Origin of the sequence: Stenotrophomonas sp. 57 (assembly GCF_030291075.1) — a bacterium.
In the GTDB taxonomy this organism is placed as follows: domain Bacteria; phylum Pseudomonadota; class Gammaproteobacteria; order Xanthomonadales; family Xanthomonadaceae; genus Stenotrophomonas.
The window spans coordinates 1,903,482-2,018,824 of sequence record NZ_CP127407.1 but is presented as its reverse complement, the minus strand read 5'-3'; the positions used below and the strand labels follow the sequence as shown (position 1 = coordinate 2,018,824).

The following is a 115,343-nucleotide window of genomic DNA, read 5'->3' as shown; positions in this document are numbered from 1 at the left end:
CTGACCCGCCACGACAACGTGATCCTGACCCCGCACGTGGGCGGCAGCACGCTGGAGGCGCAGGACAACATCGGTGTGGAAGTGGCGGCCAAGCTGGTGCGCTACAGCGACAACGGCAGCACCCTGTCGGCGGTCAACTTCCCGGAAGTGACCCTGCCGGAGCACGCCGACAGCCTGCGCCTGCTGCACATCCACCAGAACGTGCCGGGCGTGCTGTCCAAGGTCAACGAGATCTTCTCGCGGCACAACGTCAACATCGATGGCCAGTTCCTGCGCACCGACCCGAAGGTGGGTTACGTGGTGATCGACATCACCGCCAGCGAGGAACAGGCCGCCGCCGTGCGTGACGAACTGGCCGCGATTCCGGGCACGCTGCGCACGCGCATCCTGTATTGACGCGGACCCCGCCTTGCACTTGTAGAGCCGAGCCCATGCCCGGCTGCGGTTCCGGCCGGCATCGAGCCGAGCATCGGCTCGGCTCTGCAGGTTACTAGCGCGCCAACCACCGGCGCGCCATGCGCTGCATCGATTCGTCCGATTCCGGGTCGGCCGCGACCTCGTCCACCGGCCGCCAGGCCAGGTCCAGCGATTCCTCGCTGAGCACGAAGGCCTCGCCACCGAGCGCGCGGATCACGAAACGCACGTCGTAGTGCCAGTGTCCCGGCACGTCCTTGCGTTCCGGAATCCAGTGCTTGTCGATGTCGAAGATGGCAGGGTCTTCCAGCACCAGGCCGCTCAGGTCGGACTCCTCTTCCGCCTCCTTCAGCGCGACCCGGGCCAGGTCGCGGTCGCCGTCGGCGTGGCCGCCCAGCTGCAGCCAGCGCTGCAGCTTGCGGTGGTGGGTCAGGAGCAGGCGCTGGCCGTCGGCACTGACCAGCCAGCAGCTGGCAGTGAAGTGGCCGGCCAGCCGTTCGCGCCGGAACGCATCTTCCGGATCATCCAGCAATGTGCCGAATTCGGCAGCCAGTGCGTCGTGGGCCGGCACGCGGCGGGCATAGTCCCGCAACAGGCCACGCAGGCGATCGTCAAGCACGGCAAGGGTTTCGGCGGTCTGGCTCATGAATGGGCGGGATCAGGAACATGACTGCTCATTATCGCCGTTCATTGTTGCGATTGCGCTTGTGCGTTGGCTTCAGCTTTGGCTAAGGTACAGCGGGCCGTTCGCGCGGCCTTCACCATTCCAGGGTTGCCGGCAACGTATCGGCGGTCCACCCCATCCGATCATTAGGAAGTACTGCATGCTGAAAGCTCTGTTGAGGGTCAAGCCGGTTGAACCGGCCGGGCACGTCGATGCTGGCGAACCCATCGAAGGCAGCCTGGACGGCGAAGCCACGTTGAAACGGACCCTCACGGCTAAACACCTCATCCTGCTTGGCGTGGGTGCGGTGATCGGCGCAGGTATCTTCGTGCTGACCGGCCAGGCCGCGGCCAACCATGCCGGCCCGGCAGTCATGCTGTCGTTCGTGATTGCCGGTTTCGCCTGCGCCCTGGCGGGCCTGTGCTATGCCGAGTTCGCGGCAATGATGCCGGTCTCCGGCAGCGCCTATTCGTACTCCTACGCCACCCTCGGCGAAGGCATGGCCTGGTTCATCGGCTGGTGCCTGGTGCTGGAATACCTGTTCGCTTCGGCCTCGGTCGCGGTGGGCTGGTCGGCCTACCTGATCAGCTTCATCACCACCACGCTGCACATGCCGTTCCCGGATGCACTCAGCGCAGCGCCCATCGCCTGGACAGGCAGCGAGTTCATCGCCTCCGGCAAGCTGTTCAACCTGCCAGCGGTGCTGATCGTGGCGGCGGTGTCCGGCCTGCTGTACGTGGGCGTGACCCAGTCGGCCTTCGTCAACGCGATCATCGTGGCGATCAAGGTCACTGTCATCTGCCTGTTCATCGGCATCGGCGCGGCCCACATCGACCCGGCCAACTGGCAGCCGTTCATCCCGGAAAACACCGGCGTGCCGGGTGAGTTCGGCTGGAGCGGCGTGTTCCGTGCGGCCACCATCGTGTTCTTCGCCTACATCGGTTTCGATGCGGTCTCCACCGCCGCCGGTGAAACCAAGGACCCGCAGCGCAACATGCCGATCGGCCTGCTCGGCTCGCTGGCCGTGTGCACCATCGTCTACATCATCGTCTGCGCGGTGCTGACCGGCATGATGCCGTATCACCTGCTGGGCACCGACAAGCCGGTGGCCACCGCACTGGAACCCTACCCGACCCTGTCCTGGCTGAAGACGTTCGTGGAAATCGGCGCCATCGCCGGCCTGTCCTCGGTGGTGCTGGTGATGATGATGGGCCAGACCCGCATCGCCTACACCATTTCCCGCGACGGCCTGCTGCCGAAGTTCTTCGGCAAGGTCCACACCCGCTTCCGCACCCCGTATGTGGCCACCATCGTGGTCGGCGTGATCGCCGCCGCGCTGGCTGGCCTGGTGCCGCTGAACGTGCTGGGTGAACTGGTGTCGATGGGCACCCTGCTGGCCTTCGCCACGGTCTGCATCGGCGTGCTCGTGCTGCGCTATTCCAAGCCGGAGATCCATCGCCCGTTCCGCGTACCGATGGTGTGGATCATCTGCCCGCTGGGCGCGGCCACCTGCCTGTTCCTGTTCTGGCAGGCGTTCGTGGTGCACTGGCACCTGTTCGTGGGCTGGACGCTGCTCGGCCTGCTGATCTACCTGGGCTACGGCATCCGCAACAGCAAGCTGGCCAAGTCCCCCTGATCCGCCTACGGGCCGGCCTTGTGCCGGCCCGTCCGTTTTCCCTGCGCGCCGGTTGCGGCGCGCTTCGACAAGACCACCAGACATGTTCAAGCAACTGTGGGCCACCAAGCACCCGCACGCCGCCCATGAAGACGCCAACGGCCTGAGCCTGCGCCGCCACCTCGGCCCCTGGGGCCTGACCGCCCTGGGCATCGGCGCGGTGATCGGCGGCGGCATCTTCGTCATCACCGGCCAGGCCGCCGCCAACCACGCCGGCCCGGCGATCATGCTGTCGTTCGTGCTGGCCGCCATCTGCTGCGCTTTCTGCGCGCTGGCCTACGCCGAGTTCGCCTCGATGGTGCCGGTTTCCGGCAGCGCCTACACCTACACCTATGCCACCTTCGGCGAGCTCTCGGCCTGGTTCATCGGCTGGATGCTGGTGCTTGAATACGGCGTCTCCGCCTCGGCGGTCGCGGTCAGCTGGACCGGCTATTTCCTCAGTCTGCTCAGCCAGTTCGACATCCATCTCCCTGCCGCGCTGGTCAGTGCGCCACTGGACGCACAGCTGCGCCCGACCGGCGCGATCGCCAACCTGCCTGCTGCGGCCCTGGTGCTGCTGCTGACCTGGCTGTGCTACGTCGGCATCAGCAAGTCCTCGGCGATGAACATGACGATGGTCGTGCTCAAGACCGGCCTGATCGTGCTGGTCATCGTGGTCGGCTGGAAATACGTGGACACCAGCAACTGGACCCCGTTCATCCCGGCCAACGAAGGCCCCGGCAAGTACGGCATGGAAGGCGTGCTGCGCGGCGCGGCGATGGTGTTCTTCGCCTACATCGGCTTCGAGGCAGTGTCGGTGGCGGCGCAGGAATCGAAGAACCCGCAGCGCGACATGCCGATCGGCATGATGCTGTCACTGGTGGTCTGCACCGTGCTGTACATCGCGATGGCCGCGGTGATGACCGGCCTGGTGCCGTTCCAGCTGCTGGGCACCGACGAGCCGGTAGTGACCGCGGTGGCCGCGCATCCGCAGCTGGGTTGGCTGCGCTGGGTGGTCGAGGTCGGCGCGCTGGTCGGCCTGTCCTCCGTGGTGCTGGTGATGATCATCGGCCAGCCGCGCATCTTCATGATCATGGGCCGCGACGGCCTGCTACCACCGGTGTTCACCAAGATCCACCCCAAGTACCGGACCCCGCACATCAACACCGTGATCACCGGCATCGGCATCGCGCTGCTGGCGGCGCTGTTCCCGCTGGACATCCTGGGCGAGCTGACCTCGATGGGCACGCTGATCGCGTTTGCCGCCGTGTGTGCCGGCGTGCTGATCCTGCGCCGTACCCAGCCGGACCTGCCGCGCCCGTTCCGCATGCCGATGGCCTGGCTGATCTGCAGCCTGGGCGTGCTGAGCTGCCTGGCGCTGCTGTCGGCGATGACGATGCACAACTGGATGCTGATGGGGGTCTGGACGTTCGTCGGTTTCGTGATCTATTTCTGCTACGGGTTCCGGCACAGCCGTTTGCGGGGCAAGTAAGGGGTTGTTTTGCAGGGCCTGCGGCCCTGCACCCGCCGGAGCAACGGCAAGAGCGGGTGTGTTGGTTTGGCGGGGAGGCATGGGTACGCGGGGGACGCCGCAAGTACGTCCCTGTAGGCTTGGCAGCCGCATCCATGCGGCTGACTGATCTGGCCCCCCGTCAGCGGACGCCAAGAAGCGATACTTTGATCGCACTTGGAGGTCCCTTATGTCCCGTCTCACCCGTCGTAGCTACACCGATGAGTTCAAGCACCAAGCCGTGGAGTTGGCCGAGTCGCTCGGGCCTGCCGCAGCGGCCCGTCAGCTAGAGATGTCGGTCAAGACGCTGGCAAATTGGCTTGACGCGGTCCGTGCTGGCCGGTCGTTGACCTCTGAGGCTCGCAGGCCGGCCACCGATCTGGAAAGCGAGATCAGCCGCCTTCGGGCCGAGAACGCCAATCTGAAGATGGAGCGGGAAATCCTAAAAAAAGCGGCGGCGTTCTTTGCCAGAGAGTCCAAGTGAGGTACGCCTTCGTCGCCAGTCAAAGGACTCACTACCCGACTAGGTTGTTGTGTCGGGTTCTTGGAGTTTCTATCTCTGGATTCCATGACTACCTGCGCCGGCAGTGTGCCCAAACGTGCGATGTCGATTCGGCCCTCCGTACCGAGCTTCGGGCCATTCATGTGACCAGCAAGCGCAGTTATGGGCGACGTCGGCTGGTCGAGGCCTTACGAGCCAGGAATCACCCGGTCGGCCACAAGCGCGTGGCACGGCTAATGGCCCAGGAGCGAATCCAGGGCAAGACCAAAGGCCGATCTCGACCCAAGTCCTCCGGCGGCTCATCTCAGCTCGCCCCCAACCTGCTGGATCGGCAATTTGCCCCCGGAACCGGACCGACGGCGTGGGTCGGGGATATCACGTATGTCCCCACCCGTCAGGGATGGCTGCATCTGGCCGTGGTCATCAGCGTCCAGACCCGGCAGGTGCTGGGCTACAGCGTTTCCAAGCGCCTGACTGAAGAGCTGGTGGTGAAAGCATTTGCCAATGCTTGGGCTCTGCATCCACAACGACCCGGCCTGATCTTCCATTCAGATCGTGGTGGGCAGTACTGGGGGAACCAGTTTCGCCAGCTGCTGCAGTCCCATGACGTGGTCCAAAGCATGAGCCGGCCTGGCAATTGCTGGGACAACGCGGTGGCCGAGAGCTTCTTTGCGACGCTCAAGACAGAAGAGGCTGCCGAGCCTTACGCCAGTAGGGAACAAGCCAGCCAATCCATCGCTGCTTACATCCACGGCTTCTATAATCCAGCCCGGCTACACTCGGCGCTGGGCTATCGCTCGCCTAACAACTACGCCCGGCAGCTCCCGGCTGTCGCATGAAACGGCTTCATGGCGTCCGTTTTCAGGGGGCCAGATCAGACACCCCCGCGAACCCATGCCTCCCCACCCCTGACAGTCTCCCGGAGTATCCGGTAGATCCACGCCATGCGTGGATGAATTCATCCGGGAAATGAATTTTCTCTGGTCGATGAATCCTCTGTAGAGCGGAGCCATGCTCCGCTGCGAGCAAGCGCAGCGCCGCGACCCGCTTTTCGCTCTTCCTTCTTCACTCCGTGGCTGGCGCGCACGGAAACTGTCCATGGCCGGTCGGGTGGGCTGTGAAGGGGTGTCCGCGGCATGGATGCCGCGGCCAAGCCCCATGGACGGGTTCACGGCGTCCCCTGCGCAGCCCACCCGACCGGCCAACCCACGGAATCTGCTTCTGAGACCCGCCACGAGGGGCTCAGCCGTTGGCCGAATCCAGTAAAATCACCCGCATGAACGCCCCCACCTTCCCGTACGACACCGCCCGCCTGGGCGAACTGGCCCAGCTGCTGATCGACAACGTCCGCGAGCTGGCCCAGGCCGGCTGGACCCCCGCCACCAGCAGCAACTTCTCGCACCGCCTGGACGACCGCCACGCCGCGATCACCGTCTCCGGCAAGGACAAGGGCCGCCTGATCGAGGACGACATCATGGTGGTGGACTTCGACGGCAAGGCCGTCGGCCGCCCGCTGCGTCCGTCCGCCGAAACCCTGCTGCACACCCAGCTGTACCGCCGCTTCCCGGAAATCGGCTGCGTGCTGCACACCCATTCGCCGGTGCAGACCATCGCCTCGCGCCTGTACGCGCCGCAGGGCCATGTGCACCTGGAGGGCTACGAGCTGCTGAAGGCCTTCGCCGGCAACAGCACCCATGAAATGGCCGTGGACGTACCGGTGTTCGCCAACACCCAGGACATGGACGTGCTGTCGGCCCAGGTCGACGACCTGCTCGACCGGCAGAACCTGTGGGGCTACCTGATCGATGGCCACGGGCTGTACGCCTGGGGCCGCGACATGGCCGAGGCCCGCCGTCACCTGGAGGCCTTCGAGTTCCTGTTCCACTGCGAGCTGGAACTGCGCAAGCTGCGCGGCTGAACCCACGCGCAGGTGCAGATGCCGATCCGGAATCTGCGCCCCGCCCCCGCCCTGCTACCCTGTCTTCCCCCCGAGACGTTCAAGCTGCCGCCATGAGCCGACTGCGCATCTACGACGACACCCGCCCCGAATCGCCGCTGCTGGACACCCAGGACGGCGCACGCATCGCTGCCGAGCTGAAGCAGATCGGCGTCACCTTCGAACGCTGGCAGGCCACTGCCCCGGTCGCGCCCGGCGCCAGCCAAGATGAAGTGTTCGCCGCCTACCGCGCCGACATCGACCGCCTGGTCGCCGAGCGCGGCTTCAAGAGCGTGGATGTGGCCTCGATCGCCCCGGATAACCCGAACCGCGCCGAGCTGCGCAAGAAGTTCCTCGACGAACACTTCCACAAGGAAGACGAAGTGCGCTTCTTTGTCGCCGGCTCCGGCCTGTTCACCCTGCACGTGGAAGACAAGGTCTACGAGATCGAGTGCGTGAAGGACGACCTGATCGCCGTGCCCGATGGCACCACGCATTGGTTCGACATGGGCGATGAACCCAGCTTCGTGGCGATCCGCTTCTTCACCGAGCCGGATGGCTGGGTCGGTCACTTCACCGGCACCGACATCGCACAGAAGTTCCCCCGTTACGTACCCACCCAGGCATCCTGATCCATGCAGCCCCGCGTCATCCTGACCGATATCGAAGGCACCACCAGCAGCATCTCGTTCGTCAAGAACGTGCTGTTCCCCTATGCGCGCCAGGCGCTGCCCGGCTTCGTCGCCGAACACGGCCAGGAGCCGGACGTGCGCCGCTGGCTGGATGCGGTGGCCACCGAGATCGGGGGTGCCTGCCAGGACAGCCTGGTGGTCGAAACGCTGCAGGGCTGGATCGACCAGGACCGCAAGCACACTGCGCTGAAGGCCCTGCAGGGCCGGATCTGGGATGCCGGTTACCGCCGTGGTGACTACACCGCGCACTTCTACCCGGAAGTGGCGGCAGTGCTGAAGGGCTGGCACGCCTCGGGCCTGCCGCTCTACGTGTACTCCTCCGGCTCGGTGCCGGCGCAGAAGCTGTTCTTCGGCTTCAGCGATGCCGGCGACCTCAGCCCGCTGGTGTCGGGCTGGTTCGATACCGAAGTCGGCGGCAAGCGTGAGGCCGACAGCTACCGCCGCATCGTGCAGGCGATCGGCGTACCGGCCGGCGAGATCCTGTTCCTGTCGGATGTGGTCGAAGAGCTGGACGCCGCCCGTGAAGCCGGCCTGCAGACCCGCCTGATCGACCGCCTGGACGACTACCCGCTGCCGCGCACCGGCCAGGCTGCCAACGGCCATGAGCGGGTCGAGAACTTCCAGCAGATCCAGCTGTGAAGCGACGGGTAGATGCCAACCTTGGTTGGCACCTACCAAAGCGGGATACCCCTCAACGATCGTTGAGGGTCTTCACCTTCAGCGCGTCGCGCAGGTTCGTCAGGTCCACCGGGCCACGCACCGCGATGTCGCGCGTCTCGCCCGGCAGCAGGTCCAGCAGGTTGTCTTCCACCTGCACCTCCAGTGCACCGAAGTCGATCCACGCCGCACGTACATAGGCCGCGCTCTGCAGCCGCAGACGATAGTGGTCGCCTTCGATGGCGAGGGTCGCCTTCAGCTTCTGCCGCGGCAGCACCTGGTCCCTGGCTTCGACGAATCCGACCACCTGCCGCGCACTCACCGTGTCGTGCTGCAGCAGCTCGAACACCGCCACCGTACGCCTCGGGTCGGCACCGGCCAGCAGCTCCGCGTCGCGGAAATCACCGATCGAGGTAACACCTTCCGCCGCCAATGCGACCTCTTCCTCACGGCGGCGCAGCACCTTGCCCTCCACGTCCATCACCCGCAGCCGCCAACGCGCATCCTGCGCGGCGCCATCATTGATCAGGCGCACCCGCGTGCGGCCCTCGTCACGCAGCGCCGCCACGGTCACCGGCGCGAAGAAGCGCCGCGCGGCGAAATGCAGTGCCTTCCAGCGGCCAAAATAGTCCACGCTGGACCAGGAAGCGCCCGGCCAGACGTCGTTGAGCTGCCAGTACAGCGAGCCCATCGTGTACGGCCGCGAGGCGCGGTGATGCAACGCTGCCAGGGCGATGCCATCGGCCTGCATCACTTGGCTGAGGTAGACGAAGTCCTCGAAATCCTTCGGCGTGCCGTAGCCAAGTTCAATGTAGTGCAGCAGGCGACTGTTGCCCTCACCGGCCATGAACTTCTGGTGTGCGCGGATCACCGGGCTGTCGATGCGCTGTTCGGCACGGGTGGCGATCTGGTCCACCGTGGCCACCGATGGCCATGCCTGCAGACCGTACTCGGACATGAAGCGCGGCGTCTCCCGCAGGTAGGCCTGCACCGGCAGCGCCGGATTGCCCCACACCTGCCAGTAGTGCTTGTCGCCGCGGGTGGAATCGTTGGCCTTCTCGTCCAGATCATTGCTGGGCGAACTGGACCAGTACGGCACGCCAAGCCCTTCCTCGCCCACCACCGCGCGCAGATCGTTGCCGAACAGGCCCACGTAACCCTGCCAGACCTTCGCCGCGAACGCCGGATCGGCCGCCTTCAGGTCGCGGCCGTGGCCCCAGTCCTTCCAGGCGGTTTCTTCTTCGTTGTTGCCACACCACAGCACGATGCTGGGGTGATGGCGCAGCCGGCGCACGTTGTCGCGCGCCTCGGCGACCACGCTGGCGCGGAACGCCGGATCGTAACCCGGCTGCATGCCACCGCCGAACATGAAATCCTGCCAGACCAGCAGCCCCAGCTCGTCAGCGATGTCGAAGAACGCGTCGTCCTCGTAATAGCCGCCACCCCAGTTGCGCAGCATGTTCATGTTGGCATCACGCGCCGCCACCAGCACCTGGCGCAGGCGTGCGGCATCGACACGTGCGGGGAAGGCGTCGAACGGAATGACGTTGGCGCCCTTGGCGAAGATCGGCACGCCGTTGATGACGAAGGCAAAGCCCTGCCCGCCCTTGCCGTCTTCCTCACGGCGCAGTTCGACCGTGCGCAGGCCGATGCGCTGCTCACGGGCCAGCTCCGGCGTGCCACCATCGTCCAGGCGGGCCTGCACCGTGTAGCGGTCCTGCGCGCCGTGGCCGACTGGCCACCAGCGCTGCGGATCGGCCAGTTCAACCGGAACCTCGACGCTGTTCTGGCCGGGCGTCAGCAGCACCGTGCGCTGCACCTGGGCCACGCTGCGGCCCTGCGGATCCTGCACATCCACCTGCACCACGGCCGAGCCCGCCGCCGCGCCCTGCTCGACCTGCAGCAGCACCGCCAGCTTCGCCTGCTCGGCGCTCAATGCATCAGTGCGCACGGCCACATCGGTCAATCGATGCGTATCCCAGGCCTGCAGGTGGACACCGCGCCAGACGCCGGCGGTGACATAGCGCGGGCCCCAGTCCCAGCCGAAGTGGTAAGCCGGCTTGCGTGCGAAGTTGCCGACCATAGCGTCCTTCGGCTCGTCGCCATACGGCGACGGGTAGTTGCCGGCGATCTTGTGCGGCATTGCCTGCACGCCCGGCAACAGCGTGCGGATCGGCGAACGGAACACGATCTGCAGTTCATTGTCTTTCGCTCGCAGGCGGCCTTCGACCCGAGCGCGCCATGTGCGGTGTGCGTTGTCCGCGCGCAGCAGCGGCTTGCCGTTGAGCTCGACCTCGGCGTAGGTATCCAGGCCGTCGAAGCGCAGTTCGGCATTGGGCTTGGCCAGCGTCGCGGCATCCACGTCGAAGCGGGCGCGGTACTCCCAGTCCGCCAGGCCGATCCACTGCAGCTCGGCCTCCGGCGCGCCAACGTAGGGATCGCGGATCAGCGCGTGGGCCAGCAGGTCGGTGTGCACGCTGCCGGGCACCTGGGCCGCACGCCACTGCTGTAGACCGGGATGGGCCGCACCCTGCGCGTCGCCGGGCAGCATGCGGAATTCCCACTGCGCCTGCAGCGGGGCCGCCAGTGCAGGGAACGCGGAGACTGCGATCAGCAGCAGGAGCAGGCGGACAACGAGGGGAAGGCGATGCACGGGATGCTCCTGTTTTTCCGCCGGGCAGGGCCCGGCGCTACCTGCAATTCCAGTTCATGGCAGTGCCGGGCCATGCCCGGCGTACCAACCTCAACGCACCACGTTCAACACTTCGTAGCACGCGCCCATGGTGTGGTAATCCACCTTGCCAGCCGGGCTCTTCTCGTCGCTGTACTTGCGGTTGTCGGCATCGAGGATGCGGAACCAGGCGCCGTACTGGTGGTCGACGAAGTGCTCCCACGCGTACGCCCAGATGCGCTCGTACCACTGCCAGTAGCGGTCATCACCAGTGCGCTTGGCCATCAGCGCCGCGGTAGCCAGCGTTTCGGCCTGCACCCAGAAGTACTTGTCGTCGTCGCAGACGAAGCTGTCGCCACCGATCGGGGCGCCCTCCATGCCCGGCTGGCGGCGCGATTCCGGCGCGAAACCGTAGTAGAGGCCGCCACGCGACTCATCCCAGCTGCGGGCCACGGCCACATCGAACAGATGCTGCGCGGTCGACACCAGCCAGTCGGCCTGCACATGGCGGTCCAGGATCAGCAGCAGCTTGGCCCACTCGGTCTGGTGGCCCGGCTGGAAGCCCCATGGGCGGAACAGGTGCTTGGGGTCGTCCAGGTTGTAGTCCCAGTCGATCTCCCAGTTGGAATCGTAGTGCTCCCAGACCAGGCCACCGGCCTTGGCGGCCTGGCGGCGGGTCATGTTCTCGGCCAGTTGCAGCGCGCGTTCCACGTAGCGCTGCTCGCCACTGGCCTCGAACGCCGCCAGCATCGCCTCGCACATGTGCATGTTGGCGTTCTGGCCGCGGTAGCCGGTGAAGTTCCACTGGCCATCGGCCTCGTCCTTGTACAGGCCGTGCTGCGGCTCCCAGAAGCGCGCCTCGAGAAGCTGCCAGGTCTCGTCCATCCATGCGCGGGCCTGCTCGAGGCCGGCCTTCAGCGCACAACTGTAGGCCAGCAGCACGAACGCCACACCGTAGCAGTGGTTCATGTCGTCCTCGACCTTGCCGTCGCGCAGGGTCCAGGCGTAACCGCCAGTGGCCGGATTGCGATGCACCTCGCGCAGGTAGCGCACGCCGTGCTCGACGGCGTCGCGGTATTCGGCATTGCCGAACTCGCGGTAGGCCATCGCGTAGTTGAAGACAAAGCGCGTGCTGCTCACCAGGTGGCGGTGGCTGGCGTCGTAGATGCTGCCGTCATCACGGAAGTAGTGGAAGAAGCCGCCGTTCGGATCGATGCAGCGCGGGTGGTAGAACGCCATCGTGTCGGCGATATGCGCACGCAGGAACGCGGGTGAACGAAAATCGGGCGAGGGGCTCATGCGGTAATGTCCTGGGCCTGCAGCAGCTGCTGCACTTCATCGAGCGAGGGCATCGCGGCGAACGCGCCCTTGCGGGTAACAGCCAGCGCACCCACGGCGGCGCCAAAGCGCAGCGTGGCGGTGATCGCCTCCGGGTCCTGGCAGAACGCGGCGAAACCTGCACCGGCCCCGCCCCGCTCCAGCAGGCCGACCAGCACGCCACCGACGAAGGCATCGCCGGCGGCCGTGGTATCGACGGTGGCCACGCGGAAGCTGGTGACCGTGCCGTGGTTGCCGCGGGTATACCAGTGCAGCGTGGCCGCGCCATCGGTAACGATGACCCAGCGTGCCTGCGCCGCCAGCAGACGCTTCAGCACCACGGCCTCCCCATCGGCACCCAGCGGTGCCGCCAGGTAGTCCAGCTCCTCGCGCGACAGCTTGACCAGGTCGGCACGCTCCAGCGCCTGCCACAGGCGCGGCGTCGGGTCCTCGTTGGCCGGCCAGAGGGCCGGACGAAGATTGAGGTCGAGGCTGACCACCGCACCGGCGGCACGCGCGCGCTCCATGCCGGCGAAGGTCGCCTCGGCGATGGAGGGCTCGGTCAGGCTGTTGGAACAGACGTGGAAGCACTGCGCGCTGTCGAAGCAGGCGGCCTGGAAGTCACTGTCACGGAACAGCAGATCGGCGGCCGGCGGGCGGTAGAAACTGAAGCTGCGCTCGCCGCTGGCATCCAGCGCGACGAAGGCCAGCGCGGTCTTGGCCGCATCGGTACGCGCGATGTAATCCGTGCCAACGCCGTGTTCGACCAGGCTGTCAGCCAGGAAGTCACCGAACATGTCGCGGCCCAGCATGCCGACGAACTGGGTCGTCGCACCGAGGCGCGCTGCCGCCACTGCAACATTGGCCGGCGCACCACCGGCGTACTGCAGGAACGCGCGCGGCGTGTCGGCCGAAGCCGCCGGCTGCGCTAGTAGATCGATCAAAATTTCGCCGAAGCAAACGATGGAACCCATTCCGGACTCAGCCTCCCTGCGTTGCGGAAGCCGGCGTACGTGCGCCGACCAGTCCATAGAAGATGATGTAGCCGTAGCACAGCAGCGGCAGGATGAAGCTGGCCTGCACACCAATGTGGTCGGCCAGCACGCCCTGCAGGTACGGCACCACGGCACCGCCGACGATGGCCATGATCAGCAGGCTGGAGCCCTTGTTGGTCAGCGGGCCCAGGCGCTCGATGCTCAGCGCGAAGATGGTCGGGAACATGATGGAATTGAACAGGCCGATCGCCACCACCGAGTACAGCGCGATGTTGCCGGAGCTCAGCATGGTGGTGACCAGCAGCGCCACGTTGACCAGCGCGAAGATCGCCAGCAGTCGGCTCGGTGAGAAGCGAGCCAGCAGCGCGGAGCCGGCGAAGCGGCCGATCATCGCCATCGTCCAGTAGGCCGACACGTAGTGCGTGGCTTCCTGTTCGCTGAAGCCACCGATGTTGGGCATCGACAGGTAGTTGACCAGGAAGCTGCCGATTGACACTTCGGCGCCGACGTAGAAGAAGATGCCCAGCACGCCCAGCAGCAGGTGGCGCTTGCGCAGCGCATCCAGGTAGCTGTGGTGGTGGCCCTGGTCGGCCTGCTCGGTGGCGTCGCTCAGCGCCGGCAGGCGGAACAGGAACACGAACAGCGCCAGCAGCACCAGCGCCACGGCCAGGCCCACGTACGGACCCTGCACGGCCTGCGCCTCGGCGGCACGGTAGGCCAGCTGCTCGGCGGCCGGCAGCGCCGCGATGTCGTCAGCGCTCTTGACCGTGTTGGACAGGATCAGCATGCCGCCGAAGATCGGGGCGATGGCCGTGCCCAGCGAGTTCAGCGCCTGCGCCAGGGTCAGGCGGCTGGAGCTGGTCTGCTCCGGGCCCAGCAACGCGACGTAAGGATTGGCAGCGACCTGCAGCACGGTAATGCCGGTGGCCAGCACGAACAGTGCGCCGAGGAAGGCGCCATACACGCGCAGTTCCGCCGCCGGCCAGAAGCCCAGCGCGCCGATGCCGGCGATCACCAGGCCGGCCACGATGCCCTTCTTGTAACCCAGCGCCGCCACCAGCCGACCGGCCGGCAGCGACATCAGGAAATAGGTGCCGAAGAAGGTGAACTGCACCAGCATCGCCTTGGCGTAGTTCAGCTCGAACACCGCTTTCAAATGCGGGATCAGGATGTCATTGAGGCAGGTCAGGAAGCCCCACATGAAGAAGATCGTGGTGACCACGGCCAGCGCCTTGCCGTTGGTGACGGCAGGTGCGTTGCCCGAAGAACCCGATGGACGGGGCGTTGCGGAGATCGGCATGCGGTACGCGCCTCGATGCGCGGAAGGTCGTTGTTGCGTGGAAGGGGTACGTGGAAGGAATCAGTTCGGTCGTGCGGCACTGCTTTCGCGGATGCGCAACTGCACCGGCGCCACCGTGCGCCGCGGCGGCGCATCCGGTTCGTCCAGCCGCTGCAGCAGCAGCGCGGCAGCTTGCCGGCCACGCTCGCGCGGGTCGGCGGTGAGCGTGGTCAACGGCGGCACGGCCACCGCCGCCTCGGAAATGTCATCGAAACCGGTAACGGCAAAATCACCACCCGGACGGATGCCACGTGAATTCAAGCCCAGCATCAGGCCCAGCGCAACGGTGTCGTTGTAGCAGACCGCCGCACTCGGGCGATGGCCGTCGGCGAACAACTCATCGGTACGCGCCGCGGCTTCCAGGCGGTTCGGCGCCGACTCGATCATCCAGCCTGGCGGCAACGACAACCCAGCCTCGGCCAGCGCCTGCTGGAAGCCTGCGCGGCGCTGGTGGCACGAGCTCGATGCAGCGTGACCACCGAAGAAAGCGATCTGGCGATGGCCACGCTCGATCAGGTGGCGCGTGGCCAGATAGGCACCGTGCTGGTTGTCCAGGGTCAGGAAGTCCCAGTCGGCGCCGTCCAGTTCGCGATTGAACAGCAGCACGTTGGCGTTGGCACCCAGTACCTGGCGCAGCTGCGCGGTGTCGCTGCCCTCGGCCGGTGACAGGATCAAGCCGGCGGGGGTGTGCTCCATCAGCGTTGACAGCACCGCCTGCTGCCGCTCGGGAGATTCGCCGGTGCTGCCCAGCAATGTTACGTAGCCGCGCCCGCCCAACGCCTCGTCCACGCCGGACGCAAATTCGGCGAAGAACGGGTTGGACAGATCATTGATCACCAGCGCGATGCTCGACGAGGTGCGCCGGCGCAGGTTGGCTGCCGCACGGTTGTATACATAGCGCTGGCGACGCAGCTCGGCCTCGACCTTGGCCCGGGTATCGACATTGACCAGCGGGCTGCCACGCAGCACCAGCGACACGGTCGCCCGTGACACACCGATGGCACGCGCGATGTCGGTCACCGTCACCGCCTTGCCGGCGCGCTTGCTGGAACTGCTGCCGTTGTCGTTCATCGTCTTCCCGGACTCCGCTGAAGGCTCAAGCCTAATGGATCAGGGCCGTGTCGTGCCGTGCCGTTCGCTGGGTCACCCCGAACGGCACAGTCCGGCTCAGCGCAGCTGGCTACCCGGCGCCGCGCACCAGGACACCGGCAGGTCCTTCACCGCCGTGCCCCAGCCCTGCTCCGGCGCCGTCGCATCGAGCGCGAAGTGCAGGCGCGGGCCCTGCTGCAGCTGATTCCAGTCCAGCCACACCGGCGCATGCGCCTGGCCATCGACCTGCACACCCTGCACGTACTGCAGACGACGGCCGTCGGCGCCCGGCGCGTCGATGCGCAGGGTCCGGCCATTGCCCAGGTCCACTTCCACCTTGCTGAAGCGCGGAGTATGCAGCAGGAACTGGCCGCTGCCCGGGACCGCCGGGTACACGCCGATGGCGCTGAACAGGTACCAGGCCGACATCGTGCCGAGGTCATCGTTGCCGGTCACGCCATTGGGGGCATTGGTGAACAGCTGCTGCGCAGCGCGCACCACGGCGGCGGTCTTCCACGGCTGGCCGATCAGCGTGTACAGCCACGGCGAGTGCAGGTCCGGCTCGTTGTTCGGGTTGTAGCGGAACTGGTTATAGTAACTGTACGGCCCAACCACCCATTCCTTGCGGGCGGCGTTGAGCGGGTCGGCCTGCAGCGCATCCATCGCAAAGAAGGCATCGAGGCGGCGGCCGGCCTGCGCCCGGCCATCCATCGCTTCGACCAGGCCCGGCACGTCCTGCTGCGCCAGCCACTGGTACTGCCACGCGGTGCCCTCATGGAAGCCGTGATGCGAACGCGGGCTGTAGTGACCGTCGGCCGGGGTGTACCACTGGCCGTCCTCGGTACGCGGGCGCGGGAAACCGGTGAAGCCAGTCTCGGCATCGCGCACCTGCGGGTCCCACACCTTGCGCCAGTTGCGGCCGCGCTCACGCAGCGTCGCCGCATCCTGCGCATGGCCGAGGCCATCGGCCATCTGCGAGAGCGCGCAGTCGGCCAGCGCGTATTCCAGTGTGGCCGAGCCACCGTGGTGCGGATCGACGTCCATGCCCTTGGACGGGTAAGCACGGTCGTAGACCACATAACCCTTGTCCAGGTAGGTGGGGTTGCCGGAGCGGCCAGCCATGCGCGAGTTCAACGGCGGCGTGCCGAAGGCGTTGCGGCGCAGCGCATCCCAGGCCTGCGATTCGCGGCCCTTGAGTGCACCGAAGCGCCACAGGTCGACCATGAACGGCGTAACCGGGTCGCCGGTCATGATGTTGGTCTCGAAGTTGGCATAGCCCCAGCGCGGCAGCCAGCCGCCCTGTTCGTCGATCGCCAGCAGGGTACGGCCGATGTCACGCGCCACGTCCGGGCGGGTCAGTGCCAGCCACTGGTTCTGCGCCCGGTAGGTGTCCCACAGCGAGAAGTACTCGTAGTAGGTCCAGCCGTCGGCACGATGGATGCCATCGTCGTAGCCGCGGTAGCGGCCGTCTGCATCGTTGCCGGTCATCGGCTGCAGCAGCGCGTGGTAGACCGCGCTGTAGAACACGGCGCGGTCGTCGGCGGTACCGCCCTGCACCCGCACTCGTCCCAGCTGCTCGCGCCAGGACTGCTGGGACAACGTGCGCATGCGGTCGAAACCGAGCAGCGCGCCGCCCTGCATGCCTTCTGCGCGCAGGTTGGTGCGCGCGCCTTCGGCATCCACGTGCGAGATCGCGCTGACCGCCGTCACCGACTGGCCCTTGGCCAGATCGAAGCTGAGCCAAGCGCCGTTCGGCTTCTGCTCGCCTTCCATGCTGTGGCGTGCACCGGGCAGGCCACCGCCCTCACCCCAGGTGCCGTGCGCCTTGAACGGGCGGTCGAACTCAATGCGGAACCAGGTGGTGTACTGGTGGCCGCCACAGAAACTCTTGGTGACCAGCTTGCCTTCCACCACGCGGTCGCCGACCACGTCGACCACGCTGCCGATCACCGAATGGCGCTCGTTGGCCTGGCCGACATTGACCAGCACGTGGCCTTCGCCCTGGCGCTGGCTGAAGGTGTAGCGCTCGGCGGCGGCGCGGGTGCGCGCGGTCGCCTCGGCGTCGATGCCGCCATAGCTGGTCAGCCGCACCTTGTAGTAGCCGGCCTGGCCGATCTCGCCGTCATGGGTGTAGTTCGATGCGTACGCCTTGTGATCGAACTGCTTGGCGTTGCCGGTATCGAAATCACCGCCCGGACCGATGCTGCCGGTCACCGGCAGGATCGACACCTGCCCACCCTGCTCCCAGCAACCGGCGCCGGAAATGAACGAATGGCCGAAGCCACGGATCTTCTCGTCGTCGTAGCGCCAGCCGGAATAGTGGCTGCCGATCGGACTGACCTGGATCAGGCCGAACGGCGCCGACGCGCCCGGGAAGGTATTGCCGTCGTCCTTGCTGCCGATGAAGGTGTTGACCTCACGCTCCAGTGCTGCCGGCGCGGCCTGCAGCAGCATCGGCATGGCCGAAAGCGCCAGCAGGCAGGCCAGGCGCGCCAGCGGGCGCGAGGTCGATGGGACGGCGGGAGCGGACGGCACTGGACGCATGTCGGGTTCCTGTAGTCGATGACACGGAGGCAGACGGCCGGGGCCGTCCGGCTCGCTTCCGCTGAGCCCTGCCATGATCGGCAGAGAGCTCCCCCTGGAATGACGCCCGACCCACCAGACCGTGGATTTAGATCGATTCAAGTAGAGCATGCAGGTTCAGCCGAATGCATTCTGCGGCGCAGCATGAGATGAGGATGTTCGGCAGGGCTGCGCCCTGCACCTGCTACAAGCTGGAGCAACAGCAACAGCAGAAGCTGGTTTCCTGCGGGGAGTCGGGGTGGGTCCGGTTGCGGGGGACGCTGCAAGTACGTCCATGTAAGCTCGATCGCCGCATCCATGCGGCTCACGCCCCCGCAACCGGACCCACCCCGCCTTCGACAGATTCCCGCGATCTGTAGATCCACGCCATGCGTGGATGAATCTCTGTCAGATAGCGAAATCAATTGGGGTCAGATCCGTTTTCCAACGGAAAACGGATCTGACCCCATGACCCCATGCCGCACCAGGATCAATCCAACCGTCACCGGGAAACTGTCGAAGGTGGGGCGGTGTCGGATTGCGGGGTGTCCGCGGCATGGATGCCGCGGCCAAGCCCCCATGGACGGGTTTACGGCGTCCCCGCAATCCGACACCGCCCCGCCAAGCCACAGACAACCCAGAGCCGCTTTGGCTTTGGCTTTGGCTTTGGCTGTAGACGTCGCCCTGGCTTGAAGCAGGTGCAGGGCGCAGGCCTGCCGACGCACCCTCCTCTGCGCACGAAAACGATTTCACTGTTTTCAGCAAACCGTCATAACTTCGCCACGCCAGTACCATATTGCGCAGCAGCATGCGCCCATGCGCGACCCATGCTACAAAACGCCCGCCCATCGCTTAGATCGATCCAAGACGACGTTGCGATGGCCGGGAGTTGGGGAAGCAGGAACAGGACGTACCAGGCCACGCGCACGGTGCTACTGCCACTGCATGGCGAAAGCGACAATGTCACTTCAAATTAGATCGATTCAAGTTGTCCGTGCCACGTCACCGGATCAATCCAGGAGAGAGGGAGAGATGGGAATGAAGCATTCAACACGCACGCACGGCCAGGACGCATTGTCACTGGCCATCGCGCTGGCCCTGGTCGCCGCCGTCATTCCGGCAGGCGCCGCCGCGCAGCAGGCCGCTTCCACCGGCTCGCAGGACGCCACCAACCTGGACAGCGTCCAGGTCACCGGCTACCGCTACGCCATCGAAAAGAGCCTTGAGCAGAAGCGCGACGCCAACGCCGTGGTCGAGGTGATCACCGCCGAAGACGTCGGCAAGTTCCCCGACAAGAACGTCGCCGACGCGCTGCAGCGCGTGCCGGGCGTGGTCATCACCCGCAGCGGTGGCGAAGGCAAGAGTGTCAGCGTGCGCGGCCTTGCGCCGGACCTGACCCTGACCCAGTTGAACGGCAACTACGTCGCCACGTCGGAAACCAACGACGAGGCCACCCGTTCGTTCAACTACACGCTGCTGCCGTCGAACATGCTGTCCAGCGCCGAGCTGTTCAAGTCGCCGGAAGCACGCATCGACGAAGGCGGCATCGGCGGAACGGTGATCCTGCACACCCGTCGCCCACTGGACATGGAATCCAACTCAGGCTTCGTCACGCTCGAGGGTACGTCCTCCGATACCCACCACGATATCGACCCGCAGGCGTCGGCGTTGTACTCGTGGCACAGCAAGGATGAGCGCTTCGGCGTGCTGGTCGGCGTGACCCAGCAGAAGCGCACCACCCGCACCATGGAAGCCAGCACCGAGGACTACCAGTGGTATGGCGCCGGCAAGGCGCGCGATGCCTATGGCAACGTGCAGGCGCAGGACGGCATCCACTACTGGTGGGGCAGGTCCGGCTTCAACAACCAGACCGGCGGCAACTACAGCGACTTCTTCATGCCGACGTCGGTCAACTTCGCCGTGAAGGAAGAAAAGCGCGAGCGCAAGGGCGGCCAGCTGACCTTCCAGTTCAAGCCGGTCGACAACGTCACGATGACGGCCAACTACTTCCGCTTCGAGCTGCAGGGTGACTACACCCAGAACATGCTGAAGATTCCGGAATGGAGCATGGCCCGCTTCAACGGAGACGGAAACTGGGCGGGCGGCCGCCTGCTCAACGGCCTGGACTTCGACCCCAGCGGCAACACTGTCACCGGGGCGCAGTTCGAGAAGCTGGCCGGAAAGACCTACTACTGCAGCGAAGACCAGGCCAAGGCGGCCGGCCTCCAGCCCGGCGGCTGGGGCCCGGACGACTGCACGGTTCCCACACCGCAGCTGACCGGTGGCTACAGCAAGGAAAAGGCGCTGTCGCAGACCGCTGACCTGACCATCGACTGGGATATCAGCCCGCTGTGGAAGGCCTCGTTCACCGGCGGCCGCACCTGGTCCGAAGGTGGTCCTTCGATGAACTTCCGCATGTCGGCCAAGCCGCGCCGCAAGGTCGGCAACGACTATCTGTCGGGCAATCTGTACAGCGCCTGGGATCTGACCGGCACGCCCTCGGCCACCTTCTCGCCCGACCTGCAGCAGCAGCTGATGAACGGCATTGCCGAAGTCGACACCGGCTCGACCGATTCGTCGTGGAAGCGCACCGAGGTCAAGCAGAACTACTTCCAGGCCGACGTCACCAAGTTGTTCGAATCCGGCTGGCTGGACTCGATCCAGTTCGGCGCCAAGTATCGCGACGGCAAGGTCCACCGCAATACCGGCAACACCTATTGGGTGTGCCCGGGCCGTGACCCGGCCGACTATGACAACAGCCGTTACCAGAGCGGTTGCGATCCGACCGCTGGCGACGCGCAGCCCGGCTTCTTCCTGTCCAATCCGATCAGCAACATCGCGGGCGGGTTCAATGCCAACGTGTTCCCGGGCATCAACTACCCGGCCTACATCGATTACCTGAACAAGACCTACGGCGGTTCGCACAACCGTACCGAGGAAGACTTCGTCTACGACGTCAACGAGAAGATCTACTCGGGCTACTTCCAGGCCAACTTCCGCACCGAGCGCGTGCGCGGCAATGTTGGCGTGCGCGTGGTGCGCACCAAGCAGTTCGCGCAGTCCTCCGATTCGATCGAGAAGTTCAACGACTACTTCCTGGACAACGCCTCCGGCGCGCCGATGGCGTGCACCGACCCGACCGCTGCGGCCTACCCGACCTACAGCTGCGAGAGCGGCTTCGTGCGCCTGCCGCACGACCTGGCGCAGAGCAAGACCTACAGCCTGATCGGCGTGGACCGCACCTACACCGACGTGCTGCCGAGCTTCAACATTGCCTGGGACATCACCGATACCCTCGTGTTGCGTGGCGCCGCCTCCAAGGTCATCGCCCGTCCTGGCTACACCGACATCGCGGCACCGGGCGCACTGAGCTACTACAGCGACGAGTACGTCAATGACCGCCGCGTTGCCGGCGGCGCCTCGACCGCAGGCTGGGTCGGCCAAGGCAGCAACAAGCAGCTGGAACCGTTCAAGGCCACCCAGTTCGACCTCGGCCTGGAGTGGTACTTCCAGCCGGGTGCGGTGGCCGGTGTCGGCCTGTTCCGCAAGAACGTGGACAACTTCACCCTGCCGGTGGTGCGCGACACGCCGATGGTCATCGGCGGTGAAGCCGTGAACGTGCAGCGCTACGAAACCCAGGCCAATGGTCGCGATGGCGTGTCGCAGGGCGTAGAGCTGTACGGCCAGTACACCTTCGATTTCGGTGTTGGCGTGCAGGCCAACTACACCTACAACGACACCAACCTGGCATCCATCGTGCTTGATGGGCAGGAAATCGGCTCCTCGCCGCTGGTCGGCAGCGCCAAGAACCAGGCCAACGTGACGGTGTTCTACGAGAACGAGAAGTTCCTGGCGCGCGCTTCGTTCAACCGTCGCGGCCAGGTGGTCGGCGGGCTCAACAACGGCCTCACCGTCTACACCGAACCGTACGACCAGCTGGACCTGAATGTTGCCTACAACCTGACCCCGGACTGGACCCTGACCGCATCGGTGATCAATGCGACCAAGTCCGAGCAGCGCGTGCACCTGGGCAACGACACCAAGGCCCGCCTGATCTCCAACACCTACGCAGGCCGCCAGCTGTACTTCGGCGCCACCTGGAAGTTCTAAGGCACTACGGGTTGCCCGGGCCCTCCCCGGCGCAACCCTCGCACCGCCCCGGTGGGGACGTTCCTCCACGGCAGCCGCGCTGGTACAGGTGGCTGCCGTCTTCATTGGTGCGTGCCCGTTGGTGCGTGCTCACCGGTGCGTCGTCATTCAGCCCGGCGCTTGACCCTGCCATCGTTGGAAGGTGCACACTGATTCGACCTCACGAGCACCGAAGGAGCTACAGATGGAATTCCATGTCGACGGCATGACCTGCGGTGGTTGCGCGCGCAGCGTGACCCGCGCGATCCAGCAGATCGATCCGAACGCCAGCGTGGTTGCCGACCCGCCGACCGGCCTGGTCAAGGTGCAGACCACCGCGTCGCAGGAACAGGTGTTCGCCGCGGTGAACGATGCCGGTTTCCCGCCGCGTACCGTCTGATCCCCTGCCCTGCGTCCACAAGGAAGCCCGCCCCGTGCACTGTCACAGGGCGGGCCTTCTAGTGCACGCGATATCGATTCACTGCTTCTGGCTGCGTCGCCGCACCGCACCGGTCTTTGCCGTATCGACCGTCACCGGCGTCTCATCGTCCTCACCCAGCCGCTGCAGGATTGGGCACTCCGGGCGCTCATCTCCCGCGCAGCAGCTGATCAGCGATTTCAGCGTGTCCGCCATCTGCCGCATGTGCTCGATGCGCTGCTCCAGATCGGCGATGTGCTGCTCGGCCAGGCGCTTCACGTCGGCGCTGTGCCGCGAAGTGTCATTCCACAGGCCCAGCAGGTCGGTGATTTCGGCCACCTGGAAGCCGAGATCGCGTGCGCGGCGGATGAAACGCAGGCGGTGGATGTCCGCCTGCGAGTAAGCCCGGTAGCCCGACTCGGTTCTATCGGCCGCAGGAATCAGGCCGATCTGTTCGTAGTAGCGGATCATCTTCGCCGACACGCTGGAGGCCTTGGCAGCGTCACCGATATTCATGCGGATCTCCTTCAGTGGGTGGCAGCGGCGGCGTCCGCCATCGGTGGCTGAAAGCGGCGCAGGCGCAGCGCGTTGCCGAGCACGAACACGCTGGACAATCCCATCGCACCGGCCGCGAACACCGGCGACAGCAGCACGCCCAAGACCGGGTACAGCACACCGGCCGCCACCGGAATCAACGCGGTGTTGTAGGCGAACGCCCAGAACAGGTTCTGCCGGATGTTGCCCAGCGTCGCCTTCGAGAGCGCGATGGCATTCGGCACGCCCTGCAGATTGCCCGACATCAGCACCACATCGGCCGATTCCACTGCGATATCCGTGCCGGTCCCGATGGCCAGGCCGACATCGGCCTCGGCCAGCGCGGGTGCATCGTTGATGCCGTCTCCAACGAACGCTACATGACCGTAGGTGGCCTTCAAGCGGCGCACCGCCTCGACCTTGCCTTCCGGCAGCACCTCGGCCACGACCTCGTCGATGCCGAGCTGCCGCGCGATCGCCTGCGCGGTACCGGCGTTGTCACCGGTGATCATCGCCACCTTCAGACCGAGCTGATGCAGTGCCGCGATCGCGGCCGGCGTGCTCGGCTTGATTGGATCGGACACCGCGATGATCGCGGCCAGGCGGCCGTCGACGGCGGTATACAGCGGCGACTTGCCCTGGCTGCCCAGCGCTGCCGCCAGCGTCGCAGACACAGTGATGTCGACGCCGAGGTCGCGCATGAAGCGATCGGCACCGACCTCCACCCGCGCACCATCGACGTTGGCACGCACGCCCATGCCGGTGACCGATTCGAAATCGGCCATCGCCGGCAACGCGATGCCCTGCTCGGTGGCCGCGTCAACGATGGCGCGGGCAATCGGATGCTCCGAGCGCGATTCCACCGCCGCCACCGCCGCCAGCACCGTGCTGCGATCAAAACCGCCGGTGATCTCGAAGTCGGTGAGGCGCGGGCGGCCCTCGGTCAACGTACCGGTCTTGTCCACCGCCACCACCTGCGCGTCCTTCAGCAGCTGCAGCGCCTCGCCCTTGCGGAACAGCACGCCCAGTTCGGCGCCACGACCGGTGCCGACCATGATCGAAGTCGGCGTAGCCAGCCCCATCGCACACGGGCAGGCAATGATCAGCACCGCCACCGCATTGACCAGCGCGAAGCTCAGCGCCAGCGACGGGCCGAAGATCAACCAGACCGCGAACGTCGCCAGCGCCGCCAGCATTACCGCCGGCACGAACCACAACGTGACCTTGTCGACCACGGCCTGGATCGGCAGCTTCGAGCCCTGCGCCTGTTCGACCATGCGGATGATCTGCGCCAGCATGGTCTGCGCACCCACTGCGGTCGCACGTACCGTCAGTGCGCCCTTCTGGTTGACCGTGCCACCGACAACGCTGCTGCCCGGCAGCTTCTCGACCGGAACCGGCTCGCCGCTGATCATCGACTCGTCGATGTAGCTGCGGCCTTCGATCACCTCGCCATCCACCGGCACGCGCTCGCCGGGGCGCACTTCCACCACGTCGCCGCTCAGCACTTCATCGACCGGGATGTCGGCCGCGCGACCGTCACGGATCACATGCGCGACCTTGGCCTGCAGGTTGACCAGGCGCTTGATCGCCTCGGAGGTGCGGCCCTTGGCACGCGCTTCAAGGAAGCGGCCGAGCAGGATCAGCGCGACGATCACTGCCGCTGCTTCGTAGTAGACGTTGACCGTGTCCTGCGGCAACAACCGTGGTGCAAAGGTCGCCACCACCGAATAGCCGAACGCCGCGGCGCTGCCCACCGCCACCAGCGAGTTCATGTCCGGCGCAAGCCGCAGCAGCGCCGGGAACCCCTTCTGGTAGAAACGGCGGCCCGGAATGGCCAGCACCAGCGCGGTCAGCACGAACTGCAGGTACCAGCTGGCCTGCATGCCGATCGTCGACATCACCCATTCGTGCATGCCGGGAATCAGATGCGACCCCATCTCCAGCACGAACACCGGCAGCGCCAGCGCGGTCGCCACGATCAGGTCGCGCTTCAGTTCAGCGCGCTCGGCATCCTTCTTTTCCGCAGCCTCGTCATCGGAGTGCACGCCCGCCTCGATCACCCGCGCGTCATAACCGGCCTTGTCGATGGCGGCGACCAGGGTGGCCACATCGGCCACGCCGCGCACCGTGGCGCGTTCGGTGGCCAGGTTCACGCTGGCCTGGCTGACCCCCGGCACCGCGAGCAGCGCACGTTCTACACGGCCCACGCAGGACGCGCAGGTCATGCCCTCTACCGACAACTCGGTGGTGCCGGCCGGCACGTCATAGCCCACCCGCTGCACCGCCTGGATCAGCGCGGCGCGATCGACCGGACCGGAGGGCCGGATGTCCGCGCGCTCGGTGGCGAGGTTCACAGAGACGCTGCCGACGCCCTCGACCCTGGACAGTGCTGCCTCGACCCGGCCCACACAGCTGGCGCAGGTCATGCCCTCGATGGGCAGGCTGATGGTGGCAGGGCTTGCGGGGGCCGCAATGGCTCGGGGCGTGCTCATGATCGGATTCCCGGGGTTCCTTCTGGATGCGGACAGGCTAAACCTTTCCATCGTGGGAAGGTCAAATCCAGCCGCCCCGGGATCGACCGGTAGCGCCGGGCCATGCCCGGCGTACCGCCTGAAACCCGCCTCAGAAGGTGAACACATACTCCAGCGCGAACTCGCGGCCCACCGCACCCAGCAGGCGGGTCGGGGCGAAGTCGTAGTCCAGCTTGTACGGATCCTTGTGGTTCCAGCTGGCCGAGTTGAACGCGTTGTTGACGTACACGTTGACCTTCGCGTGTTCGGTCACCTGGTAGCCCACGTTGAAGTTCCAGGTGATGAACGGCCCGACCCTGCCGAAATAGCGGGCGGTCTGCTGGCCTGCATTCGGGTTCGGGTTGGGCGAGCCGTCCGGACGCGTCGCCGGCTCCAGGCAGTTCAGCGACGGGCTGTCACTGGGCACGTAGCCATCGGCGAACGGCAGGCAGCCGCCGGGGTTGTCCAGGCGGTCGGTGCCCCAGTGGTAGCGCACGCCCGGCACCGAGCCGACGCGGTCGGCATAGACGTTGGCGTTCCAGTTGCCGCGCTGCCAGGCCAGGCTCGCGCGCAGCTTGCTGCGCAGGTCACGGTCGCGGCGCTCCGGATTCGGGTCGTTGGCGTAGCGCTGTTCCTTGGTGGAGATCTGGTTGGTGTAGTTCAGGCCCAGCTGGAAGCTGCCCCACTGTGCGGTGTCCAGGCGATAGCGTGCGGTCAGGTCGATGCCACGCACCTCACGACTGGCCAGGTTGAACGGGCCGCGCTCGATCGATACCAGGCGCCCGTTGCTGTCGCGGTTCACACGTGCCAGGATGCCGGCACAGTACTCGCCGCCGGCCGGATTGGCCCACGGCGTACCGTCCATGTTCTTGCCGGTCAGGCAGCCCGCTTCGCTGGCCAGCACCTCGTCGGCGCCAACGTCGACGATCATGTCTTCCAGTTTGATCGCCCAGTAGTTGGCGCTGACCGACAGGTTCGGCAGCACGTCCCAGACGAACCCGACGGTCCACGAATCACCGGTTTCCGAGCGCAGCAGCGGCGTGCCACGGCGGTTCACATCGAACGTGTACCAGACATCGGTGTTGCCCACGCCGCAGTTGTTGACCAGGTAGGCACCACTCTGGATGCAGCGCAGGCGGTCATAGGTCTGTACTTCGGAGCTGCTCGGCTGGCCCAGCAGGTAGTGCATGTCCGGCGCGTGGAAGCTGGTGGCATACGAGCCGCGCACCAGCAGCGATTCCACGGGGCGCCATTCCAGGCCGACATTCCAGGTGGTTTCCTTCTGGCTGCCGATGTCCAGCGCTTCGCTGCTGTCGTCGGCCTTGTAGTTGCCATAGCGGTCATAGCGCGCGGCCGCGGTGGCGGTCACGCTCTCCAGCAGCGGGATCTTGAACTCGACGCCGGCCGAATAGCGGGTGCGCTCGCCGCCGCCGCGATCGACGTTCTGCAGGTCGAAGTCGATGCCGGCGCGCGGGTCCGGACGGAGGTGGTAGCCCTGCTGCGCGACTTCGGCCACGGCGGCGAACGAGATCGGGCCGGCCCATCCCTGGAACAGCTCGCCGGTGATGTCCGCCGAGGCCTGGTTGACCCACGACGCCGCACGGTTCTTCGCCACCGTGCCCATCTGCCAGTACTGGTCCGGCGTCAGCGGATTCCACCAGCGCGATTCGTTCAACGCGTAGATCGCTTCGCCATCGGCAGTGGTGCCGAGGCGCGGGCCGAGGAAGTAGTCGTACGACTTCTGCTTGTCCACCACGTTCTGCCGCTCTTCCACGCGGTAATACGACCGCCCCACCGTGGCGCTCCAGTCGAAGCGGTCAGCGAGTCGGCCGCGCAGGCCGGCGCTCCAGTCCCAGGACAGTTCGCGATTGGTGTTGCGCAGCGTATCCAGTCCGCCCACCTCGTTCGGAGTGAACTGGCGCGCGCCCAGGATCGGGCGGTTGCGGTTGGCATCCCAGTAGTAGCCGTTGTCATCATCGACCAGCGACACGCCGGGCGGGTTGGTGCCCCAGATGGCCTCCGAGCGGTATACCGCCAGGTTGGTCCAAGCCTGCAGGTCGTTGCTGAAATCAAAGGTGGCATACAGGTTGCCGGACACGTTCTCGGCGCCGCCGGTGAGCAGCCAGTTGGCGTAGTCGGCGCTCATGCCGCACAGCCGGCCGGTGTTGGTGATGGTGTTGGCGGCGTAGTTGTAGACCAATCGATCGGCGGTGTAGTACTCGCCATCGAACTTCTCGCAGGTGCCGGCCGGTGGCGCCAGGCGCTGGCCGTTGCTCGGATCGATCAGCGCCAGGCCGGCGGTGGGACGGAAGCCAACCTTGCGCTGTTCCATGTTCCAGGACGGATACGGTGCATCATCGGCATCGTCCATCTGCGGGCGATCGCGGCCGAACAACGGATCGCGCTTGGTGTACTGCAGCGCGTAGGTCACGCTCCAGTTGTCGCCGGTCTTGCCGCCGGCCCAGGACAGGTCCCAGGTATCGCGCCCGCCCTCGGTGGAGGTACCACCACGCACGCGCACTTCGTCGCCGTCGAAATTGGTTTTCAGGATGACGTTGACCACGCCGGCAATCGCATCCGAGCCATAGATGGCCGAGGCCCCACCGGTCAGTACTTCGATGCGTTCCACCGCAGCAGCCGGAATGTTGCCGTAGTTGGAGAAGTTGGTCTCGCCGCCGTACGGCAGCGGGTAGTCGGCCACACGACGGCCATTGACCAGCAGCAGCGAGCGGTTCGGGCCCATGCCGCGCAGGTTCAGGCCGCTGGCGTTGGGCGTGTGCGAGCCCCATTGCGAGGCCGCCTCGACGGTGCCGGTGGCCTCGGTGAGGGTCTTCAGCGCGTCGTACACGCTGACGAAGCCTTCCTTCTGGATCTGCGCGGCGCTGATTACGTTGACCGGCGCCGGGCCCTCGACGCTGGCGCGCTTGATGCGCGAGCCGGTGACCGTGACCGCGTCGAGATCCTTGGTGGACGAACTGGCCGCCTCCTGCGCACTGGCAGCCAGGGGAAGCAGGGCCAGGACCAGGGCCTGGGACAGCAGGTGACGGCGCTTGCGGACGATCTGAGCCATGGGTGGTTGCTCTTCGAAAGTGTGGACGCATGGACGGGTGGTGGTGCGGCACTACGGGTGATCCGGGCGCCTGGATCGGTTCGGGACCGACGCAGCACCCTCCCCTGTGGATCGATCCAAACTAAAGCACAGCTGAATCACACCCGGCATGCGGCAACGCAGCAACATGCAGCGACATGCCGCTATTCGCTTCCAGTACCGATAGCAATCAAAGGGTTGCGAAACATCGCTGAGAGACCGGCGCACACGTCAATGACACGATCACGACAACCCCGCGCGGAACGGTTCTGTCCGTGATGGCGTGTACGCACGACAGCGCGTCGTTGTAGAGCCGAGCCCGCGCTCGGCTGCTGTTTGCCGCGAAGCGCAGCCTAGCGTGGGCTCGGCTCTACACAAGAAGCGGGCTACCTTGCGCCGTCCAGCGCCTGCCGCAGCGAGGCCACGGTGGCGGTAGCGGTCTGGCTCCAGTCCGGGTCCAGCCCGCGCAGGGCCGGGTTGTGGAACTGCATGGCCGAGCGCCGCAGTCCCTTGGCCGAGGCGTGCAGTTCGGTGCAGCCGGTCCGTCGCGCAACGGCCGCGATGTTGGCCGGACCCAGCCCGGCACCTGCCATCACCGCAATACGTCCGGCGGCCTGGGTAACCAGCCCCGCCAGGACATCGGCGCCGGCCTCGGCGCTGACCTGGCCGCCGGACGTCAGCACACGCTGGCAGCCGAGCCCGATCACCTGCTCCAGCGCCGCCGACAGATCGCGAGCCGCGTCGAACGCGCGATGGAAGGTCACCTGCAACGGCCCGGCGGCCTGGACCAGCTCGCGGCACAACGCCACGTCAACACCGCCTTGCACATCCATCGCGCCGATCACCACGCCATCGCACCCCAGCGCGCGGCACTGCGCGATGTCACGCAGCATCAGTTCGGTTTCCAGTGCGTCGTAGTGGAAGTCGCCCGGGCGCGGCCGCACCAGCACGAACAGCGGGATCGACAGGCGTTCGCGTGCGATCGCGATGCTGGCGAAGGACGGCGTGGTGCCGCCCTCGGCCAGGTTGTCGAACAGTTCGATACGGTCGGCGCCGCCGGCCTGCGCGGCCAGCGCCGAGGCCAGCGAGTTGCTGGCGATCTCCAGGGTCAGGCGCGTGCTCACGCCTGGGTGCTCGTGTAGATCGACGGCGAGTCGCGCAGGTCATCCTGGCGCTGCGCATCGCACACGGCGTAGACGAAACCGCGATGCAGCGCGTAGGCGCCCACCTCGCCCTGCTTGTTCATGGCCAGGAAGCACACCTGCAACGTTCTGCTCGCTTCCGGGCGCTTGCGCACCACGCGGACGATCGCTTCGCGGCAGGCCTGCGCCGGCGAGCGCCCCTGGCGCATCAGTTCGACCACCAGGAACGAGGCGGCGTTGCGGATCATCTCCTCGCCCACGCCCGAGGCAGTGGCTGCACCGACGTCGTTGTCGACGTAGAGGCCGGCACCGATGATCGGGCTGTCGCCAACGCGACCGTGCAGTTTCCACGCCATGCCACTGGTGGTGCAGGCACCGGCCAGATGGCCCTTGGCATCCAGTGCCAGCATGCCGATGGTGTCGTGGTTGTCGCTGTTGCCGGGAATACCACGGCGCTCGGCATTGATCTGCGGCTGGTACTTCTCGGTCTTCAGCCACTCGCGCCAGGCCGCCTCGGCCTGCGGCGTCAGCAGGTGCTGGCGTTCGAAGCCCTGCTGCACCGCGAACTGCTGCGCGCCGTCGCCCACCAGAAGTACATGCGGGCTGTTCTCCATGACTTTGCGGGCCACGGACACCGGATGCAGGATGTCGACCAGCGCGGCCACCGCGCCACAGCGGCCATCGCCATCCATGATGCTGGCATCCAAGCTCAGCACGCCGTCGCGATCCGGATTGCCGCACTGGCCGACGGTGGGGTTGCACAGCTCGCTCTCGGCCCAGCGTGCGCCCGCTTCCACCGCGTCCAGCGCGCTGCCACCCTGCGCCAGCACGTTCCATGCGGCCTGGTTGGCCGGTACGCCGAAGTCCCAGGTGGAGACCACCCGGGCCCCACCCTGCGTGCGTCCCTGCACGCCCGGCAAAGCCGCCATGCCTGCGGCCAGTGCACCGGCCTGCAGGAACTGCCTGCGATCCACCATCTTCCCCTCCCAGTCTGCAATGCACCGCCGGCCCGATGCCGGCCGTGCCGATCAGTCGTGCGTGGGCTGCCGTGCGGCGTGCCAGACCGCTGCGCCGAGCACGCCCAGCTGGCCGTGTTCCACGCGCCACACCGGCACCTGGCGCAGCACTTCGGTCAGCACGCCCTTGTTGAGGAAGCGCTCACGGAAGCGGCCGTCGGCCAGGAAATCCTGCACGTGCGCGGAAATGCCGCCGGCCAGGTACACCGAACGTGCACCGACGGCGATCGCTGCGTCGCCCGCCAGGCTGCCCAGCCAGGCACAGAACACCTGCAGCGTCTCCACGGCCAGCGCATCCTCGCCGCTGCGGGCGGCGCCGATCAGCGCCTCGGTGCTGGTCCACACCGGGGTGGACCCGCGCAGCTCGCACAGGCACGGATACAGGTTCATCAGGCCACTGCCGGACAGCACACGCTCGTTGTCCACATGCGGCCAGCGCTGCAGCAGCTTGCCCAGTACCTGCAGTTCAAGCGCGTTGCCGGCGCCAAGGGAAGCATGGCCGATCTCGCTGGCCAGCACCGGGCGCTCGCCATCAGCGAAACGCAGCGCGGCGCCCAGGCCGGTACCGGCACCCAGCACCAGTGCCGGGAACGCCTGCGCCGGATCGGCGTCGCCGTTCAGTGGCACCAGGGTGTCCGGCTGCAGGTACGGGATGGCCAGCGCCACCGCTTCGAAATCATTGATCAACTGCAGCTCATGCAGACCGGACTGCGCGCGGGTGGCCGACAGCGAGACCGTCCACGGCAGGTTGGAATTGATCAGCACATCGCCATCGAGCAGGCCGGCGATGGCCACCACCGCGGTCTGCACTGGCTGGCTGAGGCCTGCGGTGAAATCAGCAAGGATCGCCGCCAGGCCGGGATGCTCGGCGCACGCGTAGGTGCGATGGCTGCCCAGCCGCGGCGCCTGGCCGGGTTGCGTTTCCGCCAGGGCGAGGCGGGCGAAGGTGCCGCCGACATCGGCGACAACGAGACTGCGCGGAAGACCGCCGCGGGCGGAGTCGGAGGAAACCGGGGACGCTGCTGCGATGGTCACGCTGGCCTGCTTGGATCGATTGAATCGCCCCGATTCTCAGGCATCGGGGCGGCTTTGCCTAGCGTGACAGTGGTTCAGGTTGGCCTACATGCCTTCCTGTTCGGCCACCTGCACACCATCCACCAGCACCCGCAGCCGCTGCGGGCGGAAACCGGCGAACAGCAGCGGCCGGGTACGCTCGACAAGCACTTCATGCCCGGCGATGTGGCGCAGCCACGACTGTACCAGCGAGAACGAGAAATGCGTGCCCGGATGCCACGGATGCTGCACCCAGACCTTCTCGGTGGCGCTCTGCAGCAGCATCGCGCCAGTGAACCAGTGGCGGCTGAGGGTCACCGGCGTAGTGCCGGCCATGAAGCGGATATCCATGCGGGGTCCTTTCGCTGGAGAGGCCTTGCGGCGTATCAGGGCTGGGCAGTCTGCAGGCTGTAGCTGCTGGTGGCGGTGAACACCGCGCCATCGGGCTGGGTGGAGCGTACCTCGACCTTGTGGCTGCCCACCGCCAGATCCGTCGGCAGCGCGCCACGCCACAGGTGAGGCGATGCGGTGGCCTCCGGCGAACGATCGTAGCCGCGCAGGCTGCCAGCCAGATCGTCGGCCACGTTCTCCACCATCAGGCGTGGATCGGGCTGGCTGACCTGCTTCATCGGCTGCCAGGCGCCGCCGTCGACGCGGTACTCGACCACGCTGGCATCCTCGCCCATGTAGACGTTGGCATAGATGCCCCACGCCGGATAGGCGCCCTGGCGCAGCACTTTCGGTGCATGCAGGCCGATCTGCTCGCTGGCCGGCTTGCCTGCCACACGGTACTGCAGCCTGTAGCTGCCATTGCCGGCGACATCCAGCAGCGCATAGCCCTTCGGCGTGCCATCACTCATGGTGCTGTCCGGCACGCCGGCGGCATCCTTGACCCCCGACCAGAACGCGCCGCAGTTGGCGCCGACGTTGTACTCGTGCAGCGGCTTGTCACCGTTCCAGCCTTCGGTTCTGCCGTGGTAGACGTGCTGCTGGGTGTGGCTGTGGCCACTGAGCACCAGCACGTTGCGGAAGTCCTTGAGCAGGTCGAACAGGCGCTGGCGGTCGGCATGGCGGAAGGTCTCGCGCCCTGGCGCCGCGTCGAACAGCGGGATGTGCATGCCCAGCACCAGCAGGCGGTCCTTGTGCAGGCCCTTCAGGTAGCTGGCGAGGAAGGCGAACTGATCTTCGCGCAGGCCACCAACGTACTTCGGCCTGGCCTTCGGGTCATACACCACGTCATCGAGGAACACGAAACTGGCGCCGCCCTCTTCCACCGCGTAGGTATCGGGGCCATAGATGTTGCGCCAGCTGTCCAGCGAATGCTCGTCGCTGGCTGCGTCGAAATCGAGGTCGTGGTTGCCTGGCACATGGAACCACGGCACGCCCAGCGAGGTGGTGACCTTGTTGATCGCCGGATACAGGGTGAGATCGTCGTTGACGATGTCGCCCAGCGTGGTGCCCAGGCGCGCCCTGGTCTGGCCGGCCAGCGGCGCCACGATCGACTGCTGGTAGTAGCCGATGTCCTTCAGGCTGGCGGTCTGCGAATCGGTGAACACCAGCATCTGGAAACCACGGCGGCTGTCATGGCGGTCCGGCTGCAGCGCGAAATCCCAGTTGCGGGTGACGTCGCTGGTCGCGGCGATGCCGCCGTACTTCAGCGCAGGCGAGCCGTTCGGGCGGTAGTGGCGCCAGAACGACGGCAGGCCATCGGTCGCTTTCAGGAAGGCGTAGGCATCCGGCTTGATCACGAACACGGTCTGGCCGTCACGCACCGGAAGGCTGTAGCTGCCATCGGCGGCGGTCTTGACGATGGTCTCGCCGTTGGAGACCTGCACCCCGGCCAGCCCCGGATCGGTGGCACCGCGGCCCGGCTTGCCGTCGCGCTCCAGATAGACCTTGCCAGTGACCACGGTGTCCGCGGCCCAGGCCGGCGAGGTCAGCAACAGGCAGCACAGCCAGGCGGCAGGCAGTTTCATGGGACGGTCCGGTAAAGAAAGACCGCCTATTGTAGATTCCGTTGATGACATCGCGCACGCGGTGGCGCATGCGCCCTGTAGAGCCGAGCCCGTGCTCGGCTGGCTTGAAGCTCCAGAGCAGCCGAGCATGGGCTCGGCTCTACAAACCCCTCAACGATGGCGCTTTTCCAGCACCGCCCGCGCATCCTCCAACGACAGCCCGCGCGCGCGCAGCAGCACCAGCAGGTGGTACAGCAGGTCCGAAGCCTCGCCGAGCAGCGCCTCGTCATCCTGCGCCACCGCCGCCAAGGCGGTTTCCACGCCCTCCTCGCCCACCTTCTGCGCGATGCGGCGGATGCCGCCCTCGAACAGGCTGGTGGTGTAGCTGCCCGGTGGCCGCTGCGCCTCGCGCATCGCCACCAGCTGGCCCAGCCCGCCAAGGAAGTCCTTCGGCGCGCCATCGAAGCAGCTCTCCGCACCGGTGTGACAGGTCGGCCCGGCCGGGCGCGCCATCACCAGCAGCGTGTCGGCATCGCAGTCCACGCTGATCGACTGCACCACCAGCACGTTGCCGGACTGCTCGCCCTTGGTCCACAGCCGCTGCTTGCTGCGGCTGAAGAAGGTCATGTGGCCGATGGCCAGGGTCGCCGCCAGCGATTCGGCGCTCACATAGCCCAGCATCAGCACCTGCAGGGTATCGGCATCCTGCACCACCGCAGGCAGCAGGCCTTCGCCCTTGCTCCAGTCCAGCGCCTGCAGCGCATCCAGTGACGGCTTCACTTCAATAGACATCCCGCACCTCGATCTGCTGCCCGCGCAGGTAGCGCTTCAATTCCGGAATGGCGATGGCGCCGCTGTGGAACACGCTGGCGGCCAGCGCGCCATCCACATCGGCCTGGTCGAAGGCTTCGGCGAAGTGCTCCATCGCACCGGCGCCGCCGGAGGCGATCAGCGGCACCTGGCACAATGCCCGCGCCTGCTGCAGCTGCACGACATCGTAGCCACGGCGCACGCCGTCGCTGTCCATGCAGTTCAATACGATCTCGCCGGCACCACGGCGCTGCGCTTCGACGATCCAGTCCAGGGTACGCAACGCCACTGCCTGGGTCTTGTCCGGGTCACCGCTGAAGCGGCGCACCCGCCATTGCCCATCGGGCTCGCGCACCGAATCGACGCCCACCACCACGCACTGTACGCCGAACTCGTCGGCCAGCTCGGTGATCAGTTCCGGGCGCCCCAGCGCGGGCGAGTTGATCGACACCTTGTCGGCACCGGCAAACAGCACGCGCCGGGCGGTCTCCACGCTGTCGATGCCACCGGCCACGCAGAACGGGATATCAATCAGCCGTGCGATGCGCTCGATCCAGGCCACGTCCACCGAACGTGCCTCGGGGCTGGCGCCGATGTCATAGAACACCAGCTCGTCGGCGCCCTGGTCGCGGTAGCGCTGCGCCAGCTCGGCGATGTCGCCCATGTCGACATGGTCACGGAAACGCACGCCCTTGACCACGCGGCCAGCGCGCACGTCCAGGCAGGGAATGATGCGGCGGCTCAACATGCCAGCGCCTCCGCCAGGTCCATGCGCTGTTCCAGCAGCGCCTTGCCGAGGATCGCACCGCCGCAGCCCGCACTTCGCGCTTCGGCAACATCGGCCACGTCACGAATGCCGCCAGAAGCCTGCACCGCCACGCCCGGCAGCAGTGCCGACAGGTGCTGGTAAAGGCTGATGTTGGGCCCGGCCAGCATGCCGTCACGGGCGATGTCGGTGCACAGCAGGTGGCGCATGCCGGCGCGCGCGTAGCGGAGGGCGAGGTCGTCCAGCGTCACCCCGGCGCTCTCGGTCCAGCCGTGCACAGGCAGCTGCCATTGGCCCTGCGCATCCTGGCGGGCATCCAGCGCAATGGTGATGCGCTCGGCACCGAACTCCTCCAGCCAGCCGACCACTTCGTCGGGGCGACGTACTGCCAGCGAACCGACCACCACGCGGGCGGCGCCGCCATCGAGGATGCGCGCCACGTCGTCGCGGCCGCGCACGCCACCGCCGGTCTGAACCTGCAACGGGGTCTGTGCACGAATGGATGCCAACAGCGGCGCCAGCGTGTAGCCACCGGCACGTGCGGCATCCAGGTCCACCAGGTGCATCCACTGCGCGCCCTGCGCAGCAAAGGCCTGCGCGCGCGGCAGGGGGTCGTCGCCATACGAGGTTTCCTGCGCGTAGTCGCCCTGGCGCAGCCGCACCACGCGGCCATCGCGGATATCCAGCGCGGGGTAGACGATGAAACTCATGCAGCGGTGCCCTCGAGGAAATTGCGAAGCATCAGCGAGCCGGTCTCGCCGGAGCGCTCGGGGTGGAACTGTGCGCCGTAGTAGCGCCCCTGCTCCACCACGGCACTGAACAGGCCGCCGTGATCGCAGGCTGCGACGGTGTGGGTATTGAGCGGCGCCGCATAGCTGTGCACGAAATAGGCGCTGGCGCGCTCCGGTACGCCGCGCAGCAGCCGCGATTCGCGCAGCGGCAACAGCCGGTTCCAGCCCATGTGCGGCACGCGGATGCCGCAGGCCGGCACCAGCTTGCGCACCACGCCGGGAATCAGCCCCAGTGTCTCCACGCCCGCTTCCTCGGAGCGTTCGAACAGCAGCTGCATGCCGAGGCAGATCCCCATCAGCGGCACTTCCAGCCGTTGCAACGGCTCGACCAGGCCCTGCGCGTGCAGACGCTGCATACCGGGACCCGCCGCGCCGACGCCGGGCAGGATCACCCGCTGCGCGCCAACCAGCCCATCGGCATCGCGCACCAGCCGAACGCTGGCGCCGAGGCGTTCAAGCGCATAGCGCACCGAACCAAGATTGGCACCGCCCGCGTCGATCAGCGCAACGTCACTCACAGCGCCCCCTTGGTGGTCGGCAACGCCGTGCCCTGCCGGGCCAACGCCGGCCGCAGCGCGCGCGCCAACGCCTTGAAGCAGGCCTCCACCTTGTGATGGTCGTTGTCACCGCGTACCTGCAGGTTGAGGTTCAACCCGCTGGCATCGCACAGCGAACGGAAGAAGTGCGGCACCAGCTCGGTCGGCATGTCGCCCACCCGCTCGCGCTTGAACTCGCCTTCGAACACGAAATACGGCCGGCCGCTGAAATCCAGCGCAGCGCTGGCCAGGGACTCGTCCATCGGCAGGGTGAAGCCATAGCGGCCGATGCCGCGCTTGTCACCCAGCGCTTCGCGCAGGGCCTGGCCCAGGGCCAGCCCGGTGTCCTCGATGGTGTGGTGCTCGTCGATATGCAGGTCGCCCTCGGCCCGGATGTCCAGGGCGAAGCCGCCGTGCTTGCCGATCTGCTCCAGCATATGGTCGAAGAACGGCAGGCCGGTGTGGATGTTGGCATCGCCGGCACGGTCCAGGTCCAGTTCGACGTGGATCTTCGTCTCCTTGGTGTTGCGCTGGACCACGGCAGTACGCGGTGCATCGGCCAGGGCATGGGCGATACCGGCCCAATCCCACTCGCCGCCGAACTGTTCGGTGCGCAGCTGGAAACCCCGGATGTTGAGGTTATCGGCGAACTGCAGGTCGGTGAGGCGATCGCCGACCATGCCGGAGCGCGCCCAGTCGATGCTGCGGTCCTGCAGGTAGGCTGTCATCAGCCCGATGCCCGGCTTGCGCGTGGGTGCATTGTCCTGCGGCCAACTGCAGTCGATCAGCACGTCACGGAAGCGGATGCCCTGGCTTTCGAAGATCTGCAGCATCAGGTCGTTGGGGCCATCGAAGCTGGCGCGCGGGTAGCTTTCGCTGCCCAGGCCATCCTGGTTGGTGACGATCACGAACTGGTAGCCGGCATCGCGCAGCTTCAGCAGGGCCGGGATCACCTGCGGCACGAAGCGCAGCTTTTCGTAGGCGTCGATCTGGAAATCGGCCGGCTCCTCGATGAGGGTGCCGTCGCGATCGATGAACAGGATCGGGGTCATGCTGCGGCCCTCCGCGCCGACAGGGCCGCAAGCACGCGGTCGTTTTCTTCGGGGCTGCCGATGCTGATGCGCAGGGCATCGCCCAGCTGCGGCGCGGCGCGCTGGTCACGCACCACCACGCCAGCCGCCAGCAGTGCATCGAATGCGGCCTGCGCATCGCTGAAGCGAACCAGCAGGTAGTTGCCGGACGAGGCATACACGCGGCGCACGCCGGGCAGGCTGGGCAACGCTACGCGCAGCCGCTCGCGCTCGGCGATGACCGTCGCCACGCGCTCAGCGGTGCGTGCCAGTGTGGCCGGTTGCAGCGCCTGCACCGCCAGTTCCGCACAGGGCGTCGGCACCGGGTACGGCGCCTGGCAGCGGCGCAGCACGGCAATCAGTTCCGGAGCTGCGATCAGGGTACCGATGCGCGAGGCGGCAAGCGCGTGCGCCTTCGACAGCGTGCGCAGTACCGCAAGGTTGGCGTGCGCAGCCAGCAGCGTGGTTGCCGACGGACGCTGCGCGTACTCGACGTAGGCCTCGTCCACCACCACCAGTGCCTGCCCGCGCAACGCCACCACCACGCGCTCTACCTCGTCCAGGCTGATATCGCTGCCGGCCGGGTTCGACGGTGCACACAGGAACACCAGCTTGGCATTGCGCGCGGTGGCGGTGTCGATCACCGCATCCAGATCAGCACGCAGGCCATCCTCGCTGTCCACGAGCGGCACTTCAATCAGTGTGGCGCCTTGCAGGCGTGCGCAGACGGCGTACATGCCGAACACCGGCGGCGTGACCAGCACGCCATCGCGGCCCGGCACGCACAGCGCGCGCACCAGCAGATCGATGGCCTCGTCACTACCGCGCCCGATCAGCAGCTGCTGCGGCTGCACGCCATACAGTGCGGCCAGGCCTTCGCGCAGCGCCAAGGGCTGTGGTTCGGGATAGCGCCGGCTGCTGCCTGCACCATCAGCGGGATTGGCCCAGGCCGACTCATTGGCGTTCAACCAGACCTCGCCCTGCACCGCCGCACTGCGCGCCGAGGTGTAGCCGGCAAAGGCCTGCAGGTCCGGGCGCACCAGTGCCAGCACGTCATCAATGGCGGTGCTCATGCGGCAGCCTCCATGCGCAGGGCGACCGCACGTTCGTGCGCGTCGAGGCCCTCGGCACTGGCGATGACGCGCGCGCAGGCGCCGATCGCGGCCAGGCCGGCGGCGCTGGCGCTCTGCACGCTGATCAGGTTCTGGAAGCTGGCAACGCTGACGCCGCTGTAGGCACGCGCGGCACCGGCGGTCGGCAGCACATGGTTGGTGCCGCTGCAGTAGTCGCCCAGTGCTTCGGGGGTGTAATCCCCCAGGAACACCGAGCCGGCCGCCTGCACCTTGTCCAGCCATGCGCGCGGGTCGCGCAGGGCCAGGATCAGGTGCTCGGGCGCATAGCGGTTGCTGATCGCGAAGGCTTCGTCCAGCGAATCGACCTGGATCAGGCGCGAGGCCGACAGCGCCTGGCGTGCGATCTGCTGGCGCGGCAGCACGGCCACCTGGCGCTCCACTTCGGCCTCGACCGCCGCCAGCATCGCCGCATCGTCGGTCAGCAGCAGCACCTGCGAATCCGGGCCGTGCTCGGCCTGCGACAGAAGATCGGCCGCCACGAACGCCGGATTGGCACCGGCATCGGCGATCACCAGCACTTCCGACGGACCTGCCGGCATGTCGATGGCGGCGGCGCCATCCTGTGCGACCTGCTGCTTGGCTTCGGTGACGAAGCTGTTGCCGGGCCCGAACAGCTTGTCGCAGGCGGGAATGCTGTCGGTGCCATAGGCCATCGCGGCAATCGCCTGCGCGCCGCCGAGCTTGAACACGCGCTGCACGCCGGTCAGCCGCGCGGCCACCAGTACCGCAGGATCTGCCGTGCCGTCGGCGCGCGGCGGCGTGCACAGGACCACCTGCGGGCAACCCGCCAGCTGTGCCGGCACGCCCAGCATCAACGCAGTGGACGGCAGCGGCGCGCTGCCCGCTGGCACGTACAGGCCGACCCGGCCGATCGGCCGCAGCATGCGCTCGCAGACCACGCCGGGCGCAGTCTCCACCGCATAGCCCTTGCCCATGCCGGCCTCATGGAAGCGCGTGATGCGCTCGGCAGCTTCGACCATCGCCTGGCGCAGTTCGGCCGGCACCGCCGCTTCGGCGGCCGCGAACTCGGTTTCGGACACTTCAAAGGCGACCAGCTCGACACCGTCGAAACGTGCGGTGATCTCACGCAGCGCGTCGTCGCCCTGCGCCCGCACCTGCGCGATCAGCGCCGCCACCGCGTCGCGGGTCTGTTGCGCCACGGTCTGCACTGGGCGGGTCAGTGCCGCGCCACGTGCGGGCTCGTCAAGTTGCGACCAGATCAGACGATTCATGCCAGCGACCGCTCCACGCTCAACACCATCAGGCCCTGCGCGCCAGCGCGCTCCAGTTCTTCCATGCGCTGCCAGCTCAACGGGCCGGGGCACATGGTCTGCAGGCGCAGCGCACCGCCATCTGCAGGCAAACGCACCAGCGGTTCGGCATCGGCCAGCAGCTGCGCCAGCGCGTCCACGCGGTCCTCGCTGGCGCGGAACATCAGCAGCTTGCGATCCTGCCTCTGCACCACGCCGTCCAGGCGCCGCAGCAGCATGCTGCGCAGCCCGGCGCGGGCATCGTCCGGCACGCGTACTGCACCGGCCAGCACGGCTTCGCTGTCCAGCAGGTTGTGCACCGGGGTGAGCTGGTTGGCGCGCAGGGTGGCGCCGCTGGACACCAGGTCGCAGATCAGTTCGGCGGTGCCCAGGCGCGGGGCGATTTCCACCGAGCCGGAGAGTTCAACCACCTGCGCGTCCACGCCCTGCTCGGCCAGCCACTGCTTGAGGATGGCCGGGTAGCTGGTGGCGATGCGGGTGCCGGCCAGCTGCGCCGGGCCTTCCCACTGCCATTCTTCGGGCACGGCCAGCATCAGCCGGCACTGGCCGAAGCCCAGCCCGCGCAGGGCCTGGTAGGCGTCTGGCAGGCCGATCTGGCGGCGTGCGGCGGCCTGCTCGTCCAGCTCGTTGCGGCCGACGATGCCGAGGTCGCAGACGCCGTCGGCGATCAGGCCAGGAATGTCGTCGTCGCGCACCAGCAGCAGGTCCACCGGCAGCGATTCGCCGTAGCAGAACAGCTTGTCGCGGCTCTCGCGCCAGCTCAGGCCACAGGCACTGAGCAGGTTGCGGGCGGGCTCGGCCAGCCGGCCGCTCTTCTGGATGGCGATTCGCAGCCGGTCGCGTGCCGGCGCTGCCTGGGTTGCACTCATGGGGGAGGTCTCGAAGTTCGGAACGGGGCGCGGATCAGCGCGAAGCAAGGCGGTCGATGGCAGCGGCATAGCCTCGATGGCCATGCTCAAGCGTGCGTGCCACCCGTCCGGTGGTGGTCACGCTGACCCCGGTGCGCTCGTGGATCTCGCGATACGGCACGCCCTGCTGCAGCAGCGGCACCACCTTCCAGCGGTCGGCCATGGCTTCCAGTTCGGCGGGGGTACACAGATCGCGAAGGAACGCTTCCACCTGCTCAGGCTCGCGCAGGGCGGCAAAGGCCCGGGCCAGGGCTTCCAGGTCGGCCTTCGGATCTTTGGCGGCAATGTCGGGGCGGGCTTTCACGGGGCGGATTTCTTGCATCAATGTAATAGCGCGTTAGTACATTAGCGCATTCTTGCGCAGTGCGTCAAATCTGAGGGGGTGGGAGGGCGGCACGGCTGCCGCCCTGCACCCGCAGAAGCTGGAGCAAAGGCCAAAGCTGGTTGCTGAGGGTTGGCGGGATGGATCCGGTTGAGGGGGCGCTGCAAGTACGTCCATGTAAGCTCGGTCGCCGCATCCATGCGGCTCACGCCCCCTCAACCGGACCCACCCCGCCTTCGACAGTTTTCCGCGATCTGCTGGATCTCGCTGGGAAAGTGATCGAGAACAGCTTTTGTAGAGTCGAGCCATGCTCGACTGGGCTTCGTCCGGAAACGCAGAACGCCCACCAAAGGGCGGGCGTTCTGCTTTCAAATCAACAACCTGGGCCGACTCAAGGCAGGCAGCGCACCTCGCCCTGCAGCGCCCCACGCCGCAGGCATTCGCCGAACAGGCTGCCCTGCCGGCTCGGCAGCGGCTGGATGTTCTCCAACACACCCTCGCCCGCCGCGCACGTCCGAGCGGCCAGGGCTCGCAGGTCATCCTCCAGCTGCGCGCGGTCGATCACGTGGCAGCGATCGACCTGCAGCCGGTAGTGTGCCGGCCCCATCCGTGCACTGTGCAGCGCCGGGTCGCTCTGGCAGCCCGCCAGCAGGAGGGCGATCAGCCCTCCTGCCGCGGCCCGCATCACGCCATCGCCTTGGACTGCTCCAGCTCCACCTGCAGGGTGCTGGCCAGCTCGTCGCGGGAGACTTCGAACTGCTGCTCGCGCAGCAGGTCCTTCACCGCCACCACGCCACGCGCCAGCTCATCCTCACCCGCCAGCACCACGAAGCGGATACCCGCCTTTGCCGCGTACTGGAACTGCTTGCCGATCTTCTTCGGCTCCATCTGCACTTCGGTGTTGATGCCACCGGCGCGCAGGCGGCGGGCAATGTCCAGCGACTGCGGCATGCCCTGCTCGTCCATCAGCGCCACCAGCGCCTGCACGCTGCTGGCTTCGATCCCGTCGATGAGGCCGGCCTCGCGCAGCTGCCAGAACAAGCGCGACAGGCCGATGGAGATGCCCACGCCCGGCAACTTGGACTTGCTGTAGTGGCTGGCCAGGTCTTCATAGCGGCCGCCCGAGCAGATCGAGCCGATCTGCGGATGGTCGGTCAGCGTGGTCTCGTACACGGTACCGGTGTAGTAATCCAGGCCGCGGGCGATGGAGAAGTTCAGGCAGTACGCGCTTTCCGGCACGCCCAGCGCCTGTACCAACTGCAGCACTTCGCGCAGTTCGGCCACGCCGGCGCGCAGGGTGTCCGACGATGCAGCATTGGCTTCCAGCGCCGCCAGCTGGGCCAGCGCATCGGCATGGCCCTGCGAACGCACGGCCACGAACGCCAGGATCTTCTCGACCTGTTCGGCCGGAATCCCGAAGCCGTCGCCCACCAGCGTGTCGCGCACGTAATCGGCGCCGCGCTTGTCCAGCTTGTCCACTTCACGCAGCACGGCCAGCTGGCGCTCGCCCTCGGCCACGCCCAGGCTTTCGAAGAAGCCGCGCATCAGCTTGCGGTTGTTCAACTGGATGCTGAAATCGCCGATGCGCAGTTCCGAGAACACCGCATGGATGACCGCCAGCACTTCGGCGTCGTAGCGCACGCTCAGGCTGTCCTTGCCGATCACATCGATGTCGCACTGGTAGAACTCGCGGAAACGACCGCGCTGGGCACGTTCGCCACGGTACACGCGCTGCATCTGGTAGCGGCGGAACGGGAAGGTCAGCTCGTGTTCGTGCTCGGCCACGTAGCGGGCCAGCGGCACGGTCAGGTCGAAACGCAGCGCCATTTCCGGCAGCGAACGATCACCCGATTCGGCGGCGTTGGCCAGCGCACCGGTGGACTGAACGAAATACACCTGGCGCTCGGTCTCGCCACCGGACTTGGTCAGCAGCACGTCGGACAGCTCGAACACCGGCGTCTCCACCGGCAGGAACCCGAAGCGCTCGTAGTTGCGGCGGATGACGTCCAGCATGCGCTGGAACGCAATCTGCTCGCGCGGCAGCAGTTCAAGGGTGCCGGGCGGGGTACGGGGCTTGATCACGGGCGGAACTCCTGCTGGAACGGGACGTGGGAGGGGGCGACATTCTAGCGCCCCCGCCTCCGGCAAGGTCGAACGGCCGCTTGAAGTATCATAAGGCCCTCCCCGCCCGCGATACGCCCCCGCAACATGTCAAGGCCTTCCGGCGCCCCGCCCGCCACCAACGATCCCGCCTCGCCGTCCTGCACCACGCTGGACTGCCTGCACTGCTCGGTTCGCCACCTTGCGGTGTGCTCGGCGCTGTCGCCCGATGAAGTGCAGGCGCTGGAACAGGTCACTGTTTCGCAGCAGGTGTCGATGGGCAGCACGCTGGCCCGTACCGGCGAAGAGCGCCAGCATGTCTATACATTGACCGGCGGCGCACTGCGCCTGGTGCGCACCCTGGCCGACGGCCGCCGCCAGATCAACGGCTTCGTGCTGCCCGGCGACTACCTGGGGCTGAGCGGCAGTGACCACCACCGCTACGACATCGAGGCCATCGCCGACAGCCGCGTGTGCCGCGTCGCGCTGCCACAGATGAAGGCGCTGCGCAGCCGCTTCCCGCATCTGGAGCGCAAGCTGCTGCAGCGTGCCTGCCAGGAGCTGGACGCTGCACAGGACGCCGCGCTGGCACTGGCGCGCCTGCAGCCGGCCGAGAAACTGGCCGACTTCCTGCTGCGCCTGGCTGCGCGCGAGGCCAAGCTGGGCGGCGATGGCCTGCGCGTCTCGCTGCCGATGGGCCGTGGCGATATCGCCGACCACCTGGGCCTGACCATGGAAACGGTCAGCCGCACCTTCACCAAGCTTCGCCAGCAGGGGCTGATCGCCCTGCCCCACCTTAATGTGGTGGAGATCCTCGACGAGGACGGACTGCGCGGACTGGCGGGCGAAGGCCTGGCCTGACCTCCGCCTGCGCTCGCCGGGCATGGCCCGGCGCTGCCCCGCTCGCTGACCTTCGGCAGCGCCGGGCCATGCCCGGTGGCTCCTGCTCAACCCAACAACACCTCGCGCAACGCCGCATACTCCGCGGCCAACGGTTCCGCGTGCGCAGGCCGCTGCAACAGTGCATCCAGCGCCGGCGGCACCGCCACCGCTTCGCCGATCAACGGCTCGACCACTGCTTCGAACTTGGCCGGATGCGCAGTGGCCACCACGGCCCAGTCACCCTTGGCGCCGCGCGCACGCAGGTCCTGCAGCACCTTCACCGCCGTCGCCGTGTGCGGGCAGAACAGCTCACCACGGCTCGCATGCGCACTGGCGATGGTGGCACGAATGGTCACGTCGTCCACCGCGAACGCACGGAACGCCGCACGCAGCTCGGCGTCATCGCCGTGGTAAAGCCAGCGCAGGCGCTCGAAGTTGCTCGGCGCGCCCACGTCCATGGCATTGGCCACGGTGGCCACGCTGGCCTGCGGCTGGTAGTCACCGCCATTGAAGTACGCCGGCAGCACCGCGTTGGCATTGGTCGCAAGCACGATCTGCCCGATCGGCACGCCCAACGCGCGCGCCAGCACCGCGGCCATGGCATTGCCAAGGTTGCCGGTCGGCACCACCAGGTTGAGCCGCCGACGGGTTTCAGCATGATGGGTCAGTGCCGCATGCGCGTAATAGCTCATCTGCGGCAGCAGGCGACCCAGGCTGATGCTGTTGGCCGAGCTCAGCGGCACCTGCGCCTGCAGTTCGCGGTCGGCCAGCGCCTGCTTGACCATCGCTTGGCAGTCGTCGAACGCACCGGCCACGCGCAGCGCCTGGATGTTGTCTCCGAAGCAGCCGAGCTGGTGTGCCTGGCGCGGTGACACGCGGCCATCCGGATACAGCACCACCACCCGCACGCCGGGCTGGCGATGGAACGCCGCCGCCACCGCGGCACCGGTATCGCCGGAGGTGGCGACGACGATCGTCAGGTCGCGATCCTGGCCAGCCTGCAGCCGCGACAACGTACCGGCCAGAAAACGCGCGCCGATATCCTTGAACGCCGCCGTCGGCCCATGGAACAGCTCCAGTACGTGGTCGCCATCGCCGAGCGGGCGCAGCGGCACCGGGAAGTCGAAGGCTTCACGGCAGATTGACGGCAGCGCGGACGCCAGCGCATCGCCGGCAAAGAACGGTGCCAGCAGATCGGTGGCGGTATCGGCCAGCGTCGCACCCGCCTGCAGCTCACGCGGCGTCGGCAGCACCTGGGGCACATACAGCCCACCATCAGGCGCCAGTCCTGCGGCGATGGCCGCACTGAGGCCAACGGCCGGAGACTGGCCGCGGGTCGAAACAAATTGCATGGGTTGGGTATCCAGTAAGGGAGAAGGATTCAGCACAGCCGGGCTCCCGACGCGTCCAGCGGCGACACCCAGGCATCGCTGCCGAAACCGGCGGCAGCGAAGGCGGCCTGCACCGGTACCGCAGCGGCGCGGGCCTGGTCGGCGTCCTCGAACCAGGCAAACACGCTGGGGCCCGCGCCCGAAATGCCCGCGCCCATCGCATGGGCAGACAGCGCCGCATCGCGTGCGGCCTCGAAGCCCGCAATCAGGCCGGCGCGTCGCGGCTCCACCAGCACATCGCGCAGGCCGGCACGGACCAGCGCGGCGTCGCTGCGATGGCAACCGCTGAGTACCAGCGCGAGGTTCGCACTCTGTGCCACGAACTCGCCCAGCGCGTAGCTACCCTGCAACGCCTGGCGCGCGCGCCGTGTTTCCAGCACCGCGTGCGGATGCACCAGCAGGCTGTGCCAGTTGGCCGGCACCGGAATCGGCAGCAGGCGGTCGGCGGTGCACAGCGCGAGACCACCCAGCAGCAACGGACCCACGTTGTCACCGTGGCGGCCCCCGCTGGCCACCGCCTCGCCATCCAGCGCGAACGGGTACAGCGCCTCGCGCGACAGTGGCGCATCCAGCAGCGCGTTGGCGGCCACCAGCGCCGCCACGCATGACGCCGCCGATCCGCCCATGCCCGAGCCAAATGGGATGCCCTTGTCGATCTCGATCGCAAAGCCGAACGCCAGCCCCAGCTGCTCGCGCAGTGAGATCAACGCAGCTCCAGCCGTATTGCCGGCCGCTTCCAACGGCAGCTCGACCGCGCTGCCACGGATCGCCTCGATGCGCACCACCGGTTCATCGATGCGGCGAACGCTCACCGTATCGCCAACACCGGCGATGGCATGACCAAGAATGTCGAAGCCCACTGCAACATTGGCCACCGACGCAGGCGCGAACGCACGTGCGATCACAGGCGTGCTCCTTCACCGGCGGCCACCCGCAGCAGGTCGGCGAACACACCGGCGGCGGTCACTTCCGGGCCAGCGCCCGGCCCCTGCACCACCAACGGGTTGTCGCAGTATCGGCGGGTACGGAACTGCACCACGTTGTCGGTCAGGCGCAGGTTGGCGAAGGCGTGATCGGCGGGCAGTTCCTGCAGGCCGACCGAAGCACCATCGGCGCCCAGCCGTGCCACATAGCGCAGCACGGCACCGCGCGCCCGCGCATCGTGCAACCGCTGCAGCAGGCTGGCATCGGACTCGCCCAGGCGCGCCATGAAGTCATCCACACCGCCCGCGCGCAGCAGTGCCGGCACCAGGCTTTCCACCCGCACCTGCTCCAGACTGAGCGCATGGCCGGCCTCGCGCGCCAGGATCACCAGCTTGCGTGCCACGTCCACGCCGGACAGGTCATCGCGCGGGTCCGGCTCGGTGTAGCCCATCGAACGCGCCTGCGCGACCAGCGAAGAAAACGGCTGGCTGCCGTCGAAGCGGTTGAACAGCCAAGCCAGCGTACCGGAGAAAATACCCTCGATCGCCAGCACCTCGTCGCCCGTATCCACCAGATCACGCAGCGTGGTGATTACCGGCAGGCCCGCACCCACCGTGGCCTCGTAGCGGAAGCGTGCGCCACTGGCCGCCGCGGCGGCGCGGATGCGCTGGTAGCGCGGCAGCGGCCCGGCACCGGCCTGTTTGTTCGGGGTGACCACATGGATGCCGGCCGCCAGCCAGCCCTCGTAGCGCTCGGCCACGTCAGCGCTGCCACTGCAATCGATCACCACCGCGTGCGGCAGGTGCGCGGCCAGCAGGTGTTCGGTGAAACGATCCAGGTCGCTGCACTCGCCCGCTTCCTGCAGTGCCTCCCGCCAATCGGCATGCAGGCCGTCCACTTCCAGCCGCATGCGCGAGCGCGAGGCCAGCGCACGCAGGCGCAGGTCGACATTGGCCTTGGCCAGCAGTTGCGGGCGTGCCGCCAGCAGCTGATCCAGCAGTGCCGCGCCGACATTGCCCGGCCCGATCACGCCCACCGCAAACGTCTGCGGCGACAGCCAGAAGCCGGCATGTGCAGCACGCAATGCCCGGGTGGCGTCGGCACTGTCCACCGCCACCGAAATGTTGCGCTCCGACGAGCCCTGCGCGATCGCCAGGATGTTCACCTGCGCACGCCCCAGTGCCTCGAACAGCCGCGCCGCCACACCGGGCTGGCCGGCCATGCCGTCGCCGACCGCGGCCAGTACGCTGACGCCCTCGCTGACCTGCACGCGCTGCACCTGGCCCACCGACAGCTCGTGCGCGAATGCGTGCAGCAGCGCCTCGCGACCGCGTGCGGCCTCGGCGACCCGCACCACGCAGCAGATCGAATGCTCCGAAGACCCCTGCGAGATCATCACCACCGACACCTGTGCCTGGCGCAGGGCCGCGAACACGCGCTCGGCCGTACCGGGTACACCGATCAAGCCGGTGCCTTCCAGGTTCAGCAGCGCCAGCCCGGGGCTCAGAGTCAGCCCCTTCACCGGCCCACGCGGCGAGCGCTCGGCAGAGATGCGCGTGCCCGGATGCGCCGGCTGGAACGTGTTGCGGATGAAGATCGGCAGACCCAGGCGGATCGCTGGCGACATCGTCTGCGGATGCACCACCTTGGCGCCGAAGTAGGCCAGTTCGCAGGCTTCGTCGTAACTCAGCGATTCCAGCTGCACCGCCTCGGGCACCAGCCGCGGGTCGGCCGACAGCACGCCGTCGACATCGGTCCAGATGTGCAGCTCATCGGCATTGAACAGCGCGGCGAAGATCGCACCGGAGTAGTCGCTGCCATTGCGGCCGAGCGTGGTGATGCGGTCATGGCGGTCACGGGCCACGAAGCCGGTGGCGACCAGGCGCGACTGGGGATGCTGCAGGCGCCATCTGGCCAAGCGGTCAGCGCTGGCTTCCCAGTCGACATCCACGCCGAGTTCCCCGTGCCCGACCACCAGCACATCACGCGCGTCGAGTACTGCGCAGTCTTCGCCCAGCGCGCGCAGATGCGTGCCGAGCAGCTGAGCGGAAAACACTTCGCCCAGGCCCTGCACACGGTCGAGCACCTCGCGGGGCAGCTCGCCGATCACCGCCAGCGCTGCCAGCACTTCGGCGAGCTGGTCGAAGCGGGCATCGATCCAGTCCACGGTATCGCCCACCTGCTCGCCGAGCAGCGCCACGGCAGCGCCGCGATGACGGGCGCGCAACGCGTGCCAGGCCTCGCGCCAGCCCTCATCGCCCTTGGCCGCCAGCTGCGCCAGCTCGATCAAGGCGTCGGTGACGCCCTTCATCGCCGAGACGACAGTGACCTGCAGCGATTCGGGACGGGCCAGCAGCAGGCCGGCAACATGGCGATAGCGTTCGGCATCGGCCACCGAGGTGCCGCCGAACTTGTGCACGACAGTGGACGGCGCAGCCAGATCGGCCGGGGCAACGGGATGGGCGGGGGCGTGGGAAGACATGCAGACCTCGGCAGGAGGCCCCGTCGCATGCAGGTGTCGAGTCTCCCCGCCACCTGGATGGTGCGGGGCCGTGGTTTTCGGGAGTTACACGAAGACGACGGGCCGCACCAGGCGAGTGGTGACGGTGGTGGTGGTAATGGTGGTGGTGGCGACCGGCGCAGTCGAACGGCCCGCAGTGGCGGGGGCGATCAGGCTGGCGTGGGCGGCATCAAGGACCATGGCGTACAGAAAACACTGCGCGCCGGGCGGCTGTCAAGTGCTGCGGTGCAAAAATCCGCTGCGGCGATCATCGGTCAACGTGCCGGCATTTGGTTGCAACTGAGACAAATTCGACATCAGCACGCTTGCTGACCCTATTCAGCCGGCATGTTCGGCGATTGCCCGCGGCGTGCGATGTGCATGCGCGCACAGCATCACGCCCGCCACCAGGAACACGATTGCCAGCGCCTCCAGCAGCGTCGGCCAACGCTGCTGCCAGGCGAAAGCGTACAACAGCGCGAACAGGGTTTCGAACACGATCATCTGCCCGGTGAGTGTCAGTGGCAGCAAGCGACTGGCCCGGTTCCAGAATGCGTTGCCGAGGATCGAGGCCACCACTGCCACACCGGCACTGATCGCCCAGAACCCGCTCCATTGCGCCGCCGAATGGCTGCCGGTGTCGCCGATGAGGGCCATCGGCACCAGCAGCAGGGCCAGGCCGCCGGTGGTGACGCCGGTCAGCAGTGACCAGTCGTGGCTGGACAGGTCCGGCCGTCGCGCCAGCCAGCGGCTGTTGCCGATCGAGTACAGCGCCCACGAGAACAGCGCACCGAACGCGCACAACAGGCCGATCAGGCGCTGCCGCCACGGGATTGCCAGGTGCTCGGACATCAGGGCTTCCCAGCCGACCAGGGCCACGCCGAGCACGCACAGGCCCAGCGCCGGCAGCAGCTGCTTCAGCGGCACCGCGCCCTGCTCACGCACGCCGACCAGGGTGACCACCACCGGAATCAGGCCGACGATCAGCGACGCCGCCGCACCACCGGCCCATTGCACGGCGGTGGCCAGCAGCAGGAAGTACACCAGGTTGCCGGCCAGGCTCAGCCATAGCAGGCCGATCCATTCGGCGCGGCCAAGCTTCGTCGCCAGCCGTTTCCAGCGCGGCAACAGCAGCACCACCGCGATCAGGCCATAGACCAGATAGCGGCCGGCCGATAGTTGCAGGGCATTGAAGGACTGCAGCACGGCGGGCGCGAGAAAGACCACGCCCCACAGCGCGCCGGCGGCAACGCCATTGGCGATGCCCAGGGCCATCGGGTTGTTGCGCATTCGGGCTCTTCGGGGGGAGAGAACAGGCCGCGCAGTGTAAGCGCTGGCCAGCGGGCGCTCTTGACCCAGGCTACTGCCCTGCGCGGTCGCTGATCTGTAGAGCCGAGCCCATGCCCGGCTGCGATTGCCCGCTGTGTAGACAACAGTAGCCGAGCGTGGGCTCGGCGCTACAGATCAGATGGCACCCCGGCGCCATGCGGCAGGGGTCTGGCCGCACTCGCGGCGCAGCGCGCGGGTCAGTGCGCTCTGCTCGGAATAGCCTGCAGCGAGCGCGATATCGCTGATCGACGCGGTGCTGGCGCGCAGCTGGTGCTTGGCCCAACGCAACCGGCACGCACTGAGCCAGGCCTGCGGACTGAGCCCGAACTCCCGCTGGAACAACGCGTGCAACCGGCTCTCGCTGACACCCACGAACACGGCCATGCGTGCCACCGGCCACGCCTGCCCCGGCTCGGCCCGCACCGCCGCACACAGCCCCTGCATGCGAGCGCCACTGCCGGCAGGTGCAAAGGCCTGCAGCAACTGCGGCAGCAGCGCCGGCATGGGCCGCCCGGCCTGTACATCGGCCAGGCTTCGGCGCAGCGCAAGCGGCAGGTGCAGCCAGCGCTGGCGGCACAGGTGTTCCTGGGTGGCGTCATCGAGCACGCCCGGCGCACAATCCACGATCACGAAACCATTCGGGCCATCGGCCATCTGGTCATGCGCTTCACCGGCCGCGACGAAAGCGCCCTGCAGCAGGTCCAGGCGGCCACCGCGCCCTTCCATCTCGAACTGCAGCTCACCCTGCAGCGGCAGCACCCACTGCGCATAGTCATGGCGGTCCAGGCCGGTGGCCTGGCCGTAGTGCCGCAGGTGGAAGATGGCGCCCATCCGGGCAGTGTGCGCGTGTAACAACGGCCGCGCAAACCGCTGCTATAGTCGATGCGTCATCCAACGCAGGGAGTGCAGGTCATGACCCATCCGAATCTGTATCAGGTGTTCGCCAGTCTCGGCCTGGCGCTGGCCGCGACGGCCTCCGCGCAGGAACGTACGCCGCCGGCCCCGCATTGCATGGACGCTGTCGGTGTCCAGGAAGTGGAGCAGGCATCACCGCGTTCGATCGCCCTGCGCGCCGCCTCCGGCCAGGCCTATCGCGTCGATTTCAGCGAGGATTGCCCCGGCGTCCGCGCGGCCACCACCTTGAAGCTGGAAGCGCCTGCGGGCTGGGCCTGCGGTCGCCCCAGCGAGCGCGTCGTGGTCGATGGCCGCAGCTGCGCCGTCAGCGCGGTCACGCCCGTAGAGAACCGGGACTTTGCCAGCGTGGCCCGCGACAGCGATCGCCTGCGCACCGCCACCCTGCCCGCCATGACCATCCTTGAGCGCAAGGAGGTCCGCCGCGGCTTTGGCGGCTCGGCGTCCTACTGCTTCGCGGCCCGCAACGTGCGTGCCTGGGCGTCCGACCCGCAGGGCATGCTGGTGGAAACCAACCCGCGTCGCAATGGCGGCCATCGCTACTACCGCGTGGAGCTGGGCAGCCATTGCCGCCAGCTCGACCGGGTGCCACAGTTGAGCTTCCGTTCCGGCATGCAGAATGGCCTGATCTGCGGCAATCCGGGCGATCGCATCCTCACTGCCGATTTCGAAAACGGCGACCTGCGCAATCCCTCACTGGCACCGCTGCCGCAGTACACCCGCGGCAGCTGCACGATCCAGGCGGTGTATCCGGCTGCCAGCCAGGCGTCGAACTAACCGTCGACGCCGAGGAAGGTGAATGGTGCGCTGGGTACGAACTGGCCCAGTGCATCACCGGAGAAGGTATTGCGCTGGTCCGGGCCAAGGTCCAGCTTGAGCACCTTGCCGCCGAAATCGACCTTGTTCAGATCGACCCAGAACGTGTTCGGGGTCAGTGCGGATTCGAAGAAGTACAACCTCCGCTTGTGGTCGGCCACGGTGCGCCAGCGCGTGGATGAAATGTTCGGCTCGCCCGGCGTGGTGATGCCGTAGGGCACCGAAGTATTGCGGATCACGCTGAACACGCTGGCCAGCGCCACGACCGGGTCTTCGGCCTTGGGAATGGCGTTGATGTAGAAGGACGCGCGCGCGAAGCGGTCGGCGGAACGGTTGGTACCCGGCAGCATCACCGTGCCACCGATCTGCTGCCAGTAGGTGTTGAGCGCCAGCTGCTGCTCGAAGATCGGCGAGTTGGTCATCACCTGGTAGCGCCGGTCATGGTGGATCACCTGGCGACCGCCTATGTACTCGACGATGGCACTGTCGCCACTGGCATCGGACAGCGACAGGTGCAGCGTCGCCTGGCGATCCTCGCCGGGCACCTTGTCGGTGACGATTGAATACGGTTCGCGCTTCAGCGCCGCCACTGCCTCGTCCACCGTGGCGAAGTTGTCCAGCACATACTGCGCCCACAGCGAAATCGCCAGGCCCGGCTTGTTGCCGCGCTGCTGCGGATATTCCGATTCGACCAGCCACAGCAGGTTGGCCACCAGGCCCTTTTCGTTCATGCCATCGGTGGTCGACACGTCGTAGCCGGTGGCCACCACCGAACCGTAGCGCGCGGTCCAGGCCAACGACTTCGGGCCGGCCTGGCCGGTACGCGCGATGCCACGCGGCAGTACGTAGAGGTTGGTCGCCACATCGACCTTCCAGTCCATCGAGCGCGCGGTGATCACATCACCGTTGTCGCCCAGATACACCGCGCGGGTGCATGCCATTGCCGGCGCAACCACCGCAGCCAGCGCGACGGCCAGCGCCGTCCGTCCCATCCACGTCATCCGTGCCATCTCGTTGCGCTCCTTTCCCCGTGGTCCGTGCATAGGACCGCAAGGGCGGTGACACAGGAGTGAAGCCTCAGCGGAGGAAGCGGTCGTGCAGCCAGAATCCTGCAAGCATCGCGGGTACAAACCACAACGCTTCACGGGATGTCACCGCCAACCCGGCGATGGCAGGACCGGGGCAATAGCCTGCCCAGCCCCAGCCGATGCCGAACAGCGCGGCACCCAGCAACAGGCGCGCATCGACGGCCCGGGCGGCAGGCAACTGGAAGCGGTCCGCGTACAGCGGCTGCCGTCGTCGCAGCACCCAGCGCTGGCCGACTGCACTGACCAGCAGCGCCGACCCCAGTACCCACATCAACGTGGCATCGAAATCGCCCGTGATGTCGAGGAAGCCAAGCACACGGCGCGCGTCAGTCATTCCCGAAAGCGCCAGCCCCGCGCCGAACAGTGCACCCGCCAGCGCAGCGGCCGTTACCGCGCGACTCACGCCAGACCTCCGCCGTGGCGGATCAGGAAGGTGGTCAGCATCGCGCAGGCCATGAATACCAGCACGGCCACCAGCGATCGCTTCGAACCACGGGCCATGCCGCAGACGCCGTGACCACTCGTGCAGCCATTGCCCAGCCGCGTACCGAAGCCGACCAGCAGGCCGGCGCCGACCAGCTGCCAGGCGGGCATGGCATCGCGCAGCAACATGCGTGGCGCGGTACCGGGCAGGTGCTGCCACCACAGCGTGAGACCTGCAGCGCCAAGCAGGCCAAGCAGAAACGACCAGCGCCAGGCACGTTCGCCCGGCCCTGCGCGCAGCGTGCCCGCGGCGATCCCACTGATTCCGGCCACGCGCCCGGTGGCAGCGAGCAGCACGACCGCTGCCGCCCCGATCAGCGCGCCGCCCGCCACTGCCGTCCACGGCAGACTCATGCCGCACCTCCATCGGTCGCATTCATTGGCTTGCCCTTTTATTTAGATTTTTCTAAATTAGCTTTTTCTAAACACAAAGGTCAACCATGCCCGGCGCCGAACTCGACAGCACTGCGATGGCCGAACATGCCACGCAGGCGGCCGCCCTGCTCAAGCGCCTGGCCCACCCGGCACGCCTGCGCGTGCTGTGCCGCCTGGTGGAAGGGGAGGCCCCCGTACCGGAGCTGCAGGCCCTGACCGGGCTGAGTGCATCGGCGCTGTCACAGCATCTGGCAGTGCTGCGCGAGCTGGACATCGTGGCGACCCGGCGCGAAGCGCAGGCGATCCACTACCGGGTGGTTGAAGGGCCCGCGCTGGGCGTGCTGCACGCACTGCACGCGGCCTACTGCGGGGCCCCGGCCGGCTGACCCGCCGGCACACGCTCAGCTGGCGTGCACCACCGGCTGCACGACGTCGTCGAGCAGGTCCATCGGCGTCGGCGCGGCACGATCTCCCTCCAGCGTGCGGGCGAAACCCGACCAGTCGCTGGACGACAACTGGCGCAACAGCGCGGCATTCACCGGCAACGAACGCATCGACCAGTACGGAAACTGACGTTGGCCGAGTCGGCCGCGCGCCAGTTCGATGATGTCGATATGGCTGCCGGCCTGCAGGATGCGCTCGTAGACCGAATCGATGCCGTCCGGCGGCCCCTCGATGTACTGCAGGAAACGCTCTCCGTCATGCAGCAGCGCGCCGGTCACCCCGGCCAGCCTGTTGAAACGTGCCGCGTCCTCGACCACCTCCTGCAGGCGCTCGGCGGAAAGATCCGGCAACGCCCGGCTGACGTAGGCGATGGCGCGCAAGGGCATGGCGCTTCCCTGGCAGGAGGTGCGCCCACAGTAGCAGTTGCGGGCGCGCTCGTCTCACTACCGGGCCACCCTGCCTGAAGGATTCAGGCTGCGGTCGTCGCCGCGCCGTCAAAGCGCCGTGGCAGCACCGCTTCGAACACCACCTGCCCCGCTTCGTTGCGCGCGGCGATACGGCCGCCATGCGCGCGCACGAACTGGTCGACGATGTACAGGCCCAGGCCCAGGCCCTTGCTCTGGTGGAAGCTGGCCTTGAACGGCTCGAACAACCGCGGCAGCAACGCCTCGTCGATCTGGCCCGCATTGCTGACCCTCAGCAGCACGGCGCGCGGATCGCGCCCATCCACGTCCACCCTCGCCTCGCTGCCGTGGGTCAGCGCATTGCCGACCAGATTGGCAGCGACCTGGCCGAGGCGATCCAGATCGCCCTGCAGGCGCGTATCTCCCTGCATGTCCAGGTGGATCCGGTCCGCTCCATGCGCACTGCCCGCCTCGGCCACCACTGCGCGGGTCACGTCGGCCAGATCGCAGGCACTGGCCTGCAGGCGCAGGCCGCCGCTGCGGATCCGCGAGAAGTCCAGCAGCTGCTCGACCATGCGTGCCATGCGCAGGGTGCTGGCCTCCAGGTACTGCAGCGTCTGCTGCGCGCCGGTGTTGTCTCCGGGAAGGTCCAGCGCCAGCTTGTCGGCACACAACAGGATGGCCGACAGCGGCGTACGCAGATCGTGGGTCAGCACCGCTGCCATCGTCTCGTTGAGCTTGAGCGCACGCTCCAGCGCCTCGTTGCGCGCCTTCAGCAGTTGCCGCTGCTGGTACAGCTCGATGAACACATTGACCTTGCTGAGGATCACCTGCGGCGCCACCGGCTTGTGCAGGAAATCGACCGCACCGGTTTCATAGCCCTTGAATACGCGCAGCGGATCATCCGGCGAGGCGGTCAGGAAGATGATCGGCACATCGCGACTGCGATGCGAACCCCGCATCAGCTCGGCCAGGGTGAAGCCATCGATCTCCGGCATGTGCACGTCGAGCAGAGCCAGGGCCACTTCGTGCTCCAGCAACAATTCCAGCGCCTGCGCGCCCGAACCGGCCAGCAGCAGGTTGACCCCTTCGCGCTGCAGCAGGGCCTGCATGGCTACCAGGTTCTGCGGTACGTCATCGACGATCAGCAGGTTGACCGGGGTCTGCGACTGCGCAGGGTCCGGTGGCAGCAGGTTCATGCAAACAACTCCTTCAGGCGGCGACACATCAATTCAAGGGGCAGCACGGCGTCGGCGCCGGCGTATTGCAGGGCGGACGCCGGCATCATCGATGCCTCGGCCTCCTCGGGACACTGCAGCCAGGCATGGCCACCGGCCGCACGCACCGCAGCAACGCCTTCGCTGCCATCGCTGCTGGCGCCGGTCAGCAGCAGGGCCAGCACGCGCGCGCCGAACACAGCTGCGGCCGATTCGAACAGCGGATCGATGGCCGGGCGCGAAAACAGCACCGGCGCGTCCACCGACAACGCCAGCGAACCGGCGTCCTCCACCAGCAGGTGGTAGTCCGGTGGCGCGAAGGTCACCGAACCGGGCTGCAGCGGCTGCTTGTCCTCGGCTTCGCGCACCGGCAGCGCGCAGTACGGCGCCAGCACTTCGGCGATGCGGCTGGTGCGGTCACGCGGCAGGTGCAGCACGGCCAGTACCGGTGCCGACAGCCCGGCCGGCAATGCGCCGAGGACGGTCTGCAGCGCGGCAACACCGCCGGCCGACGCGCCGATCACCAGCAGCGCGGGACATGCCGGCGCAGCCATCAGGCCACCTTCCGATACAGGCGGTGCTCGCGCGAACAGACCTCGAAGGCATCGTGGTGGCGACCGAACTGCAGCGATTCCTTGCTGCCCAGGCCGAGGAAGCCACGATGCACCAGCGCATCGCGGAACAGGCCCACCGCGCGGTCCTGCAGATCGCGGTTGAAATAGATCAGCACGTTGCGGCACGACACCAGATGCACTTCAGAGAACACGGTATCGGTGGCCAGGCTGTGATCGGCGAACACCACGTTGCGGCGCAGCTGGCGGTCGAACACCGCGCCATCGTAGGCGGTGGCGTAGTAGTCGGACAGCGACGCGGTGCCACCGGCGGCCAGGTAGTTGCGGCTGAACTGGGCCATCCGGTCGATGCCGTAAGCCCCGGCTTCGGCCGTGGCCAGCGCCGCCGGGTTGATGTCGGTCGCATAGACGATGCTGCGCTCGAGCAGTCCCTCCTCGTGCAGCAGGATCGCCAGCGACCAGACTTCCTCGCCGGTGCTGCAGCCGGCCACCCACAGTTTCACCGAGGGATAGGTGCGCAGCACCGGCACCACCTGTTCGCGCAGCTCACGGAAATAGGCCGGGTCGCGGAACATCTCAGAGACCTGCACGGTGAAGAACTGCATCGCCTGGGCGAACAGGTCCGGCTCGTGCAGCAGGCGGTGCTGCAGATCGGCCAACCGCTCGCACTCATAGCGCTGCATGGCCTGGCGCATGCGCCGGCGCAGCGACGACACTGCATAGCTGCGGAAATCGTAGTGGTAGCGCTGGTACAGCGCTTCCAGCAGGACCTTCAGTTCCAGGTCGAACAGCGCCTGCTCGTTCATTGCCGCGAGCACCAGACGCGGCACAGCGAGACCAGCTTGTCGACGTCGATGGGCTTGGCGATGTAGTCATTGGCGCCGGCCTGAAGGCAGCGCTCGCGATCGTCGGGCATGGCCTTGGCGGTCAGGGCGATGATCGGCAGATCCTGCAGGTGGCGCTGCGCGCGGATCTCGCGCATGGCGGCCAGCCCATCCTTCTCCGGCATCATGATGTCCATCAGCACCAGGTCGACCTCGCGTTCGGCCAGGCGATCCACCGCCTCCTGGCCATTGCGGGCGATTTCCAGGGTGACGCCGAGCGGCTCAAGCACGCTGGACAGCGCGAAAATGTTGCGCACATCGTCCTCGGCCAGCAGCACGGTGCGCCCGTCGAGCACGGTGTCGCGGCGACGTGCTTCGCGCAGCAGACGCTGCTGGTCGGTGGGCAGGCTGGCTTCCACGCTGTGCAGGAACAGGGTCACTTCATCCAGCAGGCGCTCTGGAGAGCGCGCGCCCTTGATGATGATGCTCTTCGAATAGCGGCGCAGGCGCTGTTCTTCCTCACGGCTGAGCGCGCGGCCGGTGTAGACGATCACCGGCGGGAAGCCGACGTCGTCATTGCCGGCCATGTGCTCGAGCAGGTCGTAGCCGCTGCCGTCAGGCAGCGACAGGTCCATCACCATGCAGTCGAAGGTGACGTTGCTGAGCTGCTCCAGCGCGGCGGCCAGCGTACCGACCGCCACGATCTGCAGCTGGTCGCGACCCAGCAGCAGCTCCAGGTTGTGGCGCAGCTCGTTGTCGTCCTCGACGATCAGCAGGCGCCGCACGTCGCGCTGGCTGGTCTGCTCCAGCTGTTCGATGGCCGATACCAGGCGTTCGCGCGTGGTCGGCTTGATCGCAAAGCCGATCGCGCCCAGTTCGCGCGCAACCTGGCTGCGATCCATCGCCGAAACCACATGCACCGGGATGTGGCGGGTCTCCGGATTGCGCTTCAAGCGTTCCAGCACACTCAGGCCGGACACATCCGGCAGGCCGATGTCGAGCAGGATGCCATTCGGACGCAGTTCGCTGGCCAGGGCCAGCGCCTCCTCCGCCGTACCCGCCACCACACAGTCGAAGTCGAGCTCATGGGCGAGCGACACCAGGGCCTCGGCAAAGGTGGCGTCGTCCTCCACAGCCAGGATGAGCCGGCCTGCACGCTGACGGCGGCCACGATCGTCGGCCACACCGGACGTAAACGCGTTCGCCGCAGGCACAGCGGTTGCCGGCATCGGCGCTGCCTGCGCCACGGCCGGGGCCGGGGCCAGGGCTGCCGATGCCGCGGGGACCGCGGCGATGTCGGTCGAGCCCGCTGCAGGTGCGCCCTGCAAGGGCAGCTCCAGAATGAAGCAGCTGCCACGCCCCGGTTCACTGTCGACCTGGATGCTGCCACCCATGCGTTCGGCCAGGTCGCGCGAGATCGACAGCCCCAGGCCGGTGCCGCCGTAGCGGCGGCGAGTGCTGCCATCGGCCTGGCGGAATGCCTCGAAGATGACCTGCAGCTGTTCGCGTGCGATGCCGATGCCACTGTCACTGACCTCGAAGCGGATGCGACCGTTGCCACCGGCGCGCACCTGCAGGCTGACCCTGCCGTGCTCGGTGAACTTCAGTGCATTGGCCAGCAGATTCTTCAGGATCTGCTGCAGGCGCTGGCTGTCGGCCATCAGCTGGCTCGGTGCCAGCGCGTCCGCCTCGATCTGCAGGGCCAGGCCCTTCTGCCGCGCCATCGGCTCGAACGTCTCGCGCAGGCGCTGCAGCACGCTGTCCACTACCACCACCTCATCGGCCAGCTCGACATGGCCGGCCTCGATGCGGGACAGGTCGAGGATGTCGTTGATCAGGGCCAGCAGGTCGTTGTTGGACGACAGGATCGCGCGGGCGTACTTCACCTGCTCCTCGGTGAGCGTGCCGTCCTTGTTGTCGGCCAGCAGCTTGGCCAGGATCAGCGAGCTGTTCAGCGGCGTGCGCAGCTCGTGCGACATGTTGGCCAGGAATTCGGACTTGTAGCGCGACGTCGCCGCCAGCTCGTTGCTGTTGCGCACCAGCTGCGACTGCGCGACCAGCAGCGCCTGCTTCTGCGCTTCCAGCTCGTGGGTGCGCTCTTCCAGCTGCACGTTGCTCTGCTCCAGCTCGGCCTGCTGCTCTTCCAGATGGCTCTGCGACTGCTGCAGGCTGCGGCTCTGCTCTTCCAGCTCTTCGTTGGCCACGCGCAGCTCTTCCTGCTGCGCCTGCAGTTCCTCGCCCTGGCGCTGGGATTCTTCCAGCAGCACGACCAGCTGTGCGCGCAGCAGCGAAGCGCGCAGGGCCATGCCGATCGTCTCGCCACAGCGCTTCAGCAGCTCGCGATCCAGATCCTGCTGCTCGCCCATCCGCGCGCGTCCCAGCTCAATGATGCCGACCACGCTGCCGTCACTGCTGATCGGCGCGAGGATGCGCTCGCGCACCGACAGGCGCCCGAGGCTGGTCTGCAGCTCAAGTTCCGCGTCGTCGCCCCCCTGGAGGTGACGGATGCGCTCGTCCCGCGCCACCTGCCCGGCCACGCCCTCCTGCAATGCCAGCGACGCCGGCATGCCGGACGGCAACGCCAGGCCACCGGTCAGCTGCAACCGCCCCCCGTCCAGCCGGTATACGGCACCGACGTCGGCCTCCAGTTGCGCGCCCAGGCTGGTGGCTGCCGCCTCGGCGATCTGCTCCGGGCCGAGGTCGCCGCGCAGGCTCATCGCCACCGCGTTCTCGGCCTCCTGCAGCCACAGTGCCCGCATTGCCTCCCGCCGCGCCTGGATGGCCCGCGAGACGATCAGCGCGATCATCAGGAACGCGCAGCCGCCGATGCTGCGGTTGACGAACGAGAACGCCGAATTGGAACTGGCGGGCGCGATGTTGAATCCGATGACCAGCAGCACGCAGGCGACCGCCGCCACGATGAACGGAGCGCGCGCACTGCGCTGGAACACCGTGACGCCCACGGCCAGGAAATAGGCCAGCCACACGGCGTAGCCCAGCGGGACCACGAGTTCCAACGCGATGGTCGCGGCCAGCAGCACAGCGGAGGCCATCCAGATCCAGCGGTCACGCGGAGTCGCACCAGGACGCATGCAGGTCGGTTCCAGAAGACGAAGGGTGGGTGATGGTACTCCGTGTCGCATTCAGCCGCACAGGACCATTGGCACGTGCCATACCTGCACACACCCTTCACACTGCAGTGCCTAGCTTCACGTCCCTCCCTGAGGTAATACTCATTTCCACGTGGACGCAGCCGCTTCTACGACGTCCGTGCTGACGGACCCTTCCCGCCAATTGCGACTGCTGATCGACAGCGTGCGCGACCATGCGCTGTACCTGCTTGATCCCGAAGGCATCGTGTGCAGCTGGAATCCGGGCGCAGAACGCATAAAGGGCTATTCAGCCGCTGAAGTAGTGGGAACGCACTTCGGACGCTTCTATCTGGCCACCGACCGCGAGGCCGGCGAGCCGCAACGCCTGCTTCGCGTCGCGGCGCAGCAGGGCCATGTCGCCAGCGAAGGCTGGCGGGTACGCCGTGATGGGTCATCGTTCCGCGCCAGCGTGGTCATCGAGCCGGTGGTCGAAGCCGGCGAACTGCTCGGCTTCGTCAAGATCACCCGCGACATCACCGAGCAGTGGCAGGCACAACGGCTGCTGCGCGATGCCCAGCGTGCGCTGCGCAACACCCAGCAGTTCGAGACTGTCGGCCGCCTCAGCCGTGGCCTCTCGCATGAGTTCAACAACCTGCTGACCACTATCGGCAACGCGCTGGACCTGCTGTCGCTGCGCGTAAGTGGTGACGATGCGCGCGCGGCCGAGCTGCTGGATGTTGCCCAGGCCGCCACCGACCGCGGCGCGCTGCTGACCCGCCAGCTGCTGGCATTCAGCACCGGGCAGACCCTGATCCGCGAGCCCGTGGACATCAATACGCTGGTACGGCAATGGCTGCCGGACCTGCAGCGCGCCTGCCCACCCACGGTGGTGCTGGATGTACGGCTGACGCCCAGCCTGCCCGCAGTGAACACCGATGCGATGCAGCTGCAGGCCGCACTGGCCAACCTGGTCGCCAATGCAGTGGACGCCACCGCCGAAGGCGGGCGCATCCTGGTCGGCACCGCACTGGAACGGCGCCTCGACCCGGATGCAGACTCCACCCTGCAACGTGGCTATGTCACGCTCAGCGTCTGCGACGAGGGCCACGGCATGGCGGCCGAGATCGCCGAACGGGCCACCGAGCCCTTCTTCACCACCAAGGACATCGGCAAAGGCAGCGGCCTGGGCCTGAGTCAGGTGTTCGGATTCACTACCCAGAGCGGCGGCTTCGTCGACGTGTCCACCACGCCCGGTGTCGGCACCACGGTCAGCCTGCTGCTACCCGCAATGGAGGACCCTGCCGATGACCGATGACCCGATCCGCGTACTGATGGTGGAAGACCAGCCCGATCTGCGTGAAATGATCGGGCTGGCGCTGCGCGATCTCGGCATCGACGTGGCCACGACTGCGGATGCACACGAAGCGGCCGCCCTGCTGAAGAGCGAAGCGCGCTTCGATGTGGTGTTCAGCGACGTCAGCATGCCCAACGGCATGTCCGGCATCGAGCTGAGCGAGCACGTCGCCCGCGAACAGCCGCAGGCACGGATGATCCTGTCATCCGGCTACGCGCGTTCGCAGCTGCCGCCGCTGCCCGAGCAGGTGGAGTTCCTGCCCAAGCCCTATCGCCTGCGCCAGCTGGTGCAGCTGCTCAGGCAGGAATGACCCGACGCCGGGCGTGGCCCGGCATTTCATACCTGTAGTGCCGAGCCCACGCTCGGCTGCCTTCATCAATAGCGCCCCACCAGGTTCAGGTACCACCCCCGATGGGTGTAGTCGAACCTGGTCAGGTCGTCACTGAAGTCGGTGAAGTTGTAGCCGACGCCCACGCGGAAGTTGCGGCCGATATCGCGATCGACACCGGCCAGCCAACCCTGCCTGCGGCCGCCGTCACGCACGTCCAGCAGGCGATACTCCAGCAGGCCGTGCCACTGGTAGTACAGGTCGTAGCGCAGCTGGCCCGAAGCAAAGTTGGTGGCCGAATCGAACCACGGCCCCGTGCCACGCCCGTAGCGCACTTCGCCTTCGCGGCGCGCCGCCTTGGCCGCCACTTCCCAACGCTGGTCGATGCGGTAGACACCTTCCAGCGACAGCACCTGGGTGCGCTGGTCGTAGTCCACGCCGTTCACCTGGCCCATCGTCGACAGGTCGTACAGGTAGCTGTAACGACCGAACAGCGCCCAGCGATCGTTGTCCCACGGCCGGTAGGCGAAGCCCAGGTTGCCCTCGATGAAGCGCGCTCCCGCCACCGGGTTGATCGCATCGTCGGTGTCGGCGTAGTTGAAGCGCGCGGCGATCCGCCAGCTGTCGTTGAGACGATGGCTCAGGCGGTTGGTGCTGACCCATTGCGTGCGCCGCTCGGCACCCGTATCGCGACGCCATTCCAGCTTGCTCTGCCACTCGGTGCCCGGCGAGGTGCGACCACCGGACAGGCTGACTGCCTTGCGATCGACCTGGCCACTACTGGCGTCCAGCTTGCCGTTGCTCAGGGTGAAGCCCGCATTCCAGCCCACCACCGGATAGAAGTCCATGCCGAAAGTGTGCGCCAGGCCGGACTCCTGCCCGGATTTCAGGAACTGGCTTTCGTTGAACACATTGACCTGGTCAGACAGGCGCCAGCGCTGGCCCAGCGTCCAGCCATCCTGCGCGTTCGGGCTGAACAGCGGGTCGTACTCGCTACGGTCGGTGGACTGGGTGAACGCACCATAGAAGCTGTGCTGCGGGGTCAGCCGGTACTCGGCGTTGACCTGCGCGGCGGTGCCACGGTCGCCGTCGGAGACTTCTGCACCGACGGTGGACAGGTTGGCGAAGGTCCAGGTACCACCGGCCACCACCGCATCGTTGTCGGCGTAGCGGCCATGGTCATCGTCGACGGTCAGCTGGCCACCACCGTACACATCCAGCGACGTGCCGATGCGGTGCGAGTAGCGCGCCGCAGCCAGCACGCTGGCCACGTTGCCGCCAAGGCCACGGTCTTCCTGCACACGGCGCAGTTCGGCCGACAGGCGGTCGTTCTCGCCGATCCGCCATTCGGCCGTCGCCTGGGCCTGGATCAACGACTCATTGCCGCGCCGCGCCTCGCTGTAGCGCGCATACAGGCTGAAGTCGTCGGTCACGTAGCCCAGCAGCTCGGCGCCCTGCTCGCGCACGCGCTGGCCGGTATCGAAGCGGCCCACCGAGTAGCCGCCGTCCACCTGGCGCCACCAGGCACCGGCGTTCCAGTCGCGCTGGGTCCAGCCCAGTTCGCGAAGGTTGATGCGCGCTTCCACTGCGGTCGCCTCGCCTTCGCGCGGCCCCTCCGGATTGAGCCGGCTGAAGCTCAGACCACCGTTGTCGGAGAAGAACACCGGCGCACTGGTCGCTTCGCTGCGGCTGTGCTCGACCTTCAGATACGTGCCACGGCCGGCCTGCAGGGTCAGGTCGGCACCCTTCAGCGAATAGTCCTGACCGGAGCGCTGCTCGTCCACGTAGGTGGCACCGACGGCCACGTGATCACCGAACCAGTGCTTGCCGCGCACGCCGGCAGTGATGTCGTCGCTGTCGAAGCCGGTCGGCACCCATTCGTAGTCGACGATCAGGCGTTGCTCATAGCCGTCCAGCGGCACGTCGCGGCTGATCCGGCGCAGGTTCTCGCGGCTGACCTGGGCCAGCGGCCGGGTCAGCAGGATGCGGCCCTGCAGGGCATCGATCTCGTAGTCGGCACCCCTCACCATCGGCACGCGCTGCTCCACGCGGCCGGTGGTGCGGTCACGGATTTCCAGCACCACCTGGTCCGAGCCACTGAGGATGCTGGCATGGCGCAGGTAGTACAGACTGCCGCCGGTACCGATGAACTCACTGTGGCCCGGCGCCGTTTCGGCCTGTGAACCGAACAGGCGCAGCTCGCTGCGCGCATCACCCCAGGCGTTGGCACCGCGCGAACGCCACGACAGCGCCGCACCGTACAGCGAGCGCACGTACTGCGCGTACTCGGTCCCGGTCAGGCCGGTGGTGTAGTTGCCCCACAGCGCCTGGTTCTTGTCCCAGTCCATGCGCAGGTAGAACCGGCCCATGCTGTCGACATCACGCTGGGTCAGCGAGTCATCGCCGTAGGTCGGGTAGTACAGGTCCGGGTCCAGGCTGCGGAACAGATCGCGCGGATCGGCCGTGGTGAACCCCGTGAAAAGCTCGTCCAGCGGACGGTTCTGGGTATCGGCCTGTGCGGTCAGCAGGTAGCGGCCACGGGTCTTGGCCTTCAGGTAGAACGCCAGGCGGCCGTCACTGAGCACGTCATCATTGCGCTCGCCGCGGGCCAGGTCCTGCCCTGCCCCACTGGCCTTGTTCTGGTACACGGTGATGTCGGCCAGGCCGACGCCGAACAGGTACTGGCCGCTGACATCAACGTCCAGCGTGCGCGCGATGGCCGGCGCATCCGGTCGCTCCACGCGCACGTCGAACGCATGATGGCCGATCGGCATCAGGTACTCGGCGGCGAACTTGCGATCCTGGTCCAGCGGATAGCTGTCGCCATTGATCTTCAGCGACGCCCCCAGCGGCAGGTCGCGGCCACGCAGGCGCACCCGCGAGCCGTACACCGGGATGTTCTGCTGGCGCAGGCCATTGCCATCGAACACCTGCTGCAACAGCGACAACGACGCTGCCTGGCTGGCGTCCACCGAGGTACCGCGGCGGTCTTCCAGCGCGTCACGCAACTGCTGGTTGCCGCGCTCGAATTCCGCAGGCGTCACCAGCTGCATCGACTGCGCGGTGGTTTCATCCACGTTGCCCTCGGCATCGAAGGCGCGCAGCACGTAGACCAGCCGGTCGCCGCGACGCAGCGGCGTCGAGGCAGGCAACGTGCCATCCCACACGCCCTGGGCAACAGCGGCCACCGGCAGTTCGAACGTCGCCAGTGCTGCCACACGGTCCGTGTCGCTGCCGCGGTAGACGCTGACCTCCAGCCGCTGGATGAAGGCGGTGTAGTTGCCGCGCACGTAGAACTCGACCGGCCGCACGATGCGGCCTTCGTCGAAAGCGACCATGCCCGGCGCGGAGACCGACAGTTCCGGCTGGCCCATCGCCGGGTCTTCGGTGGCCCAGATCGCGCCGCCTTCCGGCAGGCGGATCATGAACTCGCCACGCACGGTGGCCTTGCCCGGCTCATCGATCGCCAGGCTGACCCGGCGGTCCGGCTGCAGGGCCTGCGAGCTGGAACGCGTCGAGGTGCCCTCGGTCACTGGCTCGTCGTAGCTGCGCGAGCGCAGGCTGAACAACAGTTCGCCCTCGGCGTTGCACTGGTTGCCGTCACAACGGATCGGCGCCGGCTCAGTGGGCGGCGGCGCGGCCTGGGCGGCACCGGCCAGGCCGAGCAGCAGGGCCTGATACAGCGCAGCGCGCGGCAGGCGGGGCGCGCGGCGGGCGGCAGAGTGATGCGCGCTCATCGGCGTGCCTCCTGTTGGCGGGCAGCCGCACGGGTGGCGGCGCTCTCCTCGTTGCGGACGCGCAGGCGCTGCTGCACGGCGGGGCTGAGCTGGCTGCGCAGCGCCTCGAACACGGCGTTGGCACGGCGCAGGCCCAGCGCCTGGTTGTAGGCATGGCTGCCGCGCACATCGGTATGACCGACCAAGCTGACCTGGCCACCGCCCAGCGCTTCAAGGCGGACGGCGATGGCGGCCAGCAACGGCTTGAACTCCTCGCGTACGGTGGCCTTGTCGGTGTCGAACAGCACGTTGCCCAGCAGCGCGCCACCGGCATCCACACCGGCCAGCAGCGAGTGCGGATCACGCACGTCGGTGCGCAGCTGCACGGTCAGGCCGGCGCGTGCGCTCTCGGCCACCTCGGCCTGCAATGCATCACGTACCGCTGCGGCGCGGGCAAAGGCCAGTGCCTGGCTTTCGCCATTGGCAGCGATCACCACGTCGCCGCCCTGGTAGCGGTCGACCACCTCGGCCATCTTCTTCAGCACCGGGCGATAGTTGGCTTGCAGCTCGCTGCTGCCCGGTGCGAACAGCACCTCGCCCAACGCGATCTCCATGCGCTCGGCGGCGGCCTGCGGCGACGGCGGCAAGCGCACGCCGAAGCTGAAGCGGGTCGGCACGCCCTGCGTCACCCGCCGCAGCAGCGGATTCTCGGTGGTCAGTTCAGCACCGGCCGGCAGCGTGGCCGGGTCCAGCTTGATGATGAAGTTGCGGCCCAGGCGCGCGTCACCTCCGTGCACGTCAGCCAGGTGGTAGCGCCCGAACGGATCAGTCTCCACCAGCAGGCCTTCCACCGTGGCCAGACGCACACCGGGGATGCCCTGCTCCTGGATGCCTTCGTTGCCGATCACATAAGCCACTTCGTAACCCTCGGCGACACGGACGATCTCGCGGCGCACGGTCGGCTCGGCCGCGGTCAGGCCCTTGCCGGCGTCACCGCTGCGTTCCACGCGCGTGGCGCCCTGTGCGTCCATCCGCAGGCGATGGCCCTGAGCGCTTTCCAGCACGAAGTCATCGTTGAAGGACAGTTCGCGCAGGCGCTGGCGCAGCACTACCTGATGGGCCTCGGCGGTGTCGGACGTCGACGCGCGACCCTGCACCACGCCAATCTGCACCCCGTGCAGCAGCGGCGCGCTGGCATCGGCCAGCGGCTGCGGACCTTCGCCGCGATCCAGCGTGGTCGAACCCGGCACGTAGGCCGCAGCAGCGAACCCGCCCTGCACACGCACGCCGCTCAGCTCGGCACTGTCCTGCCAGCCATCACCGTCGCGGTCATCGAACACGGTGCCGAACACCAGGCTGTCTTCCAGCAACGGATCGGCATCCATGGCCACCTCGGCGGTGGCGATGTTCGACAGCGGCGTGCCATCGTCAGCCGTGGCCACGGCCTGGTTCACGTGGTTGCCCGCGCGCACGCCGGCGCCCACCCGCAACAGGTAGGTGATGGTCGCGCTGCGGCCCACGGCAATGTCCACCGCACCGATGCGCAGCGGTACCTGGCTGCTGGCCAGCGAGAACGCACCGTCATCATCGGCCACGCGCATCGAGCCATCGACATAGCCGAAGCCCGGCGGCGGGGTGTCGACCACCACGCCATCACGCCAATGGCTGCCGCCCACGTTCTCGACCACCAGCTGGTAGCGCACCAGGTCGCCCACCTTCACCCGGCGCGGGCTGGCGGTCTTGGTGATGCGCAGGGCGAAGTCGGACACCACCTTGTGGCGCGTCTCGCAGGTCGTGCAGTCCGGCGGCGGCGAGCCATCCGGATATTGTCCGCGCAAGCGGTTCAGCACCTCGGTGCGGGCCTCCTGATTGACCACGGCCTGGTAGACAAATTCGTGGCGACCGATCGAGGTACCCGTCGGCACCGTGCAGACGATGTCGGGCCCCCGCTGGACGCATCCGGCCGGCAGGCTTTCGATGCTCAACCCGGCGTCCGGCGTATCAACCAGCTGCAGCGGCTGGCGCAGCGCCGCCCGCTCGACCGTGGCCACCAGCGTATAACGCAGGCGGTCGCCCGGTCGCACTTCGGTGCCGTTGGCAGGTCCGGACTGCTTCTCCAGCACCACGCGCGGTTCGGCCAGCGCGTGCTCGGTGCTGCAGGCACCGCTGCAGGTGGGCGTGTCACCGCCGGTGCCGAGTACGGCATTGCGCACGCTGCCGCTGGCCTGGGCATTGACCAGCGCGCGGTAGCCCAGCGTATAGGTGCCCGGCGCAGTACCAGCCGGCAGCGTGCAGACCAGCGGATTGCTGGCATTGCAGGTGAACGACCCCGGTTGGGTGACCGACTGCAGGTCCAGGCCGGTGCCCAGGGTATCGGTCAGGGTCAGCGTATCGAGGGTCTGCGAGTTGGCGACCGTCACTTCGACGCTGTAGTCCACGGCATCGCCCACGCCCACCGGAGCGACGGTGGTCGACTGCTTGCGGTATGTCACCACCGCCGACAGCACCGGCGTGGTGGTGCCGCAGTTGCTGGAGCAGGTATTGATGCCGGTGCCACTGCCGAGCACGGCATTGCTGACGCTGCCCTTGGCCTGCGCGTTCACCCGCGCGGTGTACTCCACCGTGTAGGTGCCCGGTACCGTGCCGACCGGCAGCGTGCACACCAGCGGATTGGCGGCATTGCAGGCAAAGCCCTGGCTGGCGGTCACCGCACCGAAGTCCAGGCCGGGGCCCATCGTATCGGTGAGGGTGAACACCGTCGTGGTGCGCGAGTTGCTGACCACCGCGGTCAGTGTGTAGGCGATGCTGTCACCCACCTTCACCGAACCGGCTGCGGCCGAGGTCTTGCGGTAGTCGATCGCGCTGCCGGTCACCGGCGTGCTGGTACCGCAGTTGGCGGTACACGACGGGTTGTCACCACCGCTGCCGAGCACGGCGTTGGTGACCTGGCCGGTGGCCTGTGCATTCACCACGGCGGTGTAGGTCAGGCTGTAGCTGCCCGGCACGGTTCCCGCCGGCAGGGTGCACACCAGCGGATTGGCCGCATTGCAGGTGTAGGCACCCGCACTGGTCACCGCGCCGAAGTCGAGGCCGGTACCCAGGGTATCGGTCAGGGTGACCACATCGGTGGTGCGCGAGTTGGTCACCACCGTGGTCAGGGTGTAGGTCAGGCGATCACCCACCGCAACCGGGCCGGTGCTGTTCACCGACTTGGCGTAGCTTACGCCCGGCGTCGCCACCGGGGTGGTGGTGTCACAGTTCACGCTGCACGACGGATTGTCGGTGCCGCTGCCGAGCACGGCGTTGCGCACGCTGCCGCTGGCCTGCGCGTTGACGGTGGCGCCATAGGTCAGGCTGTAGGTACCCGGCAAGGTGCCGGCCGGCAGCGTGCACACCAGAGGATTGGCGGCGTTGCAGGTAAAGACGCCCGCGCTGCTGACACCCGCGAAGTCGAGACCGCTGCCCAGCGTATCGGTCAGGGTGACCACGGCACTGGTGCGCGCACGCGTCACGGTTGCAGTCAGGGTGTAGTCGATGCGGTCACCCACCCGTACCGGTCCACCGGTGGACGCCTGCTTGGCATAGACCACCTGCGCGGCGGCCATCGGCGTGGTGGTATCGCACGCACCCACGCAGGACGGGTTGTCGGTGCCGCTGGGCACCACCGCGTTGCGCACCTGGCCACTGGCCTGCGCGTTGACCACGCCGGTGTACGAGAACGCATAGCTGCCCGGCACCGTGCCGGCCGGCAGCGTGCAGACCAGCGGATTGCCCGGCACGCAGCTGAAGCTGCCGGCGCTGGTGACGCTGCCGAAGTCCAGGCCGGTGCCCAGCGTATCGGTGAGGGTGGTGACCGCCGTGGTGCGCGAGTCGGCCACCAGCACGGTGACGGTGTAGGCGACGCTGTCACCGATGGCAACCGGGCCGGCGGTGCTGCTGGCCTTGGACACCGAGATGCGCGGTACCGCCACCGGCGTGGTGGTGGTGCAGTTGCTGCTGCAGGTGGGCGTATCGGTACCGGTGCCGACCACGGTGTTGACCACCTGGCCACTGGCCTGGGCATTCACGGTGGCCGTGTAGCTCAGGCTGTAGGTGCCGGGCACGGTGCCTGCCGGCAGCGTGCACACCAACGGATTGGCCGCATTGCAGGTGAACGCACCCGGGCTGTTGACGCTGGCGAAATCCAGGCCGGTGCCCAGGGTGTCGGTCAGGGTCAGCACATCGCGGGTATTGCCGTCGGCCACGGTGACATCCACCGTGTAGCTGACGGTCGCGCCCACAGCGACCGGGCCGGTGGTGTTCGAGCGCTTGGCATAGCTCACCCGTGTCACCGGCACGGTCACATCGCTGCGCGTGCAGTGGTCAACGTCGGTGCAGCTGCTGCCGGGTACCGGCGGATTGCCGTTGTTGAAGGGATCGTAGCCGCCGCCCACGCCGGCATGGTTGGTCAGCACGCCGGTAGCAGCAGCGGTGACCGTCACCGGCAATGTGAAGGCCGAGCTGGAGCCGGCGCTGCCGGCTGCGGCCAGCACCTGGCTGCTGGTGCAGGTCACGTCCTGGCCACTGGCCGTACAGCTCCAGCTGCCGCTCACATGGACACCCGTCCAGTTCGGCACGATCCCGGCCGGCAGCTGGTCACGAACCGTGATCACACCCGCCGGCACGTTCGGCGGATTGCCCGTCGGCACATCGGTGGTGTTGCTGACGGTCAGGGTATAGTTGGTGCCTGCCTGGCCATAGTTCCAGACGCCACCCGTCGCGTTGTTGCCCTTCACCACCTTCAGCGACGGCGCGGTGATGATGACCCGGTGGTCTTCCACTTCGCCATCATCGGCCACGCCGGTCGGGTTCTGGATCTGCGTGGCGTTGGTGGCGTAACGCAGGCGCACGTAGCTGGTGCCGGCGCTGACCGCGGCCGGCACGGTCCAGCTCAGGTTGGCCTGGCTACCGCTGCACAGCGCGGTGTTGCTGCGCTCGTTGGCATCGAACTGGCCATTGCGGTTGAAGTCGATCCAGCCGGCCACGCTGCCATTGCCAACGCAGGCCACCGGCTGGTTGATCACGGTACCGGCCTGCATCACGGTCAACCGGTAGTTGCTCGGCCACCCGTCTTCCTCGCGGCTACCCGCTACCGGCGAGTTGTCGTCGCCCAGTGCATCGGCGCTGTAGGTGCTGCGCTGTTCGGTGTCCGGGCCCAGGCTGCCGAGGAAGTCGGTCAGCGGCGGCGCCAGGCCACCGGGCGTGTAGCCGGCGGTGTTGATGTTGAAGTTGCTGGCGTTCTGCGGAATGCCGTCGGAGCGGAACTGCAGGTCGTCCACCACGTGCATCGCATCGCCGTAGCTCTGCGGGGCGTCACCGAAGTCGGCATACGGCACCAGCAGGCCAATGGCGATGGCCGTGGTGCCGCCGCCGCGCATCGAGAAGCCCATGTTCACCGCCAGGTTGCCCGGCGCGTGTGCGGCGTTGTCGAAACTGAGGAAGGTGACCGCCGCCGTGTTGTCGTCGTTGCCCGGACCGAAGCGGATCACCTGGTTGGCACCACTGGTCGACTTGTTCACCAGATAGGGCGTGGCATTGGCCAGGTTCTTGCGGACCTCGACCACGTTCCAGGTGCCCTGCGCACTGGCCTCGACGAATTCGCCGCTGTTGTTGATCGATTCGGCGTCGGCCATCACCACGCCGCGCAGGCGGTACGGCGCACCGCCCAAGGTCGACGTGCAGGTGATGCTGAAGCTGGAAGTGCCACTGGCACGCGCGATGCCGGCGATCAGCTGGTTGCTGGTGCCGGTGCCGCCGATGTTGTACAGGTCGTCAAGGCTGTCGCCGCCGAAGCTGCCGGGGCGATAGCTGCGCAGCACATTGGTCTCGGCCGTGTTCAGACGGCAATCGACGCGCAGGTTCACCCCGGCGGCGACCGGCATGTCGATGGACGACGTCGCGCCATCGTTGAGCACGACGTTGTTCACGCCATTGGCGCCGCCACCCCAGGTCAACCACAGCACCGTGTTGCGATACGGGCTACTACCACCAGTGGCATAGGCCGCAGCGCAGGCCATCGAAGGCACCAGCATCGCCAACAGCAGCAACAGACTGCTCGCCATCCAGCGGCGCAGCTGCAGGTACTGAAGGTTTTTTCCGGAATGAACGCATCCACCGCCCGCGCGGATGCGCGACGTCGTCGACTGCCACATGTTGATTCCCCCGCTCAGCCCGCAGAGGGGCCGAAGTTCATTTGGGTGTCCTGGGACGAAATCCCGGCACCGGCGGCGCACGCAACTACGTGTTCTGCCGGCTCCGTGGCACCTGCCTTGGTCCCTGCACCCGGCTGGTTGGGCACACACATCTGTGACCAAGTTAACACATTTCAGACAAATGTGTGACCTGCATCACATTAATGTTTGCCAACTCTGGCGCCTGTTGCTTGACCACAGTTGTAGCAACCGGGCACGGGCGGCCCGTGCACGGTTCCGGCAGTCGCATCGCCCTTTCCGGCAAGTCGCCATGCAAATTCGGCGCGCCCATTGCCTGGCGGAAGCGTGGTCAAGCGCGCGCTCGGTGGCGTCAGCGAGGAACTGCTCGCTTAAGCTCCAGCGCCGTTGTCTGTGCGGCATTGATGCCGCCCTGCCCCGCACAGCGGTACCCGGTCAGTGACTGCCCGGTATGCCGCCGGAAGTAGCGGCACAGGTAGGACGCATCCTCGAAGCACAGGCGCTCGGCAATACGACCGATCGGCAGCTCGCTATAGCTCAGCAGTGCCTTGAGCTCCAGCACCACCCGACGGTCGATCAACGCGTTCGGCGTCTCACCGAAGCACTCGCGCGTGACCTGTGAAAGGTAAAACGGGGAGATGCACAGAGCCTCGGCAACAACGGCACATCCAACGGCGACGGCACGCAATGCGGATGCGCGTGCAGGAATTTGAACAGTGCATTCGGCAGTACGAAGGCCACCTCCGACGCCAGCGCCTTCGGCATCAGGCAGATCAGTGCCAGGAACCCACGGGAGCGCTGCCGCAGCAGCGCCAAGGTGTCCTCTGCCAGGACCAGCACATCGTGCCGCCGCACCGCGACCTCACGGAAATTCAATGCCAGGCGCGCACGCCCGGACACGCACACCAGCACCGCCAGCTACACGTGTCCGAACGACAGCGGAACACCCAACCCTTCAGCCAGCGTGCTGACCTCCAGGCGCATGGATTCGTCCTGATACAAGAAGCTGGGGAATGCGGTCCATGGGCCGATTCAGCCGTCAGCGCGCTGCATGAACAGCAGGTCCGGCGTGGAGGTGGCCTCCACCGGCTGGAAACCGAGATCGCGATAGAGGGTGAGCGCGGGGGCGTTGTCACAATAGACGCGCAGGGTCAGCCGCCGCACGCCCGGCGATCGCAGGGCCTCGGCGCCCAGCGCCTGCATGAGCGAGCGCCCCAGGCCACGCCCGCGCATCAACGGTGAAACAAGGATGCGGCCCAGGTGCGCGGTGCCGGCGTCGGTCAGCCAGTTCTGGCCAAAGCCCAGGCAATCATCGCGCTCGCCCAGCAGCACCCAGCCGGGGCGCGCCTCAAGTTCAAGCGCCTGCGCGAACCGCGGCGGTGGCAAGGGAAAGGGCACGCCGGGCCCTGCCCAACGCTGGGTGGCCGCTGCCGAATCGAGCCAACCGGCGATGGTGGCGTAATGCAAAGGCTGGACAGGACGAAAATTCGGTTCCATGACACGCATGGTGCGCGATTCCTGCCGGACCTGCACGCTGCCCGGTGGCACTTGATATTTGTCATAGGACAATAAAAAATTCCGGACATCCGGCTGCCGCCGCCTGGCAGCGCCCCTCTCATCCTCGCCGGGGAGATCCCATGTTCAAAGGCCTCAGCGCATTTCCCCTCACTCCCCTCTCTGAAGCCGGCATCGATCTCCGGGCCTTTGCGGGACTGGTCGAGCGCCTGGCGGGTTCGGGCGTGGATTCGATGGGCATCCTGGGCTCCACCGGCAGCTATGCCTATCTGGAGAAGCACGAACGCAAGCGCGTACTGCGCGAAGCGCTCGCCCACGCCGGCGGCGTGCCGGTCATCGCCGGCATCGGTGCACTACGCACCCGGGATGTGCTTGAGCTGGCACGGGATGCCGAAGATGCCGGTGCGCATGGCCTGCTGCTCTCGCCCGTGTCCTACCAGCTGCTGAAGGAGCATGAGGTCTACACGCTCTTCGAATCTGTCTGCGCAGCGGTGCGCACGCCGATCTGCGTCTACGACAACCCCGTTGCCACCCGCTTCCGGTTCACCGATGAACTGCATGGGCGCATCGCCGCCCTGCCCAACATCGCCTCGATCAAGATCCCCCGCCTCCCCGATGACCCGGCGGAGGCCGCAGCTCGCATATCGGCGCTGCGCGCCTGCATTCCGGCGCATGTCACCCTCGGCATCAGCGGCGATGCCGCTGCCGTTCACGGGCTGGCCGCAGGCTGCGACGGCTGGTACTCGGTGATGGGCGGACTGTTCCCCGAGGTGGCACTGCAGATCACCCGTGCAGCGCTTGGCGGCAAGATGGCCGCTGCGCAGGCGTTGTCCCAGCGGCTTGCGCCGCTCTGGGCGCTGTATGACCGGTTTGGTGGAATCCGCGTCATGGCATGTGCCGCGGCGCTGTTGGGGCTGTGTGGTGAAGACAGTCTGCCGTTGCCGTTGCAGGTGCTGCGTGGAAATGATCGGGCGCTTGTGGCCGACGCGCTGGAGACGCTTGGATTGCGGCAGCGACGCGCGTAGCGGAGCCTCACGCAGGACGCCGCCGTGGTCAACGGCGGCGCCCCGTCACTCCCTTATTGGCAGACGTACTCGCGCGCCGACTCGATGGTGTCCACGTCGAGCTCTTCGTACTGGATCTCGACGGTTTCCATGCTGGTGGACGTGACTACCGCGCGCGCACCAGGATTGCACGCCGCCGGCAGACCGCCGGCCTGGACCTGGCCGTTGATCGCATACGCCAGTCCGTAGCAGACAGAACCGAGCTGGAACGGATTGACGCCACAGGCCATGACCTGCTCATTGGACAGCCCGCTGGAGGCGGTGTAATTGGCCGTCCAGCCGCTGGACGCATCGTTGGCGCAGGTGCCCGGATAGCCCTGGATCGGCGCAGTGCCATTGGTACAGGTGTGCTGGGTGAAGCTGCCGAAGAAGCTGAATTTGAGGTACGCGGTGCGGCCGGTCTCGACCCATTGCGCAGCAGCGGCGTTCTGGGCGAATGCGGACAGGCCGAGCAGGCACAGCGCTGCGGCGGCGAGAGGTTTCAATCCTTTCAACATGACTATCGTCCTCGGAATTGGCGTAGTGCACGCCTCATGCGTGCCAACCGAGTGTACCCAGCACGTCCCCCGGCAAATATGACAGGCCACGCAGTCTGGGCCTGTCGGAAGGTGCGATGGCGTCAGCAGCATCAATGGCTCTGACAGCGCCTGCACCCATCGCGTGCCGGGCAGTATGTTGCGGCCGGCGCGGCCCAACTACTTTTCTGATCCGCGCCACTTCAGTTGCCACGTCTGTGCGGCCCACTGCGATTCGCTCAATCATCATCGCTGACTGCTCAGACAGACCTGCACCCCCCGGCCAGGACGCCCCCTGGGCATTTCCCTACGGTCCGGCAAGTAGTTATCCGATTGCGGGCATCCGTGCCCCCTGAGACCTTCCAGCTGCGCTCTGGGCATTCATCCGACTCAGAACACCGCAGCGCATCGAATTGTGCTGCGGAACAGCTGAAGACGCACTTCGATAGCAGGGGTGCTACAGCACGGCACCTTCAGGCGGTATCCAGTCGGCAGGGCCGATCAGGGCGCATGGCGCAATGCATCCCTAGGTCATTGATTCATGTTGACCCCGGCCCGATTCGAACGGGCGACCTTCCCCTTGCGAGGGGGCGATCCCGACAATGCTCTTGGTGCGATCTGTGCCAATGCTGTGCCAAATTACGCGCGTCCCGGGGGCCGCAAGCGCCGTAAGACGCAGCATCTGCAGCAGTTGCGGAGCGCTTTCGGGCCTTTCGGGCGCCCCTCGGGCGGGGCTTGGTCTCCTTCAGCGGTAGGCTCCTGCCATGTGCGGCCGAATTCGTCCAGCTCCCCGTGATCCACTTCGAAAAAGGCGATAGCCTCGGGGCTACCGCCTTGCTTGGAGGTAGCAACACCGCTCAACCAAAGGTGTCGGGGCTTTCCGAATCCCCGTAGCTGACGTTCTTGTAGTGATACTCAACGAGCACCCATGAACCGCCGCCATTGCCACCGCTGACCCAAGTGTATCCCCAAGTCTCGCTATTGCCGTATCGGTCAGTGGTCGTGAAGGTAAACTCATCGCCGGCATTGGCCCTGCTCGGGAGCGGTACGGGCGGCGGCGGCGCTGATGCACGCGTTACCGCACCACTCGACTTTGGAGAAGAAGAGGTCTTCTTGACCACTTCCACAGTCACGCCTTCCAGCACCGGCGCGTATCCCGGAGAGCGCTGCTTCACCCACTGCAACACGGATTGGGCTTCGACGGAACCGGGAGCATAAGTACTCCTGGTGCTTACCACTACGGCGCTTTGCGGAGACGTGGTGTTGCCAGCCCACACAGATCCAGCGGCGAAGAGAAATGCTACAGATGCGGACAGCGCAAAGACTTTGAGCTTCATTACATATCCCTATCGAATTGGCCAAAATGCTCGCTATAGATCCTTTAGCCAGCCCTTTCACGTAGCACGATCCATCTGCATCGGTCAAATTGCGTAAGCACACAGCATCCGACCATCGATCCAACTCGGAATGTGCACAGGCCAACATGGAATTGACACAGAGATTGATAGCGCTTCCTTCTTCCGCCTAGCAACCTCTTGAGAGGCAAGCACGGCAATGAAGATGGTAGATGCAGCACCGACAAGAGCGCCAAGCGCTTCTAGACCATCAGCGATCGACCCTGGTGAAAAAGGTTCAGACGGCGGCCGTTCTTGAAAGACAGCTCAGCCTGCAAGGATTCCCAGTACAAAAACCGAGCCCGCAGTAATCAGGCCCGCTTCCCCCGAGGCCTGCGATGAAATCCCTGAACTGCTGGCTGATCTTGTTTGCCGTGTTCATCCGTGCCACGCAGCAAGGCCATTGAGGCTCGTCATCCGGGCCTCTAAGCAGGGCCTTCAGTACGGATTTCAGCACAACGCATGGTTCAAACAGCTGTGCCAACTGTGCCAAACGCTGGATGACGCAAGGCGCTGTAGAGCGATGTCGCTCGCCATGAAATTGCGCAAGTCATTGATCAATGGTGACCCCGGCCCGATTCGAACGGGCGACCTTCCCCTTAGGAGGGGGACGCTCTATCCAGCTGAGCTACGGGGCCATTGGCAGCGGCACAGGATACCGCGTCCGGCTGAATGGACCAAGCGGGCGTCGTTCTGCACAGCCCATGAAGTGGATATGCTGGCCCGCCGCGACCCGTTGTGAACTGGATGTCCGACGTCTGGCGAATCCTCTCCGCCCTTGGCGACAGCCGCTGGCTGCTGCCCATGGCCTTGGTGCTGCTGATCACGCTGCCGCGCCCCGATGCGCGCCTGAAATGGCGATGGCTGCTTGCCATCGCCGTCACCGCCGGTGTCACGCTTGCCTCAAAGCTGGCCTTCATGGGCTGGGGGATTGGCATCAAGAGCATGCACTTCACCGGTTTCTCCGGGCACGCGGCGATGTCCAGCGTCGTCTATCCGATTGTCGGCATGCTGGTTGCCGGTCCCAGCCAGCGCGCCCGGGCATTCGGCCTGGTGACCGGCGCACTGCTGGCCACCGCCATTGCTTGGTCACGGATCCCGCTGCATGCGCACAGTCTTTCTGAAGTGATTGCCGGGCTGGCACTTGGAATGGGCTGTTCCGGATGGGCGCTGCGCGCCGCGCTTCCCTCCGCGCGCCCAGGCATGGTGACCGTCGCTGTCGCCGTACTCGCAGGCACGGCCCTGCCCCTCGCCATGCCCGACGTCCACACGCATCAGCTGGTCATCGCGCTGGCGAAATTCATCTCCGGAAGGGCCGATGTCTTCCAGCATTTCTGAAAATCAGGAAGGTCATTCCACATTTCCTCCACATTTCTTGACAGCACAACTGAATAGCCGCCAACATAGCGGTGGAAAAATTTCCCTGACGGAGTAGGAGACCCCGTAGATGAAGAAGATGATTGCCGCTCTGGCCCTGCTGGGTCTGTCCTCGCCGGTGTTCGCCCAGGAAGCTCCTGTCGCAGCCGCTGCCGCTCCGGAAGAAGCAGCCGCAGCTGCTGCAGGTGCCGAAGCAGCCGGCCTGTCCACCGCAGCCATTGTCGGCACCAGCGTCATCGCAGTTGCTGCCGGCGCCGTGCTCTACAGCGTTGCCGGTGACAGCACCAGCGGTCCGAGCGATCCGGGTGGCAACCCGGGCAATCCGGGCACCCCGGGCACTGGCGGTACCGGCGGTACCGGCGGCACCGGCGGCACGGGTGGGACCGGCGGCACCGGCGGCTAATACCGCTGCAGCACGCTTTAGGCCCTCGCCGGGCAATGCTTGGCGAGGGTTTTTTATGCCCGTCGAATCTACGTAATCAAATGATCAAGAAGTTGACCTGCCTCGCGGCTGCCCTACTGACAGCCACCACACTTTCCGGCTGCCTGCTGGCGCCCGGCCAGCACTTGCGCCACAGCGATGTCTCGCTTGGACGTCAAAGCGACGACCGCCATCTTGAGCTCATCAGCATCACGCCGAAGCTTGTTGCGATGGATCGAGCCACGCAGGGCGAGCAGGTCCTTCCCTCCGAACTGTTCGACTACCAGCCGCCGGAGTACACCGTCGGCATCGGCGACATTCTCTACGTCACCGTATGGGATCACCCGGAACTGACGGTACCGGCAGGCCCTCAACAACAGGGCAACCTTGCCGGGCGCCTTGTGCAGAGCGATGGCTCCCTGTTCTACCCCTACATCGGCAAGGTCCAAGCAAAGGGCAAGACGCCCGTCGCGCTTCGCGAGGAAATCAGCAGGCGCCTGGCCCAGTACATCGAATCTCCCCAGGTCGATGTCTCCATTCTCACCTACGGCAGTCAACGCGTGTGGGTCACTGGCGCCGCCGAGCGCTCAGCGCCGATCGCGCTGGGCACCTCTCCGTTGACCCTGGCCGACGCCATCAGCCAAGCCGGCCTGAACGTCAATCAGGCGGACCTGTCCGGCGTGCGCCTCAGCCGCGCTGGCGCCACCTATACGATCAATCTGGAAACACTGGCTACCCAGCATGGCGGTCGCCAACTGTTCCTGAAGGACGGGGACTCGATCTTCATTCCCTACCTGGATCGCAAGGAAATCTTCGTGGTGGGCGAAGTCAATCTTCCCGGCGCCTACAGCTTCCGTACCGGCGATGTATCGCTGAACCAGGCACTGGGCCGTGCCCGCGGCCTGACCCAGGAAACCTCCGCCGGCAATGCGGTCTACGTGATCCGTGGCAGCAAGGATCTGGAAACCGTTCCCTCCACGATTTATCAGCTGGAAGCCCGCTCCCCCACCGCATTCGCGGTCGGCAGTCAGTTCATGCTGCAGCCAGGCGATGTGGTCTTCGTCGGCGCGGCCGGCGTCACCCGCTGGAACCGCTTCGTGAACCAGTTGCTGCCGTTCACCAACATCCTGTATACCGCCGCCCGCACGGAGAACGAAGTCGGGAACAAGTGACATGATGTGCATGGATGTGCTTCGGGCGCGCAGCAATCTGCGGCGCACCCTCCAATGGATGATGGCCCTTTCCGTTCTGGCGACGCTGGCAGGCTGCACCACGGCCAGCCGTGCAACCAGCGACTCCTTCCGCCTGCTGTTCAAGCGACAGGTGGTGGCTACGCCTGAACAGGTCGCCGCAAACCGCTTTCCCCAGGCGCAGTTGAAGACCCCCGATCTGTCAGCGGTGATGGTGCTGGGCTACGTCGATGCAGGTCGCCAGAGCTGGTATGCCGGCAGCAATGCCGTGTTCCAGCTCGACAGCACGGGACTGGTGACAGGCGTTTCGAGCCCGGGTCGGCAACTCCAGGCCCGAATCATCGGCGCTTCGCCGTTTGTCAGGCTGGAGGCGCTCAACGCCAGCACCACCGTGCAGCGGGAATACGACTGGATTCCCAGCTATCGCATGGGTGTCCAGGCCACGGGCACGCTGACCCGCGGCGACATCGAGTCAATCAGCATCCTGGGCAAGGAGCGATCCCTAGTGCGCTTTGACGAGCGCATCGTGGGCGGCTTCCGGGCACACAACATCTACTGGGCAGATCCGGTTACAGGCTTCATCTGGAAGAGCAGGCAGCAACTGGGCCCGTCCTACACCGTGGAGCTGGTGCAGCTCAAGCCATACCGCCCCGCAAAGGATTGACCATGGCATTGCGATTCATGCTTCTGCTGGCCGTGCTGCTGGCATCGGGCGCTGCCCTCGCGAATGGATCTGCCGCATCCCGCAATCTCGAGGTTGTCGCCGAAGGTGCGTCGCTGGCACCAGGAAGCCACACTGTGGCTGCAGGCACTCGCCTGTCTCAGCTTATGGCCACCACGCACCCCGCTTCAGACGCCTACCTGCCCGGAATCGCACTGCACCGGCAGGGTGCGCGCCCGCAGCAGGTTCGGTTGCGGGCCGGCCTGCAGTACAGCCTGGACCTGCTCGAAGAGCACCAGGATCCGCAGATCGCAGCGGCCGCGACAGCGTTGTCGCGCTGGCTGCAGGACCATCCCGCATCCGGCCGCATGCCGCTCCCAATCAACGACATGCGCCTGATGCAGGTTCAAAGGGACAGCGATCCAATCCTTGAACAAGGCGATGCGCTGCGCGTGCCTCGTCGGCCCAACACGATCACCGTGCTTGGCGCTGTCGAATCAGCTTGCGAACTCCCCCACCAGCCGTTGCGCGACGTGCATGACTACCTGCGCGACTGCATCGTGACCAGCGCTGCCGACCGCAATGATCTCTATATCGTACAGCCCGACATGACTGTGCAGAAGGTCGGCGTCGCGCTATGGAACCGCGCTGACCCGCAGGCCGTCGCACCTGGCGGCGTCATCTTCGTACCGCTTCGCCAGCATGCCATCGATGCAGTCGACAGCGCCTTCAATGCCGACTTCGCGGCATTCATCGCTACCCAGGCCCTGCAACCTTGATCCGCTCCACCCACAAGCCCGCCTGCGCTGCTCGTCCAGCAGCCTTCGCCCTGTCACTGCTGGCGCTTTCCCTGGCGACCGAACTGCATGCGCAACAGGCTCCGCCCCCAACTGCCAGCGAATGGGGCGGCATCGGCTTGCTGCAGACGCCGACCGCACGCATGGCCGAGGATGGCGACATCGCGTTCACGGCATCGCACAACTCGCCCTACAGTCGCTACAACCTGACGCTGCAGCCATTTCCATGGCTAGAAGGCTCGTTCCGTTACATCAACGTGTCCAATATCCGCTATGGCGCAAACAAGGTAAGCGGCGACCAGAACTACAAGGACAAGTCCATCGACTTCAAGCTCCGCCTCTGGAGCGAGACACCCTGGACACCCGACCTTGCCTTCGGCGTGCGCGACCTTGGCGGCACCGGCTTCTTCTCGAGTGAGTACCTTGTCGCAAGCAAGCGCTTTGGACCCATCGATGCCTCACTCGGGCTCGCGACGGGCTACCTCGGAAATCGCGGCGACTTTTCCAATCCCCTTGGGCTCGTCAGTGATCGCTTCAAGGATCGCAGACCCATCGCGTCCAGCAACATCCAGGACGCTGGCAAGTTCGGCATCAGCAACATGTTCAAGGGACCTGTCGGGGTTTTCGGTGGCGTCACCTATCAGACGCCGTTGAACTCCCTCCTTCTCAAGGTAGAATATGACGGCAATGACTACAGGCGCGAACCTCGCCGCAACAACCTTGCGCAGAGTTCACCCATCAACCTTGGCCTGGTCTACACGCCAAATCGCAACGTTGAACTGACCGCCGCGTGGGAGCGTGGCGAAGCAGCAATGTTCTCGCTGACGCTACGCGGAAACCCGGGGCAAGCATCTCCGGCCCCGAAGCCCTTTGACCCGCCTCCGCAGCGGATCGTTCAACACCCGTCACAGCGCCAAGGTTCCGCGCCCTCCAGCCCCGCACGCGAACCGGCGTGGGCCGGGATTGCGAACGAACTGGACAACAACGCAGGACTGCGCGTCGACAGCATCTCGCACGATGGCAGAGAGCTGATCATTGATGGCTATCAGAACCGCTATGCCAGCAGCGCCAAGGGCGCGGGAAGAGCGGGACGGATCCTGGCGAACTCCATTGATGACCGATACGACTGGTACACCTTCCGGACCACGCGTATGGGCATGCCCGTTGTCGACATGTCGTTCAAGCGCGAAACGCTTGAGGCGTATCTCGATGGCCGTGCAACCGAGGATGATCTGCGCCGCAGCGTCGAGATATCCGCGCCGGGCGAAAAACAGGTCGATCAGCTCTATGCAGCCAGCAACCGGCCATGGGGCGGCGGCTTCAGCCTTGGGTACCGCCAGAATCTGGGGGGACCGGATGGATTCATCCTGTACCAGATCTCAGCCAATGCGAGCGGTAGCGCGTTCCTCAACCCGAACATGTGGGTGACTGGAACCGCAAGTGCCAACGTCATCAACAACTATGACAAGTTCCGTTATGACGCGCCAAGCAGAGTGCCCCGGGTTCGAACGGACATCCGCAAATACCTGAACACCTCTGACCTCACACTTCCCAATCTGCAAGCCAACGTGGCCGGGAGGCTTGGAAGGGACACGTACGGTATTGCCTATGCCGGCTATCTTGAGTGGATGTACGCAGGCATCGGCGGAGAGCTGTTGTATCGCCCGATGGGTGAATCCTGGGCAATTGGCGCCAATCTCAACCATGTTCGCCAGCGTGACTTTGACCAGCACTTCGGACTGCGCGACTACGGAATCACTACAGGCCATGCAACGCTCTACTACTCATTCGACAGCCAGAATCGCGTTGTAGGCACGCTTTCCCTGGGGCGTTACCTTGCTGGCGACTACGGCGCCACCCTCAACGTCGCTCGGGTGTTCGACAATGGCATGAGCATGGGTGCCTACGTCACAAAGACGGACATGTCTGCAAAGGATTTCGGCGAAGGAAGCTTCGACAAGGGAATCTACTTCAGCATACCGTTCGATTCGGTTCTTCCCAGGTCGACGCGCGGCCAGGCAGCCATTACGTGGGCTCCACTGATTCGCGATGGTGGCGCCATGCTTGGACGCAAGTACTCTCTCTACACGCTCACCGGCGAACGCGACAGGCGCTCCTTCTACGAAAGTCTTCAGGATGTCGTCGACTGAGCGCCTCAAACTGGCGGACATGCCGCCGCAGGAATGAACCTGCGGCGTGCATTCGACTCAGTCGATAAACGATTTCACAAGTGAGATGTGACCCGTGGAATGCGCCGGAACCCTCGCGGCCTCCGGCGGCAGCCTCATGTAATCGCCATAGACGCCACGAAGATACTCATCGTAACCAACCGGCGCCAGGAATTCATGATTGGCGAACTGCATCGGTACGGCCGCTTCAAAGACTTCGCGCCGGGACACCTCTCGCGGGCCCCAACGGCCCAGCAGATTCGCCACGTGGGTAGACGCGTCAAACGACTTCATCGCCAGGAAGGAATGCAGGGCTGAATGAATCCAGCCTACAGGAACCGGCTTCGCAACCCACCTGATGCACGCGCGCACGCTTCGAACGGCTCGGGAACAGTCCTTCGGAACATAGGCACCGGTTACCGTGGCAAAGCCGCCTTTCATCAGGCGGGCAAGCCAGAGATGGAAAGTCCGCATCGCCCGCCCCTGGAATGTCCCATCCAATGGAAACACATCCAGCCAGACCCCCCGGGTGAACTCGAAACACAGCACTTCCGTAACCGACGTGCTGACATCGTAGACCTTGCTGAAAGGATAGATGTATCCAGCATCTCCCCCAACATACGACACACGATAACTCGGCGAGAACTCCGAAGACAGCTTCTGGAATCGGAGATAGTCGGACCTGGGCATTCCAATGTCGATATCATCGTCCCACGGGATCGGCCCCTGGTGCCGAACCGCACCAATCAGACTGCCGCCAATTAGGTAATAGCGAAGCTGATTCCGCAGGCAGAATTCGTGAAACTCCTGAAGCGCATTGAGCATCACCTGCTGAACATCTTCGATCGCATGCGCAGTCATTTCGTCTTCTTCACATCGAAGATCTGGCCCGTGTAGTCAGACAGCAGCACCAGCAGGGACTTTTCTGCAACCTCTTCCGCACTCAACAGGGAGCCTTCCGGCTCGATTCCAAAGGCCTTCGTGCGCATGGGAGTCGCGGTTCGTTCTGGATTCACGCAATTCACCCGCACGCCTTGAGCGTGCCATTCATCAGCGAGCGCTTGCGTCAGGTTGACCACCGCGGCCTTCGACGAACTGTACAGACTGTACATCGATCTTCCGTAGGTATACGAGCTGGAGGTGAAATTGAGCAGCTGCCCCTGCGAGTCGCGGAGATAGTCGAAAGATGCGAGCGCGACATTCACTGCACCGACATAGTTCACGTTGATTGCCTCGGCCACATCCAGCTGATCCATATCAACCAGAGGTTGACGTACCAGCACTGCCGCCGAGTTCACAACGAAATCAATCCTGCCATGCTTGCGCGCGACGTCGGCAAGCAGGCCTGTGACGTCCTCAAGACTGGATATGTCGATGCCAGTCGAACGGCCAGCCACAACAACCTTGGCTTGATACGCAGTCGCGATATCGGCGATTTCCTTGCCGATCCCACTCGTCCCGCCGAAGACGACCAGGACCTTGCCCCTCAGCGCCGAAAGTGAGAACTGAACTCGTTCCTTTACATCCAGGAGCGTCGAGCGCAGCTGGCAGAGCTTGTCGAGGATATGCAGATCCTCTTCGTAAGTCAGCTTCATGTTGCCTGTATCGCCATCCACCAGGAAGATCTTCTCTTCGGGAAGGTACTTCAGGACAACGCCACAATCGTCGGTGGTTACAAAGGAGGGATCTTTCATGGCAATGCCATAAGCGCGCTCGATCGTCTGATGCGAGAACGCCTGCGGGGTCTGCCCATTCCTCAGCAGGCTGCGATCGGGTATCCCGGAGATCGTGTTGGTCCTGGGATCCGCGACGATGATCGTGTCCGTCGTCTTGATCACCACATCCACTGCGTTGTAGCTCCGCAGCGCCTCGACGACATCGCCAATGATCCGACGGCTGATAAGCGGGCGCACCGCATCGTGGAAGATCAGCTGAACCCTGTGATCCTTGCAGTAATGCCGTGTCGCATCGATGGCAGCCAGCGAGGACTGGTAGCGCTCACTCCCGCCTCCGATGATGGCCTTCACTTTTCCGAACCGACCGTTGGTGACAACGGACTCGACTTCCTCGATGCAGTCCATGTTGGAAACGATCAGTATCTCGTGGATGGCCTCATGTGACTGGAAGGCCTGAATCACATGCTCAAGGACCGTCTTTCCAGCAAGCTTCATCATCTGCTTGGGTTTGTTGAAGCCGCTCCTTGAGCCCTTCCCCCCCGCGAGAACGACCGCTATGTTTTTGACGTCCTTCATATGACCAACATCCTCAAGCTTTTAGATAAGGGTAAGCAGCACGTGCGCGCCAGATAAGAGCGCTTGACTCGGCCAGAAGCACCGCGACAACCACTGTCAACGCAGAGCCAACGCCCAGGAAATAGATGGCACTCAGTGCCAGCACCTGAACGAAGCCGGCCAGGAAGACACTGCGATTGGCGACCTTCGCCTGTCCCAGCGCGCCCAGGAAGGGGTAGCCGAGAAGGATTGAGGGGATGGCGGCAAGCAGCGCAAGCAGAAACACCACCAGCACCGGGTAGCTCTCCTGATAGCCCTCTCCAAATATCATCGATATCAGCATCGGCCCGCAGAGGATTCCAAATGCGACACCCAGCACCGCCAAAGAGAGTGCACCGACGAATATCTTCCTGAACAAGGCAATGTCGCGCGACCTGGCCATATACGGGTATATCGCCTGGGTTACTGGCGAGTAGATGGCGATGGCCCCCCTGTAGAACTGCTCAGCCACGGAGAAGATCGCAACCTGGCTTGCGGTGCCGAAGACACCCAGGAAAATGGTCGCGCCCGCGCCATAGCTGACAACCGCAATCCGTGACCAGAAGTACTCCGTGGAGGCACCCGCAATCACTCTTATACGTTTCAGGCCCGGCCAGCAGGGTGCGAGGCCGCGCCCCCGCATGACATACAAGCCGGCGAGGGCTGCAAACAGGTACGCCATCCCATTGAGGACTGCCACCAGAGGAAGATCGTCGGCGCTGCGGCAGAAGAGCAGGACGAGCAGAACGAAGGCCAGGCGAGACGCCACGATGTAGATCGTCACGCTGGCCATCTTCTCAAGTGCCTGGAACAGCCATACCGGCTGCAGTGTCAGGCCCAGGATCGATATCAGCAGGAGTACGATGTAGATACTGCCGCCCGGAACGTGGTCTGCGCTCATCACGTAGCCAATCAACGCCACGCCCACCAAAGCAAAGAGCGCCAGCTTTACCAGCAGCACTGCCCCGGCGATCCGGCGAATGCGCTCCCGATGGCCGCGTGCTCTTGAAATCTGATAGACAGCCGAAATCCCGAAGCCATAGTCGGTGATGATCGCTGCGAACTGAATCAATGCGGCACCGAACGCGAATGCGCCATAGCCGTCTCGTCCCAGTACTCTCGTCAGGTACGGAGCCAGCACAAGGGGCAACAGCGCATTGGCCAACTGGATGGCCAACAGTGCGCCGGCGTTTCCAGACAAACGCTTGAGGGTAGATGCATCCATCAGCGGCAAGCCAGCGTGAGCCCAGTGAGCTGGAGGCGGCCGCGATTCAATGGCGCCTCTCCCACCAATGCCACCTCACGGACAACGCAGAGAACCATCATCAATGCCCATTCGCTGCAGGAGACAAGGGCGCGGATTCTCTACGCATCCCCAACGCAAGCATCAGCCCAAGGCTTACGAAGATGCTGTTCATTGCCGATACTGAAACGGCAGAACTCAGAATTACTCCCAGCACAACCAGGACATCGACTTTGCTGTACCCGCTCACACGAAGCGACCTGCCAATGAAGAAGAGCAGGAAGAGCAGACCAAGCACGCCATGATCAAAGAGCGCTCGAAGCAGGTACGAATGCAGAATCACCGAGTAGCAGCTGCCGTCACCGGAGAAGCTGAACAGCGTTTCATAGTAGGAGAGTGCATTGCAGGCATGGGTCGAGAGAGGCGTCAGCGGCATCGTCCCGAATGCATAGTTCCAGATTGACCAGGAGCTGGTCTCGGATAGGAAAACCATCAGGAACCTGTACCTGTCGATATCTTCGACGCCGCCACCCGCAGACCTTTCGACAAAGACCAGGGCCGCTCCGGCGAGAAGGACAATGAACCCCAATGCATAGAAGAAGGTTTTCAGGCTGAGCCGCGTCATGTAGATGCCGAAGAACATCACGACCAGCGCCAGCACCGAGCTCCGCGATCCGGATATTGCAACCAGCACGGACAGCAATGCGAGCCAGAGCATTCGACGCGGACCGAGTGCGTTGCGAAGCACATAGAAGACCAGGATCAGGAATATCAGTTCGTAATTGTTCTCAACATAGATGCCTGGCCGGCTCCCCATCCGGGCGTTGAAATCCAATGCAAGCGAGTAGCCGTACTTGATCAGGAACAGAACGATCAGGAGCTTCAGCAGGCGTGCAGACGCCGCCGGAGAGAAGACCCCGGACCGGACGAACATGCAGAGCGGAACGATGTAGATGAATGCCTTGTAGGCCTGGATGAAGTCCAGTACGTTCGCTGGGCGCGACACCCGCATGAGAGCGAACGAGACCACCACGTATAGACCTGCCAGCAGGAAGAGCCAGATCATGTTCTTTCGCGGCAGACGAGCCACCACGAGAGCCGTGAGGAAGAACACGATCTCAAGCATGCCGCCCGCGGGCAGCATGTTGTAGGAGAACGGACTCATCAGACCAGCGATTGCAAGTGCAATCAGTGACCAGGACGACATCCTCGAGGCAAGCGCTGACCTGCTCACGCCCGAGCCCGCACTCGAAACCCTCATTGTTCCCCGCACTCCGCTTGAGCTGCGACGGGAATCAATCGCTTCAACTTCATTCTTCTATGCATGCCTATCGTTGTGTTCTGGACAGGCGACCGGCCAGATCCGCCCACATGAAGGGCAGGTACTCCAGGAGGTATCGTCGCCACAGCCGTCGAGGCTCACGGATCAGCCGGTAGGGCGCGCGAAGGTTCAGCCTGTTGACCAGCGCCGGGTAGTACTCGATGCCGGAATCCACAACCTGATCAAGATAGCCGCCGCAGGTAAAGCCCAAGCCCCGCCAGCCAGCTTCCTTCAGACCAACAAGAAAACGATCCTGATATGGCGCCCCCATTCCGCAGACCACGACATCAACCCCGTTGGAGATGATCTCGTCGTAGCACGTTGAAACCTCTGCTGCTGCTGAGAAGAAGCCGGACCTCGTGTACTTCACGTCCATGCCGAATGCATCCTGGATGCGCCCCGACGCCGCAGAGGCAACGCCATCCACACCACCTATGAAGCCAACACGCAGCCCATTGGTTACGCAATGTGCGAAGACCTCCGGCGCCAACGAATTTCCATCAAATGACCGACGCGCTACCGGAAAACCCAGGACGCGCGTTGCGTGCCGTGCGAGCAGCCCCCCATCTGGCTGGATGAGATCAAACTTTCCGAGGACTTCTGCATACCCCGGCGCTTGATTTAGGACATGCACGGTCAAGGGATTCACAAACGTGACCAGCACGCAACCATCGCGATCCGGATTGTGTTGTCGCCAGTCCTTGTTTCTGTGCAGGAGGAGCTCGCGCAACAGACGGAGCGAATCACTACTTTTCATCACGCGCACCACACCAGTATCAGCCTGATCACCCACAGGGCGGGTGCCAGCAGTTGCTCCACAGGGCAATGTACCTCGCACCCCAGCTTGAAGAACCCTATGCGGCAGTCGATTTGTACTCGTAGTAGCCGTAGCTGTAGTAGCCAGTTGCACGGCGCTGGACTGCGTTGAAGATGGCGCCTTTTATGCGCACGTTGTTCTGCTCGAATCGACGCTTGGCCAGCGCCAGTTCCTTTGCCTGATTCAGGCCAAAACGGGCAACCATCAAGCAGGTGCCGGCGTGATGGGCAATGATCGCGGCGTCGGTAACGGCAAGAATCGGGGGCGTATCAACGATGATCAGGTCGTACTGCGGTGCCAGATCCTCGAGAAGCCGCGTGAAATTGGCATGCATAAGCAGCTCGGAGGGGTTCGGCGGAACGTCACCACGAGAGATGAAGCTCAAGTTCTCGAGACCCGGCAGCGTGCGCACGACGTCGGAACAATCCGCCTTGCCGACCAGCAGATCCGACAGGCCCGGCATCTGGGTTGCGCCCAGCGCTTTGTGAAGTGTGCCCTTGCGCATATCAGCGTCAACAATCAGAACCTTCTGGCCGGCCTGAGCGATCACAGCGGCCAGATTCGACGATACAAACGTCTTGCCCGCATTCGGGCTGGCGCCCGAGATCAGCACGATATTGTTCTTGGCCTCCAGCCGTGCGAAGTGCAGGCTTGTACGCAGGCTGCGCACCGCCTCAATGGCCAGGTCAGCCGGATCCTTCACCGCCAGCAGATGCAGCTTTCCATCTGCCCGGAACTTGCCGCGGACGGAATCACCCTGCTGCTGCACACTCACCGGGATCGATGCGTACACGGGAAGACCCAGCTCCTCAATCTGCGATGGATCTTCCACGCCGCGATTGAGCAGCTGCTTCAGCAGCACCAGAGCAATCGAAAGCAATGCACCCAGGACCGTTCCGACAAGCACAACGAGCGTCTTGCGCGGACGAACAGGCGTTGTCGAATCCACCTCGGCCGTATCCACGACGCGAACGTTTCCGACAGTGCCAGCGCGGGCAACGTCAAGCTGTTGCGCCTGATTGAGCATTGCGGTGTACATTTCATTGCTGACCTGCAGATCCCGGGTCAGACGCAACAATTCCTGCTGCGCTTCGGGAAGCTGCTTTACCTGCCCCTGGAAGCCGCTCTTGCGCCCTTCCAGCTCGCCAATCTGGCGCATCAGCGCCTGATAAGCAGGATGATCACGGGTGAACTTGCGATCCATCTCAGCCTGCTGCAATCGTAACTGCTGAATGCTCGTCTCAACCGCGACCTCCTGGTCCAGCAGGCCCTTCGTCTGAAGGGTCAGATCAACCGAGTTGGCACGGGTTTGATAGGCACTCAGCGTCTTCTGCGCAGTATCAACCTGATTGCGGATATTGGGCAGCGCCTCCTTGACGAAGGCCAGCTGCGCGGACGCTTCAGCGGAGTTGCGGTCAACGTTCTGACGCACGTATGCCTCCGCGACCCTCTGTAGAAAATTCTTCGCCAGATCCGCATTGGTATTCTCATAAGTGAGTGCGAGAATACCCGACTCCTTGCCGGACTCGCTCGCACCAATTTCCTTCTGCAGATCACCCACTACGGTAAGCAGCCTCTCGCGGACCACCTCGAACCTCATGCCCGGGTTGGCCCGCAGCTTCGCCACCTGCAGGGTTACTCCCCGCCCACTGGCCGGCTTTCCAACGACGCCGGACACTAGCAGGTCACCGTGCCCATCCAGCAACTGGTAGGTACCGTGTTCACCGGCAACAAGAGTCAGCTCCCTGGACAGGAGATGGCGCGGGACGTCGAGCTGGAATATCTCAAGCGCCTCTCCGCCCCAACCAAAACGCGACATACCCAGCAGCGGGGCTGCCAACACGTCGGGATCGACAGCTTCTGCGCGGCGCGCCATGTACCCACCCAGGACCGGGAAGCGTTCTGGCACGACCTGGATATGCATCCTCAGCTGCTCGACAGCGTGCCCTACGACCGCGCGGGATTTGATCAGGGCGATCTCCGTGCTTGCCTCGACGGCACCGGTGCTCATGCCAAGTGATTGGCTGATATCGGCAAGCCCAGGCAGGCTTGGCGTCTTGGGCTCCACCTGAATGATCGCATCTGCACGATAGACGGGGGTAACCAGCAGCGCGTATGCAACCGAGACCACGAAGAACAGGCCGGTAATGCCGACGATCCACCACTTGTAGTCGATCAAGGTTCCAAGCAGCTGGCGCAGATCGATCTCGTCGCTGTCTTCCGGCGCGGAGGTACGGGCTTCAGTGGTCATGGATTGGGAATCTTCAATGCGGGAAAAGAGTTGCAGAACAGGAATTCGCAGCGGACTTCAGAAGTGCCGCGCCCAACTGTCCACGCCCTCAGCCATCAGCTTGTAGACATGCTCGAACGCGGGACGCTGCTGGCGATACGGATCGGGAATCTCCCGATCCTGCTGCCACTTGCCCAGCAGGAAGGTCTTGCCGGACGCCTGCGGCGCGATCTCGGCGATGCGCCGCACGTGCTTGCGCTCCATGGTCAGCACGAGGTCAGCGGCTCCCAGGATGGCGTCATCAATCTGGCGCGCGCGGTGGGCCAACCCATCCATGCCCTGCTCCACCAGCAACTCCTGTGCGGTAGCATCGATGCCGTGCCCCACCAGCGCGCCCAGGCCCGCCGAAGACACCTGGATGCCCTTGCCTGCCACGGCCTGCCTGAGCATGACTTCAGCCGAAGGGCTGCGGCAGATATTGCCGACACATACAAAAAGAACGTTCTTGAACACTGACCTGGATCCTATGGCATTCCTTGCGGCGCGCCCGACCAGAGCAACAAGGGCCGGCGGCAGCCGCACAGGATACCTTACAAGCGCATTACAAGCGATGAAATCGCCAACAGATTCATGGAATTACGTCGCAGTTCCGGACACCAACCACCTCAATACGCCGACTTCTGGCCTAGAACCTTCAGCACGGTCAGCGCAATGATCCGCACGTCCAGCGTCGGGCTCCAGCGCCGGATGTAATCGATGTCGTACTGCACGCGCTTCTTCATCGAGCGCAGCTCCGGCGTCTCGCCGCGCAGGCCGTGCACCTGCGCCCAGCCGGTGATCCCGGGCTTGACGTAGTGACGATGCATGTAACGCTCGATCACGCGCTCGTAGTAGTTGTTGTGCTGTATCGCGTGTGGGCGCGGCCCGACCACCGACATGTTCCCGCCCAGCACATTGAAGAACTGCGGTAGTTCATCCAGGCTGCTGCGGCGCAGGAAGGCGCCAAACCGGGTGACGCGCGGATCACCCCGCGTTGCCTGGGTGATCTGCCCCGCCCCCTCCGCGTGCACGCGCATGGAGCGGAACTTGAGCATCCAGAACTCTTTGCCGCCCAGCCCATGGCGCTTCTGACGGAACAACACCGGCCCCGGCGAGCTGAGCTTCACGCCAATGGCGAGCACGACAAACAACGGCGCCAGCAAGACCACCGCTGTGCCGGCAACGATGATGTCCTCGACCCGCTTGAACAGCCGGAAACGATGATCCGTCAGGCCTTGGCGGACGCCGATCATCGGCACATCCCCCACCTGATGCACGCCGGGATTGAGCGCCCCCAGGCCCGTGGTATCGGGAATCAGACGCACAGGCACCGGAAAACGCTCGATCTGCTTGAGCATGTCCTTGATGGCGCCAGCATGCCCTATTGGCAGCGACACCCACACCTGATCGAATTCGCCGCGATACTGATCCATGTACTGCGGAACGTCTTCCAGCCCCCCCAGTCGGCACGGGGCGTCCCCCCCACGGCGCGTCGCGATATCGCCCGCGCAGGCAAAGTAGCCAATGACGTTCTTGCCGAGTTCCGGCTTCCCGCGCAGCAGGCGATGCAGCCGCAATGCCGGGGCCCGCAGCCCCACCAGCAGGATCCGCTCATGATCCATGCCGCGCGAACGCAGCCGGTGCAGCTGCACCCTCAGGAGCACACGCAGCGCCGCCATCGACCCCAGGCCAAAGGCATACCAGCCAATCAGCCAGGTCGACGGCACCGCATCGGCAAGCCCGACCACGACGGCGTAGAGCGAGAACAACGCGAAGGTGGCGGACCAAGCCAGCAGCAGCAACCAGAGGTCGGCCAGCAACCCGCGCATCCGCCAGTTCCGATACAAGGGCGCAACGGAGAAGCACACTATGGCGCTGAGAATCACCGCCCCAAAGACGATTCGCTGCGAGGAGTCCGGCGCAGCTGCACCGTACAACAGGGCATGGGAAAGCACTGCCATGCCCGGCAGCAGCAACACATCGCCCAGCCGCAAGCCCAACTCGAGGGCAGCCCGCGCTTCTACGCGACGGCGGCCCGCTGGGGCCCGCACTGCGGGGAGGTCTTCTACTGATCCATGTAGCAAAGCACTTCTCCATTCACGACTCGACCGAACGCTGAATTGTTCGCTTTCACGTGCATGGACTCCCCACGCAGCACGAAATTGTCAGAGGTTTGTCAATCAGGCGTAACTGAATTGTGAATGATGTCTGCAGCAAAAGATAGGAACCTCGGTCGGCAGAATCCCCGCCCTAGTCGTAGAATTCGACCCAAGCAATTGAAAATATTAATAATTTTAAATGCGCCTGGCTGTGTCTAATTGCGTCATTTTGCGTCACAAGCAGCATCCGTCCGCCGCTAGGATCGGCCCCGGATTCATCACCACTGGTAGACTCGCAACCGGTTCTGCAACAAGGACGATGCGTGTCGGACATCCTCATCTGCGGCGGCGCCGGCTACATCGGCAGCCACATGGCCCAGTACCTGGCCGAAGCCGGCCATTCCGTAACCGTGCTCGACAACCTATCCACCGGTCACCGCGACGCGGTCCGCTGGGGTGAACTGCTGGAAGCCGATCTACTGGCCCCCGAAACACTCGAGCGCGCACTCCAAGGCCGTCATTTCGACGCTGTGATGCACTTCGCCGCACGTTCTCTGGTGGGCGAATCGGTTTGCGCTCCTTATACCTACTACGCGAACAACGTCACCGGCACGTTGAACCTGCTGGAGGCCATGCGCCGCCACGACATCGATCGCATCGTGTTCTCTTCAACCGCTGCGGTATTCGGCAATCCAGAGTCGGATATGATCGACGAGGACCACCCCAAGGCGCCCATCAACCCCTATGGCGCCAGCAAGCTGATGGCAGAGCGGATCCTCGCTGACGCAGCCACAGCCTACGGCCTGCGCTCGACCTGTCTGCGCTACTTCAATGCCGCTGGCGCCCTGCCCGACCACGGCATTGGCGAGGCCCATGCCTGCGAGACCCACCTGATCCCCAATGTCCTGCGTGCCGCATTGGGCATCGGCAACGCCATGAAGGTGTTCGGCGATGACTACGCCACGCCCGATGGCACCTGCGTACGCGACTATGTACACGTGCAGGATCTGGCCCAGGCCCACGCGCTCGCTCTTGAGTACATGGACCACACGCCCGGCGCGCATGCATTCAATCTCGGCAATGGTCAGGGCTTCTCTGTCCGCGAAGTCATCGCCGCTGCCGCAGAGGTGAGCGGGCGCAGCATTCCATTTGAGTTGGCAGAACGCCGGCCGGGCGATCCAGCCAGCCTCGTCGCCTCCTCCACCCGCGCTCGCCAATTGCTGGGGTGGCACCCCAGATGGACCGAGCTGGCACCGATCATCGAGAGCGCGTGGCAGTGGCATCGAAACCCGCCCGCATGGTCGCCACAGCCGGCCATTCCTGACACCGCGCGCAGCGTGGACGAAGCGCTGCCAGCCTGAACAGGCACCCCGCATAGGGATGGCCTATCGGTGCGGTTCCACCCCGCACCGCACCAAAGCTCCACCACCACCCTCTGCTACCATCGGCGGTTCTGTTCATCGCGTCCCCCACCTGCCCGCGATGGCGCCAAACAACGTAACGAAACACAGGAGTCTGCATGTCTTTCGAGCTGCTCAAGTCCCTTGGCCTGGACGCGATCAACGCTGGCACGTACCTGGGCAACGGGGAGTGGTCGAGCGCGACCAGCGGTGAGCTGATCACCCCGGTCAACCCGGCCACCGGCGAGCCGATCGCGCAGGTCCGCGCGACCACCGAGGCCGAGTACGAGACCGTCGTCGCCCGCGCCCAGGAAGCCTTCAAGGTCTGGCGTACCACGCCGGCCCCGCGCCGCGGTGAAGCCGTGCGCCTGTGCGGCGAAGCGCTGCGCAAGCACAAGGATGCGCTGGGTTCGCTGGTCGCCCTGGAAATGGGCAAGAGCAAGCCGGAAGGCGATGGCGAAGTGCAGGAGATGATCGACATCGCCGATTTCGCCGTGGGCCAGAGCCGCATGCTGTACGGCTACACCATGCATTCCGAGCGCCCCGGCCACCGCATGTACGAGCAGTACCACCCTCTGGGCCTGGTCGGCATCATCTCGGCCTTCAATTTCCCGGTCGCGGTGTGGAGCTGGAACTCGTTCCTGGCCGCCATCTGTGGCGACGTGTGCATCTGGAAGCCGTCCAACAAGACGCCGCTGACCGCCATCGCCTCGCTGAAGATCTGCAACGACGCCCTGCGCGAAGCCGGCTTCCCGGACATCTTCTTCCTGATCAACGATGCCGGCACCGCGCTGTCGGAAAAGATGGTCGATGACCGCCGCGTGCCGCTGATCAGCTTCACCGGCTCGACCCAGGTCGGCCGCACCGTCAACGAGAAGGTCGCGCGCCGCCTCGGCCGCTGCCTGCTGGAACTGGGCGGCAACAACGCCATCATCCTGGACGAAACCGCCGACCTGAAGCTGGCCGTGCCGGGCATCGTCTTCGGCGCCGTCGGCACCGCTGGCCAGCGCTGCACCACCACCCGCCGCCTGATCGTGCACCGCTCGATCTACGCCGACGTGCTGGCCACCCTGGTCAAGGCCTACAAGCAGGTCGAGGGCAAGATCGGCGACCCGACCGATCCCGCCAACCTGATGGGCCCGCTGAACAGCGACGCCGCCGTGCAGCAGTTCCTCGATGCCATCGCCCAGGCCAAGGCCGCTGGCGGCACCATCGAAACCGGCGGCACCCGCATCGACCGCGCCGGCAACTTCGTACTGCCGGCGATCGTCTCGGGCCTGAAGAACAGCGATGCCGTGGTCCAGCACGAGACCTTTGCGCCGATCCTGTACGTGATGCCGTACGACAGCCTCGACGAAGCCATCGACATGCAGAACGGCGTGCCGCAGGGCCTGTCCTCGTCGATCTTCACCCAGAATCTGAAGACCGCCGAGAAGTTCCTGTCGGCCGCCGGCAGCGACTGCGGCATCGCCAACATCAACATCGGCACGTCCGGTGCGGAGATCGGCGGCGCCTTCGGTGGCGAGAAGGACACCGGCGGTGGCCGCGAGTCGGGTTCGGATGCGTGGAAGGTCTATATGCGCCGCCAGACCAACACCATCAACTATTCGGATTCGCTGCCGCTGGCCCAGGGCATCAAGTTCGACCTGTAACGCTATCTGTAGTGCCGAGCCATGCTCGGCAGGACGGGCCATGAACACCGCAGCAAATGCAGCCGAGCATGGCTCGGCTCTACAGGGTGGCAGGCCGGTGATTGATTTCACCGGCCGCCGCGTGCTCATCGCCGGCGGCAGCAAGGGCATCGGCCGTGAAATGGCGCTGGCGTTTGCTGGCGCCGGTGCGCAGGTCTCGGCCTGCGCGCGAGGCCAGGCCGGCCTGGATGCCCTGCGTACCGACGCGCAAGCCCAGGGCACTCCGCTGCATACCGTCTCCGCCGATCTGGCCGACGTCGGCCAGATCCAGGCTTGGCTGCAGGCCGCTGCCGATGCACTTGGCGGCATCGATGTGCTGGTCAACAACGCCACTGGCTACGGCATGGCCGATGACGAGGATGGCTGGGCCGCCAGCCTGCAGATCGACCTGATGGCGGCGGTACGGGCCTCGCGCCTGGCACTGCCGTGGCTGCGGGCATCCCGCGATGCCTGCATCCTCAACCTGTCCTCGATCGCCGCACAGCAGCCACGCCCAGGTGGCGCACCCTACGCTGCCGCCAAGGCCGCGCTGTCGCACTACACCACCTCGCAGGCACTGGCGCTGGCCAAGGACCGGATCCGGGTCAACGCCATCGCACCCGGCTCCATCGAATTCGACGACGGCCTGTGGGACCGCCGCCGCACCGAAGACCCCGCGCTCTACCACGGCACCCTGGCGAAGATCCCGTTCGGCCGCTTCGGCCACCCGCGCGAGATTGCCGACGCCGCCCTGTTCCTGTGCTCGCCGATGGCACGCTGGATCACCGGCCATGTGCTCAATGTGGACGGTGGCCAAGTATTGATGGGCTGACCCTGTAGAGCCGAGCCCACGCTCGGCTAGCGCGCGAGGCGCGGTCGACACCGCATTGTCCAGGGTCCAGCCGAGCATGGGCTTGGCTCTACCGGGCACTGCCCATGGGATTGCCCGGGCAGAGGCACTATCATGTGCACACTGCCAAGGAGGACCCCGATGAGCGTGGCACCCCGACAGACAAGCGCCCTGGCCGTGGTCAGCCTGGTCATGGGCATCGCCAGCTGGACCGTCCTGCCCTTCGTGGCCAGCATCGTGGCCATCGTCACCGGCCACATGGCCCGCGCCGAGATCCGCCGTCGCCCGCAGGAACTGGAAGGCGATGGCCTTGCCGTCACCGGCCTGGTGCTGGGCTGGGTGATGGTCGGTGCCGTGATCGCCGCCATCCTGGTCTTCATCCTGTTCTTCGGCGGCCTGGCCTGGCTCGCCGCGATGTCGAACTGATCGCCATGACCGCCTCCGACAGCACTGAACGCTTCAGCAGCCGCGTCGCCGATTACGTCCGCTACCGGCCCGATTACCCGCACGCTCTGTTGGAGTGGCTGCATGGCCCGATGGGCGTCAGCCACGAGGCCGTGGTCGCCGACATCGGCGCCGGCACCGGCATCTCCAGCCGCCTGTTCCTGGCCAGCGGCCATCCGGTGGTTGCCGTTGAACCGAATGCGGCCATGCGCGGCGCCGCCGAGGAATGGCTCGCGCCGCAGTATCCACGTTTCAGCGCAGTCGATGGCCGCGCCGAGGCCACCGGGCTGGACGATGCCAGCGTTGACCTGGTCAGCGTGGCGCAGGCGTTCCACTGGTTCGATACCGTGGCGGTGCGCGCCGAGTGGCGGCGCATCCTGCGCCCGGGCGGCATGGCACTGATCTACTGGAACTCGCGCCTGCTCGACGCCAGCCCGTTCCTGGTCGGCTACGAGCAGCTGCTGCTGGACTACGGCACCGACTACACCGCCGTGGCCGAGCGCTACCAGGACGACGCCACCATGCAGGCCTGGTTCGGCTCCGGCCTGCGCGGCAGGGTGGAGCTGCCGAATGTGCAGCATCTGGATTTCGACGCCCTGCGCGGGCGCCTGCTGTCCTCCTCCTATGCCCCGCAACCCGGTCACCCGCGCCATGCGCCGATGATCGCCGCCCTGCAGGACCTGTTCGCCGCCCACGCGGTCGACGGCCAGGTCGCCTTTGAATATCGAACCCGAGCCTTCCTCGGCACGCTGGACTGAACCGACGCATGTATTCGCTTGCCCGCCCCTTCCTGTTCTCGCTCGACGCCGAGCGCGCCCACGGCCTCGGCCTGTCCGCACTGGACCTGGCCTACCGCACCGGCACCACGCCGCTGCTGGCCGCCCGCATCGCGCCGATGCCGAGCACCGTGTTCGGGCTGACGTTCCCCAATCCGGTCGGCCTGGCTGCCGGCCTGGACAAGAACGGCGAGCACATCGATGCCCTGTTCGCGCTGGGCTTCGGCTTCGTCGAGATCGGCACCATCACCCCGCGCCCGCAGGCCGGCAATCCGCAGCCGCGCCTGTTCCGGCTGCCGGAACACAACGCGATCATCAACCGCATGGGCTTCAACAACGCGGGTGTGGATGCGCTGGTGCGCAATGTCGAACGCGCGCGCAACCGTCGCGGCCTGCTCGGCATCAACATCGGCAAGAACAAGGACACCCCCAACGAACAGGCCGTGGACGATTACATCGCCTGCCTGGACAAGGTGTATCCGCTGGCCGACTACATCACCGTCAACATCTCCTCGCCCAATACCGCCGGCCTGCGTGAGCTGCAGGAAGAGACCGCACTGCGCCATCTGGTCAGCCAGCTGCGTGACCGCCAGGAAACCCTGGCGGCGCAGCACGGTCGCCGTGTGCCGATGCTGGTGAAGGTGGCGCCGGACCTGAGCGAGCGCGACATCGATGCCGCCGCACGCGTGCTGGGCGAACTGCAGGTGGACGGCGTGATCGCCACCAACACCACCATCGACCACAGCAAGGTGGCCGGCGATCCGCTGGCCAACGAGGCTGGCGGCCTGTCCGGTGCGCCGGTGCTGGAGCAGTCGACGCTGGTGCTGCGCCGACTGCGCGCGCGCCTGCCCGAATCGGTGCCGCTGGTCGGCGTCGGCGGCATCCTCTCCGGTGCAGACGCCGTGGCCAAGATGGCCGCAGGTGCAGCACTGGTGCAGTGCTACAGCGGCCTGATCTTCCGTGGCCCTGCCCTGGTCTCCGAATGCGTGGAGGCGATCCGTCGCCGTCGCGAAGCGCCGAGCCGCGGCGCGGTGGCCCCGCTGTGAGCGCGCCCATGGATACCACCGACAACGCCGCGCCGCTGCGCTGGTCGCTCACCCGCAATGCACCGCTGCAGGCACTGAACACCTTCCACGTGCAGGCCAGTGCAGCCCAGCTGCTGGAACTGCACGACGCGGCCCTGCTGCCGGAAGTGCTGGCGTTGCCGGAAGTGGCCAACGGCCCACTGCTGGTGCTGGGCAGCGGCAGCAACGTACTGATCGCCGAGGACCTGCCCGGCACCTTGCTGGTGTTCGGCAACCGTGACATCAGCTTCCTTGAACACCGCGCCGACCATGCGGTGATCCGTGCCGGTGCTGGCGTGTCCTGGCATGGCTTGGTGATGTGGTCGCTGCAGGAAGGCCTGTCCGGCCTGGAGAACCTGGCGCTGATTCCCGGTACGGCCGGTGCCGCGCCGATCCAGAACATCGGTGCGTATGGCGCGCAGGTCGGCGAGTTCATCCAGGCTGTTGAAGCTTGGGACTGCCAGGAACAGGCCTGGGTACGGCTGGACAATGAACAGTGTGGCTTTGCCTACCGCGACAGCGTGTTCAAGCAGCAACCCGATCGCTACCTGATCACCGCCATCGAACTGAAGCTGCCACTGCTGCACGATCTGCGCATGGACTACGCCGGCATCCGCGAGGAACTGCAGGCACAGGGCGTGGAGCTGCCGAGCGCAGTCGACGTGGCCAATGCCGTGATCGCGATCCGCCGCCGCAAGCTGCCCGACCCGGATGTACTGGGCAACGCCGGCAGCTTCTTCAAGAACCCGGTGCTGCCGCTGGAACAGGTCGACGTGCTGCTGCAGCACTTCCCCGACCTGCCGGTGTTCCCGGCCGAGCAGGATGACAAGCGCAAGGTCTCGGCGGCGTGGATGATCGAATCCTGTGGCTGGAAGGGCTTCCGCGAAGGCGATGCCGGCGTGGCCGCCAGCCACGCGCTGGTGCTGGTCAACCATGGCAATGCCAGCGGTGCGGAGTTGTTGGCACTGGCACGCCGCATCTCGGCCTCGGTGCTGGAGAAGTTTGGCGTACCGATCGAACCGGAGCCCCGCCTGCTCGGCGCCCAGTGGTGAACACCCCTGCCCTTTCCACAGGCGCCACCCCGATGCGGGCGGCGCTGCTGATGCTCGGCAGCACGATGGCCTTCGGCCTGATGGCGGTGGCGATCCGCTATGCCACGCGCTACGTTCCGACCCAGGAAGTGGCGTTCTTCCGCAACGCCTTTGGCCTGCTGGCCCTGCTGCCGATGCTGTTGCGCCCGGGCCACGCGCCGCTCAAGACCCAGCAGGCGCCACGCTATTTCGTGCGCAGTGCGATTGGCCTGGGCTCGATGCTGTGCGCGTTCTGGGCGCTGGGCCACCTGCCTTTGGCGCAGGCGGTTTCGCTGTCCTATTCCACGCCGCTGTTCGTCACGATTGCCGCCGTGCTGTGGCTGGGCGAGACCGTGCGCGTGCGGCGCTGGGCCGCAGTGGTGGTCGGCTTCATCGGCGTGCTGGTGATCGTGCGACCCGGTACCGCCGGCTTCACCGCGGGCAGCCTGGTGGCGGTGGCGGCCGCCGTGCTCAGTTCACTGGTGGCGATCCAGATCAAGCAGCTGACCCGCGTCGACAGCGCCGACACCGTGGTGCTGTACACCTACGTGTTCTGGGTGCCGCTGTCGCTGGTGCCAGCGCTGTTCGTCTGGGTCTGGCCGACCGGCATCGCCTGGCTGTGGCTGCTGGCCACGGGTGTGCTCGGTACTGTAGGCCAGCTGCTGTGGACGCGGGCGCTGCGCCTCGGCGAAGTCTCGGCGCTAACCCCGATCAGCTTCCTGCAGCTGCCGCTGGTAACGCTGCTCGGCTGGCTGCTGTTCAACGAAAGCGTGGATCGCTGGACGCTCATCGGCGCCGGCATCATCCTCGCCGCGAACGCCTACATCGCCCACCGCGAAGCCGTACTGTCGCGGCGTGCCGCCAGCGCCGCAGCCTCGGCAGCGGTCAAGCCCGCAGAATGAAAACCACCTGCATGGACAACCCATGGGTCGTGCACGGACAGGCTGCGGGTAGAGTCGACTGTTAGTCGACTATCGCGCGCAGTGCGGGCATTGCCTGGTCCAATCGAAAAGCAGTCGACTAACAGTCGACTCTACCCCGGGCGATCCTGGCAACCCGGGCGATCCTGGCAACGGCCCGGGAACTAACCCAGCGCGCGATACACCCGCTCCGCCGCATCGAACACATTGCCCGGTGCGAACTGCTCGCCCAGGTAGTGCAGCGACTGCCTGCGCAGTTGCGGCGAACGCTCCTCACCGTCGCTGCCCAGCAGCACCTGCTGGAACTCGATCAGGTCCTGCAGAATGCGACAGTGCCGGTACCACGCGATCCAGCGCGGGTCGCCGCGGTCGCTGCCATAGCCCTCCTCGAAGCCCAGCGGATTCTCACGTCCCCAGCGCCCGCCAACCGCGGCACCGATGAACATCAGGTCGCGCTCACGCGGGGCCAGCGACAGGCCATCCCAATCGATCAGGTGCAGGCCGCCGTCATTGCCCATCAGCAGATTGCCGGCATGCAGGTCGGTATGGCACAGGTGCAGGTCAACCGGAACCTCCTGCAATGCCGCGTGCAGCTGCAGTGCCTGCGCGTGCAGCGCCGTGATACGCGCATGCTGCCGGTCCCATACGGAAACGAATGCACGGCCCAGCCCATCCTTTGCAGCCGCAAGGCCCTCGCCAGCCAGCCACTGCCCAACGGTCTCAAGTGCAGCAGTTTCCAGCCGCGCGGTCGGTAGCGCTCGCTGCAGTTCGGTCGGCAGCTGCGCCGCGTGCAGGCGCCGCAGCACCTCGCCCAGGCGTCGCCACTGCCTATGGCTCAACGCCGCCTCGAACCCGGACTGGCCTTCGATGTAAGGAAACAGCGTGAACTGCAGTCCCCAACGCTGCACCGAGGCGCCGCCGGTCAGTGCCGGCCAAGGTGCAACGATTTCTTCGATGTCCAGCGTACCGCGCAGCCAGTGCAGGCTGTCCCATACCGCCGGAGCAACCTGGTACGTGCGGCATTTCAGCCACCACTGCCCGTGGCGCGCGTCGACGCGATACACGCTGGCATTGGCGTCGGCGCCCACCGGGCGCGGCACCACAGCGGTGGCGGTAATGCCATAGGATTGTTGCAGGACTTCGCCGAGATGCTGCGCCGAAGCGAATGACATGGATGCAAGCGGAAAGTGTTACCTGCCGCCACTATCGCAGATGCAATCGCCACGACACAGACATGTCCGTCACAACATCGCCTCGGCACGAGCAGAGAACTAGCCTGCGATGCGCCGCATCACCGCCTCCAGCGGGCCGCGCGCGAACTGCCACGACCACAGCCATGCCGCACCCGTCGCCAGCATCAGGAACAGCAGTGCCCACAGCAGCACCGACGCCAGCGATGCACTGCCATCGAGCAGGCCCAGGCTTTCCAGCGTGCCCATGCCCAGCAGGATGTGGCCGACGTACAGGGTCAGGGTCATGCGCCCGGCCGCGGTGAACGGCTCCAGCCAGTCGCCCGGATGTACCCGTGTCAGCCACAGGCAGGCCGCGATGACACTGCAGGCCGCGCCCGCTCCGGTCAGCACGTAGGCGGGGCCTGGCGGCATCGGTTGCGTGCCCAGCCATGCCTGCCATGGCGTTCCCTGCGCAAGATGCTGCACGCCCTGGCCGGCACCGATCAACAGCACGCCCAGCACCAGCAGTGCACGCTGCACCCGCGGTTGTGACAGCTGCAGGCGTGCCAGCAGCATCCCCAGCAGGAAGAAGCACAGCCACGGCAGCAGCGGATGGAAACCGTTGAACAGCAGGTTGCGGGCCGCGCCCGGCCATTGCCACAGGCCGGCATACTCCAGCGTCTGCCAGTTCCATCTCTGGCTGTAGTCCCAGTGCAGCAACGCCCAGAACGAACAGGCCGCCAGGCCCACGATGCTGGCCAGCAACACCCGCGGCGACGCACGCAGCCACACCACGGCCAACGCGAAATACACCGCGTAGTAGTGCAGGATATCGGCCGGGAACAGAGTCAGGTTGAGCAGGCCTAGGATCATCAGAAACAGTGCGCGCCGCCAGGTCTGCACACTGGCTGGCCACCAACCCTGCCGCTGCGTGGCCAGCACCAGGCCAAGACCGGCCAGGGTGACGAATGTCGCCGAGGCTTTGCCTTCCAGCAGATGGAAGAACCCTGCCAACCAGCCCTCACCCTCTGCCGGCACGGCCATCGCCAGGCGGAAGTTGACCAGCACCATGCCGGCCAGCGCCAGATAGCGCGCCAGGTCCAGCCCGTGCAACCGCCGATCAACAGCGCTCATGCGCGTGCCCCGAGCAGCAGCGCGAGCAGGCCAAGATCCAGCGATGCCTCATCGGTGCCACCGGCTTCGCCCAGCCCCCGACGCAGCGCGTCGCTTTCGATGGCATCCAGCAGCACCTGCGCCTGCAGTGGCGCTGCAAGCACGGGGCGCCGACGTTCGCGCTGTGCCACCTGCTGCAGGGCTTCGGCCAGCGTCGCCTGCAATTGCCTGCGATTGGCCGCAAATGCCTCGGCCACGGCCGGATTGCGTGCGCTCTCGGCCAGCACTTCGACGGCAAGCGTCGCCCATTCCGGCTGGCGGCACAGTGCGTGGAAGTCCTGAAGGAAAACCAGTACCTGTGCACGCTCGCCATCGGACGCGGCCAGTCGCTGCAGCAACGGTGCCAGTTCTTCGCTCTCGGCCACCGCCACTGCAAGGATGATCGCTTCCTTGCCCGGGAAGTGGTTGTAGAGATTGCCCAGGCTGACACCGGCCGCCTGCGCGATGTCACGCATGCTGGTCTGGTGGAATCCCTTGACGAGGAAGCACTGCAGGGCGGCCTGCAGGATCTGCGCGATGCGTCGCTCGTTGCGGTCGGTTCGGCTCATGGCGTAAATAGTGAACGAACGTTCGTGCATTTTGAAGGACGCATCCACACACCGGCAGGCAAGCGTTCAGCCCGTCTGCAGCCTCAGAAGAACTCATCGAGCAATCGATAGAACGCCAAGCGCCGCTCGTCAGGAATCGAGCCATAGCGCTGGAACAGCGGCACTACCCAGCGGGTATCTCCGAAATTGTGGACCAGGCTGCGCGCGGCCAGGGCCAGGTCCTGACAGCGGTCGGCCACGCCCAACCGGCCACAATCGATGAAGCCGGTGAACCGCCCATCGGCCACTATCAGGTTGGGCAGGCAGGCGTCACCATGACTGACCACCAGATCTTCATGAGCGGGCTGGGTAGCGCGCAGCTCGGCGAAAACCTGCTGCGGGCTCTGGCCCAGCCGCTCTTCATCAAAGTCATCGGCATCGACCAGCCCCGCCTCGACGCGTGCCTGTGCGGCCTGCAGCCGCGATGCCAACCGCTGGTCGAACGGGCAGTTGGCTACAGGCACGGCATGCAGGCCGCGCAGTGCGTCAGCCAGCAGATCTGCCACCTGCCTCGGCGCCAGCTCCGGTGACGAGGCCAGGTCGCGGCCGGGCAGCGCGCTCATCATCAACCAGCGCCGTCCGCCCTCCTCGATCGTGGCGATCACGGTCGGCGCCGGTAGTCCCTGCGCCTGCAGCCAGCGCAGGCGGTCGATCTCATCGCCCAGTTCACTGAAGGCATCGATCACTTCCGATTTGAGGAACGCATCCGCCTGGCCCGGTCGATGCACGCGGGCGACATCCGCGCGCGACACACCGATCGACTGCCGTTCGATGCAGGCGTCGGTCAGCATTTCCTGCCATGCCTGCGGCAGCTGCATCCCGCAGGGGACCGCTTCGTTTTCGTCCATGTGCATTCAACGCCCCAAGCCAGTGGATAGCACTGCCGATTGTCGCGCACCCTGCCGGTCCGCGTCCCTCCCTGCAAAGGTGCGGCTGGCGTGGCACCGCGCTGAACGGAATGAGTACGCCGACGCGCACGCAATGGACGAATCGCCGCGCGCCGTCCACAGTAGCCGGCCCCGTACAGGCAGCAGCAGCCGCTGCAAGTCCCAACGACAAGGAAGCAACATGAAGTTGATGGTCATCGGCGCCAGCAGGGGCCTGGGTCGGGCATTCATTGAAGGCCTGTGCCAACCCGGCGATACCGTTGTCGGCGTCTCCCGCAGTCGCCCGCGCGACATCCAATGCCCCGCGGGCGTCACCCTGCAGTGGATCGAGGCCGACCTGGCCCAACCAACCCTGGCCGCCGACCATATCGCGGCGCAGGCACCGGTCGATATCGACGTGCTGATCCACAACCTGGGCATCTGGGAAGCGAACGCCTTCAGCGACGATTACGCCTTCCTCGATGAATCCGATAGTGCCCTCGCACAGCTGATCGACGTCAACATCACCGCGACCCTGATGCTGCTGCGCCGCCTGCTGCCGCGCGTCCTGGGCGCACCGCGCCCGCAACTGGTGTTGACCGGTTCGACCTCGGCGTTGCCACGCAGCGGTCGCCCGGAAGTCGCCTTTGGTGCCTCGAAGTTCGCACTCAGCGGCATTGCCGATGCATTGCGCGAGTGCTTCCGTGACCGCCGCCTGGCCGTGACCAGCCTGCAGCTGGGTTACCTCAACACCGACGACGTACTGTCGGTTCCCGTAGCGGAGGCCGCAGCACGCGGCGATGGCGAACTTGTGCCGGTACACGACGTGGTGACCATGGTGCGTGCGCTGCTGCAGCTGTCGCCGTCCGGCTTCGTACGTGAACTGGTACTGCCCGCCATCGCCGACCCGCGCTACTGACCCCATGGGCAGCACAGGGTACCCGCGGTGGCCGCACAGGCGGCCGTGGTTTACCCTGCTCCTCACTGGCCGTCGGTCACAGGCGGGAACCTGCTATGGATGCGCTTTCACGGGTTGCGGCCCAGGTCCTGGACGGCGCCCTGCCCAGCCTGCCGCTGTACCTGCTGCAGGCCACGGCGGTGATCGGCATGATCGGCGTGCTGCTGATCGCCACCCGTCGCGCCGGCCACGCCATTGAAGGCCGCCGGCTGTACGTAGGCGTAGCGCTGGGCCTGATCTACCTGTTCAATTCCTGGTTCGTGGCCCGCTATACGCAAGGCGTGGTCAAGCTCCATCTGGGCTTCGACATCCTGCTGGTCAGTGGCCTGCTTGGCGGCTGGCGCGGCGGCCTGACCTGCCTCGGCGCCAGCCTGCTGGCCCGCTACCAGTTCGCCGGCACGCTGTACTTCCTGCCTGCTGGCCTGGAGGCCGCACTGCAGATGATGGCAGGTGTCTGGCTGCGCAGGCACCTGCACCCACGCATGCTCAACGAACTTTCGTTGCGCATGATCCTGCAGGCCTGGGGCGTACGTATCGCTGTCACCGCGTTCGGCCTGGCGCTGGGCGTGGCGATCATCGGCGCCGATCTGCTGCCGGTGGAAGCGCTGGCGATCCAGCGGCTGCTGGCGCTGCCGCTGTCGTTGTTGATGCTGGGCGCGGTGTTCGCACTGGTCTACAACGATGCGCAGATCGACGTGCAGCGCCAACGCGAACAGGCCTGGCTGCGTATCGATCCGATCAGTGGCCTGCCCAACATGCGCGCGCTCGGCGAACGCCTGCAGCACTTCTGGCGCGACAACGACGGCATCGGCAAGGCCTGCCTGATCGTGGCCGAGATGGGCAACCTGCGCGATCTGCGCCTGCGCTACGGTCCTCTGCAGGACAACGGCCTGTGGCAGCGCGACACCACCGACGAGGTGCACCGGTTGCTGCCCGCACTGCCGACCGGACAGCTGGAGATCCATCAGTTCGGCGACGCCGCGCTGGCGATCCTGGTACGCGATCTGAGCTTGTCCGAACTGCGCATGCAGCCGCAGATCACCGAGCTGGCCAGCAACCTGGCCGATCGGGTCGGCCGTGACTGGCCCGGTTTCCGCCCGGTGTTCCGCTGCGCGGTGGTGGAACTCAAGCCCCCCACCGCTGCAGACGACGGCCACTTGCCGTTCCGCGCGATCACCCTGGCGCTCAGCGCGGTCGAATCGGGCGTGGTGTTCTTCGATGACCCGATCCAGCGCGACAGCGAGATCGACGCGCTGATCGAGCACTCACTCGAACGCTGGTTGCGGCAGGGGGATGCGCCGCTGTGCTACCAGCCCAAGCATCGCCTGCAGGATCGCAGGCTGGTCGGCGCCGAGGCCCTGCTGCGCATGCGCGACGGCGAGGGCCGGCTGATCGCGCCGATGCGGGTGATCTCGCTGTTGCGCCGTCATGGGCGGCTGGCCGAGCTGGAATGGGCAACGCTGCAGTCGGCCATCCATTTCATGCAGGAGTGCCGGCCTGATGCCACAGCATTGACCATTGCCGTCAACGTTTCCGCCGAGTCCCTGCGCCAGCCTGGCTTTGGCCAGCGCCTGCAGGAACTGCTGCAGCTGCACGATGTGCCTGGCGCGATGCTGCGCCTGGAGATTGTCGAATGGACCGAGATCGTCGAGCGCGACGTGGTCGATGCCAACATCGCACAGTTGCTGGCGGCCGAGGTCAGCCTGTCGCTGGATGATTTCGGTGCCGGCTATTCAACCCTGATCCTGCTTTCGCAGCTGGCCATTGCCGAGGTCAAGATCGAGCAGGCGCTGATCGCCACGCTGTCCGACGCCAAGTCGCAGTCGATCGTGCGCTTCATCGTCGAAGTCGCGCACCGCTGCGGTGCGGTTGTCGTGGCCGAGGGCACCGAGACCCTGGCGCAGGAACAACAACTGCGTGCACTGGGCGTGGATGTCGGCCAGGGCTATCTGTACTCGGCAGCGCTGCCGGCCGACGAGTTCCGTCGTTTCGCCGCCAACTAGACTGCGTAGAAGCCCAGGAACATCGCAACCGCCGACTCGGCCACGCGTGCACGTTCCTGCACAGTCAACGGCGCCTGCCCCATCGTTACCTGCGGCCAGAACGCGAAGCTCTTCACCAGGCCGTGCAGCTGGTGGCCGGCAAATTCCGGGTCGACCTCGCGCAGCCGGCCATCGGCGATGGCCGCGCGGATCCAGGCACTCTCGCCGCTTTCCTTCTCGCCCATGCGGCAGACGATGGCCTGCGCGCGTTCCGGCGAATGGATGATCTCGGCCATCGCCACCCGCGCCAGATCAATGAAATTGGCATCGCTGAGCAGTTCAAGCTTCTGCCCTACCAGCTGCAGCAACTGCGCCTGCAGGGTCTGGTCAGGCCGGTACGGCAACGTATCGCTGGCCACGCTGCGCTCCCACAGCTCCTCCAGGATCATCGAGAACAACGCTTCCTTGCTCGGGAAGTGGTTGTAGACGGTGCGCTTGGAGACCCCGGCAACCTCAGCGATGCGGTCCATGCTGGTCGCCTCGTAGCCCGAGGCGCGGAACTCCTCCACCGCCGCGCGCACGATGGCTTCGCGTTTGCGGTCGGTCAGGCGTTGCGGGACACGGGACATGGCGGAAACCGGATAGCTGAACGGATGCGCCCATTTTACACTTGCCAGTGTACTTTTCAAAAAACGGAAACTACACTGTGCAGTGTACCGAGCGGACGTCACCCATGAAGCGCCTGCTCCTTGTCCTCCTGCTCGGAATCCTCGCCGTGACCGCCTACACCTTCTGCAAGTCCTGGTCCCTCCCCGACTTCCCCGACTCGCCGCAGTACCGCGACGGCAGGTTCCGCAACGCCCTGCCGAAGCCGGCCATGGGCCTGCGCGACGGCCTGGAGATCTGGTGGACCTTCCTGTTCAACAAGCCCAAGGGCACCGTACCCAATCGCCCGATTCCCGTGCAGCCTCTGGACCGCGCCACGCTGGATGCCGCGCCTGACCGCAGCCTGTTCCGCATCGGCCACTCCACGATCCTGCTGAAGCTGCGCGGCCAGTACTGGCTGACCGACCCGGTGTTTTCCGAGCGCGCCTCGCCGGTGCAGTGGATGGGCCCGGCCCGCTTCCATGCGCCGCCGATCAGCATCGACGAGCTGCCACCGATTGCCGGCGTGATCCTCTCGCACAACCACTACGACCACCTCGACCACGCCGCAGTGATGCAGTTGGCCGGCAAGACCGCGCGCTTCATTGCCCCGCTCGGCGTGGGCGACCAGTTGATCGCCTGGGGCGTGGATGCCAGCAAGGTCGAGCAGCTGGACTGGTGGCAATCGACCGAGGCCAGCGGCCTGCACCTGACCGCCACCCCGGGCCAGCATTTTTCCGGTCGCGGGCTGGGTGACAGCGACCGCAGCCTGTGGGCGTCATGGGTGATCCAGGATGGCGACTTCCGCATCTACTTCAGCGGCGACACCGGCTACTTCGATGGTTTCAAGGCCATCGGCGAGAAGTACGGTCCTTTCGACATGACCATGATCGAAACCGGCGCCTACGACCCGCGCTGGGCGTTCGTGCACATGCAGCCGGAGCAGACCCTGCAGGCGCACCTGGACCTGCGTGGCAAGTGGCTGCTGCCGATCCACAACGGCACCTTCGACCTGGCGCTGCACGCGTGGCAGCAGCCGTTCGAACGCATCACCGCCTTGGCCGCGGCGAAGAACGTGCCGGTGGCCACGCCGATGATGGGTGAAGCGCTGGACATGCAGGCGCCGGAGGCGGGTACGCGCTGGTGGGAGCAGGTGGAGTTGTAACGGGGTACCCCTTGACCTGCCGCGAACCCTGTAGAGCCGAGCCATGCTCGGCTGCGTCTACCCGAACGGCAGCCGAGCGCAGGCTCGGCTCTACACAAAAATGCCCGCGGCGCTGCAGTGCGTCATGTAACCGATTACATCCCTTGCTAGCGTAGCGCTCGCCCGATACCGGTCGAACCTGCGAGGCTGTCCGTAATGACGTTGCGCGCCGTACGCCCCAAGGTCTCCCGTTCAGCCATTCCGTGGCGATCTGCCGCCAACCTCCTGCTCGCCGCTCTGGCGTCCTCGGCACAGGCACAGACGCTTCCCGCGCGCAGCCAATGGCAGGCCAGCAGTTCCTCTCAGCAGGTGCCGGCGATGGCGATCAGCCACCTGATCGACGGCGACCCGAAGACCGTCACCGGTGGTGCCTTCAGCCCTGGCCACTGGTTCCAGATCGATCTGGGGGCCCCCGCGATGATGGCCGGCGTCCGCCTCACCTGGGATGTCTCCAACCCGGAAGGCTATTCGCTGCAGACCTCGCTCGACGGCCAGCAGTGGCAGACCGCGTACACCATGGCCGATTCGCTGGGCGACGTGGAAACGCTGTATTTCGCGCCGCGCGAGGCGCGCTACCTGCGGCTGGCCAGCCCGCAGCGCACCTCCGACTGGGGCGTGTCGATCTTCGAGATGGAGCCGCTGGACAGCACACTCAGCGCACGCGTCGCCGGTATTGATGCAACGCAGGCAGCCGCACTCTGGCAAGGCGGCCGTGCGGTCGCCCTGCCGACCGGGAAAGGCGGCAGCCACATGCTCGAAGTCACCCTGCCACGTGCGCTGTCCACCGCCGGCCTGTTGGTGGAATGGGCCGATGGCGCACGCGGTGCGGCCCGCCTGCAGGCGCAGGACGCCCAAGGCCGCTGGCAGGAACTGGCCCACGATGCGCAGGCGGCCGATCACAGGCAGAGCTGGCTCGCGGCCAATACCGCACAGTCCGTGCGTGCATTCCGCCTGAGCGTGGATGGTTCTGCACCCACGGTGGCACGCCTGCGCCTGCTTGGCCCGAAAGCCGTGATGACACCGATGAAGCAGTACCAGATTGCCGCCAGCGGTGCGCAGCGCGCGTTGTTCCCGGCCTCGCTGCAGATGCAGCAGACCTACTGGACTGCGGTCGGCGTGCATGGCGGACGACAGAAATCAATCTTCGACGAGTACGGCAACCTGGAAGCCTTCAAGGGCGCGCCGCTGGTGCAGCCGATCTGGCGCAGCGCCAATGGAAGCACTGCAGGTGCCGCCGGGCAGAACGTGCAGCATGCATTGCGCGATGGCTGGAAGCCGATGCCGTCCGCTACGTGGTCGCCACAGCCCGGGCTGGAACTGCGCAGCGAAGTGTTCGCCATCGAACGTGATGGCCAGCCGGTGACGTTCCTGCGCCATCGCCTGCACAACACCGGGGGCACCCGGATCGAGGGCACCCTCAGCCTCGTAGTGCGCCCGATGCAGATGAATCCGCCATGGCAGAACGGTGGCCTGTCGCCGATCCGCGACGTTGCTGTAGACCGTCAGGCCGTGCGCATCAATGGCCGCACATTGTTGTATTCGCTCACGCCAGTAGCAGCGTCTGGTGCGGCGCCCTTCGGCAAGGACGGAGCCACGGAAATCACCGCGGCCCTCGCCGTTGGGAAGCTGCCTTCCACCCAGCAGGCACGCGATGAGCAGGGCCTTGCAGCCGCCGCTCTCGACTACCGCGTGTCGCTGGATCCGGGTGCCAGTGATGCCGTCGTGGTTGCCTTCCCGCTGGGTACTGCCGCCGCAGATGCCAACGGCGCGCTGCCCGAAGCACGCGCGCTTGATCTGGCCACGCTTCCCCGCGATGCCAGCACCGCGTTCGATGCGTTGGCCACACAGGCCTCTGCGGACTGGCAGGCACGACTGGGCCAGGTTGGCCTGCGCCTGCCCGATCCCTCACTGGTGGACATGTTGCGCGCGCAGGCCGCCTACATGCTGATCAACCAGACCGGCCCAGCCATGCAGCCCGGCCCGCGCAACTACAACCGTTCCTTCATCCGTGACGGTATGGCCACCTCGGCAGTGCTGCTGCGCATGGGCGAAGCCAAGGTCGCGCGCGACTACCTCGCCTGGTACAGCGAACACGGCGTGCATGCCAACGGCCTGGTCTCACCGATCCTCAACGACGATGGCAGTGTCAACACTGGCTTCGGCTCAGACATCGAGTACGACAGCCAGGGCCAGTACGTCGCGCTGGTGGCCGATGTCGCGCGCCTCGATGGTGGACCGGAATCGGTGCGTGCCTATCTGCCGAAAGTGAAGGCAGCGCTGCGCTTCCTGCAGGAACTGCGCGAGCGCACGCTGGTGCCTGGCTACAAGGCCGACCAGCCGGCGCCGGAGCGCTTCGCGGGCATTCTTGCGCCGTCGATCAGCCACGAGGGCTACCCCTCGCCCACCCACAGCTACTGGGATGACTACTGGGGCTTGAAGGGCTGGCACGACGGCGCGTGGCTGGCTGAATCGCTGGGCGACCACGAGACCGCCGTGTGGGCACGCGAACAGTACACGCTGCTCTACGATGCGCTGCACGCCTCGATCCGGGCGACGATGGCGTGGAAGGGCATCGACTTCATTCCGTCCTCGGCCGATCTTGGCGATGGTGATCCTACCGGGGTATCGATCGCGCTGGACCCCACCGGGACGCAGAGCGCACTGCCCGCAGAAGCCTTGCGTACCACCTTCGCCCGCTATCTCGATGACGTGCGCAAGCGCAGCCAGCCCGGCGCGCTGTACGCCTACACGCCGTACGAGATCCGCAACGTACTGAGCTATGTGCACCTCGGCCAGCCACAGGTGGCCGATGAGCTGCTGCAGGGGCTTCTGCATGATCGGCGCCCGCTTGAGTGGCAGGTGCTGGCCGAAGTGGTGCATTCACGGCTGCGCTTCCCGCGCTATCTGGGTGACATGCCGCATACGTGGATCGGTGCGGAGTACGGCCGCACGCTGTTCGGCATGCTGATGCGCGAAGACGACGATGCGCTGTCGCTGCTGCCAGGCACGCCGCCGTCGTGGGTGGCGGGAGATGGATTGGCGGTGGAGCGCCTGCCGACGGCGTATGGCGCGTTGCAGATGCAGGCGCGACAGCGCGACGGCGTGCTGACGGTGGCGCTTGGCGAGGGGCTGCGCAGCGGGACAGTGGTGAAGGTCTGGTGGCCACAGCGGACGGCGCCGAAGAGCGTGCGGGTGGATGGGCGCGCGGTTACCGCGTTCGATGCCGAGAGTGTGCGCCTGGCAAAGCCCTTCAAGACGCTGGAGGCGCGTTGGTAGAGCAGCCGAGCATGGCCCGGCTCTACAGAAGGCAGATTCCGCGAGTAGATCCACGCCATGCGTGGATGCTTCTGCCGCGAACCGCGCGAACCGCAGCCGAGCATGGCTCGGCTCTACAAAGACGGAGGTAGCGCGGGCCACGCCCGGCTTCATTGCAGCGTCGGCAATCCCGGCGGATTGGTCTGCGACTGCGGCACCGCTTCCTCGGCCACGTTCCAGCGTTTCAGCGCCTGCGCATAGGTACCACTGCCAATCTGCGTGTTCAGCGCCTGCGTCACCGCGTCGGCCAGGCCACTGCCCTTCCGTGTGGTCACCGAGATCGCCGCGGCGTTCGGCCAGCCGCCAGGGAACAGGCCCACACGCCGCACCTTGCCATCGCGCGCTGAGTACGCGCCGGTGGCATTGGGCTCGAACGAGACATCGGCGCGGCCGGTGATCACCGCCAAACGGCCGACCACCGCGTCGTCGAAGTACTGGTACTCCACCGGCTTCAGGCCAGCGGCGATGTTCTGCTGGTCCCACTGGCGCAGGATCTGGTCCTGGTTGGTACTGGCGCCCACCACCACCTTCAGGCCCGCCACATCCGCCGGCCTCTCGATCTTCTGGATCGGTCCATCCGTGCGCGTGTAGATGCCCAGCAGGTCGTAACGATAGCTGGAGAAATCGAACTTCTTCTTGCGCTCTTCAGTGACCGTCACGTTCGACAGCACCGCATCATACTTGCCCGATTCCAGCCCCAGCGGCCAGTCGGCCCAGGCCACCGGCACGATCACCAGCTTCAGGCCCAGCGCATCGGCGATCAGGCGCGCGATGTCGGGCTCGATGCCGACCACGTCCTTGCTGTCGGCGCCGTGGTCGGCCAATGGCAACTGTCCCGGATGGGTCGCCACCGTGAACGCCCCCGGCGTGACGAAGCGGTAGCCCGCGGGAATCAAGGCCTGCGCCTTGGGATCGAGCGTTCCCTTCAGCACTGGGCTGTTCGCTCCCGCCAGGCTGGTCGCGGTCACCCCCGCAGCCTCCGGGGCCTGGCGCACGCGCGAGTAGACGATGCCGGCGATGCCGATGACCAGCACGCCCACGATCAACAGGGTGCTGCGCGAGGGGCGACGCGGTGCTGCAGGGCTCATGGTGTTCCTTTCAGGGCTATAGGGTCTTGGCCAGGAAATCGGCCGTGCGCTGCTGGCGCGGGCGCTCGAACAGGACCTCCGGCGTACCCTGCTCGATCACCCGCCCCTGGTCCATCATCACCACGTGGTCGGCCACGCGGCGGGCGAAGCCCAGCTCATGGGTGACGATCACCAGCGTGGTGCCGGAACGGGCCAGTTCCTCGATCACGCTCAGCACCTCGGCCACCAGTTCCGGGTCCAGCGCCGAGGTCGGCTCATCGAACAGCAGTACCTTCGGCTGCAGCGCCAGCGCGCGCGCGATCGCGATGCGCTGTTGCTGGCCACCGGACAACTGGCGCGGGAACGCATCCGCCCTGTCGGCCAGGCCGACCCGCTCCAGTAGTGTGCGTGCCTGCTCCTCGGCCTGCGCACGTGGTACGCCACGCACGGCGATCGGCGCCTCGATGATGTTCTCCAGTGCGGTCAGGTGCGGAAACAGATTGAAGCCCTGGAACACCATGCCCACCTCGGCACGACGGCGACGGATTTCTCGCTCCGGCAGTTCGTACAGGGTGTCACCGTCGCGGCGGTAGCCGATCAGCTGCCCGCCGACGGTCACGTAGCCGCTGTCGGCACGTTCCAG

General features: G+C 66.0%; 95 protein-coding genes and 1 tRNA gene (2 of these 96 cut by a window edge). 34 read left to right on the top strand and 62 right to left on the bottom strand.

Features of this window, described 5'->3' with window-relative positions; all coding sequences use genetic code 11:
* On the top strand, positions 1–396 hold the final stretch of the coding sequence (serA, locus tag QP512_RS09315; RefSeq protein WP_133934543.1) for a phosphoglycerate dehydrogenase. It extends 846 nt beyond the left edge of the window; only the last 396 of its 1,242 coding nucleotides appear in the window; its start codon lies beyond the left edge, outside the window; the stop codon is at positions 394–396.
* A gap of 94 nt (positions 397–490) precedes the next feature.
* Here the strand turns inward: serA and QP512_RS09310 are convergent, their stop codons facing one another.
* A complete protein-coding gene (locus QP512_RS09310) occupies positions 491–1,060 on the bottom strand; it encodes an NUDIX hydrolase (RefSeq protein ID WP_286071834.1) in 570 nt (189 codons plus the stop codon).
* A 178-nt stretch (positions 1,061–1,238) separates the two neighbouring features.
* Here QP512_RS09310 and QP512_RS09305 point away from each other — a divergent pair, with 178 nt between their 5' ends.
* The 7 genes from QP512_RS09305 (at position 1,239) to mtnC (ending at position 8,011) form a co-directional block, all read left to right on the top strand.
* On the top strand, positions 1,239–2,714 hold the full coding sequence (locus QP512_RS09305; protein WP_049434985.1) for an amino acid permease: 1,476 nt from the start codon (positions 1,239–1,241) through the stop codon (positions 2,712–2,714).
* 82 nt (positions 2,715–2,796) lie between these two features.
* Entirely contained in the window at positions 2,797–4,224 is a 1,428-nt protein-coding gene (locus tag QP512_RS09300) for an amino acid permease (protein WP_286071833.1), read from the top strand.
* A gap of 208 nt (positions 4,225–4,432) precedes the next feature.
* Positions 4,433–4,726 carry a transposase gene (locus QP512_RS09295; protein WP_286069090.1) on the top strand — a complete coding sequence of 98 codons (294 nt, stop codon included), beginning with the start codon at positions 4,433–4,435 and terminating at the stop codon, positions 4,724–4,726.
* A complete protein-coding gene (locus QP512_RS09290) occupies positions 4,723–5,583 on the top strand; it encodes an IS3 family transposase (protein ID WP_286069091.1) in 861 nt (286 codons plus the stop codon). The genes QP512_RS09295 and QP512_RS09290 overlap by 4 nt, the downstream gene beginning before the upstream one ends.
* A 437-nt stretch (positions 5,584–6,020) precedes the next feature.
* On the top strand, positions 6,021–6,662 hold the full coding sequence (locus tag QP512_RS09285; protein WP_286071832.1) for a methylthioribulose 1-phosphate dehydratase: 642 nt from the start codon (positions 6,021–6,023) through the stop codon (positions 6,660–6,662).
* 92 nt (positions 6,663–6,754) lie between these two features.
* Complete coding sequence (locus QP512_RS09280) at positions 6,755–7,312, top strand: acireductone dioxygenase (protein WP_286071831.1); 558 nt, start codon at positions 6,755–6,757, stop codon at positions 7,310–7,312.
* Between the two features lie 3 nt (positions 7,313–7,315).
* Positions 7,316–8,011 carry an acireductone synthase gene (mtnC, locus tag QP512_RS09275; RefSeq protein WP_286071830.1) on the top strand — a complete coding sequence of 232 codons (696 nt, stop codon included), beginning with the start codon at positions 7,316–7,318 and terminating at the stop codon, positions 8,009–8,011.
* 52 nt (positions 8,012–8,063) lie between these two features.
* Here mtnC and QP512_RS09270 read toward each other — a convergent pair whose 3' ends face one another.
* From QP512_RS09270 to QP512_RS09245, 6 genes are all read right to left on the bottom strand, one after another.
* On the bottom strand, positions 8,064–10,682 hold the full coding sequence (locus tag QP512_RS09270; protein ID WP_286071829.1) for a glycoside hydrolase family 2 protein: 2,619 nt from the start codon (positions 10,680–10,682) through the stop codon (positions 8,064–8,066).
* Positions 10,683–10,772: 90 nt separating this feature from the next.
* Positions 10,773–11,999, bottom strand: coding sequence for an AGE family epimerase/isomerase (locus QP512_RS09265; protein ID WP_286071828.1), 1,227 nt, complete (start codon positions 11,997–11,999; stop codon positions 10,773–10,775).
* On the bottom strand, positions 11,996–12,991 hold the full coding sequence (locus QP512_RS09260) for a carbohydrate kinase (protein ID WP_286071827.1): 996 nt from the start codon (positions 12,989–12,991) through the stop codon (positions 11,996–11,998). Before QP512_RS09260 ends, QP512_RS09265 begins: the two co-directional genes overlap by 4 nt.
* A gap of 7 nt (positions 12,992–12,998) precedes the next feature.
* On the bottom strand, positions 12,999–14,312 hold the full coding sequence (gene fucP, locus QP512_RS09255; protein ID WP_005416346.1) for an L-fucose:H+ symporter permease: 1,314 nt from the start codon (positions 14,310–14,312) through the stop codon (positions 12,999–13,001).
* Between the two features lie 60 nt (positions 14,313–14,372).
* A complete protein-coding gene (locus tag QP512_RS09250) occupies positions 14,373–15,422 on the bottom strand; it encodes a LacI family DNA-binding transcriptional regulator (RefSeq protein ID WP_286071826.1) in 1,050 nt (349 codons plus the stop codon).
* Positions 15,423–15,518: 96 nt separating this feature from the next.
* A complete protein-coding gene (locus QP512_RS09245) occupies positions 15,519–17,984 on the bottom strand; it encodes a GH92 family glycosyl hydrolase (RefSeq protein WP_345783114.1) in 2,466 nt (821 codons plus the stop codon).
* Between the two features lie 1,050 nt (positions 17,985–19,034).
* Here QP512_RS09245 and QP512_RS09240 point away from each other — a divergent pair.
* Positions 19,035–22,112 (top strand): TonB-dependent receptor, encoded by a 3,078-nt coding sequence (locus tag QP512_RS09240; RefSeq protein WP_286071825.1) that lies wholly within the window; start codon positions 19,035–19,037, stop codon positions 22,110–22,112.
* Positions 22,113–22,335: 223 nt separating this feature from the next.
* Positions 22,336–22,530: a heavy-metal-associated domain-containing protein gene (locus tag QP512_RS09235; RefSeq protein WP_049436233.1), complete on the top strand. Its 195-nt coding sequence runs from the start codon at positions 22,336–22,338 to the stop codon at positions 22,528–22,530.
* A 78-nt stretch (positions 22,531–22,608) separates the two neighbouring features.
* On the opposite strand, the gene cueR is transcribed toward QP512_RS09235, so the two are convergent.
* The 19 genes from cueR to hisS all read right to left on the bottom strand — a co-directional run bounded on the left by cueR (position 22,609) and on the right by hisS (position 43,538).
* Positions 22,609–23,064: a Cu(I)-responsive transcriptional regulator gene (gene cueR, locus QP512_RS09230; RefSeq protein WP_286071824.1), complete on the bottom strand. Its 456-nt coding sequence runs from the start codon at positions 23,062–23,064 to the stop codon at positions 22,609–22,611.
* 11 nt (positions 23,065–23,075) lie between these two features.
* On the bottom strand, positions 23,076–25,577 hold the full coding sequence (locus QP512_RS09225) for a heavy metal translocating P-type ATPase (protein ID WP_286071823.1): 2,502 nt from the start codon (positions 25,575–25,577) through the stop codon (positions 23,076–23,078).
* Positions 25,578–25,707: 130 nt separating this feature from the next.
* Entirely contained in the window at positions 25,708–28,665 is a 2,958-nt protein-coding gene (locus tag QP512_RS09220) for a TonB-dependent receptor (RefSeq protein WP_286071822.1), read from the bottom strand.
* Positions 28,666–29,069: 404 nt separating this feature from the next.
* Positions 29,070–29,807, bottom strand: a complete 738-nt coding sequence (locus QP512_RS09215; RefSeq protein WP_286071821.1) for a copper homeostasis protein CutC — start codon at positions 29,805–29,807, stop codon at positions 29,070–29,072.
* Entirely contained in the window at positions 29,804–30,802 is a 999-nt protein-coding gene (locus QP512_RS09210; RefSeq protein ID WP_286071820.1) for a N(4)-(beta-N-acetylglucosaminyl)-L-asparaginase, read from the bottom strand. The genes QP512_RS09215 and QP512_RS09210 overlap by 4 nt, the downstream gene beginning before the upstream one ends.
* A 51-nt stretch (positions 30,803–30,853) precedes the next feature.
* A complete protein-coding gene (locus QP512_RS09205; protein WP_286071819.1) occupies positions 30,854–31,876 on the bottom strand; it encodes a glucokinase in 1,023 nt (340 codons plus the stop codon).
* 84 nt (positions 31,877–31,960) lie between these two features.
* Positions 31,961–32,245 carry a hypothetical protein gene (locus QP512_RS09200; protein ID WP_006436871.1) on the bottom strand — a complete coding sequence of 95 codons (285 nt, stop codon included), beginning with the start codon at positions 32,243–32,245 and terminating at the stop codon, positions 31,961–31,963.
* 35 nt (positions 32,246–32,280) lie between these two features.
* Positions 32,281–33,870: a calcineurin-like phosphoesterase family protein gene (locus QP512_RS09195; protein WP_286071818.1), complete on the bottom strand. Its 1,590-nt coding sequence runs from the start codon at positions 33,868–33,870 to the stop codon at positions 32,281–32,283.
* Positions 33,871–34,020: 150 nt separating this feature from the next.
* Positions 34,021–34,641 (bottom strand): bifunctional phosphoribosyl-AMP cyclohydrolase/phosphoribosyl-ATP diphosphatase HisIE, encoded by a 621-nt coding sequence (gene hisIE, locus QP512_RS09190; RefSeq protein WP_286071817.1) that lies wholly within the window; start codon positions 34,639–34,641, stop codon positions 34,021–34,023.
* On the bottom strand, positions 34,631–35,407 hold the full coding sequence (gene hisF / locus QP512_RS09185) for an imidazole glycerol phosphate synthase subunit HisF (protein WP_286071816.1): 777 nt from the start codon (positions 35,405–35,407) through the stop codon (positions 34,631–34,633). The genes hisIE and hisF overlap by 11 nt, the downstream gene beginning before the upstream one ends.
* Positions 35,401–36,135 (bottom strand): 1-(5-phosphoribosyl)-5-[(5-phosphoribosylamino)methylideneamino]imidazole-4-carboxamide isomerase, encoded by a 735-nt coding sequence (gene hisA / locus QP512_RS09180; RefSeq protein ID WP_286071815.1) that lies wholly within the window; start codon positions 36,133–36,135, stop codon positions 35,401–35,403. The genes hisF and hisA overlap by 7 nt, the downstream gene beginning before the upstream one ends.
* Positions 36,132–36,734 carry an imidazole glycerol phosphate synthase subunit HisH gene (hisH, locus tag QP512_RS09175; protein WP_286071814.1) on the bottom strand — a complete coding sequence of 201 codons (603 nt, stop codon included), beginning with the start codon at positions 36,732–36,734 and terminating at the stop codon, positions 36,132–36,134. Before hisH ends, hisA begins: the two co-directional genes overlap by 4 nt.
* Positions 36,731–37,804 (bottom strand): bifunctional histidinol-phosphatase/imidazoleglycerol-phosphate dehydratase HisB, encoded by a 1,074-nt coding sequence (gene hisB, locus QP512_RS09170; protein ID WP_286071813.1) that lies wholly within the window; start codon positions 37,802–37,804, stop codon positions 36,731–36,733. The genes hisH and hisB overlap by 4 nt, the downstream gene beginning before the upstream one ends.
* A complete protein-coding gene (hisC, locus tag QP512_RS09165; protein ID WP_286071812.1) occupies positions 37,801–38,895 on the bottom strand; it encodes a histidinol-phosphate transaminase in 1,095 nt (364 codons plus the stop codon). Before hisC ends, hisB begins: the two co-directional genes overlap by 4 nt.
* Positions 38,892–40,187: a histidinol dehydrogenase gene (hisD, locus tag QP512_RS09160; protein WP_286071811.1), complete on the bottom strand. Its 1,296-nt coding sequence runs from the start codon at positions 40,185–40,187 to the stop codon at positions 38,892–38,894. Before hisD ends, hisC begins: the two co-directional genes overlap by 4 nt.
* Positions 40,184–41,095, bottom strand: a complete 912-nt coding sequence (hisG, locus tag QP512_RS09155) for an ATP phosphoribosyltransferase (protein ID WP_286071810.1) — start codon at positions 41,093–41,095, stop codon at positions 40,184–40,186. The genes hisD and hisG overlap by 4 nt, the downstream gene beginning before the upstream one ends.
* A gap of 34 nt (positions 41,096–41,129) precedes the next feature.
* Entirely contained in the window at positions 41,130–41,456 is a 327-nt protein-coding gene (locus QP512_RS09150) for a YerC/YecD family TrpR-related protein (protein WP_286071809.1), read from the bottom strand.
* A 391-nt stretch (positions 41,457–41,847) separates the two neighbouring features.
* Positions 41,848–42,141, bottom strand: a complete 294-nt coding sequence (locus QP512_RS09145) for a hypothetical protein (RefSeq protein ID WP_286071808.1) — start codon at positions 42,139–42,141, stop codon at positions 41,848–41,850.
* Positions 42,141–43,538, bottom strand: a complete 1,398-nt coding sequence (gene hisS / locus QP512_RS09140) for a histidine--tRNA ligase (protein ID WP_286071807.1) — start codon at positions 43,536–43,538, stop codon at positions 42,141–42,143. The genes QP512_RS09145 and hisS overlap by 1 nt, the downstream gene beginning before the upstream one ends.
* A gap of 126 nt (positions 43,539–43,664) precedes the next feature.
* Here hisS and QP512_RS09135 point away from each other — a divergent pair, with 126 nt between their 5' ends.
* Entirely contained in the window at positions 43,665–44,417 is a 753-nt protein-coding gene (locus QP512_RS09135; RefSeq protein WP_106549679.1) for a helix-turn-helix domain-containing protein, read from the top strand.
* A gap of 86 nt (positions 44,418–44,503) precedes the next feature.
* On the opposite strand, the gene thrC is transcribed toward QP512_RS09135, so the two are convergent.
* From thrC to QP512_RS09110, 5 genes are all read right to left on the bottom strand, one after another.
* Entirely contained in the window at positions 44,504–45,790 is a 1,287-nt protein-coding gene (gene thrC / locus QP512_RS09130; protein ID WP_286071806.1) for a threonine synthase, read from the bottom strand.
* Positions 45,791–45,819: 29 nt separating this feature from the next.
* Entirely contained in the window at positions 45,820–46,734 is a 915-nt protein-coding gene (locus QP512_RS09125; RefSeq protein WP_286071805.1) for a homoserine kinase, read from the bottom strand.
* Entirely contained in the window at positions 46,731–49,235 is a 2,505-nt protein-coding gene (thrA, locus tag QP512_RS09120) for a bifunctional aspartate kinase/homoserine dehydrogenase I (protein WP_286071804.1), read from the bottom strand. The genes QP512_RS09125 and thrA overlap by 4 nt, the downstream gene beginning before the upstream one ends.
* Positions 49,236–49,592: 357 nt before the next feature.
* Positions 49,593–50,543 (bottom strand): DMT family transporter, encoded by a 951-nt coding sequence (locus QP512_RS09115; protein WP_286071803.1) that lies wholly within the window; start codon positions 50,541–50,543, stop codon positions 49,593–49,595.
* 174 nt (positions 50,544–50,717) lie between these two features.
* A complete protein-coding gene (locus QP512_RS09110; protein ID WP_286071802.1) occupies positions 50,718–51,413 on the bottom strand; it encodes an AraC family transcriptional regulator in 696 nt (231 codons plus the stop codon).
* An 81-nt stretch (positions 51,414–51,494) separates the two neighbouring features.
* On the opposite strand from QP512_RS09110, the gene QP512_RS09105 reads away from it, so the two are divergent.
* A complete protein-coding gene (locus QP512_RS09105) occupies positions 51,495–52,271 on the top strand; it encodes a DUF6491 family protein (protein WP_286071801.1) in 777 nt (258 codons plus the stop codon).
* Here QP512_RS09105 and QP512_RS09100 read toward each other — a convergent pair.
* From QP512_RS09100 to QP512_RS09090, 3 genes are all read right to left on the bottom strand, one after another.
* Positions 52,268–53,320, bottom strand: a complete 1,053-nt coding sequence (locus tag QP512_RS09100) for a linear amide C-N hydrolase (RefSeq protein ID WP_286071800.1) — start codon at positions 53,318–53,320, stop codon at positions 52,268–52,270. The genes QP512_RS09105 and QP512_RS09100 overlap by 4 nt on opposite strands.
* 67 nt (positions 53,321–53,387) lie before the next feature.
* Positions 53,388–53,801, bottom strand: coding sequence for a DUF6691 family protein (locus QP512_RS09095; protein ID WP_286071799.1), 414 nt, complete (start codon positions 53,799–53,801; stop codon positions 53,388–53,390).
* A complete protein-coding gene (locus QP512_RS09090) occupies positions 53,798–54,235 on the bottom strand; it encodes a YeeE/YedE thiosulfate transporter family protein (RefSeq protein WP_286071798.1) in 438 nt (145 codons plus the stop codon). The genes QP512_RS09095 and QP512_RS09090 overlap by 4 nt, the downstream gene beginning before the upstream one ends.
* An 86-nt stretch (positions 54,236–54,321) precedes the next feature.
* Between QP512_RS09090 and QP512_RS09085 the strand changes: the two genes are divergently transcribed.
* Positions 54,322–54,642: a metalloregulator ArsR/SmtB family transcription factor gene (locus QP512_RS09085; RefSeq protein WP_286071797.1), complete on the top strand. Its 321-nt coding sequence runs from the start codon at positions 54,322–54,324 to the stop codon at positions 54,640–54,642.
* A gap of 15 nt (positions 54,643–54,657) precedes the next feature.
* On the opposite strand, the gene QP512_RS09080 is transcribed toward QP512_RS09085, so the two are convergent.
* The 5 genes from QP512_RS09080 to QP512_RS09060 form a co-directional block, all read right to left on the bottom strand.
* The gene (locus QP512_RS09080; RefSeq protein ID WP_286071796.1) at positions 54,658–55,086 is read right to left on the bottom strand and encodes a BLUF domain-containing protein; all 429 of its coding nucleotides are present in this window, start codon (positions 55,084–55,086) and stop codon (positions 54,658–54,660) included.
* 83 nt (positions 55,087–55,169) lie between these two features.
* On the bottom strand, positions 55,170–56,303 hold the full coding sequence (locus QP512_RS09075; RefSeq protein ID WP_286071795.1) for a hybrid sensor histidine kinase/response regulator: 1,134 nt from the start codon (positions 56,301–56,303) through the stop codon (positions 55,170–55,172).
* A complete protein-coding gene (locus QP512_RS09070; protein ID WP_286071794.1) occupies positions 56,300–56,875 on the bottom strand; it encodes a chemotaxis protein CheB in 576 nt (191 codons plus the stop codon). Before QP512_RS09070 ends, QP512_RS09075 begins: the two co-directional genes overlap by 4 nt.
* The gene (locus QP512_RS09065) at positions 56,875–57,699 is read right to left on the bottom strand and encodes a CheR family methyltransferase (RefSeq protein ID WP_286071793.1); all 825 of its coding nucleotides are present in this window, start codon (positions 57,697–57,699) and stop codon (positions 56,875–56,877) included. Before QP512_RS09065 ends, QP512_RS09070 begins: the two co-directional genes overlap by 1 nt.
* Positions 57,696–60,809 carry a response regulator gene (locus QP512_RS09060; RefSeq protein ID WP_286071792.1) on the bottom strand — a complete coding sequence of 1,038 codons (3,114 nt, stop codon included), beginning with the start codon at positions 60,807–60,809 and terminating at the stop codon, positions 57,696–57,698. Before QP512_RS09060 ends, QP512_RS09065 begins: the two co-directional genes overlap by 4 nt.
* Before the next feature lie 178 nt (positions 60,810–60,987).
* On the opposite strand from QP512_RS09060, the gene QP512_RS09055 reads away from it, so the two are divergent.
* Both QP512_RS09055 and QP512_RS09050 read left to right on the top strand, forming a co-directional pair.
* Positions 60,988–62,124, top strand: a complete 1,137-nt coding sequence (locus QP512_RS09055; RefSeq protein WP_286071791.1) for a PAS domain-containing sensor histidine kinase — start codon at positions 60,988–60,990, stop codon at positions 62,122–62,124.
* On the top strand, positions 62,114–62,473 hold the full coding sequence (locus QP512_RS09050; protein ID WP_286071790.1) for a response regulator: 360 nt from the start codon (positions 62,114–62,116) through the stop codon (positions 62,471–62,473). The genes QP512_RS09055 and QP512_RS09050 overlap by 11 nt, the downstream gene beginning before the upstream one ends.
* A 65-nt stretch (positions 62,474–62,538) precedes the next feature.
* On the opposite strand, the gene QP512_RS09045 is transcribed toward QP512_RS09050, so the two are convergent.
* The 5 genes from QP512_RS09045 to QP512_RS09025 form a co-directional block, all read right to left on the bottom strand.
* Complete coding sequence (locus QP512_RS09045; protein WP_286071789.1) at positions 62,539–66,228, bottom strand: hypothetical protein; 3,690 nt, start codon at positions 66,226–66,228, stop codon at positions 62,539–62,541.
* Positions 66,225–72,308: a CshA/CshB family fibrillar adhesin-related protein gene (locus QP512_RS09040; protein ID WP_286071788.1), complete on the bottom strand. Its 6,084-nt coding sequence runs from the start codon at positions 72,306–72,308 to the stop codon at positions 66,225–66,227. The genes QP512_RS09045 and QP512_RS09040 overlap by 4 nt, the downstream gene beginning before the upstream one ends.
* Positions 72,309–72,768: 460 nt before the next feature.
* Positions 72,769–73,104 (bottom strand): helix-turn-helix domain-containing protein, encoded by a 336-nt coding sequence (locus QP512_RS09035; RefSeq protein WP_286071787.1) that lies wholly within the window; start codon positions 73,102–73,104, stop codon positions 72,769–72,771.
* Positions 72,993–73,316, bottom strand: a complete 324-nt coding sequence (locus tag QP512_RS09030) for a hypothetical protein (RefSeq protein WP_286072081.1) — start codon at positions 73,314–73,316, stop codon at positions 72,993–72,995. The genes QP512_RS09035 and QP512_RS09030 overlap by 112 nt, the downstream gene beginning before the upstream one ends.
* Before the next feature lie 132 nt (positions 73,317–73,448).
* A complete protein-coding gene (locus QP512_RS09025) occupies positions 73,449–73,913 on the bottom strand; it encodes a GNAT family N-acetyltransferase (RefSeq protein WP_286072018.1) in 465 nt (154 codons plus the stop codon).
* A gap of 140 nt (positions 73,914–74,053) precedes the next feature.
* Here QP512_RS09025 and QP512_RS09020 point away from each other — a divergent pair, with 140 nt between their 5' ends.
* The gene (locus QP512_RS09020; protein ID WP_345783118.1) at positions 74,054–74,956 is read left to right on the top strand and encodes a dihydrodipicolinate synthase family protein; all 903 of its coding nucleotides are present in this window, start codon (positions 74,054–74,056) and stop codon (positions 74,954–74,956) included.
* A 53-nt stretch (positions 74,957–75,009) separates the two neighbouring features.
* Here the strand turns inward: QP512_RS09020 and QP512_RS09015 are convergent, their stop codons facing one another.
* The 3 genes from QP512_RS09015 to QP512_RS09005 all read right to left on the bottom strand — a co-directional run bounded on the left by QP512_RS09015 (position 75,010) and on the right by QP512_RS09005 (position 77,542).
* Positions 75,010–75,492, bottom strand: a complete 483-nt coding sequence (locus tag QP512_RS09015) for a hypothetical protein (RefSeq protein WP_286071785.1) — start codon at positions 75,490–75,492, stop codon at positions 75,010–75,012.
* 875 nt (positions 75,493–76,367) lie between these two features.
* Positions 76,368–76,847 (bottom strand): hypothetical protein, encoded by a 480-nt coding sequence (locus QP512_RS09010; RefSeq protein ID WP_286071784.1) that lies wholly within the window; start codon positions 76,845–76,847, stop codon positions 76,368–76,370.
* 618 nt (positions 76,848–77,465) lie between these two features.
* Positions 77,466–77,542 (bottom strand) — tRNA-Arg (locus tag QP512_RS09005).
* Between the two features lie 109 nt (positions 77,543–77,651).
* On the opposite strand from QP512_RS09005, the gene QP512_RS09000 reads away from it, so the two are divergent.
* From QP512_RS09000 to QP512_RS08975, 6 genes are all read left to right on the top strand, one after another.
* Positions 77,652–78,242, top strand: a complete 591-nt coding sequence (locus QP512_RS09000) for a phosphatase PAP2 family protein (protein ID WP_286071783.1) — start codon at positions 77,652–77,654, stop codon at positions 78,240–78,242.
* A gap of 109 nt (positions 78,243–78,351) precedes the next feature.
* Positions 78,352–78,684, top strand: coding sequence for a hypothetical protein (locus tag QP512_RS08995; protein ID WP_286071782.1), 333 nt, complete (start codon positions 78,352–78,354; stop codon positions 78,682–78,684).
* 80 nt (positions 78,685–78,764) lie between these two features.
* Positions 78,765–79,874 carry a polysaccharide biosynthesis/export family protein gene (locus tag QP512_RS08990; protein ID WP_286071781.1) on the top strand — a complete coding sequence of 370 codons (1,110 nt, stop codon included), beginning with the start codon at positions 78,765–78,767 and terminating at the stop codon, positions 79,872–79,874.
* A gap of 1 nt (position 79,875) precedes the next feature.
* Positions 79,876–80,556, top strand: coding sequence for a YjbF family lipoprotein (locus QP512_RS08985; protein ID WP_286071780.1), 681 nt, complete (start codon positions 79,876–79,878; stop codon positions 80,554–80,556).
* Between the two features lie 2 nt (positions 80,557–80,558).
* Positions 80,559–81,332 carry a capsule biosynthesis GfcC family protein gene (locus QP512_RS08980; protein WP_286071779.1) on the top strand — a complete coding sequence of 258 codons (774 nt, stop codon included), beginning with the start codon at positions 80,559–80,561 and terminating at the stop codon, positions 81,330–81,332.
* Positions 81,329–83,500: a YjbH domain-containing protein gene (locus QP512_RS08975; RefSeq protein ID WP_286071778.1), complete on the top strand. Its 2,172-nt coding sequence runs from the start codon at positions 81,329–81,331 to the stop codon at positions 83,498–83,500. The genes QP512_RS08980 and QP512_RS08975 overlap by 4 nt, the downstream gene beginning before the upstream one ends.
* 57 nt (positions 83,501–83,557) lie before the next feature.
* On the opposite strand, the gene QP512_RS08970 is transcribed toward QP512_RS08975, so the two are convergent.
* The 8 genes from QP512_RS08970 to QP512_RS08935 form a co-directional block, all read right to left on the bottom strand.
* The gene (locus tag QP512_RS08970) at positions 83,558–84,379 is read right to left on the bottom strand and encodes a LicD family protein (RefSeq protein ID WP_286071777.1); all 822 of its coding nucleotides are present in this window, start codon (positions 84,377–84,379) and stop codon (positions 83,558–83,560) included.
* On the bottom strand, positions 84,376–85,770 hold the full coding sequence (locus tag QP512_RS08965; RefSeq protein WP_286071776.1) for a bifunctional cytidylyltransferase/SDR family oxidoreductase: 1,395 nt from the start codon (positions 85,768–85,770) through the stop codon (positions 84,376–84,378). The genes QP512_RS08970 and QP512_RS08965 overlap by 4 nt, the downstream gene beginning before the upstream one ends.
* Before the next feature lie 13 nt (positions 85,771–85,783).
* The gene (locus QP512_RS08960) at positions 85,784–87,013 is read right to left on the bottom strand and encodes an oligosaccharide flippase family protein (protein ID WP_286071775.1); all 1,230 of its coding nucleotides are present in this window, start codon (positions 87,011–87,013) and stop codon (positions 85,784–85,786) included.
* A gap of 100 nt (positions 87,014–87,113) precedes the next feature.
* Positions 87,114–88,196 (bottom strand): hypothetical protein, encoded by a 1,083-nt coding sequence (locus tag QP512_RS08955; protein ID WP_286071774.1) that lies wholly within the window; start codon positions 88,194–88,196, stop codon positions 87,114–87,116.
* 163 nt (positions 88,197–88,359) lie between these two features.
* Positions 88,360–89,109 (bottom strand): WecB/TagA/CpsF family glycosyltransferase, encoded by a 750-nt coding sequence (locus QP512_RS08950; RefSeq protein WP_286071773.1) that lies wholly within the window; start codon positions 89,107–89,109, stop codon positions 88,360–88,362.
* Positions 89,110–89,206: 97 nt separating this feature from the next.
* Positions 89,207–91,420, bottom strand: coding sequence for a polysaccharide biosynthesis tyrosine autokinase (locus QP512_RS08945; protein ID WP_286071772.1), 2,214 nt, complete (start codon positions 91,418–91,420; stop codon positions 89,207–89,209).
* A gap of 57 nt (positions 91,421–91,477) precedes the next feature.
* Positions 91,478–91,912, bottom strand: a complete 435-nt coding sequence (locus QP512_RS08940; RefSeq protein WP_286071771.1) for a low molecular weight protein-tyrosine-phosphatase — start codon at positions 91,910–91,912, stop codon at positions 91,478–91,480.
* Between the two features lie 152 nt (positions 91,913–92,064).
* Entirely contained in the window at positions 92,065–93,489 is a 1,425-nt protein-coding gene (locus QP512_RS08935) for an undecaprenyl-phosphate glucose phosphotransferase (protein WP_345783113.1), read from the bottom strand.
* A gap of 371 nt (positions 93,490–93,860) precedes the next feature.
* Here QP512_RS08935 and galE point away from each other — a divergent pair, with 371 nt between their 5' ends.
* The 8 genes from galE to QP512_RS08895 all read left to right on the top strand — a co-directional run bounded on the left by galE (position 93,861) and on the right by QP512_RS08895 (position 101,713).
* Positions 93,861–94,898: a UDP-glucose 4-epimerase GalE gene (gene galE / locus QP512_RS08930; protein WP_345783112.1), complete on the top strand. Its 1,038-nt coding sequence runs from the start codon at positions 93,861–93,863 to the stop codon at positions 94,896–94,898.
* Positions 94,899–95,056: 158 nt separating this feature from the next.
* A complete protein-coding gene (locus tag QP512_RS08925) occupies positions 95,057–96,589 on the top strand; it encodes an aldehyde dehydrogenase family protein (protein WP_286071769.1) in 1,533 nt (510 codons plus the stop codon).
* Between the two features lie 40 nt (positions 96,590–96,629).
* Entirely contained in the window at positions 96,630–97,439 is an 810-nt protein-coding gene (locus QP512_RS08920) for an SDR family oxidoreductase (RefSeq protein WP_286071768.1), read from the top strand.
* Positions 97,440–97,598: 159 nt separating this feature from the next.
* Positions 97,599–97,883 (top strand): DUF4190 domain-containing protein, encoded by a 285-nt coding sequence (locus QP512_RS08915; protein WP_164136699.1) that lies wholly within the window; start codon positions 97,599–97,601, stop codon positions 97,881–97,883.
* A gap of 5 nt (positions 97,884–97,888) precedes the next feature.
* The gene (locus QP512_RS08910; protein WP_286071767.1) at positions 97,889–98,659 is read left to right on the top strand and encodes a class I SAM-dependent methyltransferase; all 771 of its coding nucleotides are present in this window, start codon (positions 97,889–97,891) and stop codon (positions 98,657–98,659) included.
* 8 nt (positions 98,660–98,667) lie between these two features.
* Positions 98,668–99,723: a quinone-dependent dihydroorotate dehydrogenase gene (locus tag QP512_RS08905; RefSeq protein ID WP_286071766.1), complete on the top strand. Its 1,056-nt coding sequence runs from the start codon at positions 98,668–98,670 to the stop codon at positions 99,721–99,723.
* Positions 99,724–99,731: 8 nt separating this feature from the next.
* Positions 99,732–100,793, top strand: coding sequence for a UDP-N-acetylmuramate dehydrogenase (gene murB / locus QP512_RS08900; protein ID WP_286071765.1), 1,062 nt, complete (start codon positions 99,732–99,734; stop codon positions 100,791–100,793).
* A 32-nt stretch (positions 100,794–100,825) separates the two neighbouring features.
* A complete protein-coding gene (locus QP512_RS08895; protein ID WP_286072015.1) occupies positions 100,826–101,713 on the top strand; it encodes a DMT family transporter in 888 nt (295 codons plus the stop codon).
* Between the two features lie 182 nt (positions 101,714–101,895).
* Here the strand turns inward: QP512_RS08895 and QP512_RS08890 are convergent, their stop codons facing one another.
* The 4 genes from QP512_RS08890 to QP512_RS08875 form a co-directional block, all read right to left on the bottom strand.
* Complete coding sequence (locus QP512_RS08890) at positions 101,896–102,903, bottom strand: aminoglycoside phosphotransferase family protein (protein ID WP_286071764.1); 1,008 nt, start codon at positions 102,901–102,903, stop codon at positions 101,896–101,898.
* A 99-nt stretch (positions 102,904–103,002) separates the two neighbouring features.
* Positions 103,003–104,037: a heparan-alpha-glucosaminide N-acetyltransferase domain-containing protein gene (locus tag QP512_RS08885; RefSeq protein ID WP_286071763.1), complete on the bottom strand. Its 1,035-nt coding sequence runs from the start codon at positions 104,035–104,037 to the stop codon at positions 103,003–103,005.
* Positions 104,034–104,624, bottom strand: coding sequence for a TetR/AcrR family transcriptional regulator (locus QP512_RS08880; protein WP_286071762.1), 591 nt, complete (start codon positions 104,622–104,624; stop codon positions 104,034–104,036). Before QP512_RS08880 ends, QP512_RS08885 begins: the two co-directional genes overlap by 4 nt.
* An 83-nt stretch (positions 104,625–104,707) precedes the next feature.
* On the bottom strand, positions 104,708–105,511 hold the full coding sequence (locus QP512_RS08875; RefSeq protein WP_286071761.1) for an APH(3')-II family aminoglycoside O-phosphotransferase: 804 nt from the start codon (positions 105,509–105,511) through the stop codon (positions 104,708–104,710).
* Positions 105,512–105,731: 220 nt separating this feature from the next.
* On the opposite strand from QP512_RS08875, the gene QP512_RS08870 reads away from it, so the two are divergent.
* Positions 105,732–106,448 carry an SDR family NAD(P)-dependent oxidoreductase gene (locus QP512_RS08870; protein ID WP_286071760.1) on the top strand — a complete coding sequence of 239 codons (717 nt, stop codon included), beginning with the start codon at positions 105,732–105,734 and terminating at the stop codon, positions 106,446–106,448.
* Between the two features lie 95 nt (positions 106,449–106,543).
* A complete protein-coding gene (locus QP512_RS08865; RefSeq protein WP_286071759.1) occupies positions 106,544–108,490 on the top strand; it encodes an EAL domain-containing protein in 1,947 nt (648 codons plus the stop codon).
* On the opposite strand, the gene QP512_RS08860 is transcribed toward QP512_RS08865, so the two are convergent.
* Positions 108,487–109,098 carry a TetR/AcrR family transcriptional regulator gene (locus tag QP512_RS08860; protein ID WP_286071758.1) on the bottom strand — a complete coding sequence of 204 codons (612 nt, stop codon included), beginning with the start codon at positions 109,096–109,098 and terminating at the stop codon, positions 108,487–108,489. The two genes, QP512_RS08865 and QP512_RS08860, sit on opposite strands and share 4 nt — an antisense overlap.
* Before the next feature lie 104 nt (positions 109,099–109,202).
* Between QP512_RS08860 and QP512_RS08855 the strand changes: the two genes are divergently transcribed.
* Together QP512_RS08855 and QP512_RS08850 are read left to right on the top strand one after the other, a co-directional pair.
* Positions 109,203–110,279 (top strand): MBL fold metallo-hydrolase, encoded by a 1,077-nt coding sequence (locus QP512_RS08855; protein ID WP_286071757.1) that lies wholly within the window; start codon positions 109,203–109,205, stop codon positions 110,277–110,279.
* A gap of 195 nt (positions 110,280–110,474) precedes the next feature.
* Positions 110,475–113,594, top strand: a complete 3,120-nt coding sequence (locus QP512_RS08850) for a discoidin domain-containing protein (RefSeq protein ID WP_286071756.1) — start codon at positions 110,475–110,477, stop codon at positions 113,592–113,594.
* Positions 113,595–113,743: 149 nt separating this feature from the next.
* On the opposite strand, the gene QP512_RS08845 is transcribed toward QP512_RS08850, so the two are convergent.
* Together QP512_RS08845 and QP512_RS08840 are read right to left on the bottom strand one after the other, a co-directional pair.
* Positions 113,744–114,721 (bottom strand): ABC transporter substrate-binding protein, encoded by a 978-nt coding sequence (locus QP512_RS08845; protein WP_286071755.1) that lies wholly within the window; start codon positions 114,719–114,721, stop codon positions 113,744–113,746.
* Between the two features lie 16 nt (positions 114,722–114,737).
* A protein-coding gene (locus QP512_RS08840; protein ID WP_286071754.1) for an amino acid ABC transporter permease/ATP-binding protein crosses the window boundary here: on the bottom strand, positions 114,738–115,343 show its end. 1,140 nt of this gene lie beyond the right edge of the window; only the last 606 of its 1,746 coding nucleotides appear in the window; its start codon lies off the right edge, out of view — the gene reads right to left on this strand; it ends in the stop codon at positions 114,738–114,740.

What these genes read in the sequence shown, in the direction of transcription:
- QP512_RS09295 (WP_286069090.1), top strand. Translation starts at nt 4,433, where the DNA reads ATGTCCCGTCTCACCCGTCGTAGCTACACCGATGAGTTCAAGCACCAA.
- hisB (WP_286071813.1), bottom strand. Translation starts at nt 37,804, where the DNA reads ATGACCCCGATCCTGTTCATCGATCGCGACGGCACCCTCATCGAGGAG.
- QP512_RS09240 (WP_286071825.1), top strand. Translation starts at nt 19,035, where the DNA reads ATGGGAATGAAGCATTCAACACGCACGCACGGCCAGGACGCATTGTCA.
- QP512_RS08965 (WP_286071776.1), bottom strand. Translation starts at nt 85,770, where the DNA reads ATGAAGGACGTCAAAAACATAGCGGTCGTTCTCGCGGGGGGGAAGGGC.
- thrC (WP_286071806.1), bottom strand. Translation starts at nt 45,790, where the DNA reads ATGCAATTTGTTTCGACCCGCGGCCAGTCTCCGGCCGTTGGCCTCAGT.
- QP512_RS09150 (WP_286071809.1), bottom strand. Translation starts at nt 41,456, where the DNA reads ATGCAAGAAATCCGCCCCGTGAAAGCCCGCCCCGACATTGCCGCCAAA.
- QP512_RS08955 (WP_286071774.1), bottom strand. Translation starts at nt 88,196, where the DNA reads ATGAGTCCGTTCTCCTACAACATGCTGCCCGCGGGCGGCATGCTTGAG.
- QP512_RS09065 (WP_286071793.1), bottom strand. Translation starts at nt 57,699, where the DNA reads ATGAACGAGCAGGCGCTGTTCGACCTGGAACTGAAGGTCCTGCTGGAA.
- QP512_RS08995 (WP_286071782.1), top strand. Translation starts at nt 78,352, where the DNA reads ATGAAGAAGATGATTGCCGCTCTGGCCCTGCTGGGTCTGTCCTCGCCG.
- QP512_RS09010 (WP_286071784.1), bottom strand. Translation starts at nt 76,847, where the DNA reads ATGAAGCTCAAAGTCTTTGCGCTGTCCGCATCTGTAGCATTTCTCTTC.
- QP512_RS09235 (WP_049436233.1), top strand. Translation starts at nt 22,336, where the DNA reads ATGGAATTCCATGTCGACGGCATGACCTGCGGTGGTTGCGCGCGCAGC.
- QP512_RS09145 (WP_286071808.1), bottom strand. Translation starts at nt 42,141, where the DNA reads ATGCGGGCCGCGGCAGGAGGGCTGATCGCCCTCCTGCTGGCGGGCTGC.
- cueR (WP_286071824.1), bottom strand. Translation starts at nt 23,064, where the DNA reads ATGAATATCGGTGACGCTGCCAAGGCCTCCAGCGTGTCGGCGAAGATG.
- thrA (WP_286071804.1), bottom strand. Translation starts at nt 49,235, where the DNA reads ATGTCTTCCCACGCCCCCGCCCATCCCGTTGCCCCGGCCGATCTGGCT.
- QP512_RS08860 (WP_286071758.1), bottom strand. Translation starts at nt 109,098, where the DNA reads ATGTCCCGTGTCCCGCAACGCCTGACCGACCGCAAACGCGAAGCCATC.
- QP512_RS09265 (WP_286071828.1), bottom strand. Translation starts at nt 11,999, where the DNA reads ATGAGCCCCTCGCCCGATTTTCGTTCACCCGCGTTCCTGCGTGCGCAT.
- QP512_RS09070 (WP_286071794.1), bottom strand. Translation starts at nt 56,875, where the DNA reads ATGGCTGCGCCGGCATGTCCCGCGCTGCTGGTGATCGGCGCGTCGGCC.
- QP512_RS09020 (WP_345783118.1), top strand. Translation starts at nt 74,054, where the DNA reads ATGTTCAAAGGCCTCAGCGCATTTCCCCTCACTCCCCTCTCTGAAGCC.
- QP512_RS09305 (WP_049434985.1), top strand. Translation starts at nt 1,239, where the DNA reads ATGCTGAAAGCTCTGTTGAGGGTCAAGCCGGTTGAACCGGCCGGGCAC.
- QP512_RS09085 (WP_286071797.1), top strand. Translation starts at nt 54,322, where the DNA reads ATGCCCGGCGCCGAACTCGACAGCACTGCGATGGCCGAACATGCCACG.
- QP512_RS08910 (WP_286071767.1), top strand. Translation starts at nt 97,889, where the DNA reads ATGACCGCCTCCGACAGCACTGAACGCTTCAGCAGCCGCGTCGCCGAT.
- QP512_RS08985 (WP_286071780.1), top strand. Translation starts at nt 79,876, where the DNA reads ATGATGTGCATGGATGTGCTTCGGGCGCGCAGCAATCTGCGGCGCACC.
- QP512_RS09050 (WP_286071790.1), top strand. Translation starts at nt 62,114, where the DNA reads ATGACCGATGACCCGATCCGCGTACTGATGGTGGAAGACCAGCCCGAT.
- QP512_RS09080 (WP_286071796.1), bottom strand. Translation starts at nt 55,086, where the DNA reads ATGCCCTTGCGCGCCATCGCCTACGTCAGCCGGGCGTTGCCGGATCTT.
- QP512_RS09225 (WP_286071823.1), bottom strand. Translation starts at nt 25,577, where the DNA reads ATGAGCACGCCCCGAGCCATTGCGGCCCCCGCAAGCCCTGCCACCATC.
- QP512_RS09210 (WP_286071820.1), bottom strand. Translation starts at nt 30,802, where the DNA reads ATGGTGGATCGCAGGCAGTTCCTGCAGGCCGGTGCACTGGCCGCAGGC.
- QP512_RS09040 (WP_286071788.1), bottom strand. Translation starts at nt 72,308, where the DNA reads ATGGCGAGCAGTCTGTTGCTGCTGTTGGCGATGCTGGTGCCTTCGATG.
- QP512_RS08915 (WP_164136699.1), top strand. Translation starts at nt 97,599, where the DNA reads ATGAGCGTGGCACCCCGACAGACAAGCGCCCTGGCCGTGGTCAGCCTG.
- QP512_RS09195 (WP_286071818.1), bottom strand. Translation starts at nt 33,870, where the DNA reads ATGAAACTGCCTGCCGCCTGGCTGTGCTGCCTGTTGCTGACCTCGCCG.
- QP512_RS09105 (WP_286071801.1), top strand. Translation starts at nt 51,495, where the DNA reads ATGACCCATCCGAATCTGTATCAGGTGTTCGCCAGTCTCGGCCTGGCG.
- hisIE (WP_286071817.1), bottom strand. Translation starts at nt 34,641, where the DNA reads ATGTCTATTGAAGTGAAGCCGTCACTGGATGCGCTGCAGGCGCTGGAC.
- QP512_RS09135 (WP_106549679.1), top strand. Translation starts at nt 43,665, where the DNA reads ATGTCAAGGCCTTCCGGCGCCCCGCCCGCCACCAACGATCCCGCCTCG.
- QP512_RS09245 (WP_345783114.1), bottom strand. Translation starts at nt 17,984, where the DNA reads ATGCGTCCAGTGCCGTCCGCTCCCGCCGTCCCATCGACCTCGCGCCCG.
- QP512_RS09075 (WP_286071795.1), bottom strand. Translation starts at nt 56,303, where the DNA reads ATGAACCTGCTGCCACCGGACCCTGCGCAGTCGCAGACCCCGGTCAAC.
- QP512_RS08905 (WP_286071766.1), top strand. Translation starts at nt 98,668, where the DNA reads ATGTATTCGCTTGCCCGCCCCTTCCTGTTCTCGCTCGACGCCGAGCGC.
- QP512_RS09060 (WP_286071792.1), bottom strand. Translation starts at nt 60,809, where the DNA reads ATGCGTCCTGGTGCGACTCCGCGTGACCGCTGGATCTGGATGGCCTCC.
- QP512_RS08945 (WP_286071772.1), bottom strand. Translation starts at nt 91,420, where the DNA reads ATGACCACTGAAGCCCGTACCTCCGCGCCGGAAGACAGCGACGAGATC.
- QP512_RS08885 (WP_286071763.1), bottom strand. Translation starts at nt 104,037, where the DNA reads ATGAGCGCTGTTGATCGGCGGTTGCACGGGCTGGACCTGGCGCGCTAT.
- hisA (WP_286071815.1), bottom strand. Translation starts at nt 36,135, where the DNA reads ATGAGTTTCATCGTCTACCCCGCGCTGGATATCCGCGATGGCCGCGTG.
- fucP (WP_005416346.1), bottom strand. Translation starts at nt 14,312, where the DNA reads ATGCCGATCTCCGCAACGCCCCGTCCATCGGGTTCTTCGGGCAACGCA.
- murB (WP_286071765.1), top strand. Translation starts at nt 99,732, where the DNA reads ATGGATACCACCGACAACGCCGCGCCGCTGCGCTGGTCGCTCACCCGC.
- QP512_RS08865 (WP_286071759.1), top strand. Translation starts at nt 106,544, where the DNA reads ATGGATGCGCTTTCACGGGTTGCGGCCCAGGTCCTGGACGGCGCCCTG.
- QP512_RS09300 (WP_286071833.1), top strand. Translation starts at nt 2,797, where the DNA reads ATGTTCAAGCAACTGTGGGCCACCAAGCACCCGCACGCCGCCCATGAA.
- QP512_RS09100 (WP_286071800.1), bottom strand. Translation starts at nt 53,320, where the DNA reads ATGGCACGGATGACGTGGATGGGACGGACGGCGCTGGCCGTCGCGCTG.
- QP512_RS08895 (WP_286072015.1), top strand. Translation starts at nt 100,826, where the DNA reads ATGCGGGCGGCGCTGCTGATGCTCGGCAGCACGATGGCCTTCGGCCTG.
- hisF (WP_286071816.1), bottom strand. Translation starts at nt 35,407, where the DNA reads ATGTTGAGCCGCCGCATCATTCCCTGCCTGGACGTGCGCGCTGGCCGC.
- QP512_RS09285 (WP_286071832.1), top strand. Translation starts at nt 6,021, where the DNA reads ATGAACGCCCCCACCTTCCCGTACGACACCGCCCGCCTGGGCGAACTG.
- QP512_RS08970 (WP_286071777.1), bottom strand. Translation starts at nt 84,379, where the DNA reads ATGACTGCGCATGCGATCGAAGATGTTCAGCAGGTGATGCTCAATGCG.
- QP512_RS08845 (WP_286071755.1), bottom strand. Translation starts at nt 114,721, where the DNA reads ATGAGCCCTGCAGCACCGCGTCGCCCCTCGCGCAGCACCCTGTTGATC.
- QP512_RS09025 (WP_286072018.1), bottom strand. Translation starts at nt 73,913, where the DNA reads ATGGAACCGAATTTTCGTCCTGTCCAGCCTTTGCATTACGCCACCATC.
- QP512_RS09280 (WP_286071831.1), top strand. Translation starts at nt 6,755, where the DNA reads ATGAGCCGACTGCGCATCTACGACGACACCCGCCCCGAATCGCCGCTG.
- QP512_RS09200 (WP_006436871.1), bottom strand. Translation starts at nt 32,245, where the DNA reads ATGGATATCCGCTTCATGGCCGGCACTACGCCGGTGACCCTCAGCCGC.
- QP512_RS09090 (WP_286071798.1), bottom strand. Translation starts at nt 54,235, where the DNA reads ATGAGTCTGCCGTGGACGGCAGTGGCGGGCGGCGCGCTGATCGGGGCG.
- QP512_RS08875 (WP_286071761.1), bottom strand. Translation starts at nt 105,511, where the DNA reads ATGGACGAAAACGAAGCGGTCCCCTGCGGGATGCAGCTGCCGCAGGCA.
- QP512_RS09115 (WP_286071803.1), bottom strand. Translation starts at nt 50,543, where the DNA reads ATGCGCAACAACCCGATGGCCCTGGGCATCGCCAATGGCGTTGCCGCC.
- hisG (WP_286071810.1), bottom strand. Translation starts at nt 41,095, where the DNA reads ATGAGTGCAACCCAGGCAGCGCCGGCACGCGACCGGCTGCGAATCGCC.
- hisC (WP_286071812.1), bottom strand. Translation starts at nt 38,895, where the DNA reads ATGAGCACCGCCATTGATGACGTGCTGGCACTGGTGCGCCCGGACCTG.
- QP512_RS08850 (WP_286071756.1), top strand. Translation starts at nt 110,475, where the DNA reads ATGACGTTGCGCGCCGTACGCCCCAAGGTCTCCCGTTCAGCCATTCCG.
- QP512_RS08960 (WP_286071775.1), bottom strand. Translation starts at nt 87,013, where the DNA reads ATGGATGCATCTACCCTCAAGCGTTTGTCTGGAAACGCCGGCGCACTG.
- QP512_RS08855 (WP_286071757.1), top strand. Translation starts at nt 109,203, where the DNA reads ATGAAGCGCCTGCTCCTTGTCCTCCTGCTCGGAATCCTCGCCGTGACC.
- QP512_RS09110 (WP_286071802.1), bottom strand. Translation starts at nt 51,413, where the DNA reads ATGGGCGCCATCTTCCACCTGCGGCACTACGGCCAGGCCACCGGCCTG.
- QP512_RS08950 (WP_286071773.1), bottom strand. Translation starts at nt 89,109, where the DNA reads ATGAAAAGTAGTGATTCGCTCCGTCTGTTGCGCGAGCTCCTCCTGCAC.
- QP512_RS08880 (WP_286071762.1), bottom strand. Translation starts at nt 104,624, where the DNA reads ATGAGCCGAACCGACCGCAACGAGCGACGCATCGCGCAGATCCTGCAG.
- QP512_RS08925 (WP_286071769.1), top strand. Translation starts at nt 95,057, where the DNA reads ATGTCTTTCGAGCTGCTCAAGTCCCTTGGCCTGGACGCGATCAACGCT.
- QP512_RS09045 (WP_286071789.1), bottom strand. Translation starts at nt 66,228, where the DNA reads ATGAGCGCGCATCACTCTGCCGCCCGCCGCGCGCCCCGCCTGCCGCGC.
- QP512_RS08920 (WP_286071768.1), top strand. Translation starts at nt 96,630, where the DNA reads ATGAACACCGCAGCAAATGCAGCCGAGCATGGCTCGGCTCTACAGGGT.
- QP512_RS09015 (WP_286071785.1), bottom strand. Translation starts at nt 75,492, where the DNA reads ATGTTGAAAGGATTGAAACCTCTCGCCGCCGCAGCGCTGTGCCTGCTC.
- QP512_RS08980 (WP_286071779.1), top strand. Translation starts at nt 80,559, where the DNA reads ATGGCATTGCGATTCATGCTTCTGCTGGCCGTGCTGCTGGCATCGGGC.
- QP512_RS09220 (WP_286071822.1), bottom strand. Translation starts at nt 28,665, where the DNA reads ATGGCTCAGATCGTCCGCAAGCGCCGTCACCTGCTGTCCCAGGCCCTG.
- QP512_RS08890 (WP_286071764.1), bottom strand. Translation starts at nt 102,903, where the DNA reads ATGTCATTCGCTTCGGCGCAGCATCTCGGCGAAGTCCTGCAACAATCC.
- QP512_RS09250 (WP_286071826.1), bottom strand. Translation starts at nt 15,422, where the DNA reads ATGAACGACAACGGCAGCAGTTCCAGCAAGCGCGCCGGCAAGGCGGTG.
- QP512_RS09000 (WP_286071783.1), top strand. Translation starts at nt 77,652, where the DNA reads ATGTCCGACGTCTGGCGAATCCTCTCCGCCCTTGGCGACAGCCGCTGG.
- QP512_RS09310 (WP_286071834.1), bottom strand. Translation starts at nt 1,060, where the DNA reads ATGAGCCAGACCGCCGAAACCCTTGCCGTGCTTGACGATCGCCTGCGT.
- QP512_RS08990 (WP_286071781.1), top strand. Translation starts at nt 78,765, where the DNA reads ATGATCAAGAAGTTGACCTGCCTCGCGGCTGCCCTACTGACAGCCACC.
- hisD (WP_286071811.1), bottom strand. Translation starts at nt 40,187, where the DNA reads ATGAATCGTCTGATCTGGTCGCAACTTGACGAGCCCGCACGTGGCGCG.
- QP512_RS08870 (WP_286071760.1), top strand. Translation starts at nt 105,732, where the DNA reads ATGAAGTTGATGGTCATCGGCGCCAGCAGGGGCCTGGGTCGGGCATTC.
- QP512_RS09260 (WP_286071827.1), bottom strand. Translation starts at nt 12,991, where the DNA reads ATGGGTTCCATCGTTTGCTTCGGCGAAATTTTGATCGATCTACTAGCG.
- mtnC (WP_286071830.1), top strand. Translation starts at nt 7,316, where the DNA reads ATGCAGCCCCGCGTCATCCTGACCGATATCGAAGGCACCACCAGCAGC.